The sequence below is a fragment of the Nocardioides carbamazepini genome (genome assembly GCF_024614185.1).
Classification (GTDB): Bacteria; Actinomycetota; Actinomycetes; order Propionibacteriales; family Nocardioidaceae; genus Nocardioides; species Nocardioides carbamazepini.
On the sequence record NZ_JAHTLF010000013.1, the window covers coordinates 302,870 to 416,532 of the forward strand.

101 protein-coding genes and 2 tRNA genes are annotated in these 113,663 nt (G+C 72.1%); 45 read left to right on the top strand and 58 right to left on the bottom strand.

Going from position 1 to position 113,663, the window contains the following annotated elements:
- Positions 1 to 136: 136 nt before the first annotated feature.
- A complete protein-coding gene (locus tag KVF89_RS08390) occupies positions 137 to 628 on the bottom strand; it encodes a methylated-DNA--[protein]-cysteine S-methyltransferase (RefSeq protein ID WP_273475450.1) in 492 nt (163 codons plus the stop codon).
- Positions 629 to 630: 2 nt separating this feature from the next.
- Positions 631 to 2,142, bottom strand: coding sequence for a DNA-3-methyladenine glycosylase 2 family protein (locus tag KVF89_RS08395; protein ID WP_257424848.1), 1,512 nt, complete (start codon positions 2,140 to 2,142; stop codon positions 631 to 633).
- A 92-nt stretch (positions 2,143 to 2,234) separates the two neighbouring features.
- Between KVF89_RS08395 and KVF89_RS08400 the strand changes: the two genes are divergently transcribed.
- The gene (locus KVF89_RS08400; protein ID WP_257424849.1) at positions 2,235 to 2,693 is read left to right on the top strand and encodes a hypothetical protein; all 459 of its coding nucleotides are present in this window, start codon (positions 2,235 to 2,237) and stop codon (positions 2,691 to 2,693) included.
- Positions 2,694 to 2,751: 58 nt separating this feature from the next.
- Here the strand turns inward: KVF89_RS08400 and KVF89_RS08405 are convergent.
- The 5 genes from KVF89_RS08405 to KVF89_RS08425 form a co-directional block, all read right to left on the bottom strand.
- Positions 2,752 to 2,824, bottom strand: a tRNA-Glu gene (locus KVF89_RS08405).
- A gap of 93 nt (positions 2,825 to 2,917) precedes the next feature.
- Positions 2,918 to 2,989, bottom strand: a tRNA-Gln gene (locus KVF89_RS08410).
- Between the two features lie 45 nt (positions 2,990 to 3,034).
- Positions 3,035 to 4,039 (bottom strand): CPBP family intramembrane glutamic endopeptidase, encoded by a 1,005-nt coding sequence (locus KVF89_RS08415; RefSeq protein WP_257424851.1) that lies wholly within the window; start codon positions 4,037 to 4,039, stop codon positions 3,035 to 3,037.
- Positions 4,026 to 5,501 (bottom strand): glutamate--tRNA ligase, encoded by a 1,476-nt coding sequence (gene gltX, locus KVF89_RS08420; RefSeq protein ID WP_257424852.1) that lies wholly within the window; start codon positions 5,499 to 5,501, stop codon positions 4,026 to 4,028. The genes KVF89_RS08415 and gltX overlap by 14 nt, the downstream gene beginning before the upstream one ends.
- Positions 5,498 to 6,310 (bottom strand): fumarylacetoacetate hydrolase family protein, encoded by an 813-nt coding sequence (locus tag KVF89_RS08425; protein WP_257424853.1) that lies wholly within the window; start codon positions 6,308 to 6,310, stop codon positions 5,498 to 5,500. Before KVF89_RS08425 ends, gltX begins: the two co-directional genes overlap by 4 nt.
- Positions 6,311 to 6,342: 32 nt before the next feature.
- On the opposite strand from KVF89_RS08425, the gene KVF89_RS08430 reads away from it, so the two are divergent.
- Entirely contained in the window at positions 6,343 to 7,224 is an 882-nt protein-coding gene (locus tag KVF89_RS08430) for a 3-methyladenine DNA glycosylase (RefSeq protein ID WP_306809182.1), read from the top strand.
- Between the two features lie 14 nt (positions 7,225 to 7,238).
- Here the strand turns inward: KVF89_RS08430 and KVF89_RS08435 are convergent, their stop codons facing one another.
- A complete protein-coding gene (locus KVF89_RS08435; protein WP_257424855.1) occupies positions 7,239 to 8,132 on the bottom strand; it encodes a sulfite exporter TauE/SafE family protein in 894 nt (297 codons plus the stop codon).
- 119 nt (positions 8,133 to 8,251) lie between these two features.
- Positions 8,252 to 8,881, bottom strand: a complete 630-nt coding sequence (locus KVF89_RS08440) for a TetR/AcrR family transcriptional regulator (RefSeq protein WP_257424856.1) — start codon at positions 8,879 to 8,881, stop codon at positions 8,252 to 8,254.
- Positions 8,882 to 8,996: 115 nt separating this feature from the next.
- On the opposite strand from KVF89_RS08440, the gene KVF89_RS08445 reads away from it, so the two are divergent.
- The 4 genes from KVF89_RS08445 (at position 8,997) to KVF89_RS08460 (ending at position 13,300) form a co-directional block, all read left to right on the top strand.
- Entirely contained in the window at positions 8,997 to 9,953 is a 957-nt protein-coding gene (locus tag KVF89_RS08445) for a patatin-like phospholipase family protein (RefSeq protein WP_257424857.1), read from the top strand.
- A 28-nt stretch (positions 9,954 to 9,981) separates the two neighbouring features.
- On the top strand, positions 9,982 to 10,833 hold the full coding sequence (locus KVF89_RS08450) for an SDR family oxidoreductase (protein ID WP_257424859.1): 852 nt from the start codon (positions 9,982 to 9,984) through the stop codon (positions 10,831 to 10,833).
- Positions 10,830 to 12,335 (top strand): flavin-containing monooxygenase, encoded by a 1,506-nt coding sequence (locus tag KVF89_RS08455; RefSeq protein ID WP_257424860.1) that lies wholly within the window; start codon positions 10,830 to 10,832, stop codon positions 12,333 to 12,335. Before KVF89_RS08450 ends, KVF89_RS08455 begins: the two co-directional genes overlap by 4 nt.
- A gap of 68 nt (positions 12,336 to 12,403) precedes the next feature.
- A complete protein-coding gene (locus KVF89_RS08460) occupies positions 12,404 to 13,300 on the top strand; it encodes a helix-turn-helix transcriptional regulator (RefSeq protein WP_257424862.1) in 897 nt (298 codons plus the stop codon).
- Here KVF89_RS08460 and KVF89_RS08465 read toward each other — a convergent pair.
- Positions 13,290 to 13,922 (bottom strand): TetR/AcrR family transcriptional regulator, encoded by a 633-nt coding sequence (locus tag KVF89_RS08465; protein ID WP_257424864.1) that lies wholly within the window; start codon positions 13,920 to 13,922, stop codon positions 13,290 to 13,292. The genes KVF89_RS08460 and KVF89_RS08465 overlap by 11 nt on opposite strands.
- Before the next feature lie 95 nt (positions 13,923 to 14,017).
- On the opposite strand from KVF89_RS08465, the gene KVF89_RS08470 reads away from it, so the two are divergent.
- The 7 genes from KVF89_RS08470 to KVF89_RS08500 are packed head-to-tail and all read left to right on the top strand — an operon-like array spanning position 14,018 to position 21,666.
- A complete protein-coding gene (locus KVF89_RS08470) occupies positions 14,018 to 16,108 on the top strand; it encodes an acetate--CoA ligase family protein (RefSeq protein WP_257424866.1) in 2,091 nt (696 codons plus the stop codon).
- The gene (locus tag KVF89_RS08475) at positions 16,105 to 16,947 is read left to right on the top strand and encodes an ABC transporter ATP-binding protein (RefSeq protein WP_257424871.1); all 843 of its coding nucleotides are present in this window, start codon (positions 16,105 to 16,107) and stop codon (positions 16,945 to 16,947) included. The genes KVF89_RS08470 and KVF89_RS08475 overlap by 4 nt, the downstream gene beginning before the upstream one ends.
- Positions 16,944 to 17,774, top strand: coding sequence for an ABC transporter permease (locus KVF89_RS08480; protein WP_257424872.1), 831 nt, complete (start codon positions 16,944 to 16,946; stop codon positions 17,772 to 17,774). Before KVF89_RS08475 ends, KVF89_RS08480 begins: the two co-directional genes overlap by 4 nt.
- 47 nt (positions 17,775 to 17,821) lie before the next feature.
- Entirely contained in the window at positions 17,822 to 18,802 is a 981-nt protein-coding gene (locus tag KVF89_RS08485) for an ABC transporter substrate-binding protein (RefSeq protein ID WP_257424874.1), read from the top strand.
- A gap of 7 nt (positions 18,803 to 18,809) precedes the next feature.
- Positions 18,810 to 19,511, top strand: a complete 702-nt coding sequence (locus KVF89_RS08490) for a hypothetical protein (RefSeq protein WP_257424875.1) — start codon at positions 18,810 to 18,812, stop codon at positions 19,509 to 19,511.
- Between the two features lie 17 nt (positions 19,512 to 19,528).
- Complete coding sequence (locus KVF89_RS08495) at positions 19,529 to 20,779, top strand: CaiB/BaiF CoA transferase family protein (protein WP_257424876.1); 1,251 nt, start codon at positions 19,529 to 19,531, stop codon at positions 20,777 to 20,779.
- Positions 20,776 to 21,666: an SDR family NAD(P)-dependent oxidoreductase gene (locus tag KVF89_RS08500; protein ID WP_257424877.1), complete on the top strand. Its 891-nt coding sequence runs from the start codon at positions 20,776 to 20,778 to the stop codon at positions 21,664 to 21,666. Before KVF89_RS08495 ends, KVF89_RS08500 begins: the two co-directional genes overlap by 4 nt.
- 8 nt (positions 21,667 to 21,674) lie before the next feature.
- Here KVF89_RS08500 and zwf read toward each other — a convergent pair whose 3' ends face one another.
- Positions 21,675 to 23,123 carry a glucose-6-phosphate dehydrogenase gene (gene zwf, locus KVF89_RS08505; RefSeq protein WP_257424878.1) on the bottom strand — a complete coding sequence of 483 codons (1,449 nt, stop codon included), beginning with the start codon at positions 23,121 to 23,123 and terminating at the stop codon, positions 21,675 to 21,677.
- Between the two features lie 67 nt (positions 23,124 to 23,190).
- The gene (locus KVF89_RS08510) at positions 23,191 to 24,786 is read right to left on the bottom strand and encodes a helix-turn-helix domain-containing protein (protein WP_257424879.1); all 1,596 of its coding nucleotides are present in this window, start codon (positions 24,784 to 24,786) and stop codon (positions 23,191 to 23,193) included.
- A gap of 130 nt (positions 24,787 to 24,916) precedes the next feature.
- Between KVF89_RS08510 and KVF89_RS08515 the strand changes: the two genes are divergently transcribed.
- From KVF89_RS08515 to KVF89_RS08555, 9 genes are all read left to right on the top strand, one after another.
- Positions 24,917 to 26,782, top strand: coding sequence for a siderophore-interacting protein (locus KVF89_RS08515; protein ID WP_257424881.1), 1,866 nt, complete (start codon positions 24,917 to 24,919; stop codon positions 26,780 to 26,782).
- 31 nt (positions 26,783 to 26,813) lie between these two features.
- Positions 26,814 to 27,773 carry an ABC transporter substrate-binding protein gene (locus tag KVF89_RS08520; RefSeq protein WP_257424882.1) on the top strand — a complete coding sequence of 320 codons (960 nt, stop codon included), beginning with the start codon at positions 26,814 to 26,816 and terminating at the stop codon, positions 27,771 to 27,773.
- A gap of 71 nt (positions 27,774 to 27,844) precedes the next feature.
- Positions 27,845 to 28,828, top strand: coding sequence for an ABC transporter substrate-binding protein (locus KVF89_RS08525; RefSeq protein WP_257424883.1), 984 nt, complete (start codon positions 27,845 to 27,847; stop codon positions 28,826 to 28,828).
- Positions 28,825 to 29,868 carry a FecCD family ABC transporter permease gene (locus KVF89_RS08530; protein ID WP_257424885.1) on the top strand — a complete coding sequence of 348 codons (1,044 nt, stop codon included), beginning with the start codon at positions 28,825 to 28,827 and terminating at the stop codon, positions 29,866 to 29,868. Before KVF89_RS08525 ends, KVF89_RS08530 begins: the two co-directional genes overlap by 4 nt.
- Complete coding sequence (locus KVF89_RS08535; RefSeq protein ID WP_257424886.1) at positions 29,865 to 30,974, top strand: FecCD family ABC transporter permease; 1,110 nt, start codon at positions 29,865 to 29,867, stop codon at positions 30,972 to 30,974. The genes KVF89_RS08530 and KVF89_RS08535 overlap by 4 nt, the downstream gene beginning before the upstream one ends.
- Positions 30,971 to 31,789 (top strand): ABC transporter ATP-binding protein, encoded by an 819-nt coding sequence (locus KVF89_RS08540; protein ID WP_443689997.1) that lies wholly within the window; start codon positions 30,971 to 30,973, stop codon positions 31,787 to 31,789. The genes KVF89_RS08535 and KVF89_RS08540 overlap by 4 nt, the downstream gene beginning before the upstream one ends.
- Entirely contained in the window at positions 31,786 to 33,003 is a 1,218-nt protein-coding gene (locus tag KVF89_RS08545) for an alpha/beta hydrolase (RefSeq protein WP_257424887.1), read from the top strand. Before KVF89_RS08540 ends, KVF89_RS08545 begins: the two co-directional genes overlap by 4 nt.
- Positions 32,993 to 34,756, top strand: coding sequence for an ABC transporter transmembrane domain-containing protein (locus KVF89_RS08550; RefSeq protein ID WP_257424888.1), 1,764 nt, complete (start codon positions 32,993 to 32,995; stop codon positions 34,754 to 34,756). Before KVF89_RS08545 ends, KVF89_RS08550 begins: the two co-directional genes overlap by 11 nt.
- Positions 34,753 to 36,534 carry an ABC transporter ATP-binding protein gene (locus tag KVF89_RS08555; protein WP_257424889.1) on the top strand — a complete coding sequence of 594 codons (1,782 nt, stop codon included), beginning with the start codon at positions 34,753 to 34,755 and terminating at the stop codon, positions 36,532 to 36,534. Before KVF89_RS08550 ends, KVF89_RS08555 begins: the two co-directional genes overlap by 4 nt.
- A 55-nt stretch (positions 36,535 to 36,589) precedes the next feature.
- Here the strand turns inward: KVF89_RS08555 and KVF89_RS08560 are convergent, their stop codons facing one another.
- Positions 36,590 to 37,081: a TetR family transcriptional regulator gene (locus KVF89_RS08560; protein ID WP_257424890.1), complete on the bottom strand. Its 492-nt coding sequence runs from the start codon at positions 37,079 to 37,081 to the stop codon at positions 36,590 to 36,592.
- Positions 37,082 to 37,207: 126 nt separating this feature from the next.
- Here KVF89_RS08560 and KVF89_RS08565 point away from each other — a divergent pair, with 126 nt between their 5' ends.
- From KVF89_RS08565 to bioD, 7 genes are all read left to right on the top strand, one after another.
- A complete protein-coding gene (locus KVF89_RS08565) occupies positions 37,208 to 37,819 on the top strand; it encodes a biotin transporter BioY (protein WP_257424893.1) in 612 nt (203 codons plus the stop codon).
- 7 nt (positions 37,820 to 37,826) lie between these two features.
- Complete coding sequence (locus KVF89_RS08570; RefSeq protein WP_257424894.1) at positions 37,827 to 38,528, top strand: energy-coupling factor ABC transporter ATP-binding protein; 702 nt, start codon at positions 37,827 to 37,829, stop codon at positions 38,526 to 38,528.
- Between the two features lie 7 nt (positions 38,529 to 38,535).
- Complete coding sequence (locus tag KVF89_RS08575; RefSeq protein ID WP_257424895.1) at positions 38,536 to 39,147, top strand: energy-coupling factor transporter transmembrane component T family protein; 612 nt, start codon at positions 38,536 to 38,538, stop codon at positions 39,145 to 39,147.
- A 98-nt stretch (positions 39,148 to 39,245) separates the two neighbouring features.
- Positions 39,246 to 40,313 (top strand): biotin synthase BioB, encoded by a 1,068-nt coding sequence (bioB, locus tag KVF89_RS08580; RefSeq protein ID WP_257424897.1) that lies wholly within the window; start codon positions 39,246 to 39,248, stop codon positions 40,311 to 40,313.
- A gap of 1 nt (position 40,314) precedes the next feature.
- Entirely contained in the window at positions 40,315 to 41,598 is a 1,284-nt protein-coding gene (locus tag KVF89_RS08585) for an adenosylmethionine--8-amino-7-oxononanoate transaminase (protein ID WP_257424898.1), read from the top strand.
- Positions 41,595 to 42,725, top strand: a complete 1,131-nt coding sequence (locus KVF89_RS08590; RefSeq protein WP_257424899.1) for an 8-amino-7-oxononanoate synthase — start codon at positions 41,595 to 41,597, stop codon at positions 42,723 to 42,725. The genes KVF89_RS08585 and KVF89_RS08590 overlap by 4 nt, the downstream gene beginning before the upstream one ends.
- On the top strand, positions 42,722 to 43,432 hold the full coding sequence (gene bioD / locus KVF89_RS08595) for a dethiobiotin synthase (RefSeq protein ID WP_257424901.1): 711 nt from the start codon (positions 42,722 to 42,724) through the stop codon (positions 43,430 to 43,432). Before KVF89_RS08590 ends, bioD begins: the two co-directional genes overlap by 4 nt.
- 3 nt (positions 43,433 to 43,435) lie before the next feature.
- On the opposite strand, the gene KVF89_RS08600 is transcribed toward bioD, so the two are convergent.
- Both KVF89_RS08600 and KVF89_RS08605 read right to left on the bottom strand, forming a co-directional pair.
- Positions 43,436 to 44,860 carry an amidase gene (locus KVF89_RS08600; RefSeq protein ID WP_257424903.1) on the bottom strand — a complete coding sequence of 475 codons (1,425 nt, stop codon included), beginning with the start codon at positions 44,858 to 44,860 and terminating at the stop codon, positions 43,436 to 43,438.
- A 19-nt stretch (positions 44,861 to 44,879) separates the two neighbouring features.
- Complete coding sequence (locus tag KVF89_RS08605) at positions 44,880 to 45,437, bottom strand: NADPH-dependent FMN reductase (protein ID WP_257424905.1); 558 nt, start codon at positions 45,435 to 45,437, stop codon at positions 44,880 to 44,882.
- Between the two features lie 95 nt (positions 45,438 to 45,532).
- Between KVF89_RS08605 and KVF89_RS08610 the strand changes: the two genes are divergently transcribed.
- Complete coding sequence (locus KVF89_RS08610) at positions 45,533 to 46,117, top strand: TetR/AcrR family transcriptional regulator (protein WP_257424906.1); 585 nt, start codon at positions 45,533 to 45,535, stop codon at positions 46,115 to 46,117.
- A gap of 45 nt (positions 46,118 to 46,162) precedes the next feature.
- Here KVF89_RS08610 and KVF89_RS08615 read toward each other — a convergent pair whose 3' ends face one another.
- From KVF89_RS08615 to KVF89_RS08650, 8 genes are all read right to left on the bottom strand, one after another.
- Complete coding sequence (locus KVF89_RS08615; protein ID WP_257424907.1) at positions 46,163 to 47,128, bottom strand: putative endonuclease domain-containing protein; 966 nt, start codon at positions 47,126 to 47,128, stop codon at positions 46,163 to 46,165.
- Between the two features lie 123 nt (positions 47,129 to 47,251).
- Complete coding sequence (gene cimA / locus KVF89_RS08620) at positions 47,252 to 48,895, bottom strand: citramalate synthase (protein ID WP_257424908.1); 1,644 nt, start codon at positions 48,893 to 48,895, stop codon at positions 47,252 to 47,254.
- Positions 48,896 to 49,044: 149 nt separating this feature from the next.
- Positions 49,045 to 50,757 (bottom strand): serine/threonine-protein kinase, encoded by a 1,713-nt coding sequence (locus tag KVF89_RS08625; protein ID WP_257424909.1) that lies wholly within the window; start codon positions 50,755 to 50,757, stop codon positions 49,045 to 49,047.
- Between the two features lie 9 nt (positions 50,758 to 50,766).
- Complete coding sequence (locus KVF89_RS08630; RefSeq protein ID WP_257424910.1) at positions 50,767 to 51,168, bottom strand: MmcQ/YjbR family DNA-binding protein; 402 nt, start codon at positions 51,166 to 51,168, stop codon at positions 50,767 to 50,769.
- Between the two features lie 17 nt (positions 51,169 to 51,185).
- Positions 51,186 to 53,168: a carboxypeptidase regulatory-like domain-containing protein gene (locus tag KVF89_RS08635; protein ID WP_257424911.1), complete on the bottom strand. Its 1,983-nt coding sequence runs from the start codon at positions 53,166 to 53,168 to the stop codon at positions 51,186 to 51,188.
- 73 nt (positions 53,169 to 53,241) lie between these two features.
- Positions 53,242 to 54,321 (bottom strand): branched-chain amino acid aminotransferase, encoded by a 1,080-nt coding sequence (locus KVF89_RS08640; protein WP_257425269.1) that lies wholly within the window; start codon positions 54,319 to 54,321, stop codon positions 53,242 to 53,244.
- 167 nt (positions 54,322 to 54,488) lie between these two features.
- Complete coding sequence (locus KVF89_RS08645) at positions 54,489 to 55,586, bottom strand: 3-isopropylmalate dehydrogenase (RefSeq protein WP_257424913.1); 1,098 nt, start codon at positions 55,584 to 55,586, stop codon at positions 54,489 to 54,491.
- Between the two features lie 10 nt (positions 55,587 to 55,596).
- Positions 55,597 to 55,779, bottom strand: coding sequence for a hypothetical protein (locus KVF89_RS08650; RefSeq protein ID WP_257424914.1), 183 nt, complete (start codon positions 55,777 to 55,779; stop codon positions 55,597 to 55,599).
- A gap of 281 nt (positions 55,780 to 56,060) precedes the next feature.
- Here KVF89_RS08650 and KVF89_RS08655 point away from each other — a divergent pair, with 281 nt between their 5' ends.
- Complete coding sequence (locus KVF89_RS08655) at positions 56,061 to 56,630, top strand: O-methyltransferase (protein ID WP_257424915.1); 570 nt, start codon at positions 56,061 to 56,063, stop codon at positions 56,628 to 56,630.
- A gap of 2 nt (positions 56,631 to 56,632) precedes the next feature.
- Here the strand turns inward: KVF89_RS08655 and KVF89_RS08660 are convergent, their stop codons facing one another.
- From KVF89_RS08660 to yczE, 11 genes are read right to left on the bottom strand one after another with little or no spacing between them, the layout of a single operon-like run.
- Positions 56,633 to 57,436, bottom strand: coding sequence for an FHA domain-containing protein (locus KVF89_RS08660; RefSeq protein WP_257424916.1), 804 nt, complete (start codon positions 57,434 to 57,436; stop codon positions 56,633 to 56,635).
- Positions 57,433 to 58,722: a vWA domain-containing protein gene (locus tag KVF89_RS08665; protein WP_257424917.1), complete on the bottom strand. Its 1,290-nt coding sequence runs from the start codon at positions 58,720 to 58,722 to the stop codon at positions 57,433 to 57,435. The genes KVF89_RS08660 and KVF89_RS08665 overlap by 4 nt, the downstream gene beginning before the upstream one ends.
- Entirely contained in the window at positions 58,715 to 59,848 is a 1,134-nt protein-coding gene (locus KVF89_RS08670; protein WP_257424918.1) for a PP2C family protein-serine/threonine phosphatase, read from the bottom strand. Before KVF89_RS08670 ends, KVF89_RS08665 begins: the two co-directional genes overlap by 8 nt.
- A complete protein-coding gene (locus KVF89_RS08675) occupies positions 59,845 to 62,274 on the bottom strand; it encodes a serine/threonine-protein kinase (RefSeq protein WP_257424919.1) in 2,430 nt (809 codons plus the stop codon). Before KVF89_RS08675 ends, KVF89_RS08670 begins: the two co-directional genes overlap by 4 nt.
- Positions 62,271 to 63,383, bottom strand: a complete 1,113-nt coding sequence (locus tag KVF89_RS08680; RefSeq protein WP_257424922.1) for a hypothetical protein — start codon at positions 63,381 to 63,383, stop codon at positions 62,271 to 62,273. Before KVF89_RS08680 ends, KVF89_RS08675 begins: the two co-directional genes overlap by 4 nt.
- 14 nt (positions 63,384 to 63,397) lie before the next feature.
- On the bottom strand, positions 63,398 to 64,333 hold the full coding sequence (locus KVF89_RS08685; RefSeq protein ID WP_257424923.1) for a glutamate ABC transporter substrate-binding protein: 936 nt from the start codon (positions 64,331 to 64,333) through the stop codon (positions 63,398 to 63,400).
- Positions 64,330 to 65,601 carry a GlnX family signal transduction membrane protein gene (locus KVF89_RS08690; RefSeq protein ID WP_257424924.1) on the bottom strand — a complete coding sequence of 424 codons (1,272 nt, stop codon included), beginning with the start codon at positions 65,599 to 65,601 and terminating at the stop codon, positions 64,330 to 64,332. The genes KVF89_RS08685 and KVF89_RS08690 overlap by 4 nt, the downstream gene beginning before the upstream one ends.
- Positions 65,598 to 67,256 carry an AAA family ATPase gene (locus KVF89_RS08695; protein WP_257424926.1) on the bottom strand — a complete coding sequence of 553 codons (1,659 nt, stop codon included), beginning with the start codon at positions 67,254 to 67,256 and terminating at the stop codon, positions 65,598 to 65,600. Before KVF89_RS08695 ends, KVF89_RS08690 begins: the two co-directional genes overlap by 4 nt.
- Positions 67,253 to 67,768 carry a hypothetical protein gene (locus tag KVF89_RS08700; RefSeq protein WP_257424927.1) on the bottom strand — a complete coding sequence of 172 codons (516 nt, stop codon included), beginning with the start codon at positions 67,766 to 67,768 and terminating at the stop codon, positions 67,253 to 67,255. The genes KVF89_RS08695 and KVF89_RS08700 overlap by 4 nt, the downstream gene beginning before the upstream one ends.
- A gap of 50 nt (positions 67,769 to 67,818) precedes the next feature.
- Positions 67,819 to 69,048, bottom strand: a complete 1,230-nt coding sequence (locus KVF89_RS08705) for a toxic anion resistance protein (RefSeq protein ID WP_257424928.1) — start codon at positions 69,046 to 69,048, stop codon at positions 67,819 to 67,821.
- A 30-nt stretch (positions 69,049 to 69,078) separates the two neighbouring features.
- Positions 69,079 to 69,795 carry a membrane protein YczE gene (gene yczE, locus KVF89_RS08710; protein WP_257424930.1) on the bottom strand — a complete coding sequence of 239 codons (717 nt, stop codon included), beginning with the start codon at positions 69,793 to 69,795 and terminating at the stop codon, positions 69,079 to 69,081.
- Between the two features lie 61 nt (positions 69,796 to 69,856).
- On the opposite strand from yczE, the gene yczR reads away from it, so the two are divergent.
- A complete protein-coding gene (gene yczR / locus KVF89_RS08715) occupies positions 69,857 to 71,314 on the top strand; it encodes a MocR-like transcription factor YczR (RefSeq protein WP_257424932.1) in 1,458 nt (485 codons plus the stop codon).
- 146 nt (positions 71,315 to 71,460) lie between these two features.
- On the opposite strand, the gene serA is transcribed toward yczR, so the two are convergent.
- The 4 genes from serA to efeU form a co-directional block, all read right to left on the bottom strand.
- Positions 71,461 to 73,059, bottom strand: a complete 1,599-nt coding sequence (gene serA, locus KVF89_RS08720; RefSeq protein ID WP_257424933.1) for a phosphoglycerate dehydrogenase — start codon at positions 73,057 to 73,059, stop codon at positions 71,461 to 71,463.
- Between the two features lie 142 nt (positions 73,060 to 73,201).
- Positions 73,202 to 74,470: an iron uptake transporter deferrochelatase/peroxidase subunit gene (efeB, locus tag KVF89_RS08725; protein WP_257425270.1), complete on the bottom strand. Its 1,269-nt coding sequence runs from the start codon at positions 74,468 to 74,470 to the stop codon at positions 73,202 to 73,204.
- Positions 74,467 to 75,663, bottom strand: coding sequence for an iron uptake system protein EfeO (gene efeO / locus KVF89_RS08730; RefSeq protein WP_257424934.1), 1,197 nt, complete (start codon positions 75,661 to 75,663; stop codon positions 74,467 to 74,469). The genes efeB and efeO overlap by 4 nt, the downstream gene beginning before the upstream one ends.
- Positions 75,664 to 75,666: 3 nt before the next feature.
- The gene (gene efeU / locus KVF89_RS08735; RefSeq protein ID WP_257424935.1) at positions 75,667 to 76,521 is read right to left on the bottom strand and encodes an iron uptake transporter permease EfeU; all 855 of its coding nucleotides are present in this window, start codon (positions 76,519 to 76,521) and stop codon (positions 75,667 to 75,669) included.
- A 119-nt stretch (positions 76,522 to 76,640) separates the two neighbouring features.
- Here efeU and KVF89_RS08740 point away from each other — a divergent pair, with 119 nt between their 5' ends.
- A complete protein-coding gene (locus tag KVF89_RS08740; protein ID WP_257424936.1) occupies positions 76,641 to 77,093 on the top strand; it encodes a MaoC family dehydratase in 453 nt (150 codons plus the stop codon).
- 9 nt (positions 77,094 to 77,102) lie between these two features.
- On the opposite strand, the gene KVF89_RS08745 is transcribed toward KVF89_RS08740, so the two are convergent.
- On the bottom strand, positions 77,103 to 77,747 hold the full coding sequence (locus tag KVF89_RS08745) for a DsbA family oxidoreductase (RefSeq protein WP_257424938.1): 645 nt from the start codon (positions 77,745 to 77,747) through the stop codon (positions 77,103 to 77,105).
- Positions 77,748 to 77,868: 121 nt separating this feature from the next.
- Here KVF89_RS08745 and KVF89_RS08750 point away from each other — a divergent pair, with 121 nt between their 5' ends.
- The 4 genes from KVF89_RS08750 (at position 77,869) to KVF89_RS08765 (ending at position 83,234) form a co-directional block, all read left to right on the top strand.
- The gene (locus KVF89_RS08750; protein WP_257424939.1) at positions 77,869 to 78,795 is read left to right on the top strand and encodes an ABC transporter ATP-binding protein; all 927 of its coding nucleotides are present in this window, start codon (positions 77,869 to 77,871) and stop codon (positions 78,793 to 78,795) included.
- Positions 78,792 to 79,610 carry an ABC transporter permease subunit gene (locus KVF89_RS08755; RefSeq protein ID WP_257424941.1) on the top strand — a complete coding sequence of 273 codons (819 nt, stop codon included), beginning with the start codon at positions 78,792 to 78,794 and terminating at the stop codon, positions 79,608 to 79,610. Before KVF89_RS08750 ends, KVF89_RS08755 begins: the two co-directional genes overlap by 4 nt.
- Before the next feature lie 235 nt (positions 79,611 to 79,845).
- On the top strand, positions 79,846 to 82,728 hold the full coding sequence (locus KVF89_RS30390; RefSeq protein ID WP_257424942.1) for a PKD domain-containing protein: 2,883 nt from the start codon (positions 79,846 to 79,848) through the stop codon (positions 82,726 to 82,728).
- Positions 82,729 to 82,799: 71 nt separating this feature from the next.
- Positions 82,800 to 83,234, top strand: a complete 435-nt coding sequence (locus tag KVF89_RS08765; RefSeq protein ID WP_257424944.1) for an EamA family transporter — start codon at positions 82,800 to 82,802, stop codon at positions 83,232 to 83,234.
- Positions 83,235 to 83,309: 75 nt separating this feature from the next.
- On the opposite strand, the gene ilvC is transcribed toward KVF89_RS08765, so the two are convergent.
- From ilvC to KVF89_RS08790, 5 genes are all read right to left on the bottom strand, one after another.
- The gene (ilvC, locus tag KVF89_RS08770) at positions 83,310 to 84,335 is read right to left on the bottom strand and encodes a ketol-acid reductoisomerase (protein ID WP_257424945.1); all 1,026 of its coding nucleotides are present in this window, start codon (positions 84,333 to 84,335) and stop codon (positions 83,310 to 83,312) included.
- Between the two features lie 48 nt (positions 84,336 to 84,383).
- Positions 84,384 to 84,923 (bottom strand): acetolactate synthase small subunit, encoded by a 540-nt coding sequence (ilvN, locus tag KVF89_RS08775; RefSeq protein ID WP_257424947.1) that lies wholly within the window; start codon positions 84,921 to 84,923, stop codon positions 84,384 to 84,386.
- A gap of 2 nt (positions 84,924 to 84,925) precedes the next feature.
- Positions 84,926 to 86,701 (bottom strand): acetolactate synthase large subunit, encoded by a 1,776-nt coding sequence (locus tag KVF89_RS08780; RefSeq protein ID WP_257424948.1) that lies wholly within the window; start codon positions 86,699 to 86,701, stop codon positions 84,926 to 84,928.
- Between the two features lie 236 nt (positions 86,702 to 86,937).
- The gene (locus KVF89_RS08785; protein WP_257424949.1) at positions 86,938 to 87,732 is read right to left on the bottom strand and encodes a CHAD domain-containing protein; all 795 of its coding nucleotides are present in this window, start codon (positions 87,730 to 87,732) and stop codon (positions 86,938 to 86,940) included.
- A gap of 102 nt (positions 87,733 to 87,834) precedes the next feature.
- On the bottom strand, positions 87,835 to 88,251 hold the full coding sequence (locus KVF89_RS08790) for a VOC family protein (RefSeq protein WP_257424950.1): 417 nt from the start codon (positions 88,249 to 88,251) through the stop codon (positions 87,835 to 87,837).
- A 66-nt stretch (positions 88,252 to 88,317) separates the two neighbouring features.
- Here KVF89_RS08790 and KVF89_RS08795 point away from each other — a divergent pair, with 66 nt between their 5' ends.
- The gene (locus KVF89_RS08795; protein ID WP_257424951.1) at positions 88,318 to 90,129 is read left to right on the top strand and encodes a lipase family protein; all 1,812 of its coding nucleotides are present in this window, start codon (positions 88,318 to 88,320) and stop codon (positions 90,127 to 90,129) included.
- Here KVF89_RS08795 and KVF89_RS08800 read toward each other — a convergent pair.
- From KVF89_RS08800 to KVF89_RS08820, 5 genes are all read right to left on the bottom strand, one after another.
- Positions 90,116 to 90,829: a GNAT family N-acetyltransferase gene (locus KVF89_RS08800; protein ID WP_257424952.1), complete on the bottom strand. Its 714-nt coding sequence runs from the start codon at positions 90,827 to 90,829 to the stop codon at positions 90,116 to 90,118. The genes KVF89_RS08795 and KVF89_RS08800 overlap by 14 nt on opposite strands.
- Positions 90,830 to 90,842: 13 nt before the next feature.
- The gene (locus KVF89_RS08805) at positions 90,843 to 91,781 is read right to left on the bottom strand and encodes a hypothetical protein (RefSeq protein ID WP_257424953.1); all 939 of its coding nucleotides are present in this window, start codon (positions 91,779 to 91,781) and stop codon (positions 90,843 to 90,845) included.
- Between the two features lie 38 nt (positions 91,782 to 91,819).
- Positions 91,820 to 92,785, bottom strand: a complete 966-nt coding sequence (locus tag KVF89_RS08810; RefSeq protein ID WP_257424954.1) for a pyridoxamine 5'-phosphate oxidase family protein — start codon at positions 92,783 to 92,785, stop codon at positions 91,820 to 91,822.
- Between the two features lie 19 nt (positions 92,786 to 92,804).
- The gene (gene ilvD, locus KVF89_RS08815) at positions 92,805 to 94,652 is read right to left on the bottom strand and encodes a dihydroxy-acid dehydratase (protein ID WP_257424955.1); all 1,848 of its coding nucleotides are present in this window, start codon (positions 94,650 to 94,652) and stop codon (positions 92,805 to 92,807) included.
- A gap of 142 nt (positions 94,653 to 94,794) precedes the next feature.
- Positions 94,795 to 95,883: a WD40/YVTN/BNR-like repeat-containing protein gene (locus tag KVF89_RS08820; RefSeq protein WP_257424956.1), complete on the bottom strand. Its 1,089-nt coding sequence runs from the start codon at positions 95,881 to 95,883 to the stop codon at positions 94,795 to 94,797.
- Positions 95,884 to 96,159: 276 nt separating this feature from the next.
- Here KVF89_RS08820 and KVF89_RS08825 point away from each other — a divergent pair, with 276 nt between their 5' ends.
- From KVF89_RS08825 to KVF89_RS08850, 6 genes are all read left to right on the top strand, one after another.
- On the top strand, positions 96,160 to 98,067 hold the full coding sequence (locus KVF89_RS08825; RefSeq protein WP_257424957.1) for a hypothetical protein: 1,908 nt from the start codon (positions 96,160 to 96,162) through the stop codon (positions 98,065 to 98,067).
- Positions 98,068 to 98,156: 89 nt separating this feature from the next.
- Positions 98,157 to 99,038, top strand: coding sequence for an EamA family transporter (locus KVF89_RS08830; RefSeq protein WP_257424963.1), 882 nt, complete (start codon positions 98,157 to 98,159; stop codon positions 99,036 to 99,038).
- 65 nt (positions 99,039 to 99,103) lie between these two features.
- Positions 99,104 to 99,322, top strand: a complete 219-nt coding sequence (locus KVF89_RS08835) for a hypothetical protein (RefSeq protein ID WP_257424965.1) — start codon at positions 99,104 to 99,106, stop codon at positions 99,320 to 99,322.
- A 41-nt stretch (positions 99,323 to 99,363) separates the two neighbouring features.
- Positions 99,364 to 100,299 carry an alpha/beta fold hydrolase gene (locus KVF89_RS08840; protein WP_257424967.1) on the top strand — a complete coding sequence of 312 codons (936 nt, stop codon included), beginning with the start codon at positions 99,364 to 99,366 and terminating at the stop codon, positions 100,297 to 100,299.
- Positions 100,296 to 101,471, top strand: coding sequence for a PQQ-dependent sugar dehydrogenase (locus KVF89_RS08845; RefSeq protein ID WP_257424968.1), 1,176 nt, complete (start codon positions 100,296 to 100,298; stop codon positions 101,469 to 101,471). The genes KVF89_RS08840 and KVF89_RS08845 overlap by 4 nt, the downstream gene beginning before the upstream one ends.
- A 118-nt stretch (positions 101,472 to 101,589) precedes the next feature.
- Complete coding sequence (locus KVF89_RS08850; protein WP_257424969.1) at positions 101,590 to 102,372, top strand: hypothetical protein; 783 nt, start codon at positions 101,590 to 101,592, stop codon at positions 102,370 to 102,372.
- Positions 102,373 to 102,442: 70 nt separating this feature from the next.
- Here KVF89_RS08850 and KVF89_RS08855 read toward each other — a convergent pair whose 3' ends face one another.
- The 8 genes from KVF89_RS08855 to gatC form a co-directional block, all read right to left on the bottom strand.
- Positions 102,443 to 103,291 (bottom strand): ECF transporter S component, encoded by an 849-nt coding sequence (locus tag KVF89_RS08855; RefSeq protein WP_372497883.1) that lies wholly within the window; start codon positions 103,289 to 103,291, stop codon positions 102,443 to 102,445.
- The gene (locus KVF89_RS08860; RefSeq protein WP_257424970.1) at positions 103,288 to 104,946 is read right to left on the bottom strand and encodes an ABC transporter ATP-binding protein; all 1,659 of its coding nucleotides are present in this window, start codon (positions 104,944 to 104,946) and stop codon (positions 103,288 to 103,290) included. The genes KVF89_RS08855 and KVF89_RS08860 overlap by 4 nt, the downstream gene beginning before the upstream one ends.
- Positions 104,946 to 106,043: a CbiQ family ECF transporter T component gene (locus KVF89_RS08865; RefSeq protein ID WP_257424971.1), complete on the bottom strand. Its 1,098-nt coding sequence runs from the start codon at positions 106,041 to 106,043 to the stop codon at positions 104,946 to 104,948. The genes KVF89_RS08860 and KVF89_RS08865 overlap by 1 nt, the downstream gene beginning before the upstream one ends.
- Positions 106,044 to 106,060: 17 nt before the next feature.
- Entirely contained in the window at positions 106,061 to 106,948 is an 888-nt protein-coding gene (locus KVF89_RS08870; RefSeq protein ID WP_257424972.1) for a hypothetical protein, read from the bottom strand.
- Entirely contained in the window at positions 106,948 to 108,504 is a 1,557-nt protein-coding gene (locus KVF89_RS08875; protein ID WP_257424973.1) for a prenyltransferase/squalene oxidase repeat-containing protein, read from the bottom strand. Before KVF89_RS08875 ends, KVF89_RS08870 begins: the two co-directional genes overlap by 1 nt.
- A 319-nt stretch (positions 108,505 to 108,823) precedes the next feature.
- A complete protein-coding gene (gene gatB / locus KVF89_RS08880; protein ID WP_257424975.1) occupies positions 108,824 to 110,317 on the bottom strand; it encodes an Asp-tRNA(Asn)/Glu-tRNA(Gln) amidotransferase subunit GatB in 1,494 nt (497 codons plus the stop codon).
- Positions 110,314 to 111,843: an Asp-tRNA(Asn)/Glu-tRNA(Gln) amidotransferase subunit GatA gene (gatA, locus tag KVF89_RS08885; protein ID WP_257424976.1), complete on the bottom strand. Its 1,530-nt coding sequence runs from the start codon at positions 111,841 to 111,843 to the stop codon at positions 110,314 to 110,316. Before gatA ends, gatB begins: the two co-directional genes overlap by 4 nt.
- Entirely contained in the window at positions 111,840 to 112,139 is a 300-nt protein-coding gene (gene gatC / locus KVF89_RS08890) for an Asp-tRNA(Asn)/Glu-tRNA(Gln) amidotransferase subunit GatC (protein ID WP_215814895.1), read from the bottom strand. The genes gatA and gatC overlap by 4 nt, the downstream gene beginning before the upstream one ends.
- 43 nt (positions 112,140 to 112,182) lie before the next feature.
- Between gatC and KVF89_RS08895 the strand changes: the two genes are divergently transcribed.
- On the top strand, positions 112,183 to 112,614 hold the full coding sequence (locus KVF89_RS08895; RefSeq protein ID WP_257424980.1) for a hypothetical protein: 432 nt from the start codon (positions 112,183 to 112,185) through the stop codon (positions 112,612 to 112,614).
- A gap of 6 nt (positions 112,615 to 112,620) precedes the next feature.
- Here KVF89_RS08895 and KVF89_RS08900 read toward each other — a convergent pair whose 3' ends face one another.
- Positions 112,621 to 113,655 (bottom strand): alpha/beta hydrolase family protein, encoded by a 1,035-nt coding sequence (locus KVF89_RS08900; RefSeq protein ID WP_257424981.1) that lies wholly within the window; start codon positions 113,653 to 113,655, stop codon positions 112,621 to 112,623.
- Between the last annotated feature and the right edge of the window lie 8 nt (positions 113,656 to 113,663).

Below are 113,663 nucleotides of genomic sequence, written 5' to 3' on the forward strand. Positions count from 1 at the left end.
GGCGGCGCGGCGCGGGGCGGCGGCCGTGTCGCACCCCCGTATCGGTGCGTTGCGCCGGCCCCCCCGCTAACCTCACACCTGCCCGACGAAGTTTCAGCGGTCCAGCAACCGTTGCGCCGGTCGACCGGCGAAACTGTCAGAACAGCGCGTCCTGCAACGGCTCAGCCTCCAGCTCGAGCAGCAGCTGCTTGCGGTCCAGCCCGCCGGCGTACCCGGTGAGGGTGCCGTTGGCGCCGATCACCCGATGGCACGGGATCACGATGGGGATCGGGTTGGCGCCGTTGGCGGTCCCGACAGCGCGTGAGGCGGCGTTGGTCTTGCCGAGGCGTGCCGCGATCTCGCCGTACGACGCGGTCTCGCCGTAGCCGATGCCGAGCAGCTGCGCCCACACCGAGCGCTGCCAGGCACTGCCAACCGGCGCGAGCGGCAGGTCGAACTCGGTGCGCTCGCCGGCGAAGTACTCCACCAGCTGGCGAGCGGCATCGACCAACGGCGCAGCGTCGTCGGCACGGTCACCCAACGGGCGGCCGGTTCCGTCACGGAACGGCGAGAACTCGATGGCGGTGATCGCGCCGCCCTGCTCGACGATCCGCAGCGGCCCGATGGGCGATTCGACGACGGTCCACATGATCAGCTCATCCTTTCGGTCTCGGACAGAGACGTCCACAGGTGTAGGAGGGCGTAGGAGCGCCAGGGCGCCCACCCCTCCGGGTCGATCTCGGCGGCCGGGTCGGCGCCGCCGTGCAGGGCGAGGGCGTTGCGCACGCCGACGTCGGTCGGCAGCCACACGTCGGGATGGCCGAGCGCACGGAGCGCGATGTAGTCGGCGGTCCAGGGCCCGATGCCGGGGAGCGCGAGCAGCGTGCGTCGTACGTCGCCGCGGTCGGGTCCGCGGTCGAGCACCACGTCGCCGGCGGCGATCGCCGCACACAGGCCGATGAGGGCGCGCCCGCGCGCACGCGGCATCCGGAACTCCTCGGGCGTGCATCGCGCGACCGTGGCGGCATCGGGGAAGAGATGGGTGAGTCCCTCGATGCCCGTCGACACCGGTCGACCGTGCGCGGCAACGAGTCGGGCGGCCGCGGTCCGGGCCGCGACGACGGTGACCTGCTGGCCGAGGACCGCGCGGACCGCGACCTCGGCGCCGTCGACGTGACCCGGCACCCGGAGCCCGGGCCGCGCAGCCACGAGGGGGGCGAGCACCGGGTCCGAGGCGAGGTGGACATCGACGGCCACCGGGTCGGCGTCGGCGTCGAGCAGGGCACGCATCCGCGCCAGGGCGGCCGTCGTGTCGCGGAGGTCGTCGAGAGCCAGCCGCAGGGGCAGGTACGACGACCCGGCGCCTTCGACGTCGCCGAGCTCGACCCGCGCGACGCCCGATCCGTGCGGGAGGTCGAGGGTGCGGGCGTACCACCCGCCTCCGTCCGCCGCGACCTGGGCGACCTCGACGCCGGGCACGGCCCGGTCGGCGAGGAAGCGGAGCAGGGCGCTGCCCCGGAACGGCGTACGGACGGCGATCCGCAGGTCGATCGCCCCCGGGACCTGGTCGCCGGGCGACGACCTGCGGCCGCGCAGCTGGCTCGGCGCGGCGTCGTACACCTCGAGCATCGTGTCGTTGAACTGCCGGACGCTGGAGAACCCGGCCGCGAACGCGACGTCGGCGAGGCCGAGCGTCGTGCTCTCGACGAGGGCGCGGGCGGTCTGCGCGCGCTGGGTGCGGGCGAGAGCGAGCGGCCCGGCACCGAGCTCGCTGGTGAGCAACCGCGACAGGTGACGCGAGGTGTAGCCCAGCCGCGCCGCCAAGCCCTCGACTCCCTCACGGTCGACGACGCCGTCGGCGATCAGCCGCATCGCGCGACCGGCGACGGTCGCGGCGACGTCCCAGTCCGGGCTGCCCGGCGTCGCGTCGGGCAGGCATCGCTTGCAGGCGCGGTAGCCGGCCGCCTGCGCGGCCGCAGCGGTGCGATGGAAGGACACGTTGCGAGACGCCGGCGTGCGGGCCGGACAGGACGGCCGGCAGTAGATGCCGGTCGACCGGACAGCGGTGTAGAAGACGCCGTCGAAACGGCGGTCGCGCGACTGCACGGCCGTGTAGCAGCGCTCGAAGTCGAGCCGCTCCGGCGCGGTCACTGTGGTCTCCATGTCCCTCATCCTGCCGGTGTCCACCGACAGTCTCTCGCGGAAATCGGACATCACGGTGATCGACGGTCGCCTCGTTCTGTCACGCTGTGCCCATGGCGGACGCTCCCCTCAATCCCCTGGACCTGCTGATCAAGTCCCAGCAGGTGGCGCTCAAGCTCGCCACCGACGTCCTCCGGGGCGTCCGCGACACCGCAGTCACAGGTGTCACCCAGCCCGACGAGCTCGCCAAGCAGGTCGGTGAGCTCGCCGGCGCCGTCGCGGGGATGGCCGGAGCAGTCACCAGCCTCGCCGGCACCACCGCGCAGCCCCTGCAGGACTTCATCGTCCGGCAGCGCGAGCTCGCCGACACCGTCCACACGCTCGCCGAGGCCCAGGCCGAGCTCGCCGTCGTGGTCGCCACGCTCGCCGAGCGACATGCCGACGCCGTGGCCGCGTTGGAGAAGCTGACCGCGCCGGTGTTCGCGATCATCGGCACCGAGCCGACGCCGCCGAAGACCCGGGCGGCGCGGCGGGCGGCGGCCGCGTCGAAGCCGTCCGCCGAGACGGACTGAGTGGGCCGAACCGGAAAACGCATTCGGGCCCGGTCCAGAAGGACCGGGCCCGATGTCGTACCCCCGACCGGATTCGAACCGGCGCTACCTACGTGAGAGGCAGGCGTGCTAGGCCGCTACACAACGGGGGCATGTCACTCTCGCGAGCAACCTGCGGAACTCTACCGATCCGGCTTTCCCAGCGCCAAATCGGCGTCTGTTCCTGCCTTCTCGCGAGAACCTCGCTGGTCTACTAGGACTCGAACCTAGACTAACTGGACCAGAACCAGTCGTGCTGCCAATTACACCATAGACCACTGCTGTGCCGGCCCCGCCCCGGAGGACCGGGCCGACTGGGAACACTACACAAGCCCGCGCCGCGGCTCCAAAATGGCCCCGCCATCCGTCCCTCCGGTGCGGTTCGCGACGCCCAGCCGGCGGGCGGCGGCAACCGCGAGGAGCAGATAGCTCACCGACTGCACCAGCGTGACCGGAACGGCCCACCAGCTCCCGCCGACGGGGTTGAGGGCCTCGGTCATGTCGCTGAACGCGAGGGCGAGACCGAAGGCCAGGAAGTTGTTGAGGACGTGCATCGCGATGGCCGCCTCGAGCCCCCCGGTGAGGATCACCAGCAGTCCGGCGACCACGCCGAACGCGAGCCGGTCGAAGAAGATCGGCACGTCCTGGCCCAGACCGTGGGCGAGGGCGAAGAGCAGCGCGGGCACGCCGACCGCGATCGCGGCACTCACGCGCGACCCGAGGCGGGCGGTCAGGCCGCCGAACGCCTGGGCGAGGTACCCGCGGAAGACGTACTCCTCCCCCGCCGCCTGCAGCGGCGTGAGGAGCAGGACGACCAGCAGGAAGTCGCGCACGGTCGAGGTCCACGGATTCAGGCCGCCGGCGGCGTCGATCGTGCCGGCGCCCTGGTCGGGCAGCACGCTCGAGACGGCGACGGTCAGCGCGAGCGCGACCACCGCGATGCCGAGACAGGCGAGGAGCCAGCGCCAGCGCAGCCGGCCCACGACCGAGGCGACCAGCCCGGGGCGCTGGTGATGCAGCAGGAGCGCGACGAGCAGGACTGCCGGGATCGCAAGGGCCCAGCCGAGATTGACGTAGGCCAGGAACGCGGGCGTGACCGGGTCGCCGTCGAGCCGGTCGGCGATCTCGTAGGTGTCCCGTGAGGTCAGCAGGAAGTAGACCGCGAAGAACGCGGTGAGCACGAACTGGCCGGCGAAGAAGAGCACCGCGACGAGCGGCACCCCGACGAGCGGGCGCCAGGCGCCGGTGGGCCCGCGCCGGTGCAGCTCGTCGTACCGCAGCCCCGCCGGCGCGGCAGGAGCGGGCCCGGCCTGCTCAGCCGAGGGCACGCTGCAGCCGCCCGAGGCTGCGCTCGCGGCCCAGGAGCTCCATCGACTCGAAGAGCGGCGGCGAGATCCGCCTGCCGGTCACGGCCACCCGAACCGGACCGAAGGCGTTGCGGGGCTTGAGGCCCAGGCCCTCGACCAGCGCGGTCTGCAGGGCGGTCTGGATCGCGTCGGTCGACCAGGTCGGCAGCGCCACCAAGGCGTCGTACGACGCCTGCAGGACGGGGATTCCGGACTCGCCGATCTGCTTGGCGGCGTCCTCCGGGTCGACCTCGAAGGCGTCCTCGTCGACGAAGAGGAAGCCCAGCATCGCGCTGGCCTCCGCCAGCTTGTTGATCCGCTCGGCCACGAGCGGCATTGCGAGCTCCAGCAGCTGGGCGTCCGCGTCGGTCACCGGGTCGGAGACGACGCCGTCGCGCTTGAGGAACGGCAGGGCGCGGTGGGTGATCTCGTCGGTCGACAGCAACCGCATGTGGGCGGCGTTGATGGCATCGCACTTCTTGAGGTCGAAGCGCGCCGGGTTGGCGACGACGTCCTCGATCTCGAACGCCTCGACCATCTCCTCCAGGCTGAAGACGTCGCGGTCCGCGGCGATCGCCCAGCCCAGCAGGGCGAGGTAGTTGAGCAGCCCCTCGGGCAGGTAGCCCTGGTCGCGGTAGGCCAGGGCGTGTGCCTCCGGGTCGCGCTTCGAGAGCTTCTTGTTGCCCTCGCCCATGACATAGGGCAGATGGCCGAACTCCGGCGTCGCCTTGGCGATCCCGATCTCCTTGAGGGCCTCGTAGAGCGCGATCTGGCGCGGCGTCGACGACAGCAGGTCCTCGCCGCGGAGCACGTGGGTGATCTCCATCAGCGCGTCGTCGACCGGGTTGACCAGCGTGTAGAGCGGGTCGCCGTTGGCACGGGCCAGCGCGAAGTCCGGCACGAACTCCGTCTCGAAGCTGACCTCGCCGCGAACCAGGTCGTTCCAGGTGATCGAGCCGTCGGGCATCCGGAACCGGACGACGGGCCTGCGGCCCTCCGCGACGAACGCGTCGACCTGGTCCGCGCTGAGCTCGCGGCAGAAGCCGTCGTACCCCTGGACCTTGGAGCCGGCGGCCTTGCGGCGCGCGGCGGCCTCCTCGTTGGTGCAGTAGCAGTCGTAGGTGAAGGAGCTGTCCTTCAGCCTCGCCAGCGCGTCGGCGTACTTGTCGCCCCGCTCGCTCTGCTTGTAGGGCGCGAACGGGCCGCCCACACCGGGGCCCTCGTCCCAGTCGAGCCCGAGCCAGCGCATCAGGTCGATGATCGAGCTCAGCGACTCGTCGGTGCTGCGCTCCTTGTCGGTGTCCTCGATGCGGAAGACGAAGGTGCCGCCGTGGTGGCGCGCGAACGCCCAGTTGAAGAGCGCCGTGCGGACCAGGCCCACGTGGGGGCTGCCCGTCGGCGACGGGGCCATCCGGACGCGGACGTTCTTGCCGGTGCTGCTCATGCGCGTGCTTCCACCTTGTTCGTGAGGGTTCCGAGACCGTCGATCGAGACTTCCACCTCGTCGCCGACCTGCATGGGGCCGACACCCTCGGGGGTGCCGGTGAGGATGACGTCACCGGGCAGCAGCGTCATCACGCTGGACACGTGCGCGATCAGCGCGGGGATGTCGAAGAGCATGTCGGCCGTCGTACCGTCCTGGACGACGTCGCCGTTGAGGAACGTCTGGACCCGCCGGCCCTGGTTGAAGTCGTGGGGATCGAGATCGGTCTCGATCCACGGCCCCAGCGGGCAGAACGAGTCGAAGCCCTTCGCGCGGGTGAACTGCCCGTCGGAGCGCTGCAGGTCTCGGGCGGTGACGTCGTTGGCGATCGTGTAGCCGTGAATGACGTCGGTGGCCTGGTCGGCCGGGACGTCGCGGCAGATGCGGCCGATGACGACGGCGAGCTCGCCCTCGTACTGCAGGTCCTGGGTCTGGCGCGGGTAGAGGATCGCGTCGCCGGGGCCGACGACGCTGGTGTTGGGCTTGAGGAACATCAGCGGCCCGGCCGGGACGTCGTTGCCGAGCTCGGCCGCGTGCGCCGCGTAGTTGCGGCCGATGCCGACCACCTTGCTGCGTGGCAGCACCGGCGCGAGCAGGCGCACGTCCTCGAGCCGGTGCTCCTTCTCGAGGAGCTTGATCCCGACGTAGAGCGGGTCGCCGGCGAGACCGACGATGACCGCGTCCTCTGCGGGCTGGCCGTACTCGTCGAGGTCGCCCGTCAGGACGCCGTACGAGGGTTCCTCACCAGTGGTGAATCTGACGATGCGCACCCGTCGAGCCTATCGACCTAGGCTTGCTCGTCGTGACTGTGCAGGTCGTGGAAGGGCAGGAGTCGGTCGTGGATGCGCAGGAATGGCGGGAACGGGCCGCTGCCCACGCCGCGCGCATCGACGCCTACGTCGCTCCCCACCTCGCCCGGCGCGAGACTCACACGAAGCATCCGGTGTTCGACTTCCTGTTCACCTACTACTCCCACCGGCCGGCCCAGCTGCGCCGCTGGCACCCGGGATTCGGCGTCGCCCTGAAGGACGCCGACGCCTACGCGAACCTCAAGGGTTACGAGCCCGTCGACCACGGCATCACGGTCGCCTCGTCGTACGTGGACGCCCAACGCCCCCTGATCGCGTCCCTGCACGCACTGCTGGTCGCGACGAAGGGCCGCGCACCGCACTTCGGGTGCTTCGGCCTGCACGAGTGGGCCATGGTCTACCGCCTCGCCGACGACGAGACCCGCCATGCCGACTGGCCGCTGCGCCTCGGGCCTACGGGCACCGACGAGGTCGTCGAGGGCCACCGCATCGCGTGCTCCCACTTCGACGCCTACCGCTTCTTCACGCCGCCCGCGCGACCGCTCAACACCCTGAACCCCGGTCGCGACGATCGACCCGCCTTCGAGCAACCCGGCTGCCTGCACGCCGGCATGGACCTCTACAAGCATGCCTTCCGGCTCTCCCCCATGATCGGCTCCGACCTCGTCGCCGACTGCTTCGAGCTGGCCTGGGACATCCGCACCCTCGACATGCGCGCGGCGCCGTACGACCTGCGGGACCTGGGCTTCGAGCCGGTCCGGATCGAGACGGCCGAGGGCAAGGCGGCGTACGCCGAGGCGCAGCGCGAGTTCGCCGAGCGCGCTGCTCCGCTGCGGGCGCGGCTCATCGAGGAGTGCGAGCGGCTGCTCGCCTGACCCGGAGGCGCCGCTCAGGCCGGAACGGGGACCTCGTCCCGCTCGGCGGCGGAGGCCCTCTCCCGGCCCCACGCCGTCCAGGCGATCCGGCCGACGAGCAGCAGCCACCCCACGATGAGGGCGAGGTCGAGCCACTTCGGGAGGTCGGTCACCGCGCCCACGACGGTGACGGCGTTGACCAGGATGACCAGGCCGCCCACCATCGCGCCCATCGGCGCGTGCGGCAGCCGACCGGCGAGCCGGGCCGCGAACGGGGCGACGAGGACGCCGCCGACGACCAGGCCGAGGACGGGCAGCCACGGGATGTCCTGGTGCGCGGCGCCGGTGATGAAGCCGCTCGAGACGGAGAGGGCGACGACGAACTCCGCCGCGTTGGTGGTCCCGACCACGCGACGCGGCTCGTGTCTGGTCACGGTCATCAGGCTGGGGGTGACGACCGGACCCCAACCACCGCCGCCGGTGGCGTCGACGAAGCCGCCGAGCAGGCCGATGGGCGAGAGCCACCGCGCGGTGTGGCCGGACTTCGGGACCGGGATGATCCGCAGGCCGAAGCCGAAGCGGACCAGGATGACCAGGCCGAAGAAGATCAGCAGCCCGGCCATCGACGACTTGGCCGCCTCCAGGCTGATCGAGGTGAGGATGACGGCGCCGAGGAAGCCGCCGACCGCGCCCGGCAGGGCGACACGCACCAGCACCTTGGGGTCGACGTTGCCCGCGCGCCAGTGCGAGATCCCCGAGACGAACGTCGTCGGGAGCTTGGCCGCATGGGTCGCGGCGCTCGCCGTGGCGGGAGCGACGCCGAGGGCCAGCAGCACCGTGGCCGACGTGACGCCGAAGCCCATGCCGAGCGTGCCGTCGACGAGCTGAGCGAGCCCACCCGCGAGCGCGAATGCCGCGACCAACCACATGTCAGGTCCTCGAATCAGTAATGGTTATAAACACTACCGATCAAGGCTACATACAAGACCTTGCACTGTCGACTCGCCGAAGCGCGTCCCGAAGCGCGCCCGGCGCGACGTCGGCGGGCTCAGCGCGCGGCGATCCCGTCGTACATCACGGCCCGGATGGCGGCACTCAGCCGCGCCTGCCGCTCGGGGACGGGGTCGCGCAGGCCGACGAGGACGGAGCCGAGGATCATCCCGTTGATGGACTGCGCCGTGGGCTCGACGTCGAGGTCGGCACGCAGGTAGCCGAGCCGGACGCCGTGCTCGAGGTACGCCGCGGTGAGCGGCGTGGTCATGTCGAAGAGGTCGAGCATCCGCTCGCGCATGGCATCGTCGATGCCGGCGGCGGACAGCAGCAGCTGGGGCACCCGCGGGTCCTCGCTGAAGATCCGCGCGAGGGCGGCACCGATCCGCTCGGTCTGGGCGCGGTAGCCCTCCAGGGTGGTGACGGCCTCCGGTGCGTTCTCCGCGCCGAGGGAGTCGACGATGCGGCCGATCAGGTCGTCGATGACGTGCTCGACGATGTCCCGCTTGTTCTCGAAGTAGCGGTAGAAGGTGCCGTGCCCGATGCCCAGGCGAGCGGCGATGTCGGCGATCCCCGTCGCGTGATAGCCCTGCTCGGCGAAGCAGGTGAAGGCGGCGTCGATGATCTCGCGCCGAGTCTCGGCCTTGCGCCGCTCCAGTCGCGAGAGCCCCTCCGTGGTCGCCGTCATGACACCGGAGCCTATTGCAGATCGCCGAAACTGACGATACGTTCCGTAACTGACATCTCATTCCGTTTCGTCGACGGCGACCGTCGGACAGACACTCAGACAGCAGGAGGGCCGCATGGGGCGCGCACTCGTCATCGGCTGCGGCGGCACGCTGGGCTTCGCGTGGACCGCCGCCGTCCTCGCCGAGCTCGAGCGGCAGGGCTGGGATCCGCGCACGGCCGACGTCCTGGTCGGTACGTCGGCAGGAGCTGAGCTGGTCGCGCTGCTCGGCTCCGGCATATCGGCCGGCGCGATCCACGACGGCAGCGACCGCCTCGTCGCGACGCACCTCTCCTCCCCTCGCGGTCCGCGCGCGCTGCCCGGCCTCCCCCGGTCCGCCCTGCCCGGCCTCGGGCTGAGCCGGGCCGCGCTCGCTCGCCGCACCGACCTGCTCGCCGGACTCGCCGGCCTGCTTCCCCGCGGGAGCGGCGACGCCCAGTGGCTGGTCGACCTCGGCGACGCCCTCACCGCCACCGGCGACACCGGCCGCGACTGGGTCGCGCACCCCGCCACCTGGCTGGTCGCGGCGGACGCCCGCTCCGGCGAGCGGATCCCGTTCGGCCGCGCCGACGCACCGCACGCCCCACTGGGGCAGGCGATCGCGGCCTCGTGGGCGATCCCCGGCTGGTTCCCGCCGGTGCGCATCGGCGACCGGGCCTTCCTCGACGGCGGCACCGTCTCCCCCACCTCCGCCGACCTCCTGCTCCCCCGGGTCGGCGACGGCAGCATCGACGAGGTGGTCGTCGTCGCCCCGATGTCCAGTCACGGCGGCGCGCCCGCCCGGGGGCTGACCCGCGTCGAACGACTGCTGCGCCGCCCGATGACCCGACGCGTCGACCGGGAGGTCGCCGCCCTGCGCGCGGCCGGCGCCCGGGTTGTCCGGATCGAGCCCACCCTCGCCGATCTCGACGCGATGGGAGCGAACTTCATGGACGGCTCTCGCGTCGAGCACGTGCGGGCCGCGGCCGCCCGCACCACGCCCACCCTCGTCGCGCAGCGCCTGCGCGACCACCCCGCGCCACGACGCCGATGACACCCACGACACCCACGCAGGAGACCCGATGACGCGCCCCTCCCCGATCGACATCGCCGGCGCACACGTCGCGATCACCGGCGGCGCCCGCGGCATCGGCCGGGCCACCGTCGAGGCCTTCCTCACCCGCGGCGCGCGGGTCTCCTTCGGCGACCTCGACCTGACCAGCGCGCAGGCGACCGCGGCCGAGACCGGCGCCTCGGCCCACCTCCTCGATGTCGCCGACCGGGCGTCGTACGACGCCTTCGTGACCGCCGCGGAGGAGGAGCACGGCCCGGTGGACGTCCTGGTCAACAACGCCGGCGTCATGCCCAACGGCGCCTTCCTCGACATGGACCCCGCGCTCGACCGGCTGATGATGGAGGTCAACGTCCACGGCGTGCTGCACGGCATGCGCCGCGTGCTGCCGGGCATGGTCGAGCGCCGGCGCGGCCACGTCGTCAACGTCGCCTCGCTGGCGGGGAAGTTCCCGATCCCGGGGCTCGCGGTCTACAACGCCAGCAAGTACGCCGTCGTCGGGCTCACCGCCGCCACCCGGCTGGAGATGGCGCCCCACGGCGTCACCCTCACTGCGGTGCTGCCGTCCGCGGTCGACACCGACCTGGCCTCCGGCCTCGACATGAAGCCCATCCCCAAGGTCACGCCGCAGCGCATCGCGGACGTGGTGGTCGGCTCGGTCCGCGGCCGCGAGGCCGAGATCGCCGTCCCCCGCTACGTCGGCGCGCTGGCCACCGGCACCGCCCTGGTGCCGACCGGCGTGCTCGACCGGCTCCGCAAGGTCGTCCGCGACGACCGCGCCCTGCACACCGACGCCACCGAGCGCGCCGGGTACACCGAGCGCCTGAGCAACGCCGCCGCCACCGAGAGGACCTCCCGATGAACCAGATCCACGACGCCGTGATCGTCGGCGCCGGCTTCGGCGGCATGGGTGCCGCGATCGAGCTGCACCGTCAGGGGTACGACGACCTGGTGATCCTCGAGCGCGAGGACGACCTCGGCGGCACCTGGCACGTCAACCGCTACCCCGGCCTCGCGGTCGACATCCCCAGCTCGACGTACTCCTACTCGTTCGAGCCGAACCCGCACTGGTCGCGGCTGTTCGCACCCGGCCCTGAGCTCAAGGAGTACGCCGGCCACGTCGCCGACAAGTACGGCCTGCGCCGCCACATGCGCTTCGGTGCAGTGGTCGAAGGGGCCCGCTGGGACGAGGACACGGCGGCCTGGGAGGTGACCCTCGCCGGCGGCGAGGTGGTCCGCGGCCGCTTCCTGCTCATCGCGACCGGCTTCCTGTCCCAGCCCAAGCTGCCCGACATCCCGGGCGTCGAGGACTTCGCCGGCACCGTCGTGCACACCACGCGCTGGGACGACGACATCGAGCTCGCGGGCAAGCGGATCGGCATCATCGGCACCGGCGCGACCGCGGTCCAGCTGATCCCCGAGCTGGCCAAGGTCGCCGACCACCTCACCGTCTACCAGCGCACCCCCATCTACGTGAGCCCGAAGCTGGACGGCCCGGTGCCGGGCATCGTGCGCAGCGCGTTCGCCAAGGTTCCGCTGACCCAGAAGGCCACGCGCCTGGTCGGCACCTCGATCCTCGAGGTGATGATGGTCGCCGGTGTGCTGCACTTCCGCGATCTGCCGTGGGCCAACGCGGCCGGCAAGCGGGCCTGCGACGCCCATCTCAAGCGACAGATCAAGGACCCCGGGCTGCGGGCCAAGCTGACGCCCGACTACGACTTCGGCTGCAAGCGGCCGACGTTCAGCAACACCTACTACCCGACGTTCACGAAGCCGCACGTCGATCTCGAGACGACCGCGATCGACCACGTGGACGCGCGCGGCATCGTCACCACCGACGGCAACCGGGTCGACCTGGACGTCCTCGTGCTCGCCACCGGCTTCAACCTGTGGGACGTGAACTTCCCGGCCGTGCGGATCGTCGGCCGCGAGGACCGCGATCTCGGCAAGTGGTGGCGGGACAACCGCTTCTGCGCCTACGAGGGGATCACCGTCCCGAAGTTCCCCAACTTCTTCTCGCTCAACAGCCCCTACTCCTACTCGGGCCTGTCGTACTTCACGACGATCGAGACCCAGATGGCCCATCTGGGCCGGGTTCTGGCCACCCTGCGGGAGCGCGGCGCCGACGTCGTGGAGGTCACCGAGGAGGCCAACGACCGGTTCCTGGACCGGATGACCGGCCTCCTCGACAACTCCGTCTTCAACGCCGGCAGCTGCGCCACCGCCCGCAGCTACTACTTCAACCAGCACGGGGAGGCGGTGCTGCTGCGCCCGACATCGACGCTGAGCGCCGCTCGCGAGGCCACCCGCTTCCCACTGGACGACTACACGTTCGCCGGCGCGCGGGTGGTCGCCTCGGCCTGAGCGGCACTACCTCCCAAGGAGGGTGCCGTCGTTGCCGCCTGTGACCACAGTCACCTACCGTGGAGGGCATGTCCCCCGACCTCGCCCAGGAGGCGCCGACCGACGGCGGCCGACTGCTGCGCACGCTCACGGCGTTCCGCGCGACGGGGCACAGTGACATGGCGTTCGGCGGGCCGGTCGTCGACAACGGCACCGCCGTCACCATCACCGGCCTGCACAGCGCGCAGACCCGTGCCTTGCAGGGCCTGCGGGTGCGCTCTGGCTACGGCCTCGGCGGAAAGGCGCTGCTGATGGGCCGACCGGTGTCCGTGACCAACTACTACGACGCCCGCGGCATCACCCACCAGTACGACGGCCCGGTGCGCGCCGAGCAGCTGGAGACCGTGACGGCGCTGCCGATCGTCGTCGACCGCTCCCCGCGGATGGTGGTCTACGTCGGTCATCGCGCCCAGGTCGTGCTCGGCGACGTCTGGTACGACGCCTTCCTGCCGCTCGTGCGGCGCCTCGAGCGCGAGATCGCCGTCGATGACGAGGTACGCCGCCGGGTCGGCCGGCTGCACAACCTCGGCCACGTCCCGGCACCTGCCGCGCCCGCCGAGGTGCAGCTGACCCGCGCCGACCTGCGCGACATCTCCGACGAGCTGGCCGACCTCGCGACACTCGTCGAGGACGAGGCGCTGCGGGCCCGGCTGGAGCAGGTGCGCAACCGCGTGGAGCACGGCCGCTCCCCCGCTCCCGCTCCGGCCACTCGCCGCGCCCCGGCCGTGCCGACAGGGCTCGCCGCCCGCGAGATCGACGTGCTCGCGCAGGTCGCGCTGGGCCAGAGCAACCGCGAGGTCGCGGCGTCGCTCGGCCTCGTCGAGAGCACCGTGAAGTCCTACCTCAAGAACGCGATGCGCAAGCTGCACGCGACCAACCGGGTGCACGCGGTCCGGCTGGCGCGTGAGGCGGGCGTCATCGACTGACCGGCCGCGCGCCGTCGATCAGGACGGCGCAGAGGGTATCGACGTTGCGAGTCGCCGGATCCCCCAGGATGTCGGCGCGGCGCGCCGGGTCGGTGAGCCCGGTGATCGCGGTGAAGATCAGCCAGGTCATGCCGGCCGGTGAGATGTCGCTGCGCAGTGACCCGTCGGCCTGCCCGCGCCGGATGACCAGGTGCCAGATCGCGATGCAGCGCTGGCCGTCGGTCACCAGGGACTCCGCCCCGGCCTCGCGGCGCACCTGCATGAGCTCGCGGACCATCGTGAGGTGGTCGAACGGGTGCGCGGTGCTGACCGCGGTCGCCGCGCGAATGAGGTTCTCCAGCCGGGCCACTCCGGTGCCGGGCATCCGCGCGGCGGCCTGCAGCTCCGGGACGAGTGCCGCGAAGTAGCGCTTGCCGACCGCGATCAGCAGCTCGTCCTTGCTGGCGAAGTGGTTGTAGATCGAGGGCGCCCGCATGCCCGCGGCGTCGGCGATCGTGCGCATCGAGGCGCCCCGGCTGCCGTGCATCGCGAAGGACTCCGCGGCGGCGTCCAGGATCCGGTCCGCCGCGGTCACGGCCGGCTTGCCGCGCGGCCGGCCGCGCTGTCGTGTCGTGTCGTTCATCGGACTCCGCATCCTAGGCCTTGACAGACTAACGATCGTTAGTAAAACCTGAGACCCCCCCAAACCAAGCATTTGCTTTGCCTAAGGAGTGTTGGATGGACCACATCGACCGCGCGAGCGTCGATCTCGACGCCCTGTTTCGACCGGAACGGGTGGCGGTGATCGGGGCGTCGGACGCCGAGGGGAGGCCGACGACGCTGAACTGGCGCCGGGTGGCCGCGTGGGCGGCACGCGTCGGCGCCGAGGCGGTGCCCGTCCACCCCCGGCGCGAGGTCATCGACGGCGTGCCGGCGTACCGCTCGATCGAGGATGTGCCCGGCAGGGTCGACGTCGCGATCGTGCTGATCGGCGACGTCGACTCGGTGCTGCCGGGCATCGCGGCGAAGGGAGTCGGGTTCGTCGTGCTCTTCGCGGCGGGCTACGCCGAGACCGGAGCCGCCGGCGCGCAGCGGCAGGCCGAGCTCGTCCGGTCGCTGCGTGCCGCCGGGGTCCGCGCCCTCGGGCCGAACACCAACCTGAACCTCTTCGAGGAGTTCCGCACCGACCTGCCCGGCCGACCGATCGCGCTCATCACGCAGAGCGGCCACCAGGGACGCCCGGTCTTCCAGGGCCAGGAGCTCGGGATCCGGTTCAGCCACTGGGCACCGACAGGCAACGAGGCCGACCTCAACGCCGCCGACTTCGTCGACTACTTCGCGCACGAGGAGGACACCGGGGCGATCGCGCTCTACCTCGAGGGCTTCGCCGACGGTACGGCGTTCCGCCGGGCCGCGCGCGTCGCCGCCCGCCGCGGCGTACCGCTGGTCGCGGTCAAGGTGGGCCGCACCGAGCTCGGCCGATCCTGGGCCATGTCGCACACCGGGCACCTGGCCGGCGCCGACGACGTCGCCTCGGCCGTCATGCGCCAGTACGGCATCGCCCGGGTCGACGGCCTCGACGAGCTCCTCGACACGGCCGCGCTCTTCGCCCGGGCGGGCGACCCGCCGCACGCGGGCGTCTGCGTCTACGCCATCAGCGGCGGCACCAGCGCGCACATGGCCGACCTGCTGGGCTCGGCCGGTCTCGACCTGCCGGAGCTGAGCCCCGAGACCGTCGCGCAGCTGCGCGAGTGGATCCCCGACTACCTGCGAGTGAGCAATCCCGTCGACAACGGCGGCCACCCGGTGGGCGACTGGCGGGGCCGGCGGATCCTCGAGACGATCCTCGCCGACCCGGCCGTCGGCATTCTCGTCGTCCCGATCACCGGCGCCTTCCCGCCGATGAGCGACACGCTCGTCGCCGACCTGGTCGCGGTCGCGGAGACGACGGACAAGCCGATCTGCGTCGTCTGGGGCTCCCCTTCCGGCACCGAGGACGCCTACCGCCGGGTGCTGCTGGGCTCCCGGCTCCCGGTCTTCCGCACGTTCGGCAACTGCGTGGCCGCGATCCGGGCGCTGGCCGACCACCTGGAGTTCCGCGAGCGGGCCCACGAGCTGCCCGTCATCCCGGACCCGCCGCGGATGCCCGCCGCCGGCCGTCAGCTGACCGAGCTCGACGCCAAGACGCTGCTCGCCGAGCACGGGGTCCCGGTCTCGCGCGACGCGCTGTGCGCCGACGCGGACGAGGTGGCCCGCGCGATCGAGCGCCACGACGGCCCGGTGGTGTTGAAGGCCGTGGTGGACGGGCTCGCCCACAAGTCCGACCTCGGGCTGGTGCGGCTCGGGATCTCCGAGGCCGCCGAGGGACGCGCGGTCGTCGCCGACTTCGAGCGGATCCTCGCGGACCTCCCCGGTCGCGAGCTCGCCGGCGTGCTCGTCAGCGAGCAGGTGCACGGCGGCGTCGAGATGGTCGTCGGCATCGCCCCCGACCCGGTGTTCGGCCCGACCGTGATGCTCGGAGTGGGCGGCGTGGCGGTGGAGCTCTACCGCGACGTCTCCTTCCGGGTGCCGCCGTTCGACCGGCCGGAGGTCCACCGGATGATCGCGGAGCTGACCGGATCGGCCCTGCTCACCGGATTCCGCGGTTCGCCGCCGGTCGACCTCGAGCCCCTCGTCGACGTCGTCATGGCCGTCCAGCGGCTGGCCGCCGACGGCGTGGTGACCGAGCTCGACATCAACCCCCTCATCGTCCTGCCCGATCGCGTCGTCGCCGTCGACGCGCTCGCCTCGATACCCGACTCGCACGAGAACGCCGGAGCCGTCGCATGAACACCCCAGGAGCCACGCTGTCTACCTCCTCCTCCCCCACCGACCCCGCCGCGGCGGGGGCCGCCGCGATCGAGGTTCGCGGCGTCGCGAAGCGCTACGGCGCCCGCGACGCCGTCGTCGCCCTCGACGGCGTCGACCTCACCGTGCGCCAGGGTGAGTTCGTCTGCCTGGTCGGCCCCTCCGGATGCGGCAAGTCCACGCTGCTGCGGATGATGGCCGGACTGCACCGCCCGAGCGAGGGCGAGGTGCTCGTCCACCACGAGGGCACCCGGCGTACGCCGACCGCGATGGTGTTCCAGGACTACGGGATCTTCCCCTGGAAGTCGGTGCGCGCCAACGTCCGCTTCGGCCTCGACGTCGCCGGCGTCTCCCGCTCCGAGGCCACCCGCACCGTGGACTCCTGGCTCGCCCGGCTCGGGCTCGCGGACTTCGCCGACGCCTACCCGGCCACGCTGTCGGGCGGGATGCGCCAGCGCGTCTCCATCGCCCGGGCCCTCGCTGTCGAGCCCGAGGTGCTGCTGCTCGACGAGCCCTTCGCGGCCCTCGACGCGCAGCTGCGCACCGTGCTCCAGGAGGAGCTCCTGGCGCTCTGGCAGAGCGACCGGCGCACGGTCGTGTTCGTGACCCACAGCCTCGAGGAGGCGATCTTGCTCGGTGACCGGGTCGTCGTCATGTCCGCCCGTCCCGGCCGGATCCTCGCCGACCTGCCGGTGCCGCTCGAACGGCCCCGCTCGGCGGAGACCCGCGCGGAGCCGGCATTCGCCGCCCTGGAGCAGCAGCTGTGGACGCTGCTGCGCGACGAGGTCTCCCGTACCTTCGCGGGCGGGAGCGCGTCGTGAGCGCGACGGTGGTGGTCCGGCCCACGGCGGCCGAGATCGACCCGGTCCGCACGGCGCGCCGCCGCCGACGCCTCGAGCGGGTGCTCGCCGTGCTGACGCCGCTGCTGGTGCTCGTCGTGTGGGAGATCGCCGCGCGGGCCGGCGCCATCCCGGTGCGCTTCTTCCCCGCACCCACGATGATCGTCTCCACCGCGGGCGACATGATCCGCAGCGGCGTGCTGCTCGACGACCTGGGCGCGACCCTGCGCCGCGTCGTGGTCGGCTTCCTCGCCGGCTCGGCGGCCGGTGCCGCGGCGGGCCTCGCGCTCGGCCTGTCCGGGCTGGCGCGCGCCGCGTTCGACCCGTTCCTGTCGGCGCTCTACACCGTGCCCAAGCTCGCGCTGCTCCCCCTGCTCCTGCTCATCTTCGGGCTCGGCGAGACGCCGCTCGTCCTGCTGGTCGCGCTGTCGGTGTTCTTCCCCACCTGGATCACCTGCATGGCCGGCGTGACCGCCATCCCGGAGGGCTACCGCGAGGCGGCACGCGCCTTCGGTGCGAGCCGCTGGGACATGTTCCGCCACGTTCTGTGGCCGGCGTTCCTGCCCCAGCTCTTCGTCGCGCTCCGGCTCTCGGTCGGCGTCGCCATCCTGGTCATCGTCGGCGCCGAGTTCGTCCAGGGCAACAGTGGCGTCGGCTTCCGGATCTGGCACAGCTGGTCGCTCTTCCAGGCCCGCCCGATGTACGTCGGCATCTGCGTCATCGCACTCCTCGGGCTGCTCTGCACCACCGTCGTCACCGCACTCGGACGGCGACTCCTCCCGTGGGCGCAGCCGGCGGACCGCCGATGACCCGCCCGCCCCTCTCCCGCACGTCACCTCCCAGAAAAGGACCCGAAGTGTTGAAACGAACGCTCGCCGCACTCCTCGCCGGCACCGTGCTGCTCTCCGGCTGTGGCTCGTCGGACGACCCCGACGACAAGTCCACCGTCAAGGTCGCGATCTCAGCGAAGCTCGAGGCCTTCGCGCCACTCCTGGTCGGCCTGGAGCTCGGCAGCTATGCCGACCAGGACCTCGATGTCGAGATCGTCACCGCCGCGCCGAGCGACGCGATGGTCCTGCTCGCCACCGGCGAGGTGGACGCGGTGTTCAGCGCGCCGAGCGCGGCGTTCTTCAACGCCGTCTCGGGCGGCTCCCCGATCAAGATCGTCGCCCCGGGCATGTTCCCGCCCGAGAACAGCCGCTCCGGGCTCTGGGTCAGCGACGAGCTGGCGCCGGGCGGCACCTTCGACCCCGCGAAGCTGCGCGGTGAGACCGTCGCGACCGCCGTCGGCGCCGGGGCGCCGGTCTCGATGGTGCTGGAGGAGGAGCTCGAGCGCAGCGGCCTCTCCGCCGCGGACGTGACCTTCCAGACCATGAGTGCGACCGACATCCTGGTGGCTCTGGAGAGCGGCGCGGTCAAGGCCGGCTGGCTGTCCGACCCGGTGTGGCTCGAGGCGGAGAAGTCCGACGGCCTCACCTTCGCCTTCGGCCAGCCCGAGGACATCACCATGGGCGCCGTGCTCTTCGGCCCGACCCTGCTGGAGGAGGACCGGGACCGGGGCGAGCGTCTCCTCGCCGGCATGAGGAGCGCCGTCGCCGACCACCTGCAGGGCGCCTACCACGACGATCCGGAGGTGCGCGCGGCGCTGGTGAAGCAGCTGGAGATCTCCGAGGCCCAGCTCGACGACCTGCCCGAGCTCGTCTTCCCGCCCGATCTCACCTACCCGGCCGGTCTCACCGACCGCTACCAGGCGACGTACGCCGGGCAGAAGGGCGTGCTGGTCTACTCCGACCCTCTCGCCGAGGACGAGGTCATCGACGCCAGCCTCGCGAAGTAGCCGCCCGGTGAGCGCGATCTACATCCACGAGGAGATCGACATCATCGGCGCCCGTCGGGCCGACTACCTGACGCACATGACGTCGGGCTGGGACGCCGCGGCGCGCGACGAGCGCGGGATGCGCTGCTTCGGGGTCTGGGCGACGGTCGGCAGCACCGGCCGCTGGCCGACCGTCGTCAACATGTGGGAGCTGGACGGCTGGGAGGGCCTGGCGGCGAACTTCGCCCACGAGCTCTCGCACGACTCGCTCCAGGACCCGACGCTGGCCCGCTGGTGGTCGGCCGCCGCCGAGCTGCGCTCCGGCGGCAGGGACCGGATCCTCCTGCCCGCCGACTACAGCCCGACGATCGACGCACTGTGCGCGGACCTGCCGCCCTCGGTCTGCCACCTCCACGAGGTGGTCACCGTCGCCCGGGGCGCGGCCCGCGACTACCTGTCGCTCCTGGCCGACGAGTGGCTCGACACGGCGCTCGCCGCCGGCCTCGGGCTCACCGGCGCCTACCGCACCGCGATGGTCTCCGACAGCGAGGTCGTCGTCGTGTGGTCGGTCCCCGACTGGGCCCGCTGGGCGGAGATCGAGCAGCTCCTCGACCAAAGCCCCGCCGTCGACCGGTGGCGCGAGCGCACCGCCGGCCTCGTCCTGTCCGACCAGCGCACCCTGCTGTGCGCCGCCCCGCTGGCGCCGCTGCGCACCGGCCGGCAACCGTGAACCCGAGAGGATCCTCCGTGACCCACACGTCCTTGCTCGACGGCATCCGCGTCGTCGAGTGCACCCTGCTGGAGCCCGGCGCCCTGGCCATGACCCTCGGCGACCTGGGCGCCGACGTGGTCAAGGTCGAGCCACCGGGCGGCGACTACATCCGCCGGCTCGGCTGGCCGATCGTCGAGGGGCACTCGCTGCTGCACTGGCACGTCAACCGCGGCAAGCGGTCGATCAGCCTCGACCTCCGCTCGCCCGGCGGCCCGGAGGTGTTCCTCGACCTGGTCGAGCGCGCCGACGTCGTCGTCGAGGGCATGCGCCCCGGCGCACTCGAGCGGCGCGGCCTGGGCTACGACCGGCTGCGGGAGGTCAACCCGGCGATCGTGCTGTGTTCGCTGTCCGGCTTCGGGATCGACGGCCCCTACCGGGACCTGCCCTCGCACGGGGTCGGATTCGACGCCTGGGCCGGCCTCGCCACGCCCGCCGTCGACGACGAGGGGTTCACCTACATCCCCGAGCACACCGGCACCGGCACCAAGGTCGGGCCGCTGTGGGGCGCCCTCGCGGCGGTCTCCGCGGTGCTGCGCGCGCGTCGTACCGGCGTCGGCTGCCACCTCGACATCTCCCAGAGCGACGCCGCCGCGTTCAGCAACTGGCTGCCGATCGAGGGGCATCGCGCCTACGAGCGACCCGAGCCCGAGGTCACCGGCAACCCCGCCGACGACGGTGCCCGGCGCCGCCCGGGCCCGGGCGGGATGGAGGAGGCCGTGCGCTACCAGTACTACCGGTCGGCCGACGGGCACATCCTCTTCCAGGCCTCCGAGCAGGAGTTCTGGCACAACTTCTGCGTCGCCTGCGACCGGCTGGACCTCTACCGCGGCCGTGAGGGTCAGCGGTACGGCGACCACGCCACCGGCGACCGGAACCTGCGGGCGGCTCTCCAGGAGCTGTTCGTCACCCGGACCACCGCCGCGTGGGTCGAGCTCGGGCTCGCCATCGACTGCCCCATCGCGCCGGTCAACGACGCCGCGGGGATCGCCCGGGACCCCCAGTTCGCGCACCGGATGCCGTGGTGGCCCGCGGCGGAGCACGGCGCCGACCTGCTGCCCACACCGGTCAACGTCCTCGGGGAGTCCCGCCGTCCCCCTCGCCGCGCCCCCGAGGTCGGTGCCGACACGGACGAGGTACTGGCCGAGCTGGGCTACCCCGCGGAGCGCGTGGCGTCGTTGCGGCGCTCGGGCGCCATCGCCCGGGACGGAGCGGGAACCGGATCGTGACCGGGCCGGATCAGCGGCGCGGGGACCGTCGCGTCGCCGTCGTCACCGGCGCGAGCCGCGGGCTCGGCAAGGGCATCGCGCTCGCGCTCGGCGAGGCCGGGTACGTCGTCTACGTCACCGGCCGCAGCGTCACCCCGGGCGCTCACGACCTCGGGGGCACCGTCGGCGAGACCGCCCGGGCGGTGACCGAGCGCGGCGGCACCGGCATCGGCGTCGCCTGCGACCACCGCGATGACGACGCCGTCGCGGACCTCGTCGCGCGGGTGCGGGCCGAGGCGGGCGTGCTCGACCTGCTGGTCAACAACGCCTTCGCGGTCCCGGACGGGGTGACGTCGAGCGGCGGGTTCTGGGAGAAGCCGCTCGACGTCGTGATGATGTTCGACGTCGGGCTGCGCTCGACGTACACGACGACCTGGCACGCCGCTCCCCTGCTGCTGGCGTCCGCCGCCCGGTCGCCGCTGGTCGTCAACATCTCCGGCTTCGGCGCGATCTGCTACCTCCACGGACCGGCCTACGGCGCGGTCAAGGCGGGGGTGGACAAGATGACCCACGACATGGCCGTCGACCTCGCCGACCGCGGGGTGAGCGTGGTCTCGCTCTGGCCGGGACTGCTGCGCACCGAACGCACGATGCGGGTGGTCGACGCCGACCCGGCTCTCTACCGGGACTCGCTGTCGATCATGGAGCACCCCGAGCTCACCGGCCGGGCGATCGCGGCTCTCGACGCCGGACCGCCCACCGGCAAGCGGGAGCGGTCCGGGCGCGCGCTCATCGGCGCCGAGCTGGCGATCGAGCTCGGCGTGAGCGACATCGACGGCCGGCGGCCGGTCTCGCGGCGTACGTCGCTGGGCGGGCCGGCGACCTACAGCGACGCCGTGGTGCGCTAGGGGGTGGGTCAGCCGCCCATCGCGTTCGGGTTGCGCCACTGCCGCTCGAACGGCAGCCGCCAGGCGAACGGCGCGACGAGCTGGTGGATCTGGTTGGGTCCCCAGCTGCCCTGCCGGTAGGGCCGGACGACGGGCGGGTTCTCGAGCAGCGGCTGGGAGACCTCCCACAGCCGCTCGATGCCCTCCGCCGAGGTGAACAGGGTCTGGTCACCACGTGCGGCGTCGTAGATGAGCCGCTCGTAGGCCTCCAGCACCGAGCCCGCCCAGGTGGTGTCGCCCATCGCGAACTGCATGGAGAGCTTGTCGAGCTTCATCCCCGGACCGGGGCGCTTTCCGTAGAACGACAACGACATCTTGGCCTTGTCGGCCAGGTCGAAGGTGAGGTGGTCGGGCCCGTGGTCACCGACACCCGAGTTGTGCGGGAACATCGAGCGCGGGGGCTCCTTGAAGGCGATCGAGATGATCCGCGCACCCTCGGCCAGCCGCTTGCCGGTGCGGAGGTAGAAGGGGACACCCGCCCAGCGCCAGTTGTCGATGAAGCACTTGAGGGCGATGAAGGTCTCGGTCTCCGACTCGGGCGCGACGCCCGCGATGCCGCGGTAGCCCTCGTACTGGCCGCGCACGACATTGGCCGGGTCGATCGGCATCATCGACCGGAAGACCTTGTTCTTCTCGTCGTTGATCGCGTCGGGTGCCAGTGAGGTCGGCGGCTCCATCGCGGTGAACGCGAGCACCTGGAACAGGTGGGTGACCACCATGTCGCGGTAGGCGCCGGTCGACTCGTAGAAGTCGGCGCGCTGCTCGAGCCCGAGCTCCTCCGGCACGTCGATCTGGACGTGGTCGATGTTGTTGCGGTGCCAGATCGGCTCGAAGAGCCCGTTGGCGAAGCGGAAGGCGAGGATGTTCTGCGCGGCCTCCTTCCCGAGGAAGTGGTCGATCCGGTAGATCTGCGACTCGTCGAAGGTCTTGTGCAGCTCGGCGTTGAGCTTCTTGGCCGAGGCGAGGTCGACGCCGAACGGCTTCTCCATGATGATCCGCCCGCCCTCGGCGAGCCCGGCGTCGTCGATGGTCTTGACCACGGTCGGCGCCGCCTTGGGCGGGACGCTCAGGTAGTGCAGCCGGACCCGGTCGCCGTCCCAGTCGGCCTCGGCCTTCTCGACGGCGGCGCGCAGCCCGGACGTGCCCTCCGTGCCGGGCGCCCAGTGCAGCAGCTTGGAGAACTCCGGCCAGGCCGCCATGTCGCCGTCGTCGCCGGAGAACTCCATCACCGCCTCGTGCGCCAACGCGACGAACGACTCGGTGGTGTGCTCGTCGAGCGAGGTGCCGACGATGCGCAGTTGCGGGAGCAGTCCGGTCTCGAACAGGTGGAGCATGCCTGGGAGCAGCTTGCGACGGGCGAGGTCCCCCGTCGCGCCGAACAGTACGACCGTCACGGGCTTCTGGGTCTTCGATGCCATGTCGTCCACAGTGCCTCCTCGGTGTTGCCGCCACGATAACGACAGGCGTCCGGTCAGGCACTGTCGGTCATGACTGCCCGGCCTCCCGTTCCTGGTACTCCCGAGGGGACATGCCGTGGAAGCGCGAGAAGGCGGTGCTGAAGGTCGGCAGGTGGGCGTAGCCGAGGCGTCGCGCGACCGAGCTGGGCTTGGCGCCGCCGACGAGCAGGTCGCGGGCAATGCGCATGCGGGCCGCGTAACGCCAACGGGCGAAGGTCATGCCCGTCTGGTCGCGAAAGGCTCGGTGGACCTCGACGGGCACGTCGAGCGCGGGCGAGCCGCCGGGGGCCCCGAGCCGGCGCAGGTAGTCAATCGCGGCCGCACGCGCTCGCGGCTCGGTCGGCATCGGGACCGACAGGGCACGTTGCGCGGCGACCTGCTCGGCGAACAGGCCGAGGATGTGCCGGGGGTCGTAGTCGACGGGTCGCAGCCTGGACCGCGCGCTGACGGAGCAGAACATCAGGTAGTCGTCCCAGGAGGGTGAGAACCGCGCCTGAAGGGGCTCGGTCAGCTGGAGGTCGCCCGTGCTGGCGTTGCCGAGCGGCAGCGAGACGGAGTTCTCCCGCAGGACCGTGACATGGTCGGCGCCGGCGGGGATCCAGGTAGCGACGCCTCGCTCCCGCTCGTACCTCTGATCGCCGATGTCCAGATATCCGCTGCCGCGATACACCCAGGTGAGCACGTGGGACTCGTTGGCGTGCGGGGGCGTGCGGGTCGCGGGCAGCAGGTCCGGCGCGGCACGGGTCTCGCCCGGGCCCAGCATGCTGACCATTGCATCGGTCTGCCGGGCCGCTGTCGCTCGCTCGCCGAGCGTGGCCGCGCCGCCGGTCGCGACCTGGCGCAGGACCTCTTTGCCGAACTCGTGGGGCGTTCGCCCGAACCGCTGTTTGAACGCACGGGTCAGGCCGTTGCGGCTGGCGAAGCCGATCCGTGCGGCCACCTGGTCGACGTCATAGCCGGCCGCCAGCAGCTCGACGGCCGCACTAAGCCGACAGGCGAGTCGCCACTGCTCGAAGGTGAGGCCGGTGTCGGCGACGAAGCCCCGGCGCAGACTGCGCGCACTGCACAGCACACGGCTCGCCCACTGCTCGAGGGTGAGGTCGAGGGCGGGGTCCCGAAGCAGTTCCTCGGCCAACGCCCGGGCACCGCCGGCTCTCGGCACCGTCGGCGCCGAGAGGGCGATATCGGGGTCGCGCTCGCCGTGGCGCCTCCCCGCGGGGCGCAGCAGGTCTGCGATGGCGCCCTGCGGGTAGCCGTGCGCGCTGTACGGCGTGACCTGGAGGTTGAAGTGCTGGATCAGCCAGTCCTGCCAGCCGCCGGGCACGTCGAACCTGGTCGGTGTGCCGGGGGCGCCGGCCCCGACGGTGGCCTGGGGCAACAGCGGGAACGCGACGGTGCCCGGTTCGGTGGCGATCACCCGGTCGCGCCAGCCCTCGGCCGGAATCCAGATCCCCTGTCCACGCTCGAGGCAGTACGGCGCGGCGTCATCGAGGCGGACATGAGCGGTGCCGCTGCGCACCCAGAGCAGCATGGGCCGGCGAGGCATGCCGGTCTCGTCGGCGCGGACTGCGGGGATCGGCGGCGGATCGCTCGCCCTCGCGGCGAGCGACTGCGGGTGCGTCACATCCTAAGCATACGGCAGTCTGCGCACACCATGGAGAGTGAGGATTGCCTAACCTTAACAGCGGCCCTCCGCCGATGGTGGCGCGCGGCCCTCTCCCCCTCGAAGCGATCAGAAATGGGCCGTTCTCAGCATGCCGAAGACCTCACGCCGGCTCACCGTCCACCCACTGACCCTGCGGGAAGTCGAGGTCGTTCGGGTTGTGGACCTGACGCCGGGGATGCGGCGGGTCACCCTGACCGGTGAGCAGCTGCGCGCGTTCACCTCGGCGAACGGCTTTCCGCAGCCGGCGTTCGACTCGCCGGGCTTCGACGACGACATCGCGCTCTATTTCCCCTACCCCGGCCAGAGCGAGCCGGTGCTGCCGGTGCAGCAGGAGGGCGGTCTGAGCACACCCCGGGGCCCGCGGCCGCTGTCGCGGGAGTACACCGTCCGCCGCTGGAACCCCGAGACCGGCGAGCTGGACGTCGACTTCGTCAAGCACGGCATCGGCGTCGGGACGACCTGGGCCTACCGCGCTCGCCCCGGCGACCGCATCCACCTCACCGGTCCGACCAGCTCGAAGGCGTTCCCTGTCGGCGCGGAATGGCTGCTCGTCGCCGGCGACGACACCACGATCCCCGCGATCACCCGCCTGCTCGACGAGCTGCCCGAGGATGCGCGGGCGCAGGTGTTCGTCGAGGTCGCTGAGGAGTCCCACCGTCGCCAGGTGCGGGCGCTGCCGCACGTCGAGGTGACCTGGCTGGTGCGCGACGGCGCCGAGGCCGGTACGACGACGCTGCTCGTCGACGCGGTCCGGAGCGCCACCTGGTGGGATGGCCGCCCGTTCGCGTGGGTCGCCGGGGAGCGCACCGCTGTACGCGATCTGCGCCGCCATCTCGTCGAGGACCGCGGCATGGCGAAGACCGACATCGAGTTCACCGGGTACTGGCGTCGTGGCCAGGTCGTGGCACTGGAGACCGACGAGGCAGTGCCCGACCCCGAGAAGTCGATCACGCCGTTCGACAAGCTCCACGACCTGACGGAGCTGATCGCACCGATCGCGATCCGCACCGCCGTCGAGCTGGACGTCCCCGAGCTGATCTCCCGCGGTGTCATCAGCGTGGCGGACCTCGCCGCCAGGGCCGGTGCCGACGAGCGGGCGCTGGGCAAGCTGCTGCGCTACCTGCACGCCCTGGACGTCCTGACCGAGACCGAGCCGGGCCGCTACGGCCTGGCACCGATGGGCGAGGTGCTGACCGTCGAGTTCATGGCCGACTACCTGCACCCTGCCGGGGCGCTGGGGCGGGAGATGCTCGGCATCCACGGACTCACCGAGTCGATCCGCACCGGCCGGGCGTCGTACGCGTCCGTCACGGGCCGGACCTACGCCGACGCACGAGCCGAGCAGGACTACGAGGACCGCTACCTGGAGCGCCTGGCCGAGCTCCAGTCCGCGCTCGCCGTGTCGATCGCCACCTCCGACCTGCTGAAGGGTGTCGAGCACCTGGTGATCCACTCCGACGGCGCCGGCGCCCAGGCCGGCGAGTTCGTCGCGGTCCACGACGACCTGCGGGTGACGATCTGCGCACTGCCCGCCCAGGCCGACTGGCTGCGCCGGGACCTGCCCACCACCGTCCCCGAGGAGCAGCAGCGCGCGCGGGTCGGCGTGGTCGAGCAGTCCGTGTTCGAGCCCGGCCCGGCGTCGGACGCCGTGCTCGTCAGCCGCGCGTTCAAGGCCCTGCCCGACCTCGACGCCGCCCACGCGCTGCGCCGAGCCTCCGAGCGCCTCCTGCCCGGCGGCCGGGTGTTGCTGATCGAGGAGGTCTTCGACACCGACGACCTCGACGAGCACGACGGCGAGGCCGACCTGCTCGCCCTCACGGTGCATGGATCCGGCCTGCGCACCGTCGCCGAGCTCGATGCCGTCATCGCCCGCGCCGGGCTCGCCCGCAGCGCGACCCACACCGTCGGGTGGGGCACCTCGGTCCACGAGCTGGTGCCTGCCGACTCCCGCTGACCCCCACCCCACCGAGAAGAAGGACACATCCTTGGCCACGACACCCCTGAGACGACGCGCCACGCCCATGGCCGCCGTACTCCTGAACGCCGCGCTCGTCCTCACCGCCTGCGGCAGTGACGGCGACAAGGCCGACCAGGCCGGCAAGACGCACGGCGTCGAGGCCGACAACGGGACGGTCGAGGTCCCCGTCGACCCGCAGCGGGTCGCGGTCCTCGGCAATGCGGTCCTGCCGTACCTCGACCTCGGCGGCGAGCCGATCGCGGTCACCGACCTGGACGGCGGCGCGCTGGCCGACCTCCCGCCCGACCAACGGGCCGCCTACGACGCCGCGACGAACGTGGGCGTGAACGGCGGGGAGGCCGACTACGAGAAGCTCGCCACGCTGAAGCCGGACGTCATCGTGATCGCGGCGCCCGAGAGCGACTACGAGAAGCTCGACGACAAGCTGACCTCGATCGCACCGGCCGTCCACCTGGGGTTCGACAGTGACTGGAAGTTCCGCGCCACCGCGCTGGCGGAGGCGACCAACGAGATGGACGCGTTCGACGAGCAGAAGGCCAGCTACGACGACCTGGTCACCGAGATCCGGCAGGAGTACGGCGACACCATGAGGAGCGCGAAGATCACCGAGGCCTACCGATGGGACACGGAGGATGCGGGCAAGTTCAGCATCAACGGCTCGTTGTGCGCCGAGGTCGTCCGCGACGAGGGCATCATCGACTTCGCTCCGGCCGAGTTCTCGGTGTCCTTCGAGCAGATCGGCAGCCTGGCCGAGAGTGACCTGGTCCTGTACCCCGCGGGCATCGACGGCGAGCCGTCGGCGGCCATCGCTCCCGTGCTGGAGACCAACGCCTGGAAGGCGCTGCCGACGGTGCGGTCCGGCCACGTGCAGGGGATCTACTGCCCGTGGGGCAGGTCGTTCGGCTTCATGGCGCAGTACCTGGAGGGGCTCGAGCGAGCCCTGGCGACGCTCGAGACCCAGCAGTGACGACCGCCCGACGGCCGCATTTCGCGGCCGACCCGATGAACCCGAGGAAGAACAGAAGGAAGAGCACACCCATGACCACGACATCGAGACGGAGCGGCTCGGCCACAGCCGCCATGTTCCTGAGCGCCGCGCTCGTCCTCACCGCCTGTGGCAGTGACGGCGGCGACGCCGACGACAAGGCGGGCGAGACGCACAGCGTCACCGCCGACAACGGGACGATCGAGGTTCCCGTCGACCCGCAGCGGGTCGTCACGATCGGCAACACGACTCTCCCGTTCATCGACATGGGTGGCGAGCCGATGGGCGTCACCGACGTGTCCGCCTCCGAGCTCGGCCTCATCCCCGAGGAACAGAAGGCCACCTTCGAGGCAGCCACGAACCTCGGCGCCAGCGCTGACCAGGTCGACATGGAGCAGCTCGCCGGCCTGGAGCCGGATCTCATCCTGGCCCAGTTCCCCGAGAGCGAGTTCGAGCCACTCGAGAAGCGGCTGGAATCGATTGCCCCGACGGTCTTCTGGGGACTTGGTACCGAGTGGAAGGCCTTCGCCGACGGACTCGCCCGGGCCGGCGACGTGACGGATGAGCTTGGCGAGCAGAAGGCCGAGTTCGAGAGCAAGGTCACCGGGATCCAGGAGACCTACGGCGAGATCATCGACGACATCTCGTTCGTCAATCTCGACCGCTGGGCGAGCTCCGATCCCGGGACGTACTCCATCGCGGACTTCGGCTGCGTCGAGATCGCCCAGGACGACATCGGCATGGACTTCCCCGAGGCGGCCGAGGGCCAAGACCCCTTGGGCTGGACCTCCCTGCCGTTCGAGCAGCTCGCGGAGTTGTCCGAGTACGACGTGATCACCTACCCCGTCGACGCCGAGGGCCGGCCGACGGAGCCCTTCGCGCCGGTGGTCGAGACCAACACCTGGAAGGCGCTGCCGGCCGTCAGCTCGGGTCGCGCGCTCGGAGTCTTCTGCCCCGGCAACAACTCCTACGGGCCCGTCCTGCAGTACCTGGACTCGCTCGATGCCGCTCTGGCCACTCTGCCCGCCAAGGAGTGACAGCTCTCGTCCTGCGCCACGACGGTCCGGGCACCGTGACGGTGCCCGGACCGCGTCGGCGCCTGATCGGGCTGGTCGTCGCGCTCGCGGCGTTGCTGGTCCTGCTGGCGCTGAGCGTGATGATCGGGTCGACCGCGATCGCGCCATCGGTGGTGTGGGACGCCCTGTTCCATCCTTCCGATGACATCGATCAGTTCGCGATCCGCGACTACCGGCTGCCACGTACCGTCGTCGGCCTCGTGGTGGGCGCCGCGCTCGGGCTCTCCGGCGCATTGATCCAGGCGCTGACCCGCAACCCGCTGGCCGATCCGGGCATCCTCGGCGTGCATGCCGGTGCGTCCTTCGCGGTGACGGTCGCGGTGGGCGTGCTCGGCGTGCGCGACATCGGCGGCTATATGTGGTTCGCCTTCGCCGGGGCGCTGGTCGTCACGATCACAGTGCTCGGCCTCGGATCGACCAGGCGGGGCCAGTCGCCGGTGGTCCTGGTGCTCGCCGGGGTCTGCGTCGGTGCGGTGCTCGGTGGCGCCCGAGAAGCGCTCCAACTGACCGACCCGGACGCCTTCGACGCCCTGCGGTCGTGGAACGCCGGCTCGGTCGTGGGTCGCCCACTCGACCTGGTGTGGCCGATCCTGCCGTTCTTCGCGGTGGCGCTCGTGCTGGCCTTCGCTGTGTCGGGCCCGCTCAACGCGATGGCCCTGGGCGACGAGCTGGCTCTGGCCCAGGGGGTCCGGCTGGTGCGCACTCGGGTCTTCGCGATCGTCGCGCTCACCCTGCTCGCCGGAGGTGCCACCGCGATCGCCGGACCCATCGGCTTCGTCGGACTCATGATCCCGCACGTCGCGCGCTGGATCGTCGGCCCGCACCAGCGCTGGATCTTCGCCTACAGCGTCCTCCTCGCCCCGATCCTGCTGCTGGCCTCCGACATCCTCGGCCGCGTCGTCATGCACCCGAGCGAGATCCCCGTCGGCGTCGTCACCGCCTTCGTCGGCGCGCCCGTGCTGATCGTGCTCGTGCGGCGGACGAAGGCGAGCGGGCTATGAGCACAGGCATTCCGTCTCGATCGCGGCTCGCGCACCCTCGCGGCGCGGACGAGACTCCCGCGGAGCGGGTGGACTTCGGACGGCGGGTGCTGGTGGTACGGCGCCGGAGGATCGCCGTACGGCTCGAGGGGCGCTCGGTCGTCGTCTGCGCCGTGCTCGTGCTGGCGGCAGCGGGCATGGCGGTGCTCGCGCTGATGACCGGCTCGTACCAGCTCAGTGCGGGCCAGGTGGTCTCCGCGCTGACCGGCGGCGAGACGGGGATCGTCCGCGACATCGTGGTCGAGTGGAGGCTGCCCCGGGTCGTGGCGGCGTTGGTGTTCGGTGGCGCGCTGGGGGCGAGCGGGGCGATCTTCCAGTCACTGTTGCGCAATCCGCTCGCCGACCCCGGCATCATCGGGTTCTCCCAGGGCTCCTACACCGGCGCGCTGCTCGTGATCCTGGTGATCAACGGCACCTACTGGCAGCTGGTCGGCGGGGCGCTTCTGGGCGGGATGGCCACGGCCCTCGCGGTCTATGTGCTCGCCTACCGCAACGGAGTCCAGGGTTTCCGGCTGATCGTGGTCGGCATCGGCGTCTCCGCCATGCTGGCCTCGCTGAACACATGGCTGATCCTCAAGGCCGACCTGGAAGTCGCGATGGCCGCGGCTGTGTGGGGTGCGGGATCGCTCAACGGCGTCTCGTGGGGCCGAGTCGTCGTCGGCGGCGCCTGCATCGCCGCGCTCCTGCTGCTGGCGGGCATGTTGAGCCGGCCGATGCAGCAGATGGAGCTGGGGGACGACGCGGCCGCCTCCCAGGGGGTGCGGGTCTCACCGGCGCGCCTCGGCCTGATCGTGGTGGGCGTGGCACTGACCGCGACCGTCACGGCGGCATCGGGGCCGATCGCGTTCATCTCCCTGGTCGCCCCGCAGATCGGCCGTCGACTCGCCCGCACCGCCGGGATCACCCTCGCTCCCGCCGCCTTCGTCGGCGCGCTGCTGTGCCTGGCGGCGGACTACATCGCCCAGCACGTCGCCCCCACCCCGCTGCCGGTCGGCATCATCACCGTCATGCTCGGCGGCGGCTACCTCGGATACCTGCTGTTCACCGAAGCCAGGAGACGCCTGTGAGTGGAGCCATGACCGACATCGCGCGTCTCCATGTGGAGTCGGCGACGATCGGCTACGACAAGCGCATCATCAGCGAGCATCTCTCGGTGGCGATCCCCGACGAGTCGTTCACGGTGATCGTCGGTCCGAACGCGTGCGGCAAGTCCACCCTGCTGCGCGGCCTGTCGCGGCTGCTGAAGCCGTCGGCCGGGCAGGTCGTCCTCGACGGCGCCGACATCAGCTCCTACAAGTCCAAGGAGGTGGCGCGGCGGGTCGGACTGCTGCCACAGACCGCGCTGGCCCCCGACGGGATCACCGTGGCCGACCTGGTGGCCCGGGGCCGGTACCCGTATCAGGGGTTCGTCCGGCAGTGGACCGAGGCCGACGAGCAGGCCGTGGCCCGGGCGATGAACCAGACCGCGGTCACGGAACTCTCCGGGCGCCTGGTGGACGAGTTGTCGGGCGGGCAGCGGCAACGGGTGTGGGTGGCGATGGCGCTCGCGCAGCACACCGACATCCTGCTGCTCGACGAGCCGACCACCTTCCTCGACATCGCCCATCAGATCGAGCTGCTGGAGCTGTTCACCGACCTGCACCACGTCGGCCACACCCTGGTCGCCGTACTGCACGACCTGAACCATGCCGCCCGCTACGGCACCCACCTGATCGCCATGAAGGACGGCCAGGTCGTCGCCGAGGGCACGCCGGAGGAGGTCGTCACGGCCGAGCTGGTCGAGGAGGTGTTCGGTCTGCGCTGCCTGGTGGTGCCCGACCCGGTGGCCGGAACCCCGCAGGTGGTGCCGCTCGGCCGCACGCGGAAGGAGAAGGCCGTATGAGCTCGAGCAGCGCCGGAGCGGAGACCGTGGGAAGGGTCAGCCCGTTCATCGGGAGGCTGTCGACCGGCGCATGGAGTCCGGAGACCTTCAGACAGCATCTCGAGGAGACGCATGCTCCGCTCGTCGAGCGGGTCTCCGCGGACGAGGTGAACGTGACGTTCGTCGACGAGCCCGGCGCCGATCAGGCGGTGACCCTCTCGGTCGTCGTCGGCCCCAGCATCGGTCGCAACACGATCGAGGAGGAGTTCACGCCGGTGCCGGGAACGTCGTTTCACGTGCTCACGCTGCGGATGCGCTCCGATCTGCGTTTCGGGTACGTGTTCACCCGGTCCGGGCCGGCCGGGGAGGTGGAGCAGGTTCCCGACCCGTTCAATCCGCCACCGCGGTTCTCCGAGTACTCCGAGGCGAGGTTCTCCGGGTCGTCGGTGGCCGTGCTGCCCGATGCGGTGCCGTTGCCCTGGCTCGAGCGGGCCGAGACGCTACCGGCCCCGGCCATGGAGTCTGGCGTGTTGGCGAGCGAGGTCCTGGGGAACGAGCGCCGCATCTGGGTCTCGATGCCCCCAGGAGACCACTCGGACGAGAGCGCACTGCCGTTCGTGATCCACCTGGACGGTACGCCGAACCACAGCGCGCCGAGCGTCCGCGATGCCTTGGTCCACGCCGGACTGATCCGTCCCTGCGCGGTGGTCCTCGTCGATTCGCTCGGGCTGCAGCGCTACACGGAGCTGCTCTGCGATCCGGCGTTCTCCCGGATGCTGGTCGGGGAGCTGCTGCCGTGGCTGCATGACCGGTACCCGCTCTCACGAGACCCCGGCGAGGTGGCGCTGGCCGGGGAGAGCTACGGCGGCCTGTGCGCCGGATGGACAGCGCTCCATCACCCGACGACGTTCGGCAACGCCATCCTCCAGTCCCCGTCGTGCGGCTACCACCCCGACCTCACCTGGGGCACCGGGGCGCGTGAGCTGCTGCGCCGTACCCCCGTCCCGACGCTGATCGCCGACTTCCTGGCCGCGGAGCGGGCGCCGATCCGCGTCTTCCACGATGTCGGCGAGCTGGAGGGCTCGAACACCCACAGTCGCTGGCTGGACCAGGTGCTCACGGCCAAGGGCTACGACACTCGCTACCGAGAGTTCGCCGGCGGACACGACTACGCCTGGTGGCGAGGGCTCTTCGCCGATGCCCTGCTCTGGTGCTTCCCACCTCATGCGCAGTGACCCGGCGGGGCTCGGCCGAGGCCCCCTGACCCGCTGGCTGCCGGTGTTCCTGGATGCCCCCGCCGAGCCGCGCGAGGCCCGGCCAATCGAGGTCGGGCCAATCGAGGTCGGGGCAGGTGTCACGGCGGGCCGGTTCCTGCTGCGCGCGACCTTCTCGGTGCGGCGGGTCAGCGTTCCCGCGATGCTGCTGGCGATCGTGTGGCAGGTGGGCGAGTCGGCGGTCCCGGTGGTGATGGGACTCGCGGTCGATCGCGCTCTGGCGACCGGGAACGCCGGACAGCTCGTGCTGTGGCTCAGCGTGCTCTCGGCCCTGTACGTCGCGCTGACCGTGGCGGCGAGGCTCTCGAACCGGCTGACCGGCTATGCGGTGCAACTGCTGCAGCACCGGCTCCGGAGCACCCTGTCCACGGCTGTGCTGCATCCGGTCGGTGGCGCCGCCCGTACGCCGGACGGCGGCGTGGTCTCGGTGATGACGAACGACATCGCGCGGCTGTCCAACGCGGTGATCCTCGTGATCATCCCGGTCTCGAGGATCACGGCCATCGGATTCATCGCGGCGTCGCTGTTGGCGACGCACTGGCTGCTCGGGCTCATGGTGCTGCTCGGGGCGCCTGCCGCGGTCTGGTTGATGGGTGTGTTCAGCGAGCAGCTCTCCCACGACACCCGCGAGTACCAGGGGCTGGTGGCCGCCACCGTCGGACAGGCCACGGACCTGGTCGCCGGCTACCGGGTGATCAAGGGAGTGCGCGCCGAGGCCGAGGCGACCAGGCGGTACCGGCGGGCGAGCCAGGAGACCCTTGTCGGCGCCGGGCGCAACGCGGGCCTGCTGGGGAGATTCCTCGTGGGCGCGGGCGTAGTCAGCGGCACGTTCGTCGCCGCGGTGATGGGGCTCGCGGGCTGGTTCGCCGTGGACGGGCAGCTGAGCATCGGCGGGCTGATCACCGCCGTCGGCCTCACCCAGGCGCTGCTGCCGCAGATCCAGGCGATCGCGAGCCTGTCCATCCCCAACCTCGTGGGCGCCCACGCCTCGTCCGCGCGGGTCCTCGAGGTGCTGCGTGACAACGCCACGTCGACGGCTGGACCCGATGACGCGGCCCCGCGGGAGGTCGCAGCTCGGCCGGCGCTGGACGTGGTCGTGCCGAACGTCTCCGGGCCCGGCGTGACGGTCCGGGTGGAGCCCGGCGAGCTCGTGGGGGTGCGCGCCGACGACCGGACCGCCGCCCGTGTCGTCGAGGCGCTGCTGGACCCATGGTCGAAGGGCGAGACCGGGGCCGGGGTCGAGGTGCGGCTCGACGGGATCGCGGCGCGGGAGCTGTCCTCGGTCGAGTATCGCTCCCACGTCACCGTCGCACCGCACCGCACCGCGCTGTTCAGTGGCACTCTCCGCGACAACGTCGCCGGGGCCGCGGCCCCGCCCCAGCGGGTGGACGCCGCGGTGCGAGCCGCCGCGTGCGACGACTTCGCGTCCGATCTCGACACCACAGTCGGCGAGGGCGGCAACCGGCTCTCGGGCGGCCAGCGTCAGCGGGTCGCGCTCGCCCGCGCCCTGGCGAGCGACGCACCGGTGCTCGTGCTGCACGACCCGACCACTGCGGTCGACTCAGTCACCGAGCACGCGATCGCGGGACGGCTGCGCGGTCTCCGGGCGGGCCGTTCGACGCTGCTCGTCACCTCGGCCCCGGCGCTCCTCGGTGCCTGCGATCGCGTCGTCGAGCTGCCTGACGTACTCGTGCCTGCAAGGACGGCGCCATGAGCGACACCTCGGCGGCGCCTGGGACCGCACCCTCCGATGCCGGGCTGCCCGGGCTGCCGATCGCGAGCGGCCCGGAGACGGCCAGGGAGGTCTGGCGGCTCACCCATGGACACCGGCTCCAGCTCGCCGCCACCGGGGTGCTGGGGATCGTCAGCACGGGAGTCGACCTGATCACGCCCGCGGCGATCGGATTCCTCGTCGACCGCGTGCAGGCGGGCACCGCAGACCTCACCACAGTGCTCACGGTCACGGTAGCCATGGCGCTCTCGGCAGTCCTGGGCGCGACGGGCACCGCTGTGACGATCGTGCTCGCCACCCGCGCGTACCACGCCATCTTGGCCACGCTGCGCGAGCGGCTCGTCGGACGGGCCCTGACACTCCCCCAGCACCTCGTGGAGCGAGCCGGCACCGGAGACCTGATCTCCCGGTCGAGCGACGACGTCACCGCCGTCGCCGACGCCGCTCCCGCCGTGATCCCGGTGCTCACCGTCACGGTGTTCACCATCGTGGTCTCGCTGGGCGGGCTCGCGGCGGTGGAGTGGCCCTATGCGGCGGCCTTCGCCGTCGTCCTGCCCGTCTACGCCCTCGCCATGCGGTGGTACCTGCGCACCGGGCCACGGGTGTACCGCGCCGAGAGGGCGGCCATGAGCGCGCGGGCCCAGCAGATCCTCGAGTCCCAGCGTGGCTATGCGACGGTGCTCGGATTCGGGCTCGCCGAGCGACGCCATCGCGCGGTGATGACGGACTCCTGGGGTGTCGCGGTGCAGTCGCTGCGGGCGCGCGCCGTGCAGAGCATGCTCAACGGGCGCCTCAACCTCGGCGAGTTCCTGAGCCTGACAGCCGTCCTCGTCGTCGGGTTCGTCCTGATCGACCACGGAGCCTCGAGTGTCGGTGGAGCCACCACTGCCATGCTGCTCGTGTTGCGTCTGCTCGGCCCGGTGAACCAGCTGTTGTTCGTCATCGACACCCTCCAGTCGGCCCTCGCGTCGCTGAGCCGGATGATCGGTGTGGTCACGATTCCGCAGGATGCCGGCGAGCCGAAGGCGCCAACGGGGGCGGGCTCCGCGGTCCGGCTCCGTGAGGTCACGTTCAGGTACGACGGCGGCCCCCGCGTCCTCGACGACATCACCCTGGACCTGCCCGCCGGCCAGCACGTCGCCGTCGTCGGCGCCTCCGGAGCCGGGAAGAGCACGCTCGCCGCCGTGATCGCCGGCATCCACCCGCCCGGCGCCGGCACCGTCGCCCGCCCCGGCCACGTCGCCGTGATCACCCAGGAGGTGCACGTGTTCGCGGGGACCGTGCGCGACAACCTCACTCTCGCCGCCCCCGAGGCCACCGACCGCGAGATCCGCGCAGCGCTCGACGCCACCGGCGCGGTCGGGCTGCTGGACCTGACTCCGGGCGGCCTCGACACCGTCGTCGGCATGGGCGGCCACCCACTCACCGACGCCCAGGCACAACAGCTCGCACTCGCCCGCGTGCTGCTCGCCGACCCGGACCTGGCGATCCTCGACGAAGCGACCGCCGAGGCCGGCTCCGCCCATGCCGAGCAGCTGGACCGGGCCGTCCTCGCCGTCCTCGCCGGGCGGAGCGGGCTCGTGATCGCCCACCGGCTGTCGCAGGCAGCGGTCTGCGATCGGATCATCGTCTTGGAGCACGGCCGCATCACGGAGACCGGAACACATGCCGGGCTGGTCGCAGCGGGAGGTGGGTACGCGGGACTGTGGTCCGTCTGGCAGGAGGGACAGGGCTCCACCTGGCCGAGCAGGTCGGGTTGACCCACGCGGGCGCCCGGCCACACCGAGGCACGACCGTCTCTGTCCGGTACGACGATCAGGCGAGCCGGGTCCGCAACCCGTCGAGGACCAGGCCCAGCCCGAGCGCGACGTCCGCGTCGTCGTCAGCCTCGTGGGCGAGCACGAGACGGACCAGGGTGCGTGCACCGACCCGGGCCAGGTCGGCGTCCGCCCCGGCGCGGGCCAGGGCCGAGCGCAGCGGCTGCTCGAGGGCCTCGGCGTCGGAGCGGTGGACCCGGGCGATCAGCAGGGCGCCGTCGCGGTGGCGGCGCATGGCGTCGCGCAGACCGAGGCAGAGCAGGTGCGCCTCGGCGTCCCAGGCCATGATCTCGGCGGGCCGGCGACCGCGACGGAGGATCTCGTCGGCGATGGCGGCGAGCAGGGCGTCCTTGTTGGTGAAGTGGTGGTAGAGCGCACCGGGCTGGACGCCGAGGTCACCGGCGAGCCGACGCATCGACAAGGCGTCGAGGCCGTGCTCGTCGAGCACCTCGATCGCGCGCTCGACCACGTCCGTGCGCCGATATCGCACCCCGCCACTCCCCTCGCCCCTGGACCGCGTCGGTGGACCCCCGTTGACCGGAGTCCCACGACCACCCTAACCTGAACACTGTTCAACTGCGCGGCCCCGCGCTCCCCCGGACCCGAGAGTGACCCGATGAACCGCCGTACCCCGACCACCGACGTCGCCCTGATCGCCGGCTTCGCCGCGCTCATCGCGGTGTGCGCCATCCTGCCCGACATCAAGACCGGGGTCGGCGTCCCGTACTCGCTGCAGACCTTCGGCGTGCTCCTCGCCGGCGCGGTCCTCGGTCCCCTCCGCGGATTCCTGTGCGTCGTCCTCTATCTCGTGGCCGGGCTGGTGCTGCCGATCTACTCCGGCGGCGCCTCCGGCATCTCGCACTACAGCGGCGTGACCGCCGGGTACCTCGTGGCGTTCCCGCTCGCCGCCGCACTGTGCGGGTACCTCGTCTACCGCAACCGCCAGAACGCCACGCAGTTCACGCTGGTCTTCACCTGCGGGCTGCTCAGCAGCTTCGTGTTCGTGCACACCCTCGGGCCGCTGAACCTGGCCTGGCGTGCGGACCTCAGCCTCAAGGAGGCGTTCAGCTTCGACGCCGCCTACTTCCCCGGGGACATCGCCAAGAACGTCGTGATGGCCCTCATCGCCACCGCCGTGCACCGCGCCTTCCCGGACCTCGCCGAGCGTCGTCCCGCCGCGGCGCGCACCGACGAGGCCACCGACGAGGCCACCGCCCGGTCCGCGTGAGACCGGCGTGAGCCGGATCGAGCTCGACCGGGTCGTCGTCCGGGCTGCGACGCCCGGTGGCCCCGTCCCCGAGGTCACCGTGCTGCGGGAGACGACGCTCGACCTCACCGAGCAGCGGGTCGCGCTGATCGGCCCCAACGGGTCCGGCAAGTCGACGCTCGCACGCCTCGTCAACGGCCTGGTCGAGCCCACCACGGGCCGGATCGTGGTCGACGGGCTGGACGTGGCCAAGAAGGGCCGTGAGGTACGTCGCCGCGTCGGCTTCGTCTTCACCGACCCCAGTGCGCAGCTGGTGATGCCCACGGTCATCGAGGACGTCGCGCTCTCCCTGCGCCACCAGGTGCGCGCGCGGGAGGAGCGCACCGAGGCGGCGCGGGCCGTGCTGGCGTCGTACGGACTGGAGGACCTGGCGGACCGCAGCGTGCACACGCTCTCCGGCGGCCAGCGGCAGCTGCTCGCCCTCGCGGGCGTGCTCGCCACCGACCCGACCGTCCTGGTCGCCGACGAGCCCACCACGCTGCTCGACCTGCGCAACGCCCGGATGATCGGCGACCTGCTGTTCGGGCTCCCCCAGCAGCTGGTGCTGGCCACCCACGACCTCGACCTGGCACTGCGCTGCGACCGGGCCCTGCTGGTCGACGACGGCGCGGTGGTGGCCGACGGCGCGCCCGCCGACGTGATCGCCCACTACCGCGCGAGTGCCCGGTGATCCGGCGGTGACCGCGAGCCCGCTCGGGGACTACCAGCCGGGCACCTCACTCTTCCACCGGCTGCCCGTCGGCGCGAAGCTCCTCGGGCTGCTGGTGCTCAGCGTCGTCGCGGTCGCGTTCCGCGGCGTCCCCACGACCGGGGCCCTGCTGGCGCTGGCCGCGCTCGGCTGCGTGGTCGCCGGCGTCCGCCTCGGCCGCGCGGCCCGCGCGCTGCGCGGCGTCCTGGTCGCGATGACCCTGCTGGCGGCGTACCAGACCTGGCAGCGGGGCGCCGAGCACGCCTTCGTCGTGGTCGGCGCGCTGGTCGCCCTCGCCCTCCTCGCGACGGTCTTCACCACGACCACGTCGGTCGAGCGGATGGTGGACGCGATCACCCGGTGGCTCGGCCCGTTCCGCCGCCTCGGCGTCAACCCGGAGCTGGTCGCGCTCGCCTTCTCGCTCATGATCCGCGGCATCCCGCTCACCCTCGCCATCGCCGGCGAGACCCGGGACGCCGCGCGCGCCCGCGGTCTCGAGCGCAGCCCGCGGGCCTACCTGACGCCCCTGGTGATCCGGGTCGTCGCGCACGCCCGGGCCACCGGCGACGCCTTGCACGCCCGCGGCCTCGGCGACGACTGAGGCTCGGAACCAGACTCCCCAACCCCGGGGAATAGGGCTATCCTAAGCAACCTGAACACTGTTCAGGAACCCGTCCAGACCTTGCCCAGGGAGCACCCATGAGCGTGCAGTTCGACCAGCTGGCCACCCGCATCCTCGAGGGAGGCGCCGCCACCGAGGCCGACGCGCTCGCCGTGCTGCGGACCACCGACGCCGACCTGATGTCCGTCGTCGCCGCGGCCGGGCGGCTGCGCCGGGCGTACTTCGCCAACACCGTCAAGGTCAACTACCTGGTCAACCTGAAGTCGGGCCTGTGCCCCGAGAACTGCAACTACTGCTCGCAGGCACTCGGCTCGGACGCGCCGATCCTCAAGTACTCCTGGCTGTCCAAGGACGAGACCCTCCAGCAGGCGGGCGCCGGCCTGCGCGGCGGCGCGACCCGGGTGTGCATGGTGTCGTCGGGCCGCGGCCCGTCGAACCGCGATGTCGAGAAGGTCGCCGAGATGACCGAGGCGCTGAAGGACGAGTACCCCGAGGTCGAGGTCTGTGCGTGCCTCGGGCTGCTCAAGGACGGTCAGGCCGAGCGGCTCAAGGAGGCGGGCGTCGACGCCTACAACCACAACATCAACACCGCCGAGTCGCACCACGACACGATCGTCCAGACCCACACGTACGACGACCGCGTGGACACCATCGGCAAGGCCAAGTCTGCCGGGCTCTCCCCCTGCTCCGGCCTGATCGCCGGGCTCGGCGAGACCGACGAGCAGCTGGTCGAGGCGCTGTTCGCGCTCAAGGCGCTCGAGTCCGACTCGATCCCGGTCAACTTCCTGATGCCGTTCGACGGCACGCCGTTCGAGGACACCTGGGAGCTCTCCCCCACGCGCTGCCTCAAGATCCTCGCCATGGCGCGGTTCGTGTGCCCCGACAAGGAGCTGCGGATCGCGGGCGGACGCGAGATGCACCTGCGCTCGCTGCAGGCACTGGCGCTGCAGGTCGCGAACTCGATCTTCCTCGGCGACTACCTGACCTCCGAGGGCCAGGAGGCGAAGGCCGACGTCGAGATGATCCGGGACAACGGCTTCGTGATCCTCGGCGCGGAGGACGGGCTCGAGGGCGCGGGGAGCGTCGAGCACGACCCGGCGATCCGGCGGCGCGGCGCCGGCACCGAGGTCGCGGCCAACGCCTGACATGACCGCCCTCCTCGACCAGGACCTGCTCGCCTTCGACCGCGCGCACCTCTGGCATCCCTACACCTCGATGACCGAGCCGGCGCCGGTGCACCTGGTCACCGGCGCGCGGGGCTGCGAGCTGGAGATCGACGGCACCTGGGTGGTCGACGCGATGTCGTCGTGGTGGTCGGCGATCCACGGCTACCGGCACCCGGCCCTCGACTCGGCCCTCGTCGAGCAGGCGGCACGGTTCAGCCACGTGATGTTCGGCGGTCTCACCCACGAGCCGGCCGTGGAGCTGGGCCGGCGACTGGTCTCGATCACCCCGGAGCCGCTGAAGAGGGTCTTCCTCGCCGACTCCGGCTCGGTGTCCGTCGAGGTCGCCCTGAAGATGGTGCTCCAGTGCCAGCGCGGGCGCGGACGCCCCGAGCGCACGCGGATGCTCACCGTCCTCGGCGGCTACCACGGCGACACCTTCGACTGCATGTCCGTCACCGACCCGGTCGGTGGGATGCACGCGATGTGGGCGGGCCTGCTGCCCGACCAGGTCTTCGGCCCCCGGCCGCCGGCGCACGACGCGGACGCGGCCGACATCGCCTCCTGGGCGGCCGCGCTGCACGCGCTCGCCGCGCGGCACGCACCCGAGCTCGCGGGCATCGTCGTGGAACCGCTGCTCCAGGGTGCGGGCGGGATGTGGCCCTACCCGGTGGCGTGCCTACGGGTCCTCCGCGAGATCGCCGACGAGCACGGGCTGCTCCTGGTGTTCGACGAGATCGCGACCGGCTTCGGCCGCACCGGGCACCTGTTCGCCAGCGAGCTGGTCACGCCGGACGTCCTGTGCCTGGGCAAGGCGCTGACCGGTGGGTACCTCACCCTGGCGGCCGTGCTGACCACCGACGAGGTGGCGCGCGGGATCTCGGCGAGCGAGTCCGGCGTCCTCATGCACGGACCGACCTTCATGGGCAACCCGCTCGCGTGCGCGGTGGCCAGCGCGTCGATCGACCTGCTGCTCTCCGGCGACTGGACGGGGCGGGTCGGCGCGATCGGCGAGCGGCTGGCCTCGGGGCTCGCCCCGTTGCGCTCGGCGCCGGGGGTGGTCGACGTCCGGACCATCGGCGCGGTGGGCGTGGTCAAGCTCGACCACGACGTCGACGTCGTCGCGGCCACCGAGGCCGCGCTGGCCGCGGGGGTGTGGCTGCGGCCCTTCCGCGACCTGGTCTACGCGATGCCGCCCTACGTCGCGGGAGCCGATGCGCTCGACCGGCTGGTCGCCGGCATGGGCGCGGCGGTGAGCGCCGGATGAGCACCACCTGGGAGAGCTGGCTGGCCGACGAGGCGGCGGCGCGGGAGGCCGCGGGGCTGACCCGCCGGCTGCGTTCGCGCACCGTCGACGACACGACGATCGATCTCGCGGGCAACGACTACCTCGGGCTGGCGCGGGACGCCACGGTCCGGCGGGCGGCCGCCGAGGCCGCGTTGCGCTGGGGCTCGAGCGCGAGTGCGTCGCGCCTGGTCACCGGCACGTTGACGCTCCACGACGAGCTCGAGACCGAGCTGGCGGCGTACCTCCGGCAGCCTGCGGCGCTGGTGCTCTCGACCGGCTACCACGCGAATCTCGCTGTCGTGACCGCCCTCGCCGACCGCACGACCCGCGTGCTGTCGGACGCCCACATCCATGCGTCCCTGGTCGACGCCGTCCGGCTCTCGCGGGCGCGGCTGAGCGTCATGCCCCACAGCGACGTCGAGGCCGTGCGCTCCGGCCTGGTCGCGGCGGCGGCCGCCGACGAGCGGGCGATGGTCCTGGTCGAGTCGGTCTACTCCGTGCTCGGCGACGCGGCGCCACTCGTCGAGCTGGCCGCGCTCTGCGCGGAGTACGACGCGCTGCTGGTCGTCGACGAGGCACACGGCGTGGGCGTGCACGGACCGGGACTGGTCGCGAACTCGGGACTCGCCGGCCTCCCCCACGTCGTGGTGACGGCGACCCTGTCGAAGTCGCTGGGCGCGCAGGGCGGCGCCGTCCTCGGCCCGGTCGCGCTGCGCGAGCACCTGGTCAACCGGGCCCGGCCGTTCATCTTCGACACCGGACTCGCGCCGGCCCCGACGGCGGGAGCCCTCGCCGCGCTGCGGGCGATCCGCGAACGTCCCGGGCTGGGCGCCCTCGTGCGGCATCGGGTCGCCGCGCTGGCCGACACCCTCGGCGTCGTCGCCCCGGCCGGAGCGGTCCTCTCCGTCCCGATGTCGTCGCCCCGGGCGGCGGTCGCCGCCCAGGCCGCGGCCCTGGAGGCCGGGCTGCGCGTCGGCTGCTTCCGCCCGCCGTCGGTCCCCGACGGCATCTCGCGGCTGCGGATCACGGTCACCGCCGGCGTCTCCGACGACGACTGGGCTCGCGCGGTCGAGGTCCTCGACGCCCTCGTGAAGGAGCACCAGTGACCGCCGCCGCGCCGCGCGTGACCGTGGTGACCGGGACGGACACCGGGGTCGGCAAGACGATCGCCACCGCCGCCCTCGCCGCCCGCGCACGCGCCGCCGGCGAGCGGGTGCTCGTCGTGAAGCCGGTGCAGACCGGCGTCGGCGGCGCCGATCCGGATCCCCACGACGCCGCGACCGTCGCCACGCTGACCGGCGTGGACGTGCTCGAGCTCGTGACGCTCGACGAGCCGCTCGCCCCCGACACGGCCGCCCGCCGTCAGGGCGTGGCGATCCCGCCCGTGCGCGAGCACGTCGCCCGGATCCGCAAGCTGCTGCCGGCGTACGACCTCGTGATCGTCGAGGGCGCCGGGGGGCTGCTGGTGCGCCTCGACGGCGAGGGCGGCACGCTCCTCGACCTCGCCCGCGACCTGACGTTCGCCCTGCGCGGCCCGCACGGATCCCCGGTGGAGGTGGTCATCGTGTGCCGTGCGGGTCTCGGCACCCTCAACCACACCGAGCTCACCGTCACCGCGCTGCGCGCTGTCCAGATCGAGCCGGCCGGCCTGGTCATCGGCTCCTGGCCGGAGACTCCGGGCGTCGCCGAGACCTGCAACCGCACGGACCTCCCCCGCGTCACCGGCGTACCGGTCCTCGCGGTCCTTCCCGACGGCGCGGGCTCGCTCGCTCCGGGCGACTTCCGCACCGCCGCCCCCACCTGGTTCGCCTGAACGTCACCAGAGCGGCGGTCGGCGGTCGTGCCACGGGGCGGCGGCCTCGACCTGGGCGGCGAGGGAGAGGAGCAGCTCCTCCTCGGCGGGGCGGGCGGCGAGCATCATGCCGATCGGAAGGCCCTCGGGGCTCTGGTGGAGCGGTAGCGAGATGGCCGGCATGCCGGTGACGTTCCACGCCGAGGTCCACGGGGTGAACCGCTTCTGGGCCTCGAAGTCGGCAGCCGGGTCCGCGTCGTCGCGCAGCGCCCCGACGAGGAGCGGCGGGGTGGCGAGCGTCGGCGTGAGCACGATGTCGTACGGCGCCAGCGCGACCAGCGCATCTGCCGCGTAGCGGCGCATCGCTCCGATCGCCAGACCGAACTCCGGTCCCGACACGGCCTCGCCGCGCTCGCCCAGCCAGCGGGTGAGCGGCCGGAGCTGCTGGCGCTGCGCGGGATCCAGCGGCACCGTGGACAGCGCGGTCAGGACCGCCCAGCAGGTCTCGAAGACGCCCACGGCCTCCGGCGGCAGCGGGACGGGCACGTCCTCGACCGCGTGGCCGAGTGACGCGAGCAGACGGGTCGTGGCGTCGTACGCGCGCTGGACGTCGGGATGCACGTCGACGTCCGCGATCACCGGCGTGTCGAAGCAGGCGATGCGCAGCCGGCCGGGCTCGCGGCCCGCCGCGGACAGGAACGTGCCGGACGGGTCCGGCGCCCAGGCGGGGTCGCCCGCGCGGCGGCCGGCGAGCACGTCGAGCAGCGCGGCGGCGTCGGCCACGCTGCGGGCGATCGGGCCCGCGACCGCGAGGCCGACCGGGTCGCCGTACATGGGGAACCCGCTGATCCGGCCGCGGGTCGGCTTGAGCCCGACCAGGCCGCAGCAGGACGCGGGGATCCGGATCGAGCCGCCACCGTCGGAGCCCTGGGCGACCGGGATCAGCCCGGCGGCGACCGCCGCGGCCGCCCCGCCTGACGAGCCGCCCGCCATCCGGGTGGTGTCCCAGGGCGTGACCGCCGGCGGACGTCCCTCCGGCTCGGTGTAGCAGGGCGAGCCGAACTCCGGCGTGCTGGTCTTCCCCAGGCTGATCATCCCCGCGTCCTCGATCGCGAGGGTGACGCCGTCGGAGACCTCGGGGACATAGCCGGCGAACGCCGACGACCCGAAGGCGGTGGGGACGCCGCGGGTCAGGTTCAGGTCCTTGATGGCGGTCGGTACGCCGGCCAGCGGCGACGCGCCCTCCCCCACCGGCCCGACGGCCGAGACCTCCCGTGCCCGCTGCCGCGCGGCATCCGGGTCGCGGAAGACGAACGCGCCGTCGACGTACTCCCGAGGGAGACGCACGGCGCGTTCGAGGTAGTGCTCGGTGAGCTCGACGGGGCTGATCTCACCGGTGCGGATCAGCGCCCCCTGCTCCAGGGCGGTCAGGTCGTGGAGTTCGGCCACGCCCCGAGGCTAGCCCGCCTCAGGCGGCGGTGACGGTGGGGGTGAACTCGGCGAGGCGGGCGAGGGCGGCGAACAGCTTGGCGCGGACCTCGGCGTCGGTGGTGGGGTCGACGTCGATCGCGGACTGCGAGACCGTGACGTCCTCCACCACGACCGCGCCGGCGATGCCGGCGGAGCGGGCGGTGTCGCCGTGGGCCCACTTGCCGCCGTACGGCGTCGGGGTGGCGCCGAGGACGCCGAACGGCTTGCCGACGATCGCGCCGGCGCCGTACGGGCGGGACAGCCAGTCGATGGCGTTGTTGAGGACGGCCGGCATGGTGCCGTTGTACTCGGGGGTCACCGCCAGCACCCGGTCGGCCGAGGCGACCCGGTCGCGCAGGGCGACCGCGGTCGCGGGAGCGTCCGCGCCGTCGATGTCCTCGTTGTAGAACGGGATCTGGTCGAGGCCGTCGACGATGTCGAGCGTGACTCCGGCGGGCGCCTCGTCGCGCAGGATCTCGGCGATCTTGCGGTTGACGGAGCCGGCCCGGAGGCTTCCGACGAGCACGGCGACGTGGGTGTTCTGGATGTCAGTCATGAGAGGCGAAACGGACTGTGGTCCGCTTTCATTCCCCGCGCTCGCGACAGTTTTCGTCGTCCAGGGTCGGTGGCGCCTCCTACGCTGGGCGCACCATGTCCAAGAACCTCCCGCTGCTGACGGCCGCGCCCGCCGTGCGCGCCGACGCGGCGCGCAACCGGGAGGCGCTGCTCCGGGCGGCCGCGGAGCTGATCGAGCGCTGCGGCGTGGACGACCTCACCACCGACGCCGTCGCGGCCCGGGCCGGCGTCGGCAAGGGCACCGTGTTCCGTCGCTTCGGAAGCCGCGAGGGGCTGATGGCCTCGCTCCTCAACCACCGGGAGGAGGAGTGGCAGGCGAGCGTGATCAGCGGCCCGGCGCCGCTCGGTCCGGGCGCGCCGCCGATGGAGCGGCTGCTCGCCTTCGGTGCCTCCCGGCTGCGCCACCACCGTGAGCAGGCCACGCTGATCGAAGCGGCGGGCAGCACCTGGGGTGAGAACTACGCCGTGCTCGGCTTCGTGTCGCTGCACGTGCGGATGCTGCTCGCGCAGCTCGGCGTCCAGGGTGACCTGGCCTACCTCGCGACCGCTCTGGTCGCCCCGCTCGGCGTGCCGGTGCTGCGCCAGCAGATCGACCACGGCGGGATGAGCGAGGAGCAGGTCCTCGCCGGGTGGGCCGACCTGGTCCGCCGCGTGGTGTGACCGTCACCTGCCCTCAGCCCGCACCTGGTGCGGGCCGAGGGCAGGTCAGGCGCCCTTCCCCGGACAGCGGGGGCAGCGCCGGAGCGCTCCGGTCCAGCCCCGGCGCTGGAGCACCCGGGCGACCCAGAGCGCGGTCCGGCACGGATCGTCGAACACCAGGCCGTAGGTGACCCGGAGGGTGATGGCGTCGCTGGCCGCGACCTCCGCCAGATCGCGCCGGGCGTCGTTGTCGCGGGCTCGGGCACCGTCGTGGTACGCGCGGCCGTCGAGCTCGACCACGACGCCGAACTCCTCGATCCGGAGGTCCTGCTCGGTCCGGCTCCCCGTGGCGTGGCTGGTGTGCTGGCGCCGACCACCCGGCAGGCCGTGGGCACGTTCGACCTGATGGAGGTAGCCGCGCTCGAGCACCGAGCAGGCACCCTGCTCAAGATCGTCGATCATGCCGGCGACGAGGGCGCGGCGGGTGACCTTGACCCGGTCGGCGAGGGCGGCCCGCAGCGTGCGGGGCACGACCTCGCGGGTGAAGCAGGCCCGGGTGAGGGCGGCGTACGCGCCCGCGACGTCGTCCGCCCGGATCCGGGCCTCCAGCACGTCGATCGTCGCGTGCGGCGGCACCATCCGGGGCGGACGCCGGCGCCAGTCGACCCGGGACGCCAGATGCGCGCTGCGGTGGACCACCACCCCGGCGATCGGGCGCAGGGTGCGGTCGGGACCGACGCACACATGGATCATCGGCGGCTCGCCGCCCGGCATCGCGGACTCGTGGGACAGCGCGGCCGGGGCGTACGCGAACAGGGCCACCCACTCGCGCTGGCGCCTGGTCAGGACACCGGTGTGGTCGACGTACACGCCGGGCTCGACCTGGCGCAGCTCACGGCGCCGGGTCATCCGGGCGATGTCGTGATCGGTGCCGCCGAGGCCGAGGAGCTGCCCGCGGGCGACCACGCCGTTCTGCTCGCGGCGCAGGATGACCTGGAGTGCCGGATCGGAGAAGTCGAGGTGGCGTGGCATGGCCGCATGCTGGCACCGACGAGCGCTCGGCTCCAGTGAATGCCGGCGTACCTGTGGACAACCCAGCCGGTGAGGCGCTCGACCTGCCCTCCGCCCGCAGCAGGTGCGGGCCGAGGGCAGGTATCAGCTCCGGTGGTGACGCAGCAGACCGTAGGTGAGGCTGTCGGCGAGCGCCTCCCACGAGGCCTCGATGACGTTGGCGCCGACACCGACGGTCACCCACGGCGAGGCCCCGTCGGTGGTCTCGATCAGCACCCGCGTGATCGCGTCCGTGCCGTGTCCCTGGTCGAGGATGCGGACCTTGAAGTCGATCAGCTCGAACTGCGCGATCTCCGGGTAGGCCTGCGAGATCGCCGAGCGCAGCGCCTGGTCCAGGGCGTTGACGGGGCCGTTGCCCTCGCCCGTCACGACGTACCGGACACCGGCGGCCGCGAGCTTCACGGTCGCCTCGGAAACTGCGCCGTCGACGGCCTCCTCGCCCGCCCGTGTCATTCCTAGAGCGTGGGTGAGGGTCTCGGTGATCACCCGCCAGCTCTCGACGTCGAAGTACGACGGGCGCTGCCCGTCCACCTCCTCGGCGAGCAGCAGCTCGAAGGAGGCGTCCGCCGCCTCGAAGGTGTAGCCGCGGGACTCCAGCTCCTTGACCCGGCCGGTGACCCGGGTGACCAGCTCCGGGTTGTCGGACAGATCGAAGCCGAGCTCCCTGCCCTTGAGCTCGATGGTCGCGCGACCGGCCATGTCGGAGACCAGCAGTCGCATGTCGTTGCCGACACCCGCCGGATCCATGTGCTGGTAGAGGTCCGGGTCGACCTTGATCGCGCTGGCGTGCAGGCCGGCCTTGTGGGCGAAGGCCGACGCACCGACGTACGGCTGCCGGGCGGCCGGCGGGACGTTGGTGACCTCCGCGACCGCGTGGGCGATCCGGGTCGCCTCACGCAGCAGGCCCGGCGGGAGCACCTGGCGGTCGAGCTTGAGCTCGAGGTTGGCGACGACATTGATCAGGTCGGCATTGCCGGTGCGCTCGCCGTAGCCGTTGATGCAGCCCTGCACGTGCGTCGCGCCGGCGTCGACGGCGGCCAGCGTGTTGGCGACGGCCAGACCGGTGTCGTTGTGGCAGTGGATGCCGACCCGGACCTGGGCACTCTCGACCACGTCGTGCACCACGTCGGAGACCCACCCCGGCAGCATCCCGCCGTTCGTGTCGCAGAGCGCGACCACCTCGGCGCCGGCGTCGTACGCCGTCCGCAGCACCTCGAGCGCGTAGGACCGGTCGAGGCGGTAGCCGTCGAAGAAGTGCTCGGCGTCGAGGAAGACCTGCTGACCCTCGGCCCGCAGGTGGCCGACGGTGTCGCGGATCATCGCGAGGTTCTCCTCGGGCGTGGTCCGCAGCGCCTTCTCGACGTGACCGACGTGCGACTTGGCGACCAGGGTCACGACACCCGCACCGCTGTCGCGCAGCGCCGCGACCTGCGGGTCGTCGGCGGCCAGCCGGCCGGCGCGCCGCGTGGAGCCGAAGGCCGTGAGGCGCGCGTGCTTGAGGTCCAGCTCCTCGGCCGCGCGCCGGAAGAATTCGGTGTCCTTCGGGTTCGCCCCCGGCCAGCCGCCCTCGATGAACCCCACGCCCAGTCCGTCCAGGTGCCGCGCGATGGCGAGCTTGTCGGCCACCGTGGGGTTGAGCCCCTCCTGCTGCATGCCGTCGCGCAGGGTGGTGTCGTAGACGTGGAAGGAGCCGTGCAGGTCCAGGGGGAGGTCGCGCTGCTGGGTCATCGGGATCTCTCGCGTGATGGGTCCGGGCAAAACAAAAGCCTCCCGGAGCACAGGAGGCTGGCGCGTCTGACGGGTCAGACGCGCTAGGTAATGATGGTGGTGAGCGTGGTCACGCGCCCTAGTCTGCCACGGATGGCGAGACGCACGTCTCAGAGTCCGAACGGCCCGCTGGACCAGGGCGTCCAGCTGACCCCGTTGCCCGCGGCGAGCGCGCCCAGGCCACCGGCCACCGCCAGCAGCACCGCGCAGGCCAGCAGCCACGGCACCGGGCGGCGGGCCAGGGGGTCGAGGACCCGCGAGATCGGCAGGCGGAAGCGGGTGCTCCCCGGCCCCGACCACAGCGCGAGACCGAGGGTCGCGCCGCAGGCCAGCAGCGTGGTCGGGACGTCGAGCTGGAGCGCGTAGCCCAGCAGCCCGGCCGCGACGCCCAGCCCGGCGCTCCAGGTGACCAGCACGACGGTGCCGGTCACACCGCGGATCAGGTGCCAGGGACTGGTGGTGAGCCAGCGCAGGCCGTCGTACCACTTCGCGCCCCGGACGGTGCGCCGGTCGGCGACCGCCGAGGTCGCCAGGGACCCGGCGCGCAGCAGCCAGACCGCGAGCACGACCACCGCGGTCGCGACCCACGGCGCCGCCGCGAAGCCCGCCCCGAGTGCCACGGCGCCGAGGCCCACGGCGACCCAGCGCCGGATCCGCTCGGCGAGCGGGGGGCGCGGCTGCGGGGCGAAGGGGTGCTCGGGATCCCATTCCTGGTCGAACTGCTCCTCCATCCGGGTCATCGCCGCGGCGGGCGGCGGGGGCAGCGGAGGGAGCGGAGGCACCGACTGGAGCGGCGGAGCGGGCATCGGTGGCAGCGAGGTCGGCGGGCCGACCTCGGTCGGCAGTGCCCGGGTGCCGGGCGCGGCCGGGTCCGGCACGGTGGGAGGCGTCACCGGACCGGGAGCGACCGGGCCGCTCCCCTGCCCGGCCAGCGCGAGCGGCAGGGTGACGTCGTCCACCACCGGGGACGGGGGGACGCGCGCGCTCGGGGGCGGGACGGGAGGCAGCTCGGGTCGGGTGCTGAGGGGGCGCAGCCAGGCCAGCAGCTCCTCGAGCAGCGGTCGCTCGAGCGGCTCGGGATCCAGGGCGGCGGCGAGGACCTCGGCCAGGGGGCTCTCGATGCCGGTGAGGTCGTGCTGGCCGCGGCGGGTGCGATCCATCACGGCCATCGCCGGACCGCGGCCGTACGGCGCCCGGCCGCTCGCGGCGTACGCGACGGTCGCGGCCCAGGCATGCACGTCGGCGGCGGGAGTCGCCTCGTCGCCGTACAGGATCTCGGGGGCGAGATAGCCCGGGGTGCCGAGCAGCCAGCCGGTCTGGGTGAGCCGGATGTCGTCGGCGACCCGGGCGAGCCCGAAGTCGATGAGGATCGGGGTGCGGCCCTCCATCAAGACGTTGCCCGGCTTGACGTCGCGGTGCAGGACGCCGGCGCCGTGGACCGCGGCCAGGCCCTCCGCGAGGCAGCCCGCCAGCCAGAGCAGGTCGCGTCCGGCGATCGGGCCCTCGGCCGCGACATGGCCGTGCAGCGAGAGCCCCGGCACGTACCGGGTGACGACATAGGGCACCTCGGCCCACGGGTCGGCGTCGAGCATCTCCGCCACCCAGGGGCTGCGCACCCGGGTCAGCGAGCCGACCTCACGGGCGAGCCGGTGCCGCGCCTCCTGGTCGCCGACGACCTGCGGGCGCAGCACCTTGAGCGCTACGCGCTGCCCGTCCGGGCCCTGGGCGAGGTGGACGATGCCCATCCCGCCCTCGCCGAGCCTGGTCAGCAGCGCGTAGCGCCCCACCTGGGTGGGCGCACTGCTCTCGGGCCGGATCGTCACACCGCGAGGCTACCCGCGAGCGTCGAGCTCGGCGATCAGGCGCTTCGGGGCGACGCGCCGGTACGACGCGTCGACGAGCTCGGCGATCTCCGCCCAGTCGACGCCCGGATCGGCGAGATCGATCGCGCGGCCGCCGTACGGTCCGTAGTAGGCGGGCACGAAGAACCGGGCGTCCTCGTCGATGGCCGGCAGGTCGACGCCGTCGGGGGTGAAGATGAAGGCGCTCGGCACCATCCGGTGGTTGCCGGGGCTCAGCTTCTCCGAGCCGCCGAAGGCCGCGAAGATCTTGCCGGCCCGGAAGGTCGGCCGGCCGTGGCTGATCCGCTCCTCGGCGCCGGGTAGGGCCAGGCAGATCTCCCGGAGCTCGCGGAGCCCCGGATCGTCGTCGCTGAACACGATCGGGTGCGCCATGGAGCCAGTATGGGTCGTCAGCCGACGGGGCGCCGACGGGACCGGGCGAGCAGGCCGAGGCCCGCCACCAGCATCGTGCCGCCGACGGCCAGCCACACCAGGTCCGGTCCGCCCGTGTCGGGCAGGGCCGCACCGCTGCCGCCGCCCGACCCGGATCCGCCCGACCCGGATCCGCCCGACCCGCCGTCGCCCGCAGGCTGCGACGTCGGGGTGGGTGTCGGGGTGGGTGTCACGGGCGGCTGAGCCGCGAGCACGAAGTCCTGTCCGCCGACGATCTCCCCGGCCGCGGTGATCGTCACGGTGCGCTGGGCCACGCCCACGATGTCGCTGCCGTCGGGAGCGGTGACCCGGATCGTGTAGCTGCCCGGGGCGAGGCCGTCGGTGTAGTAGCCGCCCTCGGCGTCGGTGGCCAGCGTGCGGGCACCGCCCGGGCCGTCCACCGTGACCGTGACGCCCGCCCGGGGCGCTCCGCTCCCCTGCTGCGTGACCTGGCCGCCGACGGCACCGGGCCGACCCAGGGCGAAGTCCTGACCGACGACATCGTCGGTGGCGACGGTGACCGACCGCGTCGTCGTACCGGTGTAGCCGGGGCGTGCCTCGATCGTGATCGTGTAGTCGCCCGGCACCAGGCCGGGGACGACGTAGCGGCCGTCGCCGCCGGTGACCGCCGTGACGGGCGCCCCGCCGCCGGACGGCGTGATCGTCACCTGGACGCCGCCCAGGCCGTGCCCGCCACCGGTGACGGTGCCCGCGATCGACGGCAGGGCGACCACGACGAAGTCCTGGCCGGTGACGGCCGCGTCGACGACGTCGACGCCGGTGCGGGTCGTGCCGGCGGGCCCGGGTGCATAGCCGTCGGGCACGCCGATCGCGATGCTGTAGTCGTCGCCGACCAGGTTGTCGTCGAAGAGGTAGCCGCCGTCCGCGGTGGTCGTGGTGGTGACGGTGCCGCCGCCAGGTCGGGTCAGGGTGACCTGGACGCCGGCGACCGGGTTGTCGTCGTCATCGCGGACCGTGCCGCTGATCGGGTAGGGGATGATCTCGCGCAGGTCGAAGTCCGCCCGCGACGGAGGGTCGCCGTCGTTGCCGACGTTGGACACCGCACGCTGGACCGGACCGACGACCGCGCACGTGTCCGGGGCGTCGAGCAGCACGGTGTAGCCCGACTGGGTGGCGAACTCTCCGAAGGAGTAGCTGCCGTCGGGTGCCGGCCGGGTCGTGGCCAGCTCCTCGCCGTACGGCGACACGAGGGTCAGCATGCTGTCCTGGACCGGACAGGTCCCGGAGGTCACCGCGACGGTGCCGCCGATCGGGCGGGCCCGGCTGACGAACCAGGTCTGGTAGACGGGGAAGCCCGCGCGCCGCGTGAACGTGAAGGTGAGGCTGGTCAGCGGCAGATCGGGCTCGAACCAGCCGGACGCGCCGTCGGTGTCGATCGCTCCGGCGTTGCCGGTCAGCGTGCTCGAGCCACTGTCCCAGGTGGGCAGGTCCGTGCCGCCCGCGTGGTTGAACCTCCCCTGGAACCACGTGTCGACCCGCGCCGCCGGCACCGGCTCGCCGGCGGCATCGGTCGCGCTCACCCGTACCGCGTCGGCGTCGATGTCACCGAGCACGAAGGCCCAGCCGGTCTCGGGTGTCGGGTTCTCGAAGGAGTACGTCGTGGTGGACGGCATCGTGGCCGTGTCCGCCTTCGGCCGCAGCACGACGTAGGGCTGGTCCTTGCTGGATCCGTACTTCGCGCCCGGTGCGGTGCTCGCCCCGAGGAACGTCGAGGCACCCGACGGGAGCTGGACGTTGGCCCGCGAGTCGCTGGCCATCGTCGCCTCCGGGAAGCCCGTCGCCTGCTGCCGCATGGTCGCGGTGTAGGCGTTCGATGCCCCCGTGGGCGCGGTCCAGGCGGCCCAGGTGTCGGTCATCGCCGCGGCGGGCGTGACCAGTCCTCCCGCGAGCAGCAGCAGTGATCCGACGACGGCGGTCCCCGAGACCCTCCACCAAGTCATGGGGCCATCCTGCCCCGGCTTGCGGTGCCATGTGAAGCACCCGGGACCTAGGTCCCGGGTGCTTCACCTGGACTCAGGAGACGCGGTGCATCCAGCCGAAGGTGTCCTCGGCGCGGCCGAGCTGGACGTCGACGAGCGCCTCGCGGATCCGCATGGTGAGGTCCTGGCCGGCCGGGGCGGGAGTCTCGCCGCCGGCATACTTCAGCGAACCGACCGGGGTGACCACCGCGGCGGTGCCGCAGGCGAAGATCTCGGTGATCCGGCCGCTGGCGACGCCGTCGCGCCACTCGTCGATGCCGAATCGCCGCTCGGTGACCTGGTGGCCCATCTTGCCGGCGAGCTCGATGATCGAGGAGCGGGTGATGCCCTCGAGGATGGTGCCGGTCTCCGGGGTGACGATGGAGCCGTCGTCGAAGACGAAGTACATGTTCATCCCGCCGAGCTCCTCGACGTACCTGCCCTCCTGGGCGTCGAGGAAGACCACCTGGTCACAACCCTCGGCGGAGGCCTCCTGCTGGGCGACGAGGGACGAGGCGTAGTTGCCGCCCGTCTTGGCCGCGCCCATCCCGCCGCGACCGGCGCGGGTGTACTCCTCGGTCAGCCACAGCGTGATCGGCTTGATGCCGCCCTTGAAGTACGCGCCGGCCGGGCTGGCGATCACCATGAAGGTGACGTGCTGGGCCGGTCGGACGCCGAGGAACTTCTCCGAGGCGAACATGAACGGGCGCAGGTAGAGACTCTGCTCGCCGCCGTCGGCGTTGCCCGGGACGAAGCGCGCGTCGACCTTCACCAGCTCCTCGACGGCCTGGATGAAGTCGGGGACCTCCAGCACGGGCAGCGCCAGCCGGTGGCTGGACCGTGCCATCCGCTCGGCGTTGGCCTCGGGCCGGAAGAGCCACAGCGAGTCGTCGTCGTGGCGGTAGGCCTTCATGCCCTCGAAGGTCTCCTGCGCGTAGTGCAGGACGGCCGCCGCGGGGTCGAGGGTGATCGGTCCGTACGGCGTGATGCGCGCGTCGTGCCACCCCTGCTCCGGCGTCCACTCGACGGTGAGCATGTGGTCGGAGAAGTGCGTGCCGAAGCCGGGGTTGGCCAGGATCTCCGCCAGGCGGGCGTCGTCCGTGGGGTTCGCGGACAGCGTGGTCGTGATCTGCATGGTCATCAGGTTAGTCCTCGTTAACGCGGGTCGACAGTCGGCCGCTCGGCGAGCTTGCGAGCCGAGCCCGGGGAACCGCGAGCGAAGCGAGCCTGGTTCTCCGGAATGAAGGAGCGGCGAGCGAAGCGAGCTCCTTCCGGTCGCTCAGCGACCGGGTCGCGAAGCGACTACCCGGCTACTCGCGCGGCGATCGCGTCGCCCACCTCGGGCGTGCTCCGCTGCTGGCCCGGGTCGCGCGCCTCGAGGTCGGCGAGCACCGCCGCCTCGACCTTCGCCGCCGCCTCGGGGTGACCGAGGTGGTCGAGCAGGAGTGCGCCGGACAGGATCGCGGCGGTCGGGTCGGCGATGAGCTGACCGGCGATGTCGGGGGCCGAGCCGTGCACGGGCTCGAACATGGAGGGCGCGGTCCGGTCCGGGTTGACGTTGCCGGAGGCCGCGAGCCCGATGCCACCGCTGATGGCGGCGGCGAGGTCGGTCACGATGTCGCCGAACAGGTTGTCGGTCACGATGACGTCGAAGCGCTGCGGGTCGGTCGTCAGGTAGATCATCACCGCGTCGATGTGGCTGTAGTCAGTGGTGACGTCCGGGTACTCCTCGGCCACCTGCTGGAACAGGCGCCACCAGACCTGGCCGGCATGGACGAGCACATTGGTCTTGTGGACCAGGGTGAGCTTCTTGCGGGGACGCTTGCTGGCCCGCTCGAAGGCGTCACGGACGACCCGCTCGACGCCGTAGGCGGTGTTGACCGAGACCTCGGTGGCGACCTCGGCCGGCGTACCGACGCGCAGCGCGCCGCCGTTGCCGGTGTAGGGCCCCTCGGTGCCCTCGCGCACGACGACGAAGTCGACCTCGCCCTTGCCCAGCACCTCGTCGGACAGCGGCGACACCGAGCCCGGGTAGATGCGCGAGGGGCGCAGGTTGACGTAGTGGTCGAGCTCGAAGCGGAGCTTGAGCAGCAGGCCGCGCTCGAGGATGCCCGGGGGCAGGTTCGGGTCGTTGGGCTTGCCGCCGACCGCGCCGAGCAGCAGGGCGTCCTGGTCGCGGATCTCCTCCAGCACACTGTCCGGCAGCACCTCGCCGGTGCGCAGGTAGCGCTCGGCGCCGAGGTCGTACTGGGTCTGCGCGAACTTCAGGTCCGCCGGTGCGGCGACCTCGAGCACCTTGAGGGCCTCGGCGGTCACCTCGGGCCCGATCCCGTCGCCGGGGATGACGCCGAGCGCGACCTGGCCGGTGGTGACGGGGGCTGCAGCGGAGGAGTCGGTCATGGGGCAAAACCTAGTTGTCGTCGGGTCGGGCTTCGTCGCCGTCTCGCAGGTCAGTCCGCAAGAAGCCCGGCGCCTCTCGGTGCGAGGGCTGCTCCGGGTCGTGGCGCGCAGGACCCCACTCCGAGTCGTCGGCGGTCAAGGTGGCGTACCCGGTCGGATTGGTACGACGGACGCTGGTGGCGGTGCTGGACATGGCTGGTCTCCGTGTGACGGGACCCGTCGAGACGATCTGCGGCGGGCCGGGGTGGTGGTCCGAGGGGCCCGCGCGGAATCAGGGGATCGCCGCAGTCACCGCGGCGAGGTGGCCTCTCTCAGGCCTCGCCGCGGCGCACGATTACGAGAAGGGCGCTCCGCATGATGGAAGAGACTCTACGCCGCGGCGCGGCCGCTGTCTCGACTTCCGTCCACGATGCGGTCGTGTCGCATGTCGAGACCCGTCGTCCGGCCCTTGACCCGACGGGTGACACTCGGGGCATGAGCGCGCCTCCCGAGCTGCCCGACGTGGTCCACCGCGCTTTCGACGCATCCCGTCGTGCCGGCTACGTGTCGTTCTGCCGCAACGAGACCGGGCGGCTGCTCGCCGCCCTCGCCGCGACCCGCGAGGGCACGATGGCCGAGTTCGGCACCGGCTGCGGTGTCGGCACCGCGTGGTTGCGCTCCGGCGTCCGCAACGACAAGGCCAGGATCCTCACCGCGGAGCTGAACCCGAAGCTCGCCGCCGCCGCGATCGAGACCTTCGATGACGACCCGCTGGTCGACGTACTCGAGGCGGACTGGTCCACCCTCATGGACAAGGGTCCGTTCTCGCTGCTCTTCCTCGACTCCGGCGACCCGTCGGCCGTCGCCGTCGACAAGATCGCCGACCTCGTCGAGCCGGGCGGCATCGTGGTGCTCGACGACTTCGTGCCGTGCGAGATGTGGCCGCCGATCACGTCCGGCCGGGTCGACACCCTGCGTGAGGAGTGGCTGACCGACGAGCGGTTCACCACGGTCGAGGTGATGGTCGCCGCCGACGCGTCCGCGCTGATCGCTACGCGCCGCTGAGCTCAGACCTCGCTCGGCTGCGCCCTCCGGATCACGATCCTGGTCCACGCGCCGAGGTAGACCCGTGCGTCCGGCGCGATCTCGCGCTTCTCTCCCACGGGCACCGGGTCGGTGGGCAGCCCACCGACGGCGGAGCCGAGGTAGGTGCCGTTGGACGAGCCGAGGTCCTCGACCCACCAACGACTGCCGTCGGTGGTCAGCTGGCAGTGGCGCCGGCTGATGCCGTTGTCGGACCCGAGGTCGATGTCGGGGTGGATGCCGCGGCTGCGGGAGGTGCGGCCGACCAGGATCGACGTCGTCTTGAGGGGTACGACGGTGGGCACGCCGGCGGACGGCAGCGGATCGGTCGACTCCTGGTCGGCGTACCAGTCCGGGTCGATCCAGACCTCGGCGACCCAGGCATCGGCCAACGGCGGGGCGAGGGACACCTCGGCGGCCGGCGTGGCGACGTCGGGACGTCGGGCATCTGCCGTGCCGGCGTCGTCGGTGCCCGCCGGGACACCCAGGTCGAGCACCGAGGGCGTGACCGGGCGCGGCATCGAGCCGGTGGTGAAGTCGTAGCCGCAAGCCTCACAGAACAGCGCGTTGGGCGGGTTGGTCGCCTGGCAGTTGGGGCACTCCGCGGTCGCCGGAGCGGCCTGGGCCGCCGGGGCCGCCGCGGGCTCGGCGGCCGGTGCGTCGGCCGCCCCCGAGGCAGCGGCGGAGCCGTCCGTGGCCGGCGTGCCGCCACCGGCCGGGATCGGCAGGCCGCAGACGTCGCAGTAGTCGTCCGAGGCCGACTCGTGCCCGGACGGGCAGGTGCTCATGTCGTCGGCTCCTTGCGGATCCGCGTGGTCTTGGTCGACGCGGTGTCGAGGGCCATCTCGTCGGCCTTCTCGACCGCCCGCTTGAGCCGGACGGTGCCGGTCTCCTCGTTGTCGACGTCGACGACCTTGCGCAGCTTGGAGGTGGCCTCGTCGTTGCCGGTCTCGGCGGCGAGCTGGACGGCGCGGCCCAGCTTGGTGGTCGCGGTCGCCTCGTCGCCGGCGGCCTTGGCCGCCAGGCCCTCCTGGATCACCTGGGCGAGCTCGGCCTGACCGGTGTAGTGCGCGACCTGCTGGTCGATCCGGGTGGTGAGCTCGGAGTTGTTGGACCAGGTCGCCTTCACCAGCCCCTGGGTGACGACGTCGGCGCCCAGGGCGAGCTGGACGCGGGCGGCGAGCTGCTCCTGTCCGATCGCCTTGGCCGGCACGCGCACCGCGACGTGGTAGTCGCGGGACTCGTCGGACCACGCGCCGGTCGGGTAGTCGCCCGTGAGCGGGTTGACCGGCGTCCGACGGTTGGTGAGGTCCTCGACGGTGGGCGAGACCTGGCGCACGAAGAGCACCTCGGCGCCCTGGGGAGTCCACACCCGCAGCGACGCGTCGGCGACGCCGCGGGCCATCGCGTTGCGCATGATCTCCTGGAACTGGGCCTTCATCTCGGCGGGGCTCGGGATGATGTCGACCGTGCCGAGCAGCGCCTGCGCGATCCGGCGGATCTCGGCGACCTGCCAGTCGGTGCCGGCGCCACGACAGTCGGCCTGGAAGTAGCCGGTCGCCCGGTTGATCGCCTCGTCGAGACGGCCGGGTCGCTCGCGGTTCTCCCCGTCGGTGAGCAGCAGGACGTGGCGCTGGGTGACGGCGCTGACCGACGCGAAGAGCTGGCCGGCGAGGTCGAGCCAGGTGCTGATCGCCGTACCCCCGCTGCCGACGAACCTGTCGATCGCGGAGGACGCCTCGTGCCGGGCGCGCGCGTCCATCTGGACCATGCCCGGGCCCTTGGAGACCGGCGGGTAGGCGAGCATCGCCCGGTCGGCGCCGGCGATCACGGCGAAGTAGGTGCCGTCGACGATCTCGGCGAGCGCGGCCTGCGCACCCTCCTTCGCGGCGGCCATGGTGGCCGGGCCCATCGAGCCCGACGTGTCGACGATGATGATCTCGCCGGCACTGCCTGCTCCGGACTGTCCCGCCGTCCCGGCTCCCTGGCAGGTGATCGTGACGATCGCGTTGACGTCGGTCCCGCCATCGGGCAGGAACTCGTTCTGGTAGACGGCGGCGTTGAACTCAGCCATCGCTCGGCTCTCCTCCTGGGGTCGGCGTCTGGTCATTCTGCCCGAGGCCGGTCACGTCGACGCGGGCGAGGGCGGCGGTGATGTTGTCGTGCCCGCCGGCGCCGTTCGCGAACGCGACGAGCGCGACCGCGAGCGCGGCGGGGTCGAGCGTGTCGGCGGCGCGGACCTGCGCGGCGAGCGCGTCCGGCTCGGACGCGTAGTTCCACAGCCCGTCGGAGCAGGCGAGCAGCCAGCCGCTCTCGGCGACCTCCAGCGAGCCGACGGTCGGTTTCTGGTCCTCGGAGTCGCGGCCCAGCCACTTCGTGATCGCGTGGGCCTGCGGCCCGGTCTCGGCGACCTCACGGGCCACGCCGGCGGCGATCTGGGCCTGGGCGACCGAGTCGTCGACGGTGAGCTGGACCGGCGTGCCGGCGTCGGGCAGCCAGTAGGAGCGGGAGTCGCCGATGTTGGCCCAGGTGATCCGGCGTCCCTCGAGCACGGCTGCCGTGAAGGTGGCCGACGCGGGATTGGGCGAGTCGGGGTCCGTGACCGCCACGATCGCCGTGTTGGCGGCGGCCACGGCGTCGGTGAGCACCTTGCGTACGGCGGCGTCGCGGCTCTGCGGCGTACCCATCCCCGCCGGCAGCGGCATCCGCAGCACCTCGCGCGCGGCCCGGGCACCGGCCAGCGAGGCGACGTCGGAGTCGATGGAGTTGGAGACCCCGTCCATGACGATCAGCACCGCCCGCGAGCCGGGCTCGGCGCCGGCGAGCAGGGCCATCGCGTCCTCGTTGCGGTTCTTGCGGATCGCCTTGTCGCACACCCCGGCCACCCAGGACGCGGGCTGTTCCTGGAAGTGGTCGCGCTCGCTGGGAGCCTTCGTGCCGCACTCGAGGCAGTAGAGGTCGGGGCCGACCTCTCCCCCGCACTCCGCGCACGGTCGTCGGCCGGCGGGTGTCGGCGGGTCGGGCAGGGCAGCGGCCGGCTTGCGGGTGGGCGCGCTGATCGGGGCGTCGCCGAGCGGATGATCGCCGGGGACGGTCGCCACCGGCGCGGGCACGGCGGCCGGGTCCCCGAGCTGCGCCCCGCAGTTCTCGCAGAAGCGGGCGCCGGGCGCCGGCATGGCGTTGCAGGACGGGCAGTTCACGTGAGGCTCCAGTTCCGGACGGCGTTGGCCTGGTTGACGAGGTCGACCCGCTCCTTGAGGTCGACGGCGTCGCGGGCCAGCATGCGCAGGGCGTTCTCGAGACCGTCGCGGACCCCCGGCTCGGTCGCCTCGACGGCTCCGATCCGGGCGCCGGCAGGCAGCTTCGCGCTGCTGACCACCGGCAGCGCCTCCTTGAGGATCCGGACCGTGAAGCGCTGGCGGGTCCGCTGGTCGACACTGGAGGCGTCGATGGTCCGCATCGCCTGGTCGAGCACGGCGATGTCCTGCGAGCTGCCGGACAGCAGCACCTCGGCCCGCTGCTGACGGCTCTCGGTGTAGCCACGGCTGGTCGTCGGCACCAGGTCGAGGGCGGCTACCGCGCCCGGGATGTCCTGGCGCCCCGCCCGGACCCGGGCCATGCCGAACGCGGCGGGCGGGACGTAGGCGGCATCGGTCGACGCGCACACGAGGTAGAGGCCCTCGGCGACCTCGGGCAGGCCGCCGCGCTCGCACGCGAACGCCAGCGCCAGCTTGGGCGCGAGCTCTCCGGGCACCTGCTGGTAGACCGCGTTGAACGCCGCCTTCGCCGTCTCCCAGTCCCCGGCCTGGACCGCGGCCAGGCCCTCGACCCATAGCGCCCGCCACTCCCACGGGTCGTCGGCGAGGAGCTTCTGCGCGTGGGTCTTCGCGAGCACCGGGTCGCCGAGGTCGAGCGCGGCCCGGGCGCGGGCCAGCCACACCTCGGCGGTGTCCTCGGGCGCGGACTCGAGGTCCTTGAGCCGCTGTTTCGGGTCCTCGTCGGCGATCGTGCTCAGCCAGCCGTACTGCGCGTCGGTGGTGTCGGTGCGCAGGTCGGGCAGCTGGCTCCACTCGGTGATCGGCCGTGCCGTCGCGGGCGACTCGAAGAGAACGGAGGCGGCTGACGTCGACGCCGTGCCCTGCCGCCTGCGGGCGACGACCTCGCGCAGCACGCCCAGGACCTGGGTCCGCATCTCGTCGACGGACGCGAACCGGTCGGCCGGATCGGGCGCGCAGCACTTCGCGATCAGCTGGTAGAGCGAGTCGTACTGCTGGAACAGCGGCGTCGTGTCGACCGGCGGCAGGCTGTGCAGGTAGGTGCCCTGGTAGCCGCGGAACTCCATGCACAGCACGACCAGGGTGCGGCCGATCGTGTAGATGTCGGAGGCCACCGACGGGCCCACCTCGGCGACCTCGGGCGCCTGGTAGCCGACCGTTCCGTAGATCGCCGACTCCTCGTCGTCGACGCGGCGTACGCCGCCCAGGTCGATCAGCTTCATCGCGTCGCCGACCTGGATCATGTTGTCGGGCTTGAAGTCGCAGTAGACGAGGCCGAGGTCGTGGAGGTACTGGAAGGCCGGCAGCAGCTCGAGGATGTAGGCCAGGGACTGGTCGACCGGCAGCGGGTCGTAGACGCCGTTGTTGGCGGACATCCGCTGCTTGAGGATCTGCTTGAGCGACTTTCCGCCGACGTACTCCATGACGATGTAGCCGGCGCCTTCGTGGGTCACGAAGTTGTAGATCTCGACGATCAGCGGGTGCTCGACCTGCGCGAGGAACTGCTGCTCGGCGATCGCCGCGGCCAGGGCGTCGGGGTCACCGGAGTTGAGCAGGCCCTTGAGCACGACCCAGCGGTTGGAGACGTTGCGGTCACGGGCGAGGTAGATCCAGCCCAGGCCACCGTGGGCGAGGGCGCCCGCGACCTCGTACTGGCCGGCGACGAGGTCGCCCTGCTGCAGCTTGGGCGTGAACGAGAACTGCTGGCCGCAGTTGGGGCAGAAGCCCTCGCTGCGCCCGGGCTGGCCGTCGATGCTGCGTCCGACCGCATTGCCGCACTTGGCGCAGCTGCGCTTGTCCTCGGGCACCTGCGGGTTGGCCATGATCGCCTTGGCGGCGTCGACCGGCGGCGCGGGAGGTACGACGGTCAGGCCGGCGCCGATCCGGGCGGACCGCATCCGCTGCGACCCGGTGCGGGTACGCCGGGTCGACGTACTGCCCGCGGCCCCGGCCCGCTTGGAGCCGATCGCGGCGGACTGGACCCGGCTGGCGGCGGTCGCGGAGGTGCCCTCGCGACCCGACAGCGGCTGGGACTCGGCGATCGCGGTCGCCTCCGCCACCCTCGCGCCCGGGACCGCGGGCGTGCCGCACACGTCGCAGTAGCCGTCGAGGATGGTGCCGGTGCAGCCGGGCTGCTGGCAGGTCGAGGCCGCCACGCTGGCCGGGTTGCCCGCGACCGCGGCGGCGATCGGGGCCTTGACCGTGCCGGAGTCGCCCACGGCCGCGGCGGCCGGGGCCGTCGGCGACAAGGCGGTCGATCCTGTCGAGACCCCGGGCATGCCGCAGACGTCGCAGTAGCCGTCGACGATCTGGCCGGTGCAGCCGGGTTGGGTGCAGGCGCCTGCGCTCATGCTGTCGTCTCCTTGATCAGCCAGGTCTGGTACGTCGTGACGAGCTGCTTCGCGATCGCCAGTGGGGACGGGCGCCGCTCGAGCAGACCACGCGCGGCCTGCTCGCTCGCGACGAGGTCGGGATGGTCGGCGACCCCGGACGCCCGCGCCTTGGCGGCGTAGGCGTCGAGCAGGGCCAGCAGCTGGGTGTGCTCGTCGAGCGCCGCGGCGTAGGCGTGCTGGGCGACCTCGAGCGCCTGCGAGACGCGGTCGAGCCGCTCGAGATAGGGACCGATGGCGTCCGGCGTGACCGGCACCGGGCCGAGCGCGTCGACGTCGGGCACGGCGTAGCGGGGCGCGGGATCGACGGTCGCGACGCAGGTCGCCGCCAGCTTCTGCAGCGCCGCCGCGCGCGCCTCCAGGTCGGCGCGCAGCTCACGAGCCGAGATCACCTGGTCGCGGGCGTCGCGGCGGCGGGCGTTGCCCACGATCAGGTCGCGCTCGAAGGTCGTGGCCTCGGCCTCCAGCGGGCCGAGCATGCCGCCGACGTCACCGCCGCGCTCGGCCTTCGCCGTGATGACCTCCAGCCGCGACATCAGCTCGGCGAGCCGGTGGACGGCGCTGTCGCGGGTCAGCGCCGGCTCCAGGCCGACCTGGTCGCGGATCCGCTCGAGCTGCGCGCGCAGCTCCCGGATCCGGGCCGCCGAGGCATCCGCGCCCGGCACCAGCGCCAGCCGGTTGCGCAGCTGCCCCGTCAGCGCGTCGCAGAGCCGCCCCGCCTCGGGCAGCGACACCGCCAGCCCGCCCGGCAGCTCGGTCGCGCCGTCGAGCCGGCCCCAGATCAGCGCCGAGATCCGCTCCCGCTCCTGCTGGAGCACCCGGCCGCCGTCCCAGGTCGCGAAGACCAGCTGGTGGCGGTCCGAGATCGCCTTCCACAGCGCCAGCGCCAGCGACATGTCGCCCGCCAGCTCACCCCCGCGCCCGGCCCCCAGCGCTGCCTGGTCGAGCTCGTCGAGCTCGGATCGGCGGACCCGCAGCCAGGTGTCGAGCTCACCCAGGTAGGTCTGGATCGCGGCAGGGTCCAGCGCCTCGCCGAGCTTGCCCGGCGCGGTCGGCGCGGTGGTGGTCATGGTCGCCTGCACGCTCACCGGCCGTAGACGGGAGCGGGTGGGGTGGCATCGACCTTCAGCGTGGGCTTGAGCCACTCGTCGTAGGTCTTCGTCCAGCGACCGTCGGCACGCATCTGGTCGAGCACGAAGTTGACGAACCGCACCAGCGCGACGTCGTCCTTGTTGAACGCCAGGCCGTAGGGCTCGTCGGTCAGCTTCTCCTGCTGCGGAACCGCCGTGTACGGGTCCTGCGCGGCGAGACCGGCGAGCACGGTGTCGTCGCCGGTGATGGCGTCGACCTCGCTGTTCTGGAACTTGATCAGGCAGCCGGTGTGGTTGGCCGCCTCGACCGCGATCACGTCGGGCTCGATCTCCTTGATATTGGCCACGCTCGTCGTAGAGGTCGGCGCACAGACCCGCTTGCCGGCGAGGCTCGCCGGACCGGTGTACTTGGCGGCCTCGTCGGTGCCGACCAGCACCTTCTGGGTGGCGTTGTAGTAGACGGCGGAGAAGGCGACCTGGGTCCAGCGATCACAGTTGACTGTCATGTTCCGGGCCACCATGTCCAGTTGGCCGTTCTCGAGCATCTTGATCCGGTCGGAGGCCAGGATCACGCGGAGTTCGAGGTCCACACCGAGCGCGTTGGCGATCTCCTGTGCGAACGCGATGTCGAAGCCCTTGAGCTCGGCGTCGGTCGGGTCGGTGAAGCCCATCTTGTAGGTGTCACCGGACACCCCGACGACGAGCCGGCCCTTGTTGGTGAGCTGCTGGACCGCATCGGGCTTGTTGTTGTCGGCGGCGTAGGACTGCGTGGCGTTGTCGCACTGAGCGGGCGACGCACCCGGTGAAGCAGGGGCAGACGCAGCAGGACCGTCGCCGGCCTTCGGTAACGGCGTCGCGTCGTACCCACAGGCCGCGAGCAGGGCGGTCGTCGCCGTCAGTGTCGCGAGCAGAGCTCGGGTTCGCATCATGAGAACTCCCTCCGTCGTTCGCCGATACCTCGGGCGACCGCGACCGCGGCGGCGACACCCAGCAGCAGCGTCAACGCGCTGATCACGAGCGCGAGCCAGCGTCCGCTACGCAGGTCGTCCGTCGCGACCTCGCCGTTCTTCTCGATCGCCGCGCGGGTCGCGTCGTCGAAGGGCTGGAAGGCCGCGCCACTCACGTCGATCGCCTTCTTGCGGGCCAGCTGCCAACTGCCCGCATCGTCGAGGGCGACGATCTCCTCGTGCACCTTGGCGTAGGAGGACCACTCCCCGGACGCCCGGGTGCCCGAGTCGGCCACACCCTTCGCCGCCTCTGTCCAGTCGTTCTCGTAGGTCGCCCCCGACCCGCGCTTGATGAGCCGCAGGCTCTCGAGCGCCTTGGCGTCGTTCCCGGCCGTCCGGGCGTGCGCCTCACTGACGGCGGTTGCGAACTCGCCCTCACGCAGGCCGTCGTTGGAGCTGTCCCGAACCCACGCACCGACCGCCGTGACCAGCGTGACTGCGAGCACGATGATCGCCGCGACGGCGATGCCCTTGTTGATCCGGCGCCGGAAGTGGCGGGCGAGCTCACGGTTGAGCCACACCAGCGCAACGAGGACGGCCACGCCCAGCAGGAACAGCCAGATCGGGTGCTGTCCGTTCATGGCGCCCTCGGCGCGCTCCTGGTTGGCCCTGATCAGCTCGTCGAGGATGGGGAGCGCGGTGGCGCGCAACTCGGCACTGGCGGTGTTCAGGTACTCCGCACCGATGGGGTAGTTCTGCCGGTTGTTGTCGCGGCCCTGGGCCACGGCGGTGGCGTACTCCGTGACCTCCACGTTGAGCGCGGAGAGGGCGTTGCGGTCGGCGGACTGGGCCTCAGCTGCGTTCGCGATGTCGCCGAGGACTCCGTCGATCTCGACGTCGTACTCCTCGCGTTGAGCGGGGTCCTCGAGCCCACCCTTGAGGAAGGCGTTCGTCGCGAGCGCGTCGGCGCGCAGCAGCGAGGTCTTGACCTCCTGCACCCGGATCAGCTGCTCGGTGTCGTCGGCCGCCCGCCCGTCGGCCTGCCAGCCGACGAACTGCAACAGCGCGCTGACGATGCCGAACACGATGGCCACGCTCATCCCGATGAGCTGCCAGCGGTTGAGCAGCGCCGGCGTGTCGACGTACGACGTGCCGGGCTGCGCGGCGGCCGCGGGTGCCGGTGCGGCAGAGGCCGGTGCGGCAGCGGGTGGCGGCGGTGGTGCCGCCGCGGGGGTGGCGGTCTGGCTCACGACTCCTCCTGGGGGGTCTCGGCCTCGGGGTCCTTCGGCGTGCGGGCGACGGTGGCGTCGTCGCCGAACGGGTCGACCGGCTCGGCCGGCTCGACGTGCTCGGGCGGCGCGACCTCAGCCTCCTCGCCCACCGCGGCGGGCTGGTCGTTGGGGTCCACGACGAGGTCCTCGGGCTCGAGGGCCCGCAGCTGCTCCACCGTCGGCTCGGTGACCTCGCGCAGCCGCCAGGCGTGGTGGCCGATCGCGGCCTCCATCAGGTTGCGGACGAAGCGGGCGTTGCCGAAGGAGGGGCCTCGCTCGGTGGCCGCGAGGATCTCGCGCAGGCGGGCCACGACGGGCTCGCCCGCGTCGTAGTCGGCACCCTTGACCATGGAACCGAAGATCGCGGCGAGCTCGTCGTCGGTGTAGTCGGCGAAGTCGATGGTGGTCCGGAACCGGCTCTCCAGGCCCGGGTTCTCGGAGATGAAGATGGCCATCGGGAGCGGGTACCCGGCGACGATGACCACGAGGTCGTCGCGCTTGTCCTCCATCTCCTTCACCAGGGTGTCGATGGCCTCCTTGCCGTACTGGTCACCCGACAGCGAGTACGCCTCGTCGATGAACAGCACGCCGCCCTCGGCGGACTTCACGACCTCCGCCGTCTTGGCGGCGGTCTGGCCGAGGTAGCCGGCGACCAGCTCGGAACGGTCGACCTCGACCAGCTGGCCCTTGGAGAGCAGACCGAGCGCGCGGTAGATGCCGGCGACCAGGCGCGCGACCGTGGTCTTGCCGGTGCCGGGGTTGCCGTTGAAGACGAGGTGGCGGGTGATCGTCGGGCTCTCGAGACCTGCCTGCTTGCGCAGCCCCTCGACCCGCAGCACCGCCGCCTGGCGGTGGATCTCACCCTTGACGTTGGCCAGGCCGATCAGCCCGTCGAGCTCCGCGAGCAGCTCCTCGACCGTCTTGGTCGGCTCCTCGGGCTTCGGCTCCTCCGCCGCGGGGGTCTCGGGCTCCGCCGACTGAGTCTGTACGCCGTCGGCGGGCTGGGGCGCACCCGTCGGTGGTCCACCGGCGTCGGCCACCGGATCGGCCCCGGGATCGCCCGGCAGCGTCGGGGCCGCGTTGTTGAGCGCGCCGAGCTGGCGGCGTACCTGCTCGCCGACCCGGCGCACCTGGTCGAGCATCTGGTCGCCCAGGCCGGGCACCGGCTGGCGTACGGGAAGGTCGAAGGCGCCCGGCGCCTCGACGGGCGGCGTGAGCCCGGCCGCCGGGGCGGACGTCAGGCCGGCCGCGCCGCCACCGAGCTGGGCGGTCGTCACGGTCGTGGCGGCGCCGATGGCATCGGGGCCGGGCTCCCCCAGCCGCGACCCGGCGATGGCCACATCGGCCAGCGCGCCGGCGTAGTCGGCCGACGCGGTGGACTTCTCCAGCAGCAGCTGGGACATCAGGGGCGTGGGGCCGGCGCGGAACCGGTTGCCGCGCTTGGCCGCGAGCATGTGCTCCTCCGCGGAGCGCTCGCGCCCGGTCTGCGCGCACCAGTCGACGAAGGCGCCCCGGGACCGCTCGGAGACGGTGGCCGCGACCGCCTCCCCCTCGGCACGGGCGGCGGCCTCGTCGAGCCCGGCGGCACGGGCCGCGGCGACGAGGGCGTCGAGGGCTTCGGTGAGGGTGGTCATGGCGTTCCCAGCGTGAGGTCGGGGCCGCCCGAGGACGAGTGGCCGAACTTGGCGTCGAGGAAGCGGCTGTGCGCGATCAGCGCCTGGGCGTCGGCGCGGTTGGCGGCGTCGAGGATCTGGTCCATCGTCACGCCGAGCAGCTCGAGGGCCTCGATGAGGATGAGCAGCGCGGTCTTCGGTCCGTCGATGGGCCGGGTGTCCGCCCAGTCGCGCGGCAGCCGGAGATAGGACTGCAGGGCCTCGGGGAGATAGTCGGTGGCCGTCGCGACCACCGAGTAGCTCTCCTCACTGCCCAGCCCGAGCTGACTCAGCCGCGGCAGGGTCTGGTTGATGGTGCGCGCGATCCGCTGCACCCGCGACACCACGACCGGCGGCGCGTTGTTGTCGGTGAGCATCGCGTACACCTGGTTCAGCGCCGCCCGGATGTCCTGCTCGGTGGGCGCCGGCGGCACGACGTACGCCGGCTCCTGCGTCGTCTCCCGAGATCTGCGCCACCACGACCTCAGCCCCACCCCAACCTCGAAACCATCAGCCGCGTCCTGTCTCCTGCGTCGCGCAGGACTCAGCCGATGTCGAGCGTGCCGGCGGCATTGCGGGCGTCGTGCTGCTGGACCCGGTCGAGGTAGGCCTTCGACTTCTGCACCTCGTTCTCGAGGACGCCGATGGTCGTCGACATGTTGTCGAGAGCCTTGAGCTTGAACTCGTCGATGGAGTCCATGGTCGCGTAGATGTTGGCGAACGCGGCCTGCAGCTGCTCCATGCCGATCGTGGACGACGCGGCCTGCTCCTGGATCGCCGCGGAGTTCTCCTTGAGCATCTCCGAGGTGCGCTGGATCATCGCCGACGTCGTGGTGTTGAGCGCGGTGATCTGATCGAGCACGAGCTTCTGGTTGTTCAGCGCCTGGGCGACGATGACGGCCGTCCGCAGCGCGGAGATGGTCGTCGTGGTCGCCCGGTCGACACCCTTGATGAGCTCGATGTTGTTCTTGATGATGATGTCGATCGCGAGGTAGGCCTGGATCGACACCGCGAGCTGGGTGAGCAGGTCCTGGTGCTTCTGGCGCACGTAGAAGAGCACGTCCTGCGACAGCGTCTTGGCGGTCTCGGGGTCGCTCAGCTCGAGCTCGGCGATCTTGGCCGAGAGCTTGGCGTCGAGCTTCTCCGCGACGTAGATGTACTGGTTGAGCCGGCCCATCACGCCCCAGAGGTTGGTCTTCTCCAGGTTGAGGGCGACGTTGTCACGGGTCAGCTCGTCCTGGCCGCTGCGCAGCGAGTGCAGGATGCCGTTGAGCTGGCTCTGCGACGACTGGTACTTGCGGAAGTAGTCCTCGACCTTGTCGTTGAACGGCAGCTTGTCCCACCACTTCTTCACGCCGGTGGCCTGGCCCGGGTCGAGGTCCTCGACGGTACGCCGCAGCGCGAGCAGGGTCTTGCCGACGTCGGAGCCCTGCGCGATCCCGCCCTGCTTGAGCGCGTTCACCGGCTTCTCCAGCATCCGGTTGGACGTCTCTGCCGCCTTGCGGATGTCGGCGGAGCCCATCGTGCGGACGTTCTCGGCCTGCGCGGCGAACTCCGGGCTCCCCGCCTTGGTGGACGTCAGGGAGGTCAGGAAGTTGTCGACCTTCGCGTCGAGCTCGGGCACCATCGTCGCCTCGACCTGGGGCGCCATCTTGGGTGCCTGGGTCTCCACGACCGGGGCGGGCGCGGCCGGCGCGGTCAGCGTGATCGCGGGCTCGGGAGGGGCGAGCGGAGCGGGCTCAGGGGCAGCGGCCGGGGAACCGTCGGTGGTCATGGCCCCGAGCCTATCCAGCCGACCCCCGCCTCATGCAGGGTCAGGAGGGCAAATCAGGGTCTGGTCAGGGATCCCACCGACCCGGGAGGACGACAGGCCGACGATGAACCAGGGCATCATCCACTGCGCGATCGGGCCGATGGTCAGGGCGTAGACCACCGTGCCGAGGCCCAAGGTGCCGCCGAGCAGGACGCCGATCACGACCACGGTGACCTCGATGCCGGTGCGGACCAGCCGGATCGAGAGTCCGGTACGCCGTGCGAGGCCGGTCATCAGGCCGTCACGGGGGCCGCGCCCGAGCTGGGCGCCGATGTAGAGGGCGGTCGCCAGGCCGCACAGCAGGATGCCGCCGACCATCAGCGCGATCCGGGCGGCCAGGTGGTCCGGAGCGTCGAACATCCCCAGCGTGGCGTCGGCGGCCACGCCGACCACGATCGCGTTGGAGATCGTGCCCAGGCCCGGCTTCTCCCGCAGGGGGATCCACAAGACGAGGACCGCGAAGCTGAACAGCACGACGGCCTGCCCGAGCGTGATCGGGACGTGGCGGATGAACCCGGAGTGCAGCACGTCCCACGGAGCGAGGCCGATGTCACCGAGCACCATCAGGGCCAGGCTGACGCCGTAGAGCCACAGGCCGACGTACAGCTGGACGAGGCGGAGGGGCAGGCGACCGGCGCGGAGCTGGGCGACGGGACCGAGATCGGCGAGCTGAACGGCGCCCCGCGGGGCAGGGGCGGCGAGGGACATGGCTCCAGGATGACCTGGATTGGACTGTCGAGAAATAGCCAATCGTGATCCAATGGTCTGCATGGAGCAGACCACCTCGCTGTCGGCCGCACGGCTCGCCACGCTCGTCGAGGGCTTCGACCGCTCCCCCGCCTACGCCGGCCTCGCCGACGCACTGCGCGAGCTGGTCGGGGACGGCCGGATCGGCTACGGCACCCGCCTGCCGAGCGAGCGCGACCTGACCGCCGCACTCGGCGTCTCGCGCACCACGGTCACCCGGGCCTACGCCGTGCTGCGCGACTCCGCCTACGCCGAGGCGCGGCAGGGAGCCGGGACGTTCACCCGCCTGCCCGGGGGACGGATCCGGGCCCTGGACCGGGCACTGTGGCCGAGCGACGTCGGCAACGGCGTGATCGACCTCGTCTGCGCGGCGGCCACCGCTCCCCCGGGCATCGCGGCCGTCTACGCCGAGGCCGCGGCCGACCTGCCCGCCCACCTCGGGGGCCACGGCTACTTCCCCGCCGGGATGCCGGACCTGCAGAAGGCCATCGCCGCGACGTACGACGCCCGCGGGCTCCCGACCGCACCTGAGCAGATCATCGTCACCCCCGGGGCGCTGGCCGCCACCGCGGTGGTCGGCAGCGCGCTGGCCGGCCCACGCGACCGGGTGCTGATGGAGTCGCCGACGTACCCCAACGCCGTGCAGGCGCTGCGCACGGGCGGCGGCCGGCTCACCACCATCGCGCTCGACCCGTCCGGCTGGGACCTCGACGCCGTCGGCGCCACCCTCGCCCGACGGCGGCCGCGACTGGTCCAGCTGATGCCGGACTTCCACAACCCCACCGGGCTGGTGATGCCCGAGCCGGACCGGGAGCGCTACGCCGAGCTCCTCGCCCGTCACGACGCCATCGCGGTGGTCGACGAGGCCCACTACCTGCTGTCACTCGATGACGATGCCCGCGCCGGGACGCCGCTCGCCGCGCTGGCGCGGGACGCGGTGTGCGTCGGGAGCGCCAGCAAGAGCATCTGGGGCGGGCTCCGGCTGGGCTGGATCCGCGCGCCACACGCCCTGGTCGACCGGCTCACCCGCGCCCGGGTCGGTCTCGACCTCGGGGTGCCCGTGCTGGAGCAGCTGGTGCTGACCCGGCTGCTGACCGGCGACCTCGACGCCGTCGTCCGCGGTCAGCGGGCGCGGCTGCGCGAGCAGCGCGACGCCATGACCGCCGCGCTGGCCGAGCACCTGCCCACCTGGGGGTTCCGGATGCCCGGCGGCGGGATGGTGCTGTGGTGTCACCTGCCTGCCACCGGCGCCACCGCGCTGTCCTCCGAGGCCGAGCGGCACGGCGTACTCCTCGCTCCGGGCCCGTCCTTCGCCCCCGAGGGCGGCCTCGACCGCTACGTCCGGCTGCCCTACGCGAGCGCGGCGCCGGAGCTGGTCGAGGCGGTGCGCCGGATCGCGGCAGCGTGGGCCGTGGTCACCTCCGGGCGGGCCGGGGTGGCAAGTACCGCGTCGGGCGCCGAGCCTTTCCTGGTGGCCTGACCCCGGTCCGTTGAGTCGTCACCTCTGACCCGTTGAGTCGTCACCTCTGACCCGTTGAGTGGTCACTTCTGCCACACCGGGGAAACGACTCGGGGCCGTGAGCGACAGAACTGACGACTCGACAGGTCAGAACCGACGACTCAACGTCAGACGAGATCAACCGCGCGGATCGAGGTGGCCTCGATGGCCGACTCGATCTGGGCGAGGGTGTCGGCGGGGATGGCGGAGTCGACGGAGAGCGCGACGAGGGCGTCGCCGCCCTTGGTCTCGCGGGACACCTGCATGCCGGCGATGTTGACCCGCGCCTCACCGAGGATCTGGCCGACGGTGCCGACCATGCCGGGACGGTCGACGTACGTGAAGAACGCGAGGTGCTCCGTGGGCTCGATGTCGACGATGTAGCCGTTGACCTCGACCAGCCGCTCCTTCTGGGCGATGCCGACGAGGGTGCCGCTCACGGACACCTGGGTGCCGTCGGCGAGCGTGCCGCGCAGCGTGATCAGGTTGCGGTGGTCGCCGCTCTCACCGTCCAGGACGAGGCGTACGGCGATGCCGCGCTCGGCCGCGAGCAGCGGGGCGTTGACATAGGAGACCTGGTCCTCGACGACGCCGCTGAAGACGCCCTTGAGCGCGGCGAGCTCGAGCACCTTCACGTCGTGGTCGGCGATCTCGCCGCGGACCTCGACGTCGAGCTGCTGGGCGACCTCGCCGGCGACGGCGGTGAAGATCTGGCCGAGCTTCTCGGTCAGCGGGATGCCGGGGCGCACGTCCTCGGCGATCACGCCGCCCTGGACGTTGACGGCGTCGGGCACCAGCTCACCGGAGAGGGCGAGCCGGACCGACCTGGCGACGGCGATGCCGGCCTTCTCCTGGGCCTCGTCCGTGGAGGCGCCGAGGTGCGGCGTGGCGACGACGTTCTCGAGCTCGAAGAGCGGGCTGTCGGTGCAGGGCTCCTTCGCGAACACGTCGAGGCCGGCGGCCGCGATCCGGCCGGTCTTGAGGGCGTCGTAGAGGGCGTCCTCGTCGACGATGCCGCCGCGCGCGGCGTTGACGAGGACCAGCGACGGCTTGGCCTTCGCGAGCGCGTCGGCGTCGATCAGGCCCACGGTCTCGGCGGTCTTGGGGAGGTGGACGGACATGAAGTCCGACTCGGCCATGAGCGTGTCCAGGTCGACGAGGCGGACGCCGACCTGGGCAGCGCGACCGGCCTGGACGTAGGGGTCGTAGGCGATGACGTTCATGCCGAACGCGGCCAGGCGCTGGGCGACGAGCACGCCGATCCGGCCCAGGCCGACGATGCCGACCGTCTTCTCGAACAGCTCGATGCCGGTGTACTTCGACCGCTTCCACTCCCCGTTGCGCAGGGCGGCGTGGGCCGGCGAGACGTGGCGGGCGGCCGCGAGCATCAGCGCGACGGCGAGCTCGGCGGCCGAGATGATGTTGGACGTCGGCGCGTTGACGACCATCACGCCGGACTGGGTGGCCGCCTTCACGTCCACGTTGTCGAGGCCGACGCCCGCGCGCGCCACGACCTTGAGCCGCTTGGCGACGGCGAGCGCCTCCGCGTCGACCTTGGTCGCGGAGCGGACCAGGATCGCGTCCACGTCCGCGATGGCGGGCAGCAGCTCGGCCCGGTCGGCGCCGTTGCAGTGACGGATCTCGAAGTCCGGACCGAGCGCCTCGACGGTGGCGGGGCTCAGCTCTTCGGCGATGAGGACGACGGGGCGTGCGGTCGTGGCAGTCACAGCGGGGTCCTTCGCAGGAAGTGCGGATCGAGAGGGGTGCACGGCGCTGTGCGGGCGCCGTCAGCCTACTCCCACCCGCCAGGGGCCCGCAGGCATGTCCGCACCCGCGCTGGCACCACGCCCGCGCGCCGGAGGGTCGGTCTCAGGCGTCGAAGAGCGCCTGGCCGACGTACTCCCCCTCGCCGACCCCGGGAGGCACGGCGAAGAGTGCCTGGCCGGTGAACCGCAGGTACTCCATGAGGGCGTCGGACTTCGACATCGCCCGCTGCAGCGGGATGAAGTGGGTGCGCGGATCGCGGAGATAGGCGATGAAGAACAGGCCGGCGTCGAGACCGCCGACGTCGTTGCTGCCGTCGACGAAGTTGTAGCCGCGGCGCAGGATGCGCACGCCGTCGTTGAGCTCGGGGTGCACCACGCGCACGTGGGCGTCGACCGGGATGATCGGGCCGGCACTGCCCGCCATCGCGAAGTCGGGCTCGGTGAACTCCTCGCCGCCCGACAGGGGGGCGCCGGCGCCCTTGGTGCGGCCGATGAACTGCTCCTGGGCCTCCAGTGACTGCCGGTCCCAGACCTCGATCGTCATGTTGATCCGCCGGGTGACGAGGTAGGAGCCGCCGGCGAGCCAGGCCGCCTTCGCGTCGTCGGCCGCGTCGACCCACACATGGGTGTCGAGCGCACCGGCCTCCTCGGCCATGATGTTGGCGGTGCCGTCCTTGAAGCCGAAGAGGTTGCGCGGCGTGGACTGGCTGGTCGACGTGGTCGACGTCCGGCCGAAGCCGAGCTGGGACCACCGAACGGCCGTCGTACCGAACCCGATCCGGACCAGGTTGCGGATCGCGTGCACGGCGACCTGCGGGTCGTCGGCGCAGGCCTGGATGCAGATGTCGCCGTCGCTGCGCGCCGGGTCGAGGACGTCGGCGGAGAACCGCGGCAGCCGTTCGAGGGCCTCGGGACGTCGGTCGCCGATGCCGAACCTGTCGTTGCCGTCGGCGTCCACGAACAGGCCGGGACCGAAGCCGAAGGTGATGGTGAGCCTGCTGGGCGGCAGGTCGAGCGCCTCGCCCGTGTCGTCCGGTGGTGCGTTGCCGGGACCGTCGACCGCGCCGACCGGCCCGGCGTCGCCGCCCCGGGTCATCCGCTCCGCCGCCTCCGTCCACGCCCTCAGCAGGGCGACGAGCTGGTCGCGGTCGTCGGTGGTGACGTCGAGCGCCACGAAGTGCAGCCGGTCCTGGGCGGGCGTGACGATGCCTGCCTGCCGCTCACCGTGGAACGGGTACGACGCCGCGGGGGCGTCGCCCTTCGCCGGGTCGGGCGCGGCGAGGCGACCGGCCGCGAAGGCGCCGGCCACCCCGGCGGCGGCAGCGCCACCACCGAGGAGACCGCGCCTGCTGACGCGGGAGCTCCCGGTCAGGAGGTCACCGCCGCGGTGAGCTTCGAGAGCGGCTCGGACAGCGCGTTGACGGCGTCGGTCATCTTCTTGGTGTCGTCCTTCGTGAGCTCGGTGTAGAGCACGAAGCCGTCGCCGTCGCGGTACTCGTCGAGCAGCGCCTGCAGCGCGTCGAACTTGGCGGTCAGCTCCTCGGCCAGGGCCGCGTCCTTGCTCTCCAGCAGCCCCTGCACACCCTCGTAGGCGACCCGGGCACCGTCGACATTGGCCTGGAAGTCCCACAGGTCGGTGTGCGACCAGGCCTCCTCCTCGCCGGTGATCTTGCCGTTGGCCACCTCCTCGAGCAGGCCGATGGAGCCGTTGGCGATCGCGTCGATCGGGTAGCTCAGCGCGTCGGGGCCGGTGGCCTGGATCCGCTGGTCGAGCTCGGTGGTGTTGGCGAGCAGGTCGTCGGCGTACGTCGTGCGCTCGGCCGGCGTCAGGGCGGTGTAGCCCTTCGCGTCCTGCGGCCACAGGTCCTTCTCGATCCGGTGCCAGCCGGTCCACTCCTCACCGGCGGCGAAGTCGACGTCGGCCTCGCGGGCGTCCGTCTTCGGGTCGAGGTCACCGAACGACTCGGCGACGGTCTCGATCCGCTCCCAGTGCTCACGCGCCTTGGGGTAGAGCGCGCGGGCCTGGTCGTCGGCGTTCCCGGCCTTGTAGAGCTCGACGAACTCGCGGGTCTTCACCAGCAGCTGGGCCGACTGGTCCTGGACGTAGGCGCGGTAGTTGTTCTGCGCCTGGTCGATGAGCTCCTGGTCCGAGGCGCTCACCTCCTGCGCGTCGGCGGAGTGGGTCACGGTGAACGCGGCGCGGATGCCCTCACCCACCATCCCCGGCTTGCAGGCGGTGAAGTACTCGCCCTCCGGGGCGTTCACCGTCAGCTTCTTGGTCAGGTTGGGGCCGATGTTCTCGACCTCACCGACGATCCGCAGCCCGTCGCTGCCGAGCAGGTAGAACTCGGTGACGTCCGAGCCGGAGTTGGTGACGCTGAAGGTCAGCGTGCCGGCGGGCGCCGTACCGGCCGACAGCTCGCACGCGTCCGCGCTCGAGCTGACGGTGAGCGCGCGGGCGTCGCCGCCCTTCTCGTCGCCGTCGCTGGAGGCGTTCTCGGTGCAGGCGGCGAGCGCCGGGACGACGGCCAGGGCCGCCACGGAGGCGAGCAGGGTCTTGCGCATGGATCAGTGCTCCTGAGACTGGAGGGCGGGTCGGAAGATGCGAGTACGGAAGAGGAAGAGCGCACCCACCGGGACGACGTACAGGACCCAGGCGAGGGCCTCGAGCTTCGTCGTGGCGGGCGAGAAGTTGAAGATGCCCTTGAGCAGGGTGCCGTACCACGACGACGGCGGGATCACGTCGGAGACGTCGAACGCGAGGTTGTGCAGGCCCGGCAGGATGCCGGCCTCCTGCAGGTCGTGGATGCCGTAGGCGAGCACTCCCCCGGCGACGAGGATCAGGAAGGCGCCGGTCCAGGTGAAGAAGACCGTCAGGTTGAGTCGGATCGCGCCGCGGTAGATGAGATAGCCGAGCGCGACGGCGACCAGGATGCCGAGCGACGCGCCCAGGAGCGGCTCCCAGGTCGGGGTCACGGAACCGATCGTGTCGCGGGTGCCGGCCTGGGTGGCCGCCCAGAGGAAGAGCGCGGTCTCGAGCCCCTCACGGCCGACGGCGAGCATCGCGACGACGACCAGCGACCAGCGGCCGGCGTCGGCGGCCCGGTCGATCTGGCCGCGCAGCTCGGCACCTAGGCCTCGCGCCGCGGTCGACATCCAGAAGATCATCCACGTCACGAAGGCGACGGCGACGAGGGACAGGGTCCCGCCGATCGCCTCCTGCGCCTCGAAGGTCAGGCCGCGGGGGCCGAAGGTCAGCGCGGCGCCGAACCCGAGCGACACGGCCACGGCCAGGGCGACGCCCGTCCAGATCCGCGGCAGCAGCTCCCGGCGCTCCGACTTCACGAGATAGGCCACCAGGATGCTGACGACCAGCGCGGCCTCGAGGCCTTCGCGCAGTCCGATCAGGAAGTTGGCGAGCACAAGCGGCCAATGTACGCCTGTTTGCTTAGCCTGGCCTCACCTGGTTGCACATGACCTGGATCACACAGGCGGACTAGGCTGGCGGCAGGGAATCGACGAGCGCGCGAAGGAGCCAGACCATGCGGGTTTTCACGACGTTCGAGGAGCTGACCGAGGCAGCCGGCACCGAGCTCGGGACCAGCGACTGGGTCACCGTCGACCAACGCCGGGTCAACCAGTTCGCCGACGCGACGGGCGACCACCAGTGGATCCACGTCGACCTCGAGCGCGCCAAGGAGGGCCCGTTCGGCGGCACCATCGCCCACGGCTACCTCACCCTCTCGCTGGTGCCGTGGCTCGGCAGCCAGGTCTTCACGCTGCGCACCCCGGGCGCCAAGCTCAACTACGGCGTCAACAAGGTCCGCTTCCCCGCGCCGCTGCTGGTCGGCAAGCGGATCCGGCTGCACGTCACCTTGGGCGAGGTCGTCGACATCGCCAGCGGCAAGCAGCTCACGGTGCGCCACACCGTCGAGATCGAGGACGAGGAGAAGCCGGCCTGCGTGGCCGAGACGGTCGTCCTGCTGCTGCCGTAGGCATCGCGGTCAGGCGGGCTCGCGTGACTCCCAGGCCTGGGTGAGCGCCTGCTCGAACAGTTCGGTCGGCTGCGCCCCGGAGATGCCGAAGCGGCCGTCGACGACGAAGAACGGCACACCGGTCGAGCCGTACGCCCGCGCCTGCGCGACATCGGCCATCACCTCGTCACGGAACTCGTCGCTGCCGAGCACCTCCGCGACACGGGTGGCGTCGAGACCGGCCGCAGCCGCCGCGCGGCGCAGCACGTCGTGGTCGCCGAGCGACTCGCCGCGGGTGAAGTACGCCGCCAGCACCTCCTCCAGCAGCGCGTGCTGGCTCCCCTCCGCCCGGGCCAGGTGCAGCAGGCGGTGGGCGCTCAGGGTGCGGGCGTGGAGGGCGTCGGCATGGGAGAAGTGCAGGCCCTTCGCGGCGGCGACCTCGTCCGCCTGCGCCATCATCGCCCGCGTGGCGGCCTCATCGGCACCGAGCTTGCGGCCCAGCACCTGCACCGTGGACTCGGTGCCGACCTCGGGGGCGAACGGGTCGAGCTCGTAGGAGCGATAGATCACCTCGACCTCGTCGCGGTGATCGAAGGAGGCGAGCGCCTTCTCCAGTCGGCGCTTGCCGATGTAGCACCACGGACACACGACGTCGGCCCAGATCTCGATACGCACGACCGGCCCAACGCGGCGTACCCCTGATTGCTTCCCCTAGGGGCAGCCGGGGTGACCTCAGGGAAGGGTCAAGGGATCTGCCCGAAGCGGCGGAGGGCACCGCGGCGACAGGCTTCGGGTCATGATCACCGTCGAGTCCCTCAGCAAGTCGTACGGCAGCTTCACCGCCGTCGACGACGTCTCCTTCACCGCGCGGCCGGGCCGCGTCACCGGCTTCCTCGGGCCCAACGGCGCCGGCAAGTCGACCACCATGCGCGTGATGGTCGGCCTGACCGGCCCCGGCACCGGCGAGGTCCGGGTCCTCGGACGCCGGTTCGCCGACCTGCCCGACCCGGGTCGTGAGGTGGGCGTCCTGCTGGACGCCTCGGCCCAGCACGCCGGGCGGACCGGCCGGGAGATCCTCACCATCGCCGGCCTCACCATGGGCCTGCCCCGCACCCGCGTCGACGAGATGCTGGAGCGGGTCAGCCTGACGCCCGACGAGGCCAGCCGGCGGGTCCGCAACTACTCCCTCGGCATGCGGCAGCGACTCGGCATCGGGACCGCGCTCCTCGGCAACCCCGAGGTGCTGATCCTCGACGAGCCCGCCAACGGCCTCGACCCCGCCGGCATCCGCTGGATGCGCGACCTGCTGCGCGACTTCGCGGACCAGGGCGGCACCGTGCTGCTGTCCTCGCACCTGCTGCACGAGATCGAGGTCATCGCCGACGACCTCGTCGTCATCGGCAACGGCCGGATCGTCGCGCAGGGCACCAAGGACGAGCTGCTGGCCGGTGCCGGCACCCTCGTGCGGGCGACCGACGGCGCGGCGCTCGCCGCCGCCCTCGTCGCCGGCGGCATCACCGCCCGGCCGACCTCCGGCGGCGCCGTACTCGCCGAGGCCGACCTCACCCGCGTCGGCCAGGCCGCCTTCGCGGCCGGGATCGCCGTCACCGAGCTCCGGGCCGCCGACGGGGCGGGCCTGGAGGAGATGTTCCTGGCCCTGACCGCCGAGAGCCAGCGCGAGACCGTCAACCACGCCTCGACCACCGAAGGAGCAGCGGCATGACCGCCACCACCGTCGACGCCGTCCAGGACGTCGCTCCCCCCGCCGCCCGGACCCGCCCGGCCCCGGCCCCCACGCCCTTCCGGCGGGTCCTGCGCGTCGAGCTGCGCAAGATGTTCGACACCCGGTCCGGCTTCTGGCTGATGGCCAGCATCGTCATCACCTCGGTGATCGCGACCGGGCTCACCATCATCCTCGGCGACCGCGACACGCTCACCTTCGAGGCCTTCGCCGCAGCGATCGGCTCCCCCATGTCGATCATCCTCCCGATCATCGGGGTGCTCGCGGTGACCAGCGAGTGGAGCCAGCGCACGGCGCTGACGACCTTCACCCTCGTCCCCCACCGCAGCCGCGTGCTCGGCGCCAAGCTGGTCAACACCCTCGCCATCGGCGCGGTCTCCATGGTCGTCGCCCTGGGCGTCGGCGCCCTCGGCAACCTGCTCACCGCCACGATCAGCGGCGTGGACACGCAGTGGGACATCAGCCTCAGCGCCTTCCTTCAGATCGTGCTGGCCAACGAGCTCGGCATGCTGCTCGGCTTCGCGCTCGGCCTGCTGTTCCGCAGCTCCCCCGCCGCGATCGTCGGCTACTTCGTGATGAACCTGGTGCTGCCGGGCCTGTCCGGCGCACTCGGCGCGGCCCAGCAGTGGTGGGCCGACAACTCCGGCTGGTTCGACCCCAACGAGTCGCGCTTCCTGCTCTTCGACGGCGGCCTCGGCGGCCAGGAGTGGGCCCAGCTGGCCGTCACCTCGGCCCTGTGGATCGCGCTGCCACTGCTCATCGGGATGCGGATGGTGCTCCGCTCCGAGGTCAAGTAGCCCGACCCGGCGCAGATTGAACAGCAGGGAGCGCTGACCCGGCGCAGATTGAACTGTCGACAGTTAAATCTGCGCCGGGTCGGCGCGATTTCGCGTTCACTCTGAGCCGGGTCGGCGTCATCTCGGGTTCAGACTGAGCCGGGTCGGTGCGTCAGATGCCCAAGATGGGTGAGTCGCGAGCGGCCGGGGCGTGTCACCGTCGGATGTCGTCTCGGTCGAGTCACCTGGGGGCACCGTGCGCCGACACCGTCGCATCCACATCCGTCTGGCGGTCCTGCTGACCGTGGTCGTCGCCGCCCTGACCATGGTCACGAGCGGCGGACCACCCGCCCTGGCGCAGCCGGCCCACCAGCCGCTCATCCCGTCCGCGGTGCCGGCGACCACGCCGAACATCCTCGACGGCAGGACCCTGGCGATCGCCGAGGTCGGGCGCAAGGTGTTCGTGGGCGGCACCTTCACCGTGACGCAGAACCCCGGCACGAGCGCACCGCTGCCGACGCCGTACCTGTTCGCCTATGACCGGTTCACGGGCGTCGTCGACCCGGCCTTCGTGCCCGCCCTGGACGGCAGCGTCAACGCACTCGTGCCGTCCGCCGACGGGACGGCGCTCTACGTCGCCGGCACCTTCAAGCTGGCCGGCACGGCCAAGGTCCGCAACATCATCAAGCTCGACACGAACACCGGCGCGCTGGTCGCCGCCTTCAAGAACCCCAGCCCCAACGGCGGGATCCTCGACATCGCGCTGGTCGGGAACCGGCTGCTGCTGGCAGGCAGCTTCACGACGGTGGCCACGCTGCCCCGGGCCGGGCTGGCCTCGCTGGACGCGACGACGGGCGCGGTCGACGACTACCTGAAGGTCGCGGTCGACACCAACCACAACTGGCCCTCCGGTACGGCGAAGGCGCCGGTCGGCGTTGCCAAGCTGGCCGCCAGCCCGGACGGCTCCCGGGTGGTCGCGATCGGCAACTTCAAGCACGCCGACGGCCTGGACCGCGATCAGGTCATGCTGATCCGGCTCGGCGCCGACAACGGGTACGTCGACCCCGACTGGAAGACGTTGCGCTACACCCCGGCCTGCCAGAAGAACGCCTTCGACTCCTACATGCGTGACGTCGACTTCTCGCCCGACGGCGCCTACTTCGTGATCGCGACCAGCGGGGCCGGCTACAACGGCACGCTGTGCGACTCCGCGGCCCGCTTCGACGTCGCCGTGACCGGGCAGGCCGTCGAGCCCACCTGGCAGGCCGCGACCGGCGCGGACTCGCTGCTCTCGGTCGCCGTCGCCGACAACGCCGTCTACGTCGGCGGGCACCAGAAGTGGATGAACGCCGTCCAGAGCGGCTCCGACGAGCAGGCCGGGCAGGTGCCGCGTCCCGGCCTCGCGGCACTCGACCCGCAGAACGGCGTACCGCTCTCGTGGAACCCGGGCCGGCACCCCCGCGGCGTCGGTGCCGAGGAGCTGCTCGCGACCGACAACGGCCTCTACGTCGGCAGCGACACGCAGTACGTCGGCAACAGCCAGTACCGCCGCGAGCGGCTCGCCTTCTTCCCCGTGGAGGGCGGCACCGCACCGGTCGCCCAAGCCGATCCGGTCCTCCCCCGCAGCCTGTACCGCCTGTCCGGCACGACCGTCACGGCTCGCCAGTTCACCGGCAGCTCCGCCACCGCGCCCACGACGGTGCCCACGACGGGTGGGGGCAACTGGAGCAACGCGCGCGGCGCGTTCATGATCGGCTCGAGGCTGGTCTACGGATGGACCGACGGCAAGCTGCACCACCGCACGTTCGACGGCACGGCGTTCGGCCCCGACACCGTGATCGACCCCTACAACGACCCGCTGTGGAGCACGGTGACCACGAGCGGCGGATCGCAGACCTACCGTGGCCGCGTGCCCGGGCTGTACGGGCAGATGTCCTCGGTGACCGGCCTGGCGTACGCCGACGGGCGGCTCTACTACACCCGCCAGCTCCAGGGGAAGGTGTTCTGGCGGTGGTTCTCCCCCGAGAGCATGGTCCTCGGCGCGCAGGAGTTCACGGTCGCGTCGTCGAACCTCCCGCTGCTCCAGGACGTCCGCAACCTGGTGTACGCCGACGGGCAGCTGTGGGCCGGCATGTCGACCAACCAGCTCTGGCGGCTGCCCGTGACCGACGGCGTGGTCGGCGGGTCGTGGACCCGCGTGAGCGGCGCCGGCATCGACGTGAGCCCGCAGTGGTCCAGCGGCACCATGTTCCTCGGGCCGCTCGCCAACACGGCGCCCACCGCCTCCTTCACCAGCTCCTGCTCGGGGCAGTCCTGCGGCTTCGACGGCAGGGCGTCCGCCGACAGCGACGGCACCGTCACCTCGTACGCCTGGACCTTCGGCGACGGCGGCACCGCCACCGGCGCCCGGCCCGACCACGTGTACGCCGCTCCCGGCTCCTACGAGGTGACGCTCACCGTCACCGACGAGGACGGCGCCAGCGGTGCCAGCACCCAGACGGTCGTGATCGAGGGCGGCACGAGCCAGGTCGGGTTCCGCGACGCGACGGGCAAGGTCACCAACGCGACCAGTGTCGTGACGCCGATCCCCGCCACCGTGCAGGCCGGCGACGGGCTGGTCGCGGTGGTCTCGGCGGCGACGACCGCCGTCCCCGCCGCACCGGTCGGCTGGACCCAGGTCGGGTCTCCCGCCACCACCGACGCGCTCACCACCGTCGTGTGGCAGCGCGTCGCCGCACCGGACGACGCCGGGCGCAACGTCACGGTGAGCCTCGGCGCGACCGCGGTCAAGGCGAGCCTCGTCGTGCTGGTGTACTCCGGTACGTCGGCGAGCGGCCCGGTCGCCGCGATGGCGGGCAGCGGGGAGAGCGCCGCCACCACCGCCCACCACAGTCCGACCGTGACCACCCCGGGAGACTGGGTGGTCACGGTGTGGTCGGACCGCTCGTCCACGACCACGGCCTTCGTCGAGCCCGCCGGGTCCACGATGCGGCAGCGGCTGATCGGGGCCGGAGGCGGCCACGTCGACACCCTGGTGGCCGACACCGGCGGGCCGGTCGCGGCCGGCCAGTACGGCGACCAGGTCGCCACCACGGACGCGGCGGCGAAGGGAACCAGCGTCACGGTCGCCCTTCACTGAGGTCTCGCTGCGCTAACGTCGTTCGTTCCGTGGGTTCGAGCCCACAGAACGAACGACGCTACGGAGCTCATATGGATCTGACCTCGGCCTGGTGGTTCTGGGCGCTGCTGTCCGCGGTCTTCGCCGCGCTGACCGCGATCTTCGCCAAGGTGGGCGTGAAGGACATCGACTCCGACGTCGCGACCTTCATCCGCACCATCGTGATCCTGGTGACGCTCGGCCTGATCCTGATGACGCTCGGCAAGTTCCACTCGCCGGGCGAGATCAGCGCCCGGACCTGGCTCTTCCTCGTCCTGTCGGGACTCGCGACCGGAGCGTCGTGGATCTGCTACTTCCGCGCCCTCAAGCTCGGCGACGCCTCCCTCGTGGCGCCGGTCGACAAGCTCAGCGTCGTCCTGGTCGCGGTCTTCGGCGTGACGCTGCTGGGCGAGCGCCTGTCGGGGCTGCAGTGGGGCGGGATCGCCCTGGTCGGCGCGGGCGCGGTGCTGCTCGTCGTCAGCGGCTGACCCGTCCGCCGGACGCCGACACCCCCGGCCCTCGACGGGTCCGGGGGTGTCGCGTGGATCGCTACACGAGGAGGATCAGCGCACGGCCGAGCCCTCGGTGTAGTCGTCGTCGCTCTGAGCCCACGAGAAGTGCGAGCGCAGCGTCTTGCCGACCGCCTCGATCGGGTGCTGGGCACCCTTCTCGCGCAGCGCGACGAACTCCGGCGCGCCGGCGTCCTGGTCGGCGATGAAGCGCTCGGCGAACGCGCCGCTCTGGATGTCGGCGAGGACGGCCTGCATGTTCTCCTTGACGCGGGCGTCGATGACGCGCGGGCCGGAGACGTAGTCGCCATACTCGGCGGTGTCGGAGACCGACCAACGCTGCTTGGCGATGCCGCCCTCCCACATCAGGTCGACGATGAGCTTGAGCTCGTGGAGGACCTCGAAGTAGGCGATCTCACCCTGGTAGCCGGCCTCGGTGAGGGTCTCGTAGCCGTACTGGACCAACTGCGACACGCCACCGCAGAGGACGGACTGCTCACCGAACAGGTCGGTCTCGGTCTCCTCGGTGAAGGTGGTCTTGATGACGCCGGCGCGGGTGCCGCCGATGCCCTTGGCGTAGGACTTCGCGAGGTCCCAGGCCTTGCCCGAGGCGTCCTGCTCGACGGCGATGATGTCCGGGATGCCGCGGCCGGCGACGTACTCGCGACGCACCGTGTGGCCCGGAGCCTTCGGCGCGACGAGGATGACGTCGACACCGGCCGGGGGCTGGATGTAGCCGAAGCGGATGTTGAAGCCGTGGCCGAAGACCAGGGTGTCGCCCTCGGCGAGCGCGGGTGCGATGTCGTCGGCGTACAGGTGCCGCTGGACCTGGTCGGGGGCGAGGATGACGATGACGTCGGCCTCCTCCGCCGCCTCGCGCGGGGTGAGGACGCGCAGGCCCTCCTCCTCGGCCTTGGCGCGGCTCTTCGAGCCCTCCTTGAGGCCGACGCGCACGTCGACACCGGAGTCGCGCAGGTTCAGCGCGTGGGCGTGGCCCTGGCTGCCGTAACCGATGACGGCGACGTGCTTGCCCTGGATGAGGGACAGGTCGGCGTCGTCGTCGTAGTAGATCTCAGCCACGTCGGGCTTCTCCTTGCTGGTTGGGGCTGGTTGATGTTGCGATGTGGTTCAGGCGTTGGCGGCAGGCGGCACGGGTACGGCGACGGGCTTGCCGCGCTCCGAGATGGAGCGTGGACCGCGGCCGATGGCCACCATGCCGGACTGCACGAGCTCGCGGATCCCGAAGGGCTCCAGCACGCGCAGGAAGTCGGCGATCTTGCCGTCGTTGCCGACGATCTGCATGGTGATCGCGTCCGAGGCGACGTCGATGACCTTCGCCCGGAAGAGCTGGACGACGTCGAGGACCTCGCCGCGGTTCTCCGCGGTGGCGCCGACCTTGACCAGCACCAGCTCGCGGTGGACCGAGGAGCCGGAGTCGAGCTCCACGATCTTGAGGACCTCGACCAGCTTGTTGAGCTGCTTGGTCACCTGCTCGAGCGGCGAGGACTCCACGTTGACGACGATGGTCATCCGGGAGATCTCGTCGTGCTCGGTCGGGCCGACGGCGAGCGACTCGATGTTGAAGCCGCGACGGCTGAACAGTGCCGAGATCCGCGCCAGGACGCCGGGCTTGTCCTCGACGAGGACGGACAGGGTGTGCTTGGCCATCTCTACAGGTCATCCTCGTCGAACTGGGGCGCGAGGTCGCGCGCGTACTTGATGTCGTCGTTGCTGGTGCCGGCGGCGACCATCGGCCACACCATCGCGTCGCGGTGGACCCGGAAGTCGACGACCACCGGCACGTCGTTGATCTCCATCGCCTTCTGGATGGTCGCGTCGACGTCGTCGGGCGAGTCGCAGGCCAGGCCGACGCAGCCGTAGGCGTCGGCGAGCTTGACGAAGTCGGGGATCCGCTTGGAGTGGAGGTCGGTGTTGGAGTAGCGCGAGTTGTAGAACAGCGTCTGCCACTGACGGACCATGCCGAGCGACTCGTTGTTGATGATCGCGACCTTGATCGGGATGTTGTTGATGGCGCAGGTCGCGAGCTCCTGGTTGGTCATCTGGAAGCAGCCGTCGCCGTCGACCGACCACACCGTCTGGTCGGGCATCGCGACCTTCGCGCCCATCGCGGCCGGCACCGAGAAGCCCATGGTGCCGAGGCCGCCGGAGTTGATCCAGGTGTTGGGACGCTCGTAGCCGACGAAGTGCGCGGCCCACATCTGGTGCTGGCCGACGCCCGCGGTGTAGATCGTGTCGGGGCCGGAGAGGACGCCCAGACGCTCGAGGACGTACTGCGGCGCGAGGCCGCCGTCGGCCGGCAGATCGTAGCCGAGCGGGTACTTCTTCTTCACTCCGGCGCAGAAGGCCACCCAGCCCTCGTAGTCGCCGGTGTTGCCGGCCTCCTGCTCGGTGCGCAGGGTGGTGATCAGGTCCACCAGCACCTCGCGGACGTCGCCGACGATCGGCACGTCGGCGAACCGGTTCTTGCCGATCTCGGCGGGGTCGATGTCGGCGTGGATCACCTTGGCACCCGGCGCGAACGAGTCGAGGTTGCCGGTGACCCGGTCGTCGAAGCGGGCCCCGAGGCTGATGATGAGGTCGCTCTTCTGCAGCGCCGCGACGGCCGCGACGGTGCCGTGCATGCCGGGCATGCCGAGGTGCTGGGGGTGGCTGTCGGGGAGCGCGCCGCGCGCCATCAGCGTGGTGATGACCGGGATGCCGGTGAGCTCGGCGAGGACGAGCAGCTCCTTCGAGGCGCCCGAGCGGATCGTGCCGCCACCGACGTACAGGACGGGCTTGCGCGACTCCAGCATGAGCCGGGCGGCCTCGCGGATCTGCTTGGCGTGCGGCCGGGTGACGGGGCGGTAGCCGGGCAGGTTGAGCTCGGTCGGCCAGTGGAAGGTGGTGTCGGCCTGCAGCGCGGACTTGGTGACGTCGACCAGGACCGGGCCCGGACGGCCGGTCGAGGCGATGTGGAAGGCCTCGGCGATCTTGGCCGGGATCTCCGCCGGGTCGGTGACCAGGAAGCTGTGCTTGGTGATCGGCATCGTGATGCCGCGGATGTCGGCCTCCTGGAAGGCATCGGTGCCGATCATCGATGCGCCGACCTGGCCGGTGATCGCGACCATCGGGAGCGAGTCCATGTGCGCGTCCGCGAGCGGCGTGACCAGGTTGGTCGCGCCCGGGCCCGAGGTCGCCATGCAGACGCCGACCTTGCCCGACGCGGCGGCGTACCCCTGCGCGGCGTGGCCCGCGCCCTGCTCGTGGCGCACCAGGATGTGGCGGATGCTGCTGTCCATCAGCGGGTCGTACGCCGGGAGGATGGCGCCGCCGGGGATGCCGAAGATGTCGGTGACCCCGGCCGCCTCCAGGGACCGGACCAGGCTCTGTGCTCCGGTGATGCCCCGTGCCGTGGAATCGGCGCCCGAGCCCTGCTGCTCACTCATCCGAGTCGTTCCTTGTCTCTGCTGTGGTGGCTACGTCGTACTCAACAAAAAACCCCTCGGTTGCTGGGCAACGAGGGGTGGACGCGCTGGCGTTCGTCTGACGGAAGTCCTGGTCAGGCTCAGCTGGCGCGTCCGGAGGATACGAGAATCAGGTCAAGCATGGATTCACCGTAGCCGTCGCACGTCGTGCCGTCGAACCAGTGTCGCACTTCGTCCCAGATCGCAAGACGGCAGTCTCAGATTTCGTGCCCTCCGCGGAGCGTCGCGAGCACCTCGGGGAGACCGTCGAGAGCATGGCTCGCGGACGCCTCGACCCGGGCGACGACGACCGCCGGCGCGCCGACCGACCAGAGATGCTCGGCGAGCAGGAGCGCATCGCGGTGGTCCCCGAGCCGGCCCTGGATGTCCTTGCCGAGCCGGCCGAGCCGCGCGGCGTCGTCGGTGCCCACCGCTTCCGCCACATGGCGCAGTCGGCGCGCGGACTTGCGGACCTCGTGCGAGGCCTCGCCGTCGGCGGCGCGGTCGAGGACCCGGCCGACCTCGCGCCGCAGCACCTTCGCCACCGCCGGGTCGGCGGCCCGGTGAGCACGGGCCGTGAGCGGCACCGTCCGCGCCCACTCCCCCAGCAGGCGATCGAGCGCGACCGCGTCCGGCGTGGTGTGCCAGTCGACCAGCGCGGCGTGCGCGCCGCCGTGGGCGGCGACCAGCGGCGCCACGAGCACCGGCTCGAGGTCGAGGCGACCGACCTCCGCCAGCACCCGCCGGCAGTCCTCCGCCCGCACCTCCAGGTCGCGCCCGGCACCCAGCAGCGCGCCGTACGACGCCAGGCGATCGCGCAGCGCTCCCGCCGGCCGTCTCTCGACATAGCGGCCGAACCCGGCCAGCACGTTGCGGAGCCGCCGCACCGAGGTGCGCAGCCGGTGGACCGCGTCGGGTTCGTCGGCGAGTGCCGGCGCCCGCCCGGCGCGGATGTCGGCGAGCAGGACGCCGACGGCGCCGGTCAGCAGGTCAGCTGCCGAGGTGTCCGCCACACCGCCCAGTCTGGACCGGTGCCCCCGCAGCAAGTCAACGGAGCGCGCGGCGAAGCAGCCCGGCCGGTGGCGCGCAGCAGCGGGAGATCGGTGGACTCGGGCTCAGGGCAGCACCACCTCCCCCACCGGCCCCGGGTTGAAGGCGACCTCCCACCGGTAGCCGTCGGGATCGGCGAAGTAGCCCGAGTAGCCGCCCCAGTCGCGCTGCTCCGCCGCGTGCACCACGGACGCGCCGGCCGCCCGCGCCGCCTCGAGCACCTCGTCGACGCCCGCCGGCGTCGGCATGTTGTGGGCGATGGTCAGCGGGGCGACGCCGGGGCCGGTCATGGTCGCCCCCACCTCCGCCTCGAAGTGGCTGCGCTCCCACAGCGACAGGACCAGGAGCTGCCCCGCCTTGAACATCAGCACCTCGCCCGGCACGTCGAGCTCGGGCGTCCAGCCGAGACCGTCGCGATAGAAGCGTCGGCTGGCGTCGAGGTCGTCCACCGCGAGGGTGATGAAGCTGATCCGCTGGTCCATGGGGTCGACTCAAGCACCGGCCTCCGACAGCGACCACTGCCGCGCGCCGTGGCCTAGGTTCGTCCCGTGACGACCGGCCCCGCAGATCCCGCACCCCCCTCGCCGCCCCGGTCCCGCTTCCGCGCCGTCCCGTGGCTGGTCTCGGGTGGGCCGCGGTGGGCCCTCGCCGCGCTGGGCGCGGTCCTGATCGTCCTCGGACTGTTCCTGTTCCTCCGGCCGCTGACCGCGGTCGGCTTCCTGGGGATCTATCTCGCCGTGAGCTGTCTGCTGTCCGGCCTCGCCGAGCTCGCCGAGTGTCGCGACGGCCCGGACGACACCGACCGGATCCGGGTCGCCACCGGCGCCTGGTGGCTGCTGGCCGGTCTGGCCGGACTGGTGTGGTGGGGCCGCGACATCGACCTCTTCGCCTCGGCCGCGGGCGTGGTCCTGCTGGTCTCCGGCGTCCTCGGCCTGCTGCGGTTCGCGCGGAGCCGGACCTGGGCGCTCGCGGTGGGCGCGCTGCTCGGGCTCGCCGAGATCCTCTTCGGCGTCCTGGCACTGACCTGGCCCGACGCGACCCTCATCGTCGTCGGCGTCCTCTTCGGCGGGCGGACCGCCGTCTTCGGCCTCTCCCTCGTCGTCCGCGGGCTGCTCGGCACCCGCCCGCGCCGGCATGGTCGCCTGCGGACCGCGGGGCGGGCGGCCCTGGCGACGGTCGTGCTGGCGGCGGCCGTCGGCACGACCTGGATCAGCCACACGCTGCGCGACGGCGCACCGGTGCTCGACGGGTTCTACGACACCCCGGCGGCACTGCCCGACGAGCCGGGCATGCTGATCCGCACCGCGCCGTACGACGGCGACCTGCCTCCAGGCATGAAGGGCACCCGGATCTACTACACGACCACGAACGCGGACGGCGAGGTCGTCCCCAGCACGGGCGTCCTCGCCGTGCCCGAGGGAGTCGCCGGCCCCCTGCCCCTCGTCACGTGGGCCCACGGCACGGTCGGGATCGCTCGCGCCTGCGCGCCGTCGATCGGGCCGGACGTGCTCACCTCCGACCAGGAGCCCGGTGCCGACCGTCTCGCCGAGCTGGGCTGGGCGTTCGTGTCGAGCGACTACCCGGGGATGGGCGCGGAGGGCGCCACGCCGTACCTCATCGGCCAGGGTGAGGGCCGTTCCGTCCTCGACGCGGCCCGCGCGGCCCGCCAGGTCGACGACGTCGAGCTCGACGGGAGGACCGTGGTCTGGGGCCACTCGCAGGGCGGGCACGGCGCCCTGTGGGCGGGCCAGCTCGCGCCGTCGTACGCACCCGACCTGGATGTCGTGGGCACGGCGGCACTGTCACCCGCCAGCAACCCAAGAGCGATCGCCGACCGCGTGCTCGCGGACCCCGGTGCCCTGGGCGCGAGCCTGGGCATCGCCTTCGTCACGCAGGCCTACGCCGACTACTACGCCGATCTCACGGTGGCCGATGCCGCGCCGCGCTCGGCGTGGACGCTGATCCGCGAGGCGGCCACCCGGTGCACCGGAGAGGGTGGCACGCTCGTCACCGTCCTCACCGGGCTCTCGGTCGCCCGCGACACCCCGCTGGTCCGGCCGGGTGCTCTCGACGGCCGGTTCGGACAGCGCCTGGAGGAGAACATCCCGACCGGGCCGTGGGCCGCTCCCCTGTTCGTCGGCCAGGGAGAGAAGGACGAGGTCATCGCGTTCAGGATCAACCAGGACTATGTCGCGGACCTGTGCGCACGCGGCACCGACGTCGAGTTCCACGGCTACCCGGGTGGCACCCACATGAGCGTGCTGAAGGCGGGCTCGGCGCTCGACGACGACGTCGTCGCCTGGACCGAGGACCGCCTCGCCCGGAGGCCGTCGCGACCCAACTGCCCTACGACGCAGTGAGCTCGCCGAGGCTGCGGCGCTGACGACCCGTGTCGTCGAAGTTGGCGGGGTCCAGCCACTGCTCATGGGCCGCGCGGACGGCGGGCCATTCGGTGTCGGTCACCGAGAACCAGTCGGTGTCGCGGTTGCGCCCCTGGGTGACCATGTGGTTGCGGAACCGACCCTCCTCGACGAAGCCGAGCCGTAGGGCGGCCCGTCGCGACGGCTCGTTGCGACTGTCGCACTTCCACTCGAAGCGTCGGTAGCCGAGATCGTCGAAGGCGTGCCGCATCATGAGGTGGATCGCCTCCGTGGCGGCACGGGTGCGCTGGAGCGCGCGACCGAAGAGGACACCGCCCACCTCGACCTGGCCGTGAGCCGGCTCGATCCTCAGGTACGACGCGATGCCGGCCGCCGTGCCCGCCGCCTCCCCCTCCAGCGGGACGAGCGCGAAGGTCACCAGCGCCGGGTCGTCGACGTACGCGGCGAGGTGCATCCACAGCTCCGGCAGCGAGGCCGGGCGTGGGATCGGCCGGTAGGTCCACAGATCGGCGTCGCCGGGGCCACAGGTCGCGGCGAAGAGCTCGGCGTACCGCGCGGACGTCAACGGCTCGACGGCGACATGGCTGCCGTTGAGCAGGACCGGTTCCGGGCGGGGTCGCGGCTCCCAGCCGGGCACCGGGTCACCGACCCCCTGGCCGTGCTCGTTGGTCCCGCTCATCGCTTCCTCCGGCTCACTGGTAGGACACGAAGCGCACGCGCGGCCGGATCCGGTGGACCGCCTCCGCACCCATCCGGTTCACGTCCTCGTCGTAGAACAGCTTGAACCCCATCGCGAAGACGTCCGGGCGAGCCACGGCCCGGTAGGTGTCGAGCTTCTGGCCGCGGGTGCCGAAGCCGTCGACGTGCTGGACCAGCTGGAGGCCGTCGCGGGCCTTGATCCGCCCGATGTGGCGCACCATCGAGGTGCGGAACTGGTGGACGATGAACAGCTTCTCGGGCAGGTCGTTGGCGACGACCAGGTCGGAGAGCCAGGCGCTGGTCCGGTTGACCTCGGCTGCGCCGACGCCGCCGATCACGCGCCCGGGGACCTGGTGGCGCTTCATCCGCCACTCCGGGTCGATGGCCAGTCCGACGTGGGGTTGCTCGAGGGCCCACGACCAGCGCTGCGCCACGTCCAGGAAGTCCGAGCGACCGGTCTGAATGTCGAGGACGAGGAGCGCGCCGAGCTCGCGGGCCGCGTCGACGTACCGGCGGACCTGGGCCTTGCGGACGTCGTGGCTGAAGTCGCCGTCCTTGCCCGGATGGGCGTCGGCGATGCTGACGATCAGCTCGAAGACCGGACGCACCGGTCGTCCGGGGCGCTCGAACGGAGCAGCCGCCCGCAGCAGCCGCCGGAACGCCTTCCTCGGCTCGGTCTCGCCCAGCACGCCGAGCGCTCCGGTGCCGGGTGTGCCGTAGTAGGCCACGAGCATCCCGCGCTCCGGCAGCACACGCTCCGTCTGCCAGCGGGCGGTGCCGTCGCCGAGCACGGGGGGCGCGGGCGTCGCCTTTCCTGGTTGCTCGGCTTCCGGCTGTGCGAGTGCTGCCGGAGCGGTCAGCAGCCGCAGCACGCCGGAGTCGTCGCGTGACCCGTGGCCGGGGTCGGTGAAGGCGGCCAGGAGGAGCGCCATGGCCGCGATAACGACCGCGGCCACGCGGTGCGGAGGACTCACCAGCGCCCGCGCAGGTCGGCGTCGGCCGGAGAGCTCACGGGATCGGCCGCGTCCCGGACGAAGATCGCCGTGATCGTGCCCCCGCGCTCGTCGGCCGCATCGCGGAGGGCCCGCCAGGCGGCGAGGTTCGGGTGCTCGACCTCGGTGCATGCCGTGGCGGGCGCGAGGGTGGTGATCGCCTCGGCGAGCTGCTGGGGGCTCACGTCGAGCGTCGCCGTCGAGCCGTCGTGCTTGAGCACCGTCGCCAGGACGACGGCCGCCAGGCGGTGCTGCCCACCGGGCGCGTTGACGTGGCCGATCTCGCCGTCCAGGGCGAGTGCGAACGACGTGGGATAGGCCCAGCCGTCGATCTGCTCAGCGAGCCGCTCCCTGATCCGCCCCAGCCCGTCGAGGGTCGCCCACTCGTCCAGCGGGTCGAAGTCGTAGGCGGGCAGGCCGTCGATGCTCGTGCGGTTCTTGCGGCGCCGGTAGTCGGCGGAGCCCTCGACCCCCTTGCGTCCGAAGTACCGCGGCAGGAGATCCCGCTCGCCCACGTAGTCCATGAGCGGGACGCCGTAGCCGCACGCGTCCGAGATCCGGTCGATGTCGACCACGATCACCGCGCGGGCGCCGGGCAGGTCGTCGAACCGGCCGGCGAGCTCGGCGTACTCGTCGTCGTAGCGCGGCACCACCCGGCCGCGGCCGTGGAAGCGGATGATATTCGGCGCGCCGTCGAAGGCGCAGAACATCACGACGATGCGGCCGTTCTCACGCAGGTGGGCGATGGTCTCGCTGCCGCTGCCCGACGTGTCGACCCAGGCGAAGGTGCGGTCGTCGAGGAGCCCGAACGTGCCGGGGATGCCGCGCGGCGACACGTTGACGTGACCGTTGCCGGCGAGCGGCGCCGTCCCCACGAAGAAGACATGCTGCCGCTCGACGAAGGTGCGCAGGCGTCCCTCGACGCGCGCGTGGACCTTGCCCATGGCGCCCGACCAGCCCCGATCAGTCCGGGACGCGGCGGTAGGCGCCGTCGGAGGCCGCGGTGGCCATCGAGGCGTACGCCCGCAGCGCGGCCGAGACCGGGCGGTCGCGGTCGAGCGGCGTGTAGGGCTTGTCGCGCTTCTCCTGCAGCACCCGGCGCTCGGCGAGCGTGTGATCGTCGACGTCGAGGTGGATGCTGCGGTTGGGGATGTCGATGGAGATCGGGTCACCGTCCTCGATGAGCGCGATCAGGCCGCCACCGGCCGCCTCGGGCGAGACGTGGCCGATGGACAGGCCACTGGTGCCGCCGGAGAAGCGGCCGTCGGTGATGAGCGCGCACGTCGCGCCCAGCCCGCGGCCCTTGAGGAACGCGGTCGGGTAGAGCATCTCCTGCATCCCGGGGCCGCCCTTGGGGCCCTCGTAGCGGATGACGACCACGTGCCCCGCCTCGACCTTCTTGCCCAAGATGCCCTCGACCGCGGCGTCCTGGGACTCGAAGACGATCGCGGTGCCGTGGAAGACCAGCGCCTCCTCGGCGACGCCGGCGGTCTTGACGACACAGCCGTCGACCGCGACGTTGCCGCTGAGGATCGCCAGTCCGCCGTCGGCGGAGTAGGCGTGCTCGAAGTCACGGATGCAGCCCTCGGCCGCGTCGGTGTCGAGCTCGCCCCAGCGGTTCTCGGTCGAGAACGGCTCCGTCGTACGCACGCCGCCGGGGGCTGCCTGGAACAGCTCCAGCGCCTCGGCGGACGGGCTCTCGGCGCGGATGTCCCACGCGCCGAGCCACTCGTCGAGATCACGGGAGTGGACGGAGTGGACGTTCTCCTTGAGCGCGCCGCCGCGACGCAGCTCACCGAGCAGGGCGGGGATGCCGCCGGCCCGGTGGACGTCCTCCATGTGGAACTTGGGTGAGTTGGGCGCGACCTTGGACAGGCACGGCACCCGGCGCGAGATCGCGTCGATGTCGTGGACGTTGAAGTCGAGCTCGGCCTCGCGGGCGGCCGCCAGCAGGTGCAGCACGGTGTTGGTCGAGCCGCCCATCGCGACGTCGAGCGCGACGGCGTTCTCGAACGCCTCCCGGGTGGCGATGTTGCGCGGCAGCGCGGACTCGTCGTCCTCGTCGTAGTAGCGACGGCACAGGTCCATGACGACCCGGCCGGCCTCCTCGAAGAGCGCGCGGCGCTTGGCGTGGGTGGCCAGCGTCGAGCCGTTGCCGGGAAGGGACAGGCCGATCGCCTCGGTGAGGCAGTTCATCGAGTTGGCGGTGAACATGCCCGAGCAGGAGCCGCACGTCGGACACGCGGACCGCTCGATCACGTCGAGCTGCTCGTCGCTCACGGCGTCGTTGGCCGAGGCCGACATCGCATCGACCAGGTCCAGCTTGCTGTGCACGATGCCCTCGATGGCGACCGTCTTGCCGGCCTCCATCGGGCCACCGGAGACGAACACCACCGGGATGTTGAGCCGCAGCGCGGCCAGCAGCATGCCGGGGGTGATCTTGTCGCAGTTGGAGATGCAGACGATGGCGTCGGCGCAATGCGCCTGGACCATGTACTCCACCGCGTCCGCGATCAGCTCCCGACTGGGCAGCGAGTAGAGCATGCCGCCGTGGCCCATCGCGATGCCGTCGTCGACCGCGATCGTGTTGAACTCCTTGGCGACGCCACCGCTGGCCACGATGGTCTCCGCGACGATCTTGCCCATGTCACGCAGGTGCACGTGACCGGGGACGAACTCGGTGAACGAGTTGGCGATGGCGATGATCGGCTTGCCGAAGTCCGAGTCGGTCATGCCGGTCGCGCGCCACAGGGCACGCGCACCGGCCATGTTGCGGCCCGAGGTGGACGTCGCGGAACGGAGGGTGGGCATGGACCCAGGTTACGCCTCGGGGGTTGGGGACAGTTTCGCCGGTCGACCGGTGAAACTCACGCTTGGCCGACGAAACTTCATCGGTCAGGCGTGAGATTCGCCGGTCGACCGGCGAAACTCCCGCCAGCCCTCAGCCGCACCCTCAAGCGAGCCCAGCCACCCCGACCTTGACCGACATGACGTCGGGCAGGTCGGCCGCGACCTGCCGCCAGCTCTCGCCGTCGTCGGCGGAGGCCCACACCGAGCCGTTGCGGGCGCCGAAGTAGAGACCGGCCGGGTCGTGGGAGTCGACGCACATGGCGTCGCGCATGACCCCGACGTAGAACGCGTCGGGCAGCCCCGCGCCGTACGCCGTCCAGGACTCCCCCGCGTCGTCGGAGCGCCAGACCCGGGCGTGGGCGTCGGGCGGGTAGCGGCGGTCGCCACCGCCCAGGGGGAACACCCAGATCGTGTCGGGCCGGTGGGGATGGACCACGATCGGGAACCCGAAGTCGCTGGGCAGGCTGTCGCCGATGGAGGTCCAGGAGCCGCCCTCGTCGTCGGAGCGATAGACGCCGCCGTGGTTCTGGGCGTAGAGCCGCTCGGGCCGGGCCGGATGCCGGGTCACCTTGTGGACGCACTGACCGAACTCCGGGTAGCGCTGGTCCTCGGGGAGGAAGTCGGCGCGGATGCCCTGGTTGCGCGGCTCCCACGAGGCGCCGCCGTCGGTGGTGCGATAGACGCCGCCGGTCGAGATCGCGACCGTCAGGGACGTCGGGTCGGCGGGGTGCGGGAGCACGGTGTGGAAGGCCTGGCCGCCGAAGCCCGCGCCCCACTCGGCGCGATGGGGGTGGTTCCACAGCGCGTCCTCGAGCCGGAAGCTCGCGCCGCCGTCGGTCGAGGTGAAGACGGCGCCGGGCTCGGTGCCGGCGTGCAGCACGCCGTCGGCGGCGCCCGGGACGATCTGCCAGATCCGCTCCACCGACGCACCGGCGCCTTCGGGGAACCGGATCGCGCCGTTCGGCGTCTCCTGCCACGTCGCGCCAAGGTCGTCGGACCAGCGCAGCTGCGGTCCCAGCCAGCTCGACGAAGCGCCGGCGAAGAGCCGCGGCGTCGTCCCGCGGGTGTCGACCAGGCAGGAGTAGACCTCCTCCATGTCGTGGTGGGGCCCGGTGAACGCCCAGTCCGCCCGGTCCTCCGAACGGCCCACCCAGAGTCCCTTGCGCGTCCCGACCATGAGGATCGTCGTCATCCCAGCCTCCGCTCGTCGTCAGTCTTCTCCCTACTGTGACCCCGGCCACCGACAGAAGTCATCGCCCGGGCGAGGCGAATTCTCGAGTCCGTAGCCGGCACGGACGTCGCCGCGCCCACCGGCGGGCGAGGGGTGGGGCATGACGAGCTGCTGCATTCGACCAGGTGCCCGAGAAGAGGTCTCCGGAAATCTGCAAGGTCCGCCGGGCCGGCCGCTCCTACCCCCGTCGAACAACGCAACCGGGCCCGGCGCCCGGCCTCCACGAAAGGCACCACGATGCGCACCCAGCTTCTCGGACTGACGACCGCGGCCCTCGCCGTCGGCACCCTCTCCCTCGGACTCGCCACCCCGGCCCAGGCCGTGGGCGGCATCGACGGCGGCAACATCAGCGGCTCCGGCAGCGTCCCCGACTCCGTGGACGTCGCCGCCTTCGGGTCCGGTGACGCCGTCGCCGCGTGGGCCCGGGAGGTCCCCGGTGGCACCAAGGTCTACGCCGCCGTCGCCAACGACGGCGTCTGGGGGGCGGCGAAGGCGGTCACGGCGGCCGCGGTCACCGATGCCCACGACGTCCACGTGGCCGCCAACGACCAGGGGGACGCCGTGGTCGTGTGGACCCAGACGCTGCTCGGTGAGGAGCGGGTACGCGGCTCGCGACCGCTCGCCAACGGCACCTGGGACGGCTCGGCCGCACTCAGCGGCGACTTCGACACGGTCCACAGCACAGACGTCGTCATGGACGGCGCCGGCCGGGTGCACGTCGCCTACGAGGCCGAGACCGACGGCGCCCACCGCGTGTCGGCCACCATGTGGGCCAAGGGCGCCACGCCCCAGTTCACCACCTTCGGAGCGCACACCTTCCGGCCGTCGATCGACGCCAACGCGGCCGGCGATGTCCTGATGTCGTACTTCACCGATGACAACGGCGACCAGGTCATGGTCACGCGACGCAACGCGAGCGTGGGCTGGCTCGGACCGAAGCCCGTCCTGTGGAACGGCGACCTGACCGAGGAGACCGTGGCGAGGCTCGCGGACGACGGCCGCGGAGCGGTCCTGGTCGGCGGCTGGGAGGACGCCGGTGCGCGAGCCGTCGTGACGCGGGTCGACGCCGCCGGTGGGCTCGGCGGCGGCGAGCTGGTCTCCCCCATCGGCGTCGGCACCGCCTTCCGGGACCTCTCGGTCAGCCCCAACGGGACGATGCAGGTCACCTGGACCGCCTTCGAGAACGGCACGACCTACGTCATCCGCGCCGCGGTGGCCAAGCCGAACCAGACCTTCGGCGCGGCCGGTGTCGCGGAGCCGAAGACGGTCACCAACCAGCGGCACCTCAGCCTGATCTCCGACCGTGGTGCCCAGGTGGTGGTCCACAACGACGCGGACCAGCTGACCCTGCGCCACCGGACCAACCCGATCCTGCTCTTCAACGAGTACGCCGCCGGCGCCACCGACGGTCCCTTCGCGGCCGACATGGACCGTGACGGCAACGTGGTGGCGGCCGGCATCGTGGAGAACGGCAACTCGTCGTACGTCGAAGCGGACTTCCTCGACGTCGCCGGTCCGAGCGCCCAGGTCACCGCACCCGGCACCCAGGTCGCCTCGCCCGGCTTCGACGTCGCGTGGAGCGTCACCGACTCCCTCTCCGGTGTGAAGAGCGCCGACGTCATGGTCCGCTCCGCCGCGTGGAACGGCGGCTTCGGCGCCCAGCAGGTCATCGCGAACAACGTCACGACCTCCTCGCAGCACTTCGCCGGCGACTTCGGCGGCACCTACTGCTTCGAGGCCCAGGGCGTCGACCAGGCCAACAACCTCGGTTTCCGCTCCGCCGAGCGCTGCACGACCGTTCCGCTCGACGACACCGCGCTGACCGGCAAGAAGTGGAAGCGCACCGCCCAGGCCGGGGCGTTCAACAACACCGCCACCACCGCCAAGAAGAAGGGCCGCAAGCTCGTCATCAGCGGCGTCCAGGCCCGCCACCTCGCGCTGATGGTGACCAACGCCAAGAAGGGCGGCAAGGTCAAGGTCTCCTGGAACGGCACGCTGCTGAAGAAGATCAGCCTCAAGGGCAAGGGCCGGGCCACCGTCTCGCTCGCCGACTTCGCCGGCGTGCAGGGCGGCACGCTCAAGATCAAGGTGATCAGCAAGGACGGCCGCAAGGTCACCATCGACGGGCTCGTCGCCGCCAAGTAGCCCACCGGCCCGCGAAGGGCGCGAACCGCCGATCCGATGGGGGGATCGGCGGTTCGTCGCGTCCCGAGGGCGGCACTAGTGTCGGGCGGGTGCACTCGACCTCCCGCCACGGCCCGCCACTGGGCCTGGCGATCGGCCTCGTCGTACTGGGGATCGGGTCGGTGCAGCTCGGCGCCGGGTTCGCGAAGCTCCTCTTCGACGACATCGCACCCAACGGCGTGGTGTGGCTGCGGCTGGCGACCAGCGCGCTGGTGCTCCTGCTGTGGGCGCGCCCCCGACTGCGGGGACGCAGCAGGGAGGACTGGCTGGTCGCGGCCCGGTACGGCGCCTGTCTCGGCGCGATGAACTGGGGCATCTACCAGTCCTTCTCCCGGATCCCGATCGGCGTCGCGGTGACGATCGAGTTCATCGGTCCCCTGGTGCTCGCGGCGATCGGCTTCCGCCGCCCCCGCGATCTCGGCTGGGTCGCGCTGGCGGCGCTCGGCGTGCTCCTGCTCGGCTTCGAGCGCGGTCACCTCGATCCCGTCGGCGTCGCGTACGCCGTCCTCGCCGGGGCGGCGTGGGCCGGCTACATCCTGTCCAGCGCGGCCACCGGTCGGCGTTGGGAGGGCATCGACGGTCTCGGCGTGGCCAGCCTCGTGGCCGTCGCGCTGCTGACGCCGCTGCTGCTGACCGTCGACACCGCCGACCTGGCCGACCAGCGAGTCCTCCTGCTCGGCGCGGCCGTCGGCCTCCTCAGCTCCGTGGTCCCCTACAGCGCCGAGCTCGCCGCCCTGCGCACCCTGCCGGCCGCGACCTTCGGCGTGCTGATGAGCCTGGAGCCCGCGGCGGCCGCCCTCGCGGGGCTCCTCGTCGTCGGCGAGGCGCTGGCGCCGGTGCAGTGGGTCGCGATCGGCTGCGTCGTCGTCGCCAGCGTGGGCGCGACCCGGGCCACCCGCGTGACGGTTCACCCAGATGTCACCCCGACGTGACCTGCTCCTCGACCGCCGGACGTAGCGTCGGGGCTCCCCCGTCCCCCATCCGGAGCCGACGCCCCATGGCACTGCCTCCCCCCGCGATGCCCCCGCCCCTCCGCCGTCTCGTCCACACCTGGTCCGTCGCACTGCAGCAGCGGGCTCGCCGCAACGCCATGGTCGCGCTCACCGCCTGCACCCAGCGCCGCGCCGAGCGCGAGGACGTCGAGGCCTTCCTCGCCGCCCGTGCCGACGCCCGCCGTACCCCGCTGCTGGAGGGCTCCGTCTCGCTGCACGCCTGAGCACCGCGCCGCTCGGACCGGCGTCCGGCAGAATCGACGCCATGTCGACCTCCGCTCCCCGGCCCGAGCAGCGTGTTCGGTCCGCGTCGATCGCCTTCCGCGACATCCTGTCCGACGACGGGACCCACGTCCGCGCCTGGACCAACGACCCGGACGGGACGATCGACGGTCCGACCGTCGTGCTCTGCAACGGGCTGGGCACGAACGCCCACCTGTGGCCGTGGCTACTCGATCCCGACTGCGGGGTGCGGGTGGTGTCGTGGAACCACCGCGGCGTCGGCGGGTCGGAGCGCCCGGCCGACCCGAAGCACGTCGAGATCGAGCACTTCGTCCAGGACGGGCTGTCCGTCATGGACCACTTCGGCATCGACAACGCGGTGCTCATGGGCTGGTCGATGGGCGTCAACACCGCCTTCGAGCTGACCTACCGCCATCCCGAGCGGGTCCGCGGCATCTTCGCGATGTGCGGCGTCCCGGGCGACACCTTCGCCACCATGCTCGGTCCCCTGCACCTGCCCCGTCTGTTGGCGCGGGCGGTCACGGTCAACGCCTGCCGCGTCGCCAAGCACACGGGCTGGGCGGTCAACCCCCTCGTCCGGCGGCTTCCGGTGAACGCCGCCACCGTCTCGCTGCTGGGACGCACCGGCTTCCTGTTCCGAGTCCCCGATCCCGAGGCCGCCGCGGTCGGGCTGCGGGAGTTCCTCACCACGCCGGTCGACTGGTACGCCCATCTCGCGATCAGCACCTCGAAGCACCCCCGGGTGCGGCTGAGCCGGATCGAGGTGCCGACCATGTTCGTCTCGGCGACCTGGGACATCCTGGCCGGTGCCCGCGACATGGCCGGCGCGTCCCGCCGCCTGGCCGAGAGCGGCAAGGAGAGCACGTACGTCGAGCTGCGCGGATCGCACTTCGTGCAGCTGGAGCAGCCCGAACGGGTCCACGGCCTGCTGCTCGAGTTCCTGGGGCGGCTCCCGTGAGGCGGCTCCCCCGTGTCACGGCGGCGCTCGCCGCGCTGGCGCTCCTGGCCGCGGGCTGCGGCCAGGGCGGCAATGTGAGCACCGTCGACGTGATGGGCACCGCCACCGCGGCACCGACCGGCTCCGTCGTCGACGGCGAGGTCATCTTCAGCATCGACGGCGTCCCGGACGTCGTCGCGACCGCCGCGACCGGGCTCGCGACCCCGTGGGGCCTCGACTTCCTGCCGGACGGGCGCGGGGTGGTCACCGAACGCGACAGCGGCCGAGTGCTGCTCGTCACGGCGCCGAAGGTTCCCGGCCACGGCAAGACCAGCGAGGAGGAGGGCGAGGTCGTCGAGGTCGGCCGGATCCCCGAGACCGCTCCCGGCGGGGAGGCCGGGCTGCTCGGGGTGGCGGTCTCGCCCGGCTTCGCCACCGACGGCCTCATCTACTTCTACGTCACCACCGACGAGGACAACCGCGTCGTGCGCGCGAAGCTCGACGGCGACGAGCTCGGTGCTACCGAGCCGGTCCTGACCGGCATCCCCGACGGCCTGCGGCACGACGGCGGCCGCCTGGCCTTCGGCCCCGACGGCTTCCTCTACGTCTCCACCGGCGAGATCGGCGACGAGCAGCTCGCGCGCGATCGCGAGTCGATGGCCGGGAAGATCCTCCGGATCACCGCCGACGGCGAGCCCGCACCCGGCAACCCGTTCGGCGACGCGGTGTGGTCCTGGGGCCATCGCAACGTGCAAGGCCTCGCCTTCGACGACCAGGGGCTGCTCTGGGCCTCGGAGTTCGGTGACAGCGAGGCCGACGAGCTCAACCGGATCGTGCCGGGCGAGGACTACGGCTGGCCGGTCGTGGAAGGCACCGGCGGTCCCGCGAAGTACGCCCAGCCGGAGCTGACCTGGCCGACCGACGAGGCGTCGCCCTCGGGCCTCGCCTACGCCGGCGGATATCTGTGGATGGCCGCCCTCAACGGCGAGCGGCTGTGGCGGATCAAGGTCGCCGACGGCCAGGTGAGCGACCCGACGGCGTTCTTCGCCGGGAAGGGCGGGACCGGCGACTACGGACGGCTGCGGACCGTGGTCCGCGCGCCCGACGGCCGGCTCTGGGTGACCACGAGCAACGAGGACGGCCGCGGCGACCCCGCCGCCGACGACGACCGGATCCTGCTCATCGAGCCGTAGCCCGGACAAGCAGGCGTTTACGCCGGGGCGGCCAGGGAAGGAGGTACTGCGTTCACCCCTGGCCGACTCGGGACCTCGCTCTCGCACGGTCGGTCTCTACCGTTGAAGGAGCTCCATCATGCGTAGGCTCGTCTCCGCTGGCGTCGTCGCGATCACCGCGGTCGCCCTCGCCACGCCGGCCCTGACGTCCACCGCCGCCGCGGCCACCAGCACCGATGGCTCGGTCGCTGCCGCCGATGTCGCGGCGCGGGCCAAGGCCGGCAACAAGATCAAGATCAAGAAGTCCGCCGACGGCGTGCAGCCCGGCATCAGCAGGCTGGTCCTCACCGCCACGAAGCTCCGCGGCTCGGGCAAGGTCAAGTTCACCGTGGTCGGCGACAACGGCGTGACCGTCAAGGGCAAGGCCAAGGCCAAGAAGGGCAAGGCCAAGTACACGGTGCCGGCCCTCGGCACCGGCCACTACAAGGTCAAGGCCAAGTTCAAGAAGCAGAAGGGCAAGACCAAGTTCGAGGTCTACGACTCGGCCCTGACCGTCAGCACCACCACGCTGACCTGTGACATCAGCACCCCGGCGAGCAGCACGCCGCTCTCCGGCAGCGTCAAGTACAAGGGCGGCCCCGCGACCAGCGGCTACGTCGACTTCTACCAGAACGGCAACGTCGCCGGCGGCTCGCAGTCGCCCTACTTCCTGGGCTTCGAGTCGTTCTACCCGGCCGGCTCCGGCCAGTTCAACGCCGGCACCGACTTCTGCCGCGAGGTCACCTCGGGCACGGGTCTCGCCGGAGGCAACCTGGCTCCGTTCGGCCCGGGCACCTACACCTTCCAGGCGTACTACACCAAGGACGCGGGCTACGACGACTACATCTCGTCGAACTTCCTGACGGTGACCGTCGTTCCCTGATCCACCAGCTCCACCCGTCCCACACCACCGGCGGCCCGGTCCCTCCGGGACCGGGCCGTCGGCGTTCGGCTCATCGCGGGGCGAGTGTCGGGTCGATCCGGGCCCGACGTGCCGCCCGGCGCAGGGTGACCAGCACGGCCGGGCCGAGCAGCACGATGGCGAGCGCATTGGTGATCGCCCGACCGGTGTCCCAACCGCCGGTGGAGGTCAGCAGCGTGTAGACCACGAAGTGATGCAGGTTGTCGAGGAGCGCCGCGCCCGGGACGTAGGAGATCTCGGTGGAGTCCTGCCCCGGGACCTGCACACCCGCCATGAACGGCCAGCCCTGGAGGTTCATCAGCAGGCCGTAGAGATACGCCGACACCACGCCGTACGCCGCGAGCAGGGCGATCTCGCCGCGACCGCGCACGCGGCGCGGCAGCAGGCCGGCGCCCATCCCGACCCAGGCGGCGACGAGCATCTGGAAGGGCAGCCACGGCCCGACCCCGGCCGTCATCAGGGCGGACGCGAACAGCGACGTGCATCCGAGCACGAACCCGAAGCCCGCGCCGAAGACCCGGCCGCCGAGGATCAGCAGGAAGAAGACCAGCTCCAGGCCCGCGGTGCCGGCGCTGGCCAGGCGCAGCACCGCGTTGACCGCGCTGAGGACGCCGAGCACCGCGAGCACCCGCGCATCCATCCCTCCCTCGCTCATCTCGGCGAGGACCACGCCGAGGATCACCGGCAGCAGGAGCAGGAAGAGGAACGGCGGATCGACCCGCTCGGCGTCGGGTGAGACGTCGAGGAGCAGCGGCCAGGCCAGCATGAGCAGGCCGATCACCGAGGTGATCGCCAGCACCGCCCCCGATCGCAGCCGGAGGGGCACGGCGACCGGTCGGCGCCGGTCGGTGTGCCCGCCCCGGCCGGTGTGCCCGCTCACGGCGTGACGCCCGCGGACCCGGCGGCCAGTCGCTCGGCCACGTCGTCGACGCCCAGCCAGCCGGCGCCGAGCACCTTGGTGACCTGCGGGGCGAAGGCGGGCGACTCCGAGACGCCCCGGGCGACCGGACCCGCGGAGACGACCTCGCCCTCGGCCAGGACCACGAGGTCGTCGGCGACCTGCGCGACGAACTCGACGTCGTGGGTGGCGACGAGCACCGCGCGCCGTGCACCGGGCTCGCGCGCGAGCTCGCGGAGCAGGCCCGCGAGGGCCCGCTTGGCCGGGTAGTCGAGACCTCGGGTCGGCTCGTCGAGCAGCAGGACGGGCGGACGCGCCGTCAGCACGATCGCCACGGCCAGCGCCAGCCGCTGGCCCTCGGAGAGGTCGCGCGGGTGGTGGTCGGGGTCGATGCCGGGCGCGAGGCGCTCGAGCAGGCCGCGGCAGGCCCCCGGGTCCGCCCCGGCCGACAGATCGGCGGCGGCGCACTCCGCGGCGACGGTCTCGAGGTAGAGCAGGTCCGCCGGGCTCTGCGGCACCAGCCCCGTGGTGGACCTCCGCTCCTCCGGGCGCAGGCTCGACGGATCGGCCCCCACCACCCGGACCGTGCCGGACCCAGCCTCGTGACGGCCCTGGAGGGCCCACAGCAGCGTGGACTTCCCCGCACCGTTGCGCCCCATCAGGGCGGTGACCGTGCCGGGGCTGAGCGCGAGGTCGACCTCCCGCAGCACCGGCGTCCGGCCGTGGGCGAGCACCAGCCGTCGTACCTCGACGATCGGCTCGGCGGAAGCCGGTCGCTCCCGGTGCGGCGGGCCCCCCAACCGGGCCGTCAGCTCGGGTGCCTGCCGCCGGGCGTCGCGGACCGTGAGCGGCAGCGGCTCCCAGCCGGCCAGCCGGCCCAGCTCGACGATCGGCGGAGCGATCGGGGCGTCGCGGAGGACCTCGGCCGGGTCCCCCACCCGGACCGTGCCGGGCCGCGCGGGATCGCCACCGAGCAGGCAGAGTCGGTCGGCGAACGGCACCACGCGCTCGAGACGGTGCTCGGCGACCAGGACCGAGACACCGAGGTCGTGGACCAGCCGGGTGAGCGTGGCCAGCACGTCCTCCGCGGCCGTCGGGTCGAGCGCCGAGGTGGGCTCGTCGAGCACGAGCAGTCGCGGGTGGACCGTCAGTACGGCGCCGATCGCGACCCGCTGCTGCTGCCCGCCCGAGAGGGTGCGCAGGTCCCGGTACCTCAGCTCGGCGATACCGAGCAGGTCGAGGGTCTCCTCCACCCGGCGGCGCATCGTCGTCGCCGGCAGCCCGAGCTGCTCCATGCCGAACGCCAGCTCCTCCTCCACGGTGTCGGTGACGAACCAGGCGGCGGGGTTCTGGCCGACGTACCCGATGGCGTGGGCGCGCTCCCGCGCCGGCCGCTCGATGATGCTGACGCCGTCGAGCAGGACGTCGCCGGTCAGCGTGCCCCCCGTGTAGGACGGCACCAGGCCCGCGACGACGCCGAGCAGCGTGGACTTCCCGACCCCGGTGGGTCCGGCGAGGACGACGAGCTCTCCGTCGGACACGGTGAGGTCGATCCCGTCGAGGACGGTGGTCGGCCGGCTCCCGTCGGGGTGGTCGGCAGCGTCGTAGGTGAGCGTGATCCCGCGCAGCTCGAGCATCAGGCGAGGGCCTCCTCGCGGCGCTGGGCGGTCACGGGGAGCGGGGCCGCCCAGACAGGGAGCACGGCGACGAGGGCGGCGGCGAGGGCCGGCAGGGTGACCTCGGGGACGACGAGGACGCCGGGGTGGGCGACCTGCGGGTCCCATCGCCACACGCCCCACATGCCCGCACCTGCGGCGATCCCGGAGGCGGCGACGACGATCTCGGGCAACCGCCAACGGTCGGGGCGGTAGCGGGTGCGCTGCACCCGCCGGCCGGCGAGGGCGAAGCCACCGAGCGCGACGAGCGTCCCGACGGCGAGCATCGGGAGCGCGAGGATGCGCGGCGCGGTGCTGTCGAGGAAGGCGTAGACGCCGACACAGACGCCCAGCAGGCCCGCGATGATCAGGGCACCGGTGCCGCGGCGCTGGGCCGCGGTCAGCTCCCCGGTGCGGCCGTACCCGCGGGCATCCATCCCGGCGGCCAGGGCGAGCGAGCGGTCGAAGGAGTCCTCCAGGATCGGCACCAGGAGTCGTCGTACGCCGCGGAGCCGGCGGAACCGGCCCTGCGGTCCACCGCGCAGCTGCTGCGCCGCCCGCACCCGGCGGGCGCTGTCGGCGAGCTGCGGCACGACGCTGATGGCGACCGTCATCGCCGTGCCGATCTCGTAGAGGGCCGGCGGCAGGGACTTCATCAGCCGCTTGGGGTTGGCCAGGGCGTTGGCGGCGCCGACCGCGATGAGGAGAGTGGCCAGGCGCAGACCCTCGTACGCCGCGGCGAGCAGCTCCTCGCGCGTGAACGGGCCGAGCAGCGAGATGCCCGCCGCCCAGTCCGGCAGCGGGATCGCCGGCAGGGTGAAGAGGACCTGGCCCGGGACGTCCCCGCCGAGCAGGATCCGGAACAGGATCCGCACCGCGATCACGACCACGCCGAGCCACACGTAGAGGCGGAACGAGCGTGCCCACGGCTGGTCGGAGCGACAGGTCAGCACGACGAGCGTGATCACCCCGAGCAGGACGAGCAGCAGGAGCGGGTTGGTCGTGCAGGACGCGGCCACCGCGAGCCCGACCGCCCACGTCCACCAGGCCACGGGGTGCAGGTCCCGCGCCAGCCTCATCGCCCCGCCCGCATCGGTCAGGTCCTGCGACGGCGGAGGACGGGGACGGCTGCCGCCGCGCCCAGCACGACGACGACGAGGCCGATGCCCAACCAGGCCGGGAACCCGCCGTCGTCCGTCTTCCGGTCCGTGTCGGCGGAGGTCGCCTCGGGGCCGTCGGTGATCTCGTCGATGGAGGGCAGGCCCGTGGTCGAGGTCTGGCTCGGCGCGTCCGTCGGCACGTCCGTCGGCACCGCGGAGGCGGCCTCGGTCGGCGTGGGTGACGTGCTCGGAGTCGGGGTCGCGCTGTCCGTCGGTGTCGGCGACGCGGAGGTCGCGCTCGCCGACGGTGCCGGCTTGGGCGTGGGCTTCTTGGTGGCGGACGGCTTCTTCTTGTCGCCGCTGCCGGTCCCGCCCGCCGCGGACGGCGCCGGCGAGGGCGTGGGCTCCACGATCCGCGGCGTCGGCGCCACGTCGGGCGGGGTGGCCCGGCCACCGCCCTGGTGCCACGCGAACGCGAGATATCCGCCGTCCGGGACCCGGAGGCCGCCGACGCCGCGGGCGGCGTACGTCCAGGTCCCCGACACCCCGTCGGACCACCACAGGCTCCAGTAGGCGTCGGTCTCCGTGCAGTCGCCGTTGGACGGGTTGCCGTTGACCTTGCACACGAAGCCGTTCATGCCGGCCGCCTGGCTGTACTCGATCGTGTAGCCGGCGTCCGCGAAGTTGCCGGCGGCGGTGCCACCACCGTCCGCGTCACAGCCGGCGCTGATGCCGGCGCCGAGCTGGTTGGAGTCGACGACGACCGTGATGCCCGTGGCGCCCCCGCAGGCGGCGGCCGATGCGGTGCCCGGGGGGAGCAGCACGGCGGTGGCCGCGACGAGGATCGTCGCGGCCACCGCGCGCAGAGAGCTGCCGAGGGTCATCAGACGACCCGGGTCGTGGCCTTGCCCTTGCGGTCGGGGAACGCACCGACCACCTTGACCTTGGCCTTGCCCTTCTTCTTCACCTTCACCTTGACCTTCGCGACGCCCGCGGCGTCGGCCGTGCCGGTCGCGGTCTTCTTGCCGACCGTGACGGTGACCGACTCGCCGGCCGCGAGGCCCTTGACCTTGATCGTGGCCTTCTTCTTGGCCTTGAGCGTGGCGGCGACCTTGACCTTGAGCTTCGTGGCGTCGAGGGCCTTGAGGGTCGTGGTGGTGGAGCCCCCGGGATAGCTCAGAGTGAGGGTGTGGCTCCCGGTACCGGCGGGGACGAGCACCGTCGCGGAGCTGGACCCAACGAGCCACTGGCGAGCGCCGACACCGGTGAGGCAGGACGTCAGACCCGGACGCAGGCCGGCGACGTCGACCTTCACGGACGTGCCGGCGTGGACGTAGCCGGTCGGGCCGGTGACGGTGCCTGTCGCTCCGGGACGCTGGGGGAGGTACGTCAGACCGGCCAGGGCCTGGGCACCGGCGATGACCCAGGTCTGCTGATCGGTCGGGACGATGCCGAAGCGGATCGCGTCCTCGATGGTCTGGTCGTCGTAGCCGAGGGCGCCGGACTCGCCGGCTGCGGGGGCACCGCCGCACGCAGGACTGTCGACGAGCTGGTGGTCGGCAACCCAGGCTGCCGCCGCCTCTGCCTCGGCGGTCTCGCCGGCTTCGCCGAGCGCCCACGCCGCCAGGCCGGAGCCGTTGGCCTCGCTGGTGGAGCCATTGTTGTTGACGCCCCAGTCGCCGAAGCCGCCGTCGGCGCGCTGGTTGGCCTTCAACCAGGCCACCGCGTCCCACACCGCGAACTGCGCGTCGGGGTTGAGGCTGGCCTGTGGCAGCAGCGCGTGCACGACATAGGCCGTCCCGTCGACCGCGGAGGTGCAGACACCACCGAACTCGTAGCCCCAGCCGGCCGTGCCGCAACGCTGATCGTCGATCAGGTACTCGGCCGCCTCGTCCGCCTTGGAGCTGCCCAGATCGAACAGCGTGCGGACCGCCCAGACTTGCCCGTAGACGTCACCGTTGGGGCTCGTGCCGAGCCTGCCCTCCGCGTCAACGCTGTCTTCCAGACGCTCGGCCAGGTTGATGCCCTCGACGACCATCGAGTCGTAGCCGGCCTCGTTGTAGAACGCCGCGGCCTTGGCCACGGCGCTGGACTTGGTCGCGTCGTAGGTGGCCCCCACGTAGTCCTCGAGGTGGGTCCCGACCGCCTCGGCGATGGCGGTCACCCGGTCGGAGTCCGGGTCCGTCGCAAGCAGGCTCAGTCCGAAGTCGAGCGTGGTGCCGATATCGGTCACCTCGGTGCCCGAGAACGGATCGAGATAGCTGAAGACGCCTGTCTCGTCGAGCTGGTCAGCGAGCCAACCGGCAGCGGCGGCGGCCTCGGCGTTGGCCGGCGCCGCATGGGCGGACGGAGCGGGAGCGACGGCCATCAGGCCGCCGGCGACGACGGCACCTCCGGCGACGGCGGCGACCGTGCGGCGTACGAGGGAACGAGTGGACATGTGGGGCCTTCCCGCTGCAGACGGCGGGCGGGCCCAGATCTCCTGTGCCGCTGACCCGCTGCTCTTCCACGACAGCGTTGTGTCAGGACGCGCCGCGACAGGTGCTCCGGCTCACCGCTCCCCAGGGGGCGGTCCACGGTTGCGGGTCAGCGCCGGGATTCGACCGGCTTCCCCCACCACGGGCGTATTTGATGTGTCACCCGAGTCTAGCCTCGGGCGTCGGGCTCGCCGTCATCGGGAAGAGCCTCCAGCCCGATCAGAGCGGGCGCAGCGGAGTCTCGGATCGAAACCGGTCGCTGCTGCCCGCTCCGCCGAGGTCTCAGGCGAGCTTCTCGAGCACCAGCTCGCGCACTCGGCCGGCATCGGCCTGGCCCCGCATCTCCTTCATGACCGCGCCGATCAGCGCGCCGGCCGCGGCAACCTTGCCGTCGCGGATCTTGTCGGCGATGTCCGGGTTCTCGGCGATGGCCTTGTCGACGGCCGCCGACAGGGCACCCTCGTCGGAGACCACGGCGAGCCCGCGGGCGGCGATGATCTCCTCGGGGGTGCCCTCGCCGGCGAGCAGACCGTCGAAGACCTGGCGGGCCAGCTTGTCGTTGATCGTCTTGGCGTCGACCAGCGCCTGCACCGCGGCGACCTGGGCCGGGATGACGGCGAGCTCGGCGAGCTCGACACCGGCGTCGTTGGCGCGCCGGGTGAGTTCGGTGAGCCACCACTTGCGGGCGGCCTGCGGGGCGGCGCCGGCGGCCACGGTCTCCTCGACCAGGGCGAGCGCACCCGCACCGATCGTGTCCCGCATGTCGAGGTCGGTGAAGCCCCACTCCTCCTGCAGCCGGGCCCGCTTCGCGGCAGGGTTCTCCGGCAGGGTGGCACGCAGCTCCTCGACCCACTCGCGGCTCGGGGCGACCGGCACCAGGTCCGGCTCGGGGAAGTAGCGATAGTCCTCGGCGTCGGACTTCTCGCGGCCCGACGAGGTGGTCCCGTCGTTCTCGTGGAAGTGGCGGGTCTCCTGGAGGACCGACCCACCGGCGTCGAGGATCCCGGCGTGCCGGGACATCTCGAACCGGACCGCGCGCTCGACCGAGCGCAGCGAGTTGACGTTCTTGGTCTCCGACCGCGTGCCGAGGACGCCGGAGCCCTTCGGCGCCAACGACAGGTTCACGTCGGCGCGGATCGAACCCTGGTCCATCCGGGCGTCGGAGACACCGAGCGCGACGATCAGGTCACGGATCGCGGACACGTAGGCCTTGGCGACCAGCGGCGCCTTCTCCCCCGTGCCGAGGATCGGCTTGGTGACGATCTCGATCAGGGGGATGCCGGCCCGGTTGTAGTCGACCAACGAGTAGTCGGCGCCGTGGATCCGGCCGTCGGTTCCACCGACGTGGGACGACTTGCCGGTGTCCTCCTCCATGTGCGCGCGCTCGATCTCGATGCGGAAGGTCTCGCCCTCCACCTCCACGTCGAGGTAGCCCTCGAACGCGATCGGCTCGTCGTACTGGGAGGTCTGGAAGTTCTTCGGCATGTCCGGGTAGAAGTAGTTCTTCCGGGCGAAGCGGCACCACTCGGCGATGTCGCAGTTGAGCGCGAGGCCGATCCGGATGGCCGACTCCACGGCCTTGCCGTTGACGACCGGCATCGCGCCCGGCAGGCCCAGGCAGGTCGGGCAGACCTGCGTGTTGGGCTCGCCGCCGAAGGAGGCGGGGCAGCCGCAGAACATCTTGGTGTTGGTGTTGAGCTCGACGTGGATCTCCAGGCCGAGCGCGGGGTCGTACGACGCGACGACGTCGTCGAACGGGACGAGCATGTCGGTCATCGGGGGCCCTCCAGGGTCGGAGCCTTCGCAAGGATGGGGCCACCCCAGCGATCGGTCAGGGCGGCCTCGACAGCTGCGCCGACGCGGTAGAGCCGGTCGTCGGCGAGGGCCGGTGCCAGCACCTGGAAGCCGACCGGCAGGCCGTCCTCGTCCGCGAGGCCGGCGGGGACCGAGATGCCGGGTACGCCGGCCAGGTTGGCCGGGATCGTGGCGAGGTCCTGCAGGTACATCGCCAGCGGGTCGTCCAGCTTCTCCCCCAGCGGGAACGCCGTCGTGGGCGACGTCGGCGAGACCAGCACGTCGACGCCCTCGAACGCGGCCGCGAAGTCGCGCGAGATGAGCGTGCGGACCTTCTGCGCCTGGCCGTAGTAGGCGTCGTAGTAGCCGCTCGACAGGGCGTAGGTGCCGATCATGATGCGGCGCTTGACCTCGTCGCCGAAGCCGGCGTCGCGGGTGGCCTTCATGACCGCCTCGGCGCTCGGGTCGCCATCAGGTACGACGCGCAGGCCGTACCTCATCGCGTCGAACTTGGCGAGGTTCGAGGAGCACTCGGCCGGGAGGATCAGGTAGTAGGTCGCCATCGCGTGCACGAAGGTCGGGCACGACACCTCGGTGACCTCGGCACCCAGCTCCGTGAGCAGGTCGACGGTCTCGGCGAACCGCTGCATGACGCCGGGCTGCCAGCCCTCACCGGCGAGCTCCTTGATCACGCCGACCTTGAGGCCCTTCAGGTCACCGGTGGCGCCCTGGCGCGCAGCGGCGACGAAGCCGTCGACCGGGGCGTCGACCGACGTCGAGTCGAGCGGGTCGTGCCCGCCGATCAGCTCGTGCAGCAACGCCGAGTCCAGCACGGTCCGGGTGACCGGGCCCACCTGGTCGAGGCTGTTGGCGAGCGCGACCAGGCCGTAGCGCGAGACACCGCCGTAGGTCGGCTTCACGCCCACCGTGCCGGTGACGGCACCGGGCTGGCGGATCGAGCCGCCGGTGTCGGTGCCGAGGGCCAGCGGCGCCTCGAAGGCCGCCACCGCCGCGGCCGAGCCGCCACCGGAGCCGCCCGGGATCCGGGTCTGGTCCCACGGGTTGCGGGTCGGTCCGTACGCCGAGTGCTCGGTCGAGGAGCCCATGGCGAACTCGTCCATGTTGGTCTTGCCGAGGATCGGCAGACCGGCGTCCTTGATCCGGCGCACTACCGTCGCGTCGTACGGCGGCACCCAGCCCTCGAGGATCTTGGAGCCGCACGTCGTGGGCAGCCCCTGCGTGGCGAGGACGTCCTTGACCGCGATCGGGACGCCGTCGAGCAGGTGCCGCGCCCGACCCGCCGTGCGCCGCGCGTCGGACTCCGCCGCCTGGGTGAGCGCGCCCTCGGCGTCGACGTGCAGGAAGGCATGCACGCCGGACTCGGCCGTGCCGTCGACTTCCAGGATCCGGTCCAGGTGCGCCCGGGTGACCTCGACGGAGGTGGTCTCGCCCGCGGCCAGCGCGTCGGCCAGCTCGGCGGCGGTCTTCTTGATCAGCTCGTCGCTCACTGCTCGTCCCCCAGGATCCGCGGGACCCGGAACCGCTGCTCCTCGGCCTCCGGCGCGCCGGACAGCGCCTGCTCGGCGGTCAGGCCGGGCACGACCACGTCCTCGCGGAAGACGTTGGTGAGCGGGATCGGGTGCGAGGTCGGCGGCACGTCGTCGCCGGCCACCCCGCTGATGGACGCGACCGCCTCGAGGATCACGTTGAGCTGGGGCGCAAGGTGGTCCAGCTCGGCGTCGTCGAGGTCGATCCGGGCGAGATCGGCCAGGTGGGCCACCTCGTCGCGGGTGAGTTGAGACATGCCGGCGATTCTAGGTCCCGGGGCGGTCCCTAGAATCCGCCGGGTGCACGCCCTCGCTCCCGTTCCGCGCCGCCTCCCGCAGCGCGTGGTCGTCGCCGGCGCCCCGGGGGAGCAGCTGACGGCCTTCCTGACGCGGCTCGCGGCGGCGCTCGACGTCCCCCTGGTTCCGCTCACGGACCTGTCCGGTCCTGCCGAGCTGGCCGCGCTCGCGGCGTTCGACGGCTGGGTGACGACCGCCGACGAGGAGTGGGCGCGCCCCGCGCTCCTGGCGCGGGCGGAGGTGCTCCTCCAGGTCGAGCTGGAGGCGGCCGGCTTCGCCGGTCGGGTACGACGCACGCTGCGCCGGATCCGATCCGACGTGCGCCCACCCGACCTGGGCTGGGTCGGCACGGCGACGCTCGAGCATCCTGGTCTGGACGTCGTCCTGCTGCCGGACCCGGACAGCGCCGAGAGCTGGCTGCGGGCGAACGCCTGACGAGACTCAGGCCAGATGGCGCCGCAGGAAGCGCCCGGTCCGCTGCATCGACAGGTCCCACTGCGGGCCGAAAGCGTGCTCCTCACCGACGTAGGTCCGCATCGTCACATCGACGCCGGTCCGCTCCATCAGCCGGGTCGTCGCCCGGCTCCACCGGATCGGGCAGGAGTCGTCGGAGGTGCCGTGATGGATCAGCACCGGCTCGGTGACGTCGCCGAAGTAGGTCCGGGCACTGATCCCCGCCCAGAAGGCCGGGTTGGCGGCCGGCTCGCCGTAGCGCCGCAGGATCCGGCCGGCGACGCCGTCGCGCGCGGGGTCGGGGCGGATCCATCGCTCGAAGTTGTCGACGGCGTCCGAGCTCACCGGCGCGAACACGACCGCCGCGTCGACGAGGCCGGGCCGCACGACGAGCGCGTTGTAGACGACGCCACCGCCCATCGACCGGCCCACCAGCGCGACCCGCTCGTCATCGACCGGGCCGGGCCAGGCCCGCAGCGCCAGGACCGCGTTGACGACGTCCTCGGTGTAGCCCATCCGCATGTCGAGGCCGCCGCTCGCGTCGGCGTCCGAGCCGGCGTGGCCGCGGTAGTCGACGTGCAGTGCGACGTACCCGTGGTCGCCGAACCACGCCCGCTCCCGGGTCATCCCCTGCCCGTTGGCATAGATCGCCGGATCGATGTAGCCGTGCGCGAGCACGACCGCCGGGAACGGTCCCGGTCCCTCCGGCACCGCGAGCCGGCCGGACACCGTGAGTCCGCCGCCGCGGTAGGTGACGGCGTACTGCCGGTGCCGCGCCGTGCGCGCGACCTCCTCGCCCAGGGTGAGTCCGCCGCCGTCGAACGCCTTCTGCGCAAGCGCGGGCAACGACACCCGGTGGGGTACGGCGGCAGGGGGCTCCGCGCTCGCGGGAGCGCTGTCGCTCGTGGCGGACGGGAGCGGTGGGGGCGTCGTCGGACCGGCACCGGGCCCCTCCGCATCGGAGCACCCGGTCGCCAGCGACACCAGGACCAGGACCGGCGCGATCCGACGCAGCCATCTCATCGTGCCAG

What these genes read in the sequence shown, in the direction of transcription:
- KVF89_RS08390 (WP_273475450.1), bottom strand. Translation starts at nt 628, where the DNA reads ATGTGGACCGTCGTCGAATCGCCCATCGGGCCGCTGCGGATCGTCGAG.
- KVF89_RS08395 (WP_257424848.1), bottom strand. Translation starts at nt 2,142, where the DNA reads ATGGAGACCACAGTGACCGCGCCGGAGCGGCTCGACTTCGAGCGCTGC.
- KVF89_RS08400 (WP_257424849.1), top strand. Translation starts at nt 2,235, where the DNA reads ATGGCGGACGCTCCCCTCAATCCCCTGGACCTGCTGATCAAGTCCCAG.
- gltX (WP_257424852.1), bottom strand. Translation starts at nt 5,501, where the DNA reads ATGAGCAGCACCGGCAAGAACGTCCGCGTCCGGATGGCCCCGTCGCCG.
- KVF89_RS08435 (WP_257424855.1), bottom strand. Translation starts at nt 8,132, where the DNA reads ATGTGGTTGGTCGCGGCATTCGCGCTCGCGGGTGGGCTCGCTCAGCTC.
- KVF89_RS08440 (WP_257424856.1), bottom strand. Translation starts at nt 8,881, where the DNA reads ATGACGGCGACCACGGAGGGGCTCTCGCGACTGGAGCGGCGCAAGGCC.
- KVF89_RS08445 (WP_257424857.1), top strand. Translation starts at nt 8,997, where the DNA reads ATGGGGCGCGCACTCGTCATCGGCTGCGGCGGCACGCTGGGCTTCGCG.
- KVF89_RS08450 (WP_257424859.1), top strand. Translation starts at nt 9,982, where the DNA reads ATGACGCGCCCCTCCCCGATCGACATCGCCGGCGCACACGTCGCGATC.
- KVF89_RS08455 (WP_257424860.1), top strand. Translation starts at nt 10,830, where the DNA reads ATGAACCAGATCCACGACGCCGTGATCGTCGGCGCCGGCTTCGGCGGC.
- KVF89_RS08460 (WP_257424862.1), top strand. Translation starts at nt 12,404, where the DNA reads ATGTCCCCCGACCTCGCCCAGGAGGCGCCGACCGACGGCGGCCGACTG.
- KVF89_RS08465 (WP_257424864.1), bottom strand. Translation starts at nt 13,922, where the DNA reads ATGAACGACACGACACGACAGCGCGGCCGGCCGCGCGGCAAGCCGGCC.
- KVF89_RS08470 (WP_257424866.1), top strand. Translation starts at nt 14,018, where the DNA reads ATGGACCACATCGACCGCGCGAGCGTCGATCTCGACGCCCTGTTTCGA.
- KVF89_RS08475 (WP_257424871.1), top strand. Translation starts at nt 16,105, where the DNA reads ATGAACACCCCAGGAGCCACGCTGTCTACCTCCTCCTCCCCCACCGAC.
- zwf (WP_257424878.1), bottom strand. Translation starts at nt 23,123, where the DNA reads ATGGCATCGAAGACCCAGAAGCCCGTGACGGTCGTACTGTTCGGCGCG.
- KVF89_RS08515 (WP_257424881.1), top strand. Translation starts at nt 24,917, where the DNA reads ATGCCGAAGACCTCACGCCGGCTCACCGTCCACCCACTGACCCTGCGG.
- KVF89_RS08525 (WP_257424883.1), top strand. Translation starts at nt 27,845, where the DNA reads ATGACCACGACATCGAGACGGAGCGGCTCGGCCACAGCCGCCATGTTC.
- KVF89_RS08535 (WP_257424886.1), top strand. Translation starts at nt 29,865, where the DNA reads ATGAGCACAGGCATTCCGTCTCGATCGCGGCTCGCGCACCCTCGCGGC.
- KVF89_RS08545 (WP_257424887.1), top strand. Translation starts at nt 31,786, where the DNA reads ATGAGCTCGAGCAGCGCCGGAGCGGAGACCGTGGGAAGGGTCAGCCCG.
- KVF89_RS08550 (WP_257424888.1), top strand. Translation starts at nt 32,993, where the DNA reads ATGCGCAGTGACCCGGCGGGGCTCGGCCGAGGCCCCCTGACCCGCTGG.
- KVF89_RS08555 (WP_257424889.1), top strand. Translation starts at nt 34,753, where the DNA reads ATGAGCGACACCTCGGCGGCGCCTGGGACCGCACCCTCCGATGCCGGG.
- KVF89_RS08565 (WP_257424893.1), top strand. Translation starts at nt 37,208, where the DNA reads ATGAACCGCCGTACCCCGACCACCGACGTCGCCCTGATCGCCGGCTTC.
- bioB (WP_257424897.1), top strand. Translation starts at nt 39,246, where the DNA reads ATGAGCGTGCAGTTCGACCAGCTGGCCACCCGCATCCTCGAGGGAGGC.
- KVF89_RS08585 (WP_257424898.1), top strand. Translation starts at nt 40,315, where the DNA reads ATGACCGCCCTCCTCGACCAGGACCTGCTCGCCTTCGACCGCGCGCAC.
- KVF89_RS08590 (WP_257424899.1), top strand. Translation starts at nt 41,595, where the DNA reads ATGAGCACCACCTGGGAGAGCTGGCTGGCCGACGAGGCGGCGGCGCGG.
- KVF89_RS08605 (WP_257424905.1), bottom strand. Translation starts at nt 45,437, where the DNA reads ATGACTGACATCCAGAACACCCACGTCGCCGTGCTCGTCGGAAGCCTC.
- KVF89_RS08610 (WP_257424906.1), top strand. Translation starts at nt 45,533, where the DNA reads ATGTCCAAGAACCTCCCGCTGCTGACGGCCGCGCCCGCCGTGCGCGCC.
- KVF89_RS08615 (WP_257424907.1), bottom strand. Translation starts at nt 47,128, where the DNA reads ATGCCACGCCACCTCGACTTCTCCGATCCGGCACTCCAGGTCATCCTG.
- cimA (WP_257424908.1), bottom strand. Translation starts at nt 48,895, where the DNA reads ATGACCCAGCAGCGCGACCTCCCCCTGGACCTGCACGGCTCCTTCCAC.
- KVF89_RS08630 (WP_257424910.1), bottom strand. Translation starts at nt 51,168, where the DNA reads ATGGCGCACCCGATCGTGTTCAGCGACGACGATCCGGGGCTCCGCGAG.
- KVF89_RS08635 (WP_257424911.1), bottom strand. Translation starts at nt 53,168, where the DNA reads ATGACTTGGTGGAGGGTCTCGGGGACCGCCGTCGTCGGATCACTGCTG.
- KVF89_RS08640 (WP_257425269.1), bottom strand. Translation starts at nt 54,321, where the DNA reads ATGCAGATCACGACCACGCTGTCCGCGAACCCCACGGACGACGCCCGC.
- KVF89_RS08645 (WP_257424913.1), bottom strand. Translation starts at nt 55,586, where the DNA reads ATGACCGACTCCTCCGCTGCAGCCCCCGTCACCACCGGCCAGGTCGCG.
- KVF89_RS08650 (WP_257424914.1), bottom strand. Translation starts at nt 55,779, where the DNA reads ATGTCCAGCACCGCCACCAGCGTCCGTCGTACCAATCCGACCGGGTAC.
- KVF89_RS08655 (WP_257424915.1), top strand. Translation starts at nt 56,061, where the DNA reads ATGAGCGCGCCTCCCGAGCTGCCCGACGTGGTCCACCGCGCTTTCGAC.
- KVF89_RS08660 (WP_257424916.1), bottom strand. Translation starts at nt 57,436, where the DNA reads ATGAGCACCTGCCCGTCCGGGCACGAGTCGGCCTCGGACGACTACTGC.
- KVF89_RS08665 (WP_257424917.1), bottom strand. Translation starts at nt 58,722, where the DNA reads ATGGCTGAGTTCAACGCCGCCGTCTACCAGAACGAGTTCCTGCCCGAT.
- KVF89_RS08675 (WP_257424919.1), bottom strand. Translation starts at nt 62,274, where the DNA reads ATGAGCGCAGGCGCCTGCACCCAACCCGGCTGCACCGGCCAGATCGTC.
- KVF89_RS08680 (WP_257424922.1), bottom strand. Translation starts at nt 63,383, where the DNA reads ATGACCACCACCGCGCCGACCGCGCCGGGCAAGCTCGGCGAGGCGCTG.
- KVF89_RS08685 (WP_257424923.1), bottom strand. Translation starts at nt 64,333, where the DNA reads ATGATGCGAACCCGAGCTCTGCTCGCGACACTGACGGCGACGACCGCC.
- KVF89_RS08695 (WP_257424926.1), bottom strand. Translation starts at nt 67,256, where the DNA reads ATGACCACCCTCACCGAAGCCCTCGACGCCCTCGTCGCCGCGGCCCGT.
- KVF89_RS08705 (WP_257424928.1), bottom strand. Translation starts at nt 69,048, where the DNA reads ATGACCACCGACGGTTCCCCGGCCGCTGCCCCTGAGCCCGCTCCGCTC.
- yczE (WP_257424930.1), bottom strand. Translation starts at nt 69,795, where the DNA reads ATGTCCCTCGCCGCCCCTGCCCCGCGGGGCGCCGTTCAGCTCGCCGAT.
- yczR (WP_257424932.1), top strand. Translation starts at nt 69,857, where the DNA reads ATGGAGCAGACCACCTCGCTGTCGGCCGCACGGCTCGCCACGCTCGTC.
- efeO (WP_257424934.1), bottom strand. Translation starts at nt 75,663, where the DNA reads ATGCGCAAGACCCTGCTCGCCTCCGTGGCGGCCCTGGCCGTCGTCCCG.
- KVF89_RS08740 (WP_257424936.1), top strand. Translation starts at nt 76,641, where the DNA reads ATGCGGGTTTTCACGACGTTCGAGGAGCTGACCGAGGCAGCCGGCACC.
- KVF89_RS08750 (WP_257424939.1), top strand. Translation starts at nt 77,869, where the DNA reads ATGATCACCGTCGAGTCCCTCAGCAAGTCGTACGGCAGCTTCACCGCC.
- KVF89_RS08755 (WP_257424941.1), top strand. Translation starts at nt 78,792, where the DNA reads ATGACCGCCACCACCGTCGACGCCGTCCAGGACGTCGCTCCCCCCGCC.
- KVF89_RS08765 (WP_257424944.1), top strand. Translation starts at nt 82,800, where the DNA reads ATGGATCTGACCTCGGCCTGGTGGTTCTGGGCGCTGCTGTCCGCGGTC.
- ilvN (WP_257424947.1), bottom strand. Translation starts at nt 84,923, where the DNA reads ATGGCCAAGCACACCCTGTCCGTCCTCGTCGAGGACAAGCCCGGCGTC.
- KVF89_RS08780 (WP_257424948.1), bottom strand. Translation starts at nt 86,701, where the DNA reads ATGAGTGAGCAGCAGGGCTCGGGCGCCGATTCCACGGCACGGGGCATC.
- KVF89_RS08790 (WP_257424950.1), bottom strand. Translation starts at nt 88,251, where the DNA reads ATGGACCAGCGGATCAGCTTCATCACCCTCGCGGTGGACGACCTCGAC.
- KVF89_RS08800 (WP_257424952.1), bottom strand. Translation starts at nt 90,829, where the DNA reads ATGAGCGGGACCAACGAGCACGGCCAGGGGGTCGGTGACCCGGTGCCC.
- KVF89_RS08805 (WP_257424953.1), bottom strand. Translation starts at nt 91,781, where the DNA reads ATGGCGCTCCTCCTGGCCGCCTTCACCGACCCCGGCCACGGGTCACGC.
- KVF89_RS08810 (WP_257424954.1), bottom strand. Translation starts at nt 92,785, where the DNA reads ATGGGCAAGGTCCACGCGCGCGTCGAGGGACGCCTGCGCACCTTCGTC.
- ilvD (WP_257424955.1), bottom strand. Translation starts at nt 94,652, where the DNA reads ATGCCCACCCTCCGTTCCGCGACGTCCACCTCGGGCCGCAACATGGCC.
- KVF89_RS08820 (WP_257424956.1), bottom strand. Translation starts at nt 95,883, where the DNA reads ATGACGACGATCCTCATGGTCGGGACGCGCAAGGGACTCTGGGTGGGC.
- KVF89_RS08825 (WP_257424957.1), top strand. Translation starts at nt 96,160, where the DNA reads ATGCGCACCCAGCTTCTCGGACTGACGACCGCGGCCCTCGCCGTCGGC.
- KVF89_RS08835 (WP_257424965.1), top strand. Translation starts at nt 99,104, where the DNA reads ATGGCACTGCCTCCCCCCGCGATGCCCCCGCCCCTCCGCCGTCTCGTC.
- KVF89_RS08840 (WP_257424967.1), top strand. Translation starts at nt 99,364, where the DNA reads ATGTCGACCTCCGCTCCCCGGCCCGAGCAGCGTGTTCGGTCCGCGTCG.
- KVF89_RS08850 (WP_257424969.1), top strand. Translation starts at nt 101,590, where the DNA reads ATGCGTAGGCTCGTCTCCGCTGGCGTCGTCGCGATCACCGCGGTCGCC.
- KVF89_RS08860 (WP_257424970.1), bottom strand. Translation starts at nt 104,946, where the DNA reads ATGCTCGAGCTGCGCGGGATCACGCTCACCTACGACGCTGCCGACCAC.
- KVF89_RS08865 (WP_257424971.1), bottom strand. Translation starts at nt 106,043, where the DNA reads ATGAGGCTGGCGCGGGACCTGCACCCCGTGGCCTGGTGGACGTGGGCG.
- KVF89_RS08870 (WP_257424972.1), bottom strand. Translation starts at nt 106,948, where the DNA reads ATGACCCTCGGCAGCTCTCTGCGCGCGGTGGCCGCGACGATCCTCGTC.
- KVF89_RS08875 (WP_257424973.1), bottom strand. Translation starts at nt 108,504, where the DNA reads ATGTCCACTCGTTCCCTCGTACGCCGCACGGTCGCCGCCGTCGCCGGA.
- gatB (WP_257424975.1), bottom strand. Translation starts at nt 110,317, where the DNA reads ATGACCGACATGCTCGTCCCGTTCGACGACGTCGTCGCGTCGTACGAC.
- gatC (WP_215814895.1), bottom strand. Translation starts at nt 112,139, where the DNA reads ATGTCTCAACTCACCCGCGACGAGGTGGCCCACCTGGCCGATCTCGCC.
- KVF89_RS08900 (WP_257424981.1), bottom strand. Translation starts at nt 113,655, where the DNA reads ATGAGATGGCTGCGTCGGATCGCGCCGGTCCTGGTCCTGGTGTCGCTG.